Source organism: Streptomyces sp. NBC_00203, from assembly GCF_045206325.1.
In the GTDB taxonomy this organism is placed as follows: domain Bacteria; phylum Actinomycetota; class Actinomycetes; order Streptomycetales; family Streptomycetaceae; genus Streptomyces; species Streptomyces lutosisoli.
The window spans coordinates 572,895-687,157 of record NZ_CP108126.1; the positions used below are offsets into that span (position 1 = coordinate 572,895).

Annotated in this window: 102 protein-coding genes and 3 pseudogenes (1 of these 105 only partly in view); 42 read left to right on the forward strand and 63 right to left on the reverse strand. The window is 70.5% G+C overall.

From position 1 onward, the window contains the following. Positions 1-2,056 carry the 5' portion of a M4 family metallopeptidase gene (locus tag OG975_RS02865; protein ID WP_406327143.1) on the reverse strand. It extends 332 nt beyond the left edge of the window, so the window shows 2,056 of its 2,388 coding nt (coding positions 1-2,056); it begins with the start codon at positions 2,054-2,056; the stop codon falls past the left edge of the window. Between the two features lie 266 nt (positions 2,057-2,322). On the opposite strand from OG975_RS02865, the gene OG975_RS02870 reads away from it, so the two are divergent. Next, entirely contained in the window at positions 2,323-2,901 is a 579-nt protein-coding gene (locus OG975_RS02870; RefSeq protein WP_406327145.1) for a hypothetical protein, read from the forward strand. Between the two features lie 48 nt (positions 2,902-2,949). Here the strand turns inward: OG975_RS02870 and OG975_RS02875 are convergent, their stop codons facing one another. Continuing rightward, a complete protein-coding gene (locus tag OG975_RS02875; RefSeq protein ID WP_406327147.1) occupies positions 2,950-3,801 on the reverse strand; it encodes an SMP-30/gluconolactonase/LRE family protein in 852 nt (283 codons plus the stop codon). 281 nt (positions 3,802-4,082) lie between these two features. Here OG975_RS02875 and OG975_RS02880 point away from each other — a divergent pair, with 281 nt between their 5' ends. Next, positions 4,083-4,628 (forward strand): GNAT family N-acetyltransferase, encoded by a 546-nt coding sequence (locus OG975_RS02880; protein ID WP_406327148.1) that lies wholly within the window; start codon positions 4,083-4,085, stop codon positions 4,626-4,628. On the opposite strand, the gene OG975_RS02885 is transcribed toward OG975_RS02880, so the two are convergent. Next, positions 4,600-4,836 carry a DUF6296 family protein gene (locus tag OG975_RS02885; RefSeq protein ID WP_406327150.1) on the reverse strand — a complete coding sequence of 79 codons (237 nt, stop codon included), beginning with the start codon at positions 4,834-4,836 and terminating at the stop codon, positions 4,600-4,602. The two genes, OG975_RS02880 and OG975_RS02885, sit on opposite strands and share 29 nt — an antisense overlap. A gap of 189 nt (positions 4,837-5,025) precedes the next feature. On the opposite strand from OG975_RS02885, the gene OG975_RS02890 reads away from it, so the two are divergent. After that, positions 5,026-7,758: a SpoIIE family protein phosphatase gene (locus OG975_RS02890; RefSeq protein WP_406327152.1), complete on the forward strand. Its 2,733-nt coding sequence runs from the start codon at positions 5,026-5,028 to the stop codon at positions 7,756-7,758. Positions 7,759-7,811: 53 nt separating this feature from the next. Here OG975_RS02890 and OG975_RS02895 read toward each other — a convergent pair whose 3' ends face one another. The 6 genes from OG975_RS02895 to OG975_RS02920 all read right to left on the reverse strand — a co-directional run bounded on the left by OG975_RS02895 (position 7,812) and on the right by OG975_RS02920 (position 13,945). Next, positions 7,812-9,449, reverse strand: coding sequence for an MFS transporter (locus OG975_RS02895; RefSeq protein ID WP_406327153.1), 1,638 nt, complete (start codon positions 9,447-9,449; stop codon positions 7,812-7,814). Positions 9,450-9,575: 126 nt separating this feature from the next. After that, on the reverse strand, positions 9,576-10,436 hold the full coding sequence (locus OG975_RS02900) for an ABC transporter permease (protein ID WP_330302183.1): 861 nt from the start codon (positions 10,434-10,436) through the stop codon (positions 9,576-9,578). Then, positions 10,396-11,409, reverse strand: a complete 1,014-nt coding sequence (locus OG975_RS02905) for an ABC transporter ATP-binding protein (protein ID WP_406327154.1) — start codon at positions 11,407-11,409, stop codon at positions 10,396-10,398. Before OG975_RS02905 ends, OG975_RS02900 begins: the two co-directional genes overlap by 41 nt. After that, positions 11,406-11,861, reverse strand: a complete 456-nt coding sequence (locus OG975_RS02910) for a MarR family winged helix-turn-helix transcriptional regulator (RefSeq protein ID WP_406327156.1) — start codon at positions 11,859-11,861, stop codon at positions 11,406-11,408. The genes OG975_RS02905 and OG975_RS02910 overlap by 4 nt, the downstream gene beginning before the upstream one ends. A 172-nt stretch (positions 11,862-12,033) precedes the next feature. Then, entirely contained in the window at positions 12,034-13,059 is a 1,026-nt protein-coding gene (locus OG975_RS02915) for a Gfo/Idh/MocA family oxidoreductase (RefSeq protein ID WP_406327157.1), read from the reverse strand. Between the two features lie 103 nt (positions 13,060-13,162). After that, positions 13,163-13,945, reverse strand: coding sequence for a TIM barrel protein (locus tag OG975_RS02920; RefSeq protein ID WP_406327159.1), 783 nt, complete (start codon positions 13,943-13,945; stop codon positions 13,163-13,165). Positions 13,946-14,140: 195 nt separating this feature from the next. On the opposite strand from OG975_RS02920, the gene OG975_RS02925 reads away from it, so the two are divergent. The 3 genes from OG975_RS02925 to OG975_RS02935 all read left to right on the forward strand — a co-directional run bounded on the left by OG975_RS02925 (position 14,141) and on the right by OG975_RS02935 (position 16,172). Next, entirely contained in the window at positions 14,141-15,181 is a 1,041-nt protein-coding gene (locus OG975_RS02925) for a LacI family DNA-binding transcriptional regulator (protein ID WP_406327160.1), read from the forward strand. Between the two features lie 146 nt (positions 15,182-15,327). Beyond that, entirely contained in the window at positions 15,328-15,708 is a 381-nt protein-coding gene (locus OG975_RS02930; protein WP_406327162.1) for a DoxX family protein, read from the forward strand. Continuing rightward, complete coding sequence (locus OG975_RS02935; RefSeq protein WP_406327164.1) at positions 15,705-16,172, forward strand: peroxiredoxin; 468 nt, start codon at positions 15,705-15,707, stop codon at positions 16,170-16,172. Before OG975_RS02930 ends, OG975_RS02935 begins: the two co-directional genes overlap by 4 nt. A 273-nt stretch (positions 16,173-16,445) precedes the next feature. Here OG975_RS02935 and OG975_RS02940 read toward each other — a convergent pair whose 3' ends face one another. Together OG975_RS02940 and OG975_RS02945 are read right to left on the reverse strand one after the other, a co-directional pair. Beyond that, the gene (locus OG975_RS02940) at positions 16,446-17,108 is read right to left on the reverse strand and encodes a response regulator (protein WP_406327165.1); all 663 of its coding nucleotides are present in this window, start codon (positions 17,106-17,108) and stop codon (positions 16,446-16,448) included. A 37-nt stretch (positions 17,109-17,145) separates the two neighbouring features. Continuing rightward, complete coding sequence (locus OG975_RS02945; RefSeq protein WP_406336125.1) at positions 17,146-18,294, reverse strand: sensor histidine kinase; 1,149 nt, start codon at positions 18,292-18,294, stop codon at positions 17,146-17,148. Between OG975_RS02945 and OG975_RS02950 the strand changes: the two genes are divergently transcribed. The 3 genes from OG975_RS02950 (at position 18,289) to OG975_RS02960 (ending at position 20,642) form a co-directional block, all read left to right on the forward strand. Continuing rightward, positions 18,289-18,597 carry a hypothetical protein gene (locus tag OG975_RS02950; protein ID WP_406327167.1) on the forward strand — a complete coding sequence of 103 codons (309 nt, stop codon included), beginning with the start codon at positions 18,289-18,291 and terminating at the stop codon, positions 18,595-18,597. The genes OG975_RS02945 and OG975_RS02950 overlap by 6 nt on opposite strands. Before the next feature lie 249 nt (positions 18,598-18,846). Continuing rightward, positions 18,847-19,698: a class I SAM-dependent methyltransferase gene (locus OG975_RS02955; protein WP_406327168.1), complete on the forward strand. Its 852-nt coding sequence runs from the start codon at positions 18,847-18,849 to the stop codon at positions 19,696-19,698. Next, positions 19,695-20,642: a TauD/TfdA dioxygenase family protein gene (locus OG975_RS02960; protein WP_406327170.1), complete on the forward strand. Its 948-nt coding sequence runs from the start codon at positions 19,695-19,697 to the stop codon at positions 20,640-20,642. Before OG975_RS02955 ends, OG975_RS02960 begins: the two co-directional genes overlap by 4 nt. A gap of 25 nt (positions 20,643-20,667) precedes the next feature. Here the strand turns inward: OG975_RS02960 and OG975_RS02965 are convergent, their stop codons facing one another. From OG975_RS02965 to OG975_RS02985, 5 genes are all read right to left on the reverse strand, one after another. Continuing rightward, a complete protein-coding gene (locus tag OG975_RS02965) occupies positions 20,668-22,134 on the reverse strand; it encodes an FAD-binding protein (protein ID WP_406327171.1) in 1,467 nt (488 codons plus the stop codon). A gap of 302 nt (positions 22,135-22,436) precedes the next feature. Further along, on the reverse strand, positions 22,437-23,951 hold the full coding sequence (locus OG975_RS02970; RefSeq protein WP_406327172.1) for an FG-GAP repeat protein: 1,515 nt from the start codon (positions 23,949-23,951) through the stop codon (positions 22,437-22,439). Positions 23,952-24,198: 247 nt separating this feature from the next. After that, positions 24,199-25,395 carry an SPFH domain-containing protein gene (locus OG975_RS02975; protein ID WP_406327174.1) on the reverse strand — a complete coding sequence of 399 codons (1,197 nt, stop codon included), beginning with the start codon at positions 25,393-25,395 and terminating at the stop codon, positions 24,199-24,201. An 11-nt stretch (positions 25,396-25,406) separates the two neighbouring features. Beyond that, a complete protein-coding gene (locus tag OG975_RS02980) occupies positions 25,407-25,658 on the reverse strand; it encodes a hypothetical protein (protein ID WP_327426208.1) in 252 nt (83 codons plus the stop codon). 109 nt (positions 25,659-25,767) lie between these two features. After that, positions 25,768-26,649: a hypothetical protein gene (locus OG975_RS02985; RefSeq protein ID WP_406327176.1), complete on the reverse strand. Its 882-nt coding sequence runs from the start codon at positions 26,647-26,649 to the stop codon at positions 25,768-25,770. Between the two features lie 245 nt (positions 26,650-26,894). Between OG975_RS02985 and OG975_RS02990 the strand changes: the two genes are divergently transcribed. Beyond that, positions 26,895-28,418: a M81 family metallopeptidase gene (locus OG975_RS02990; RefSeq protein WP_406327177.1), complete on the forward strand. Its 1,524-nt coding sequence runs from the start codon at positions 26,895-26,897 to the stop codon at positions 28,416-28,418. Between the two features lie 145 nt (positions 28,419-28,563). Here the strand turns inward: OG975_RS02990 and OG975_RS02995 are convergent, their stop codons facing one another. Then, positions 28,564-28,815 (reverse strand): chaplin, encoded by a 252-nt coding sequence (locus OG975_RS02995; protein WP_406327178.1) that lies wholly within the window; start codon positions 28,813-28,815, stop codon positions 28,564-28,566. 200 nt (positions 28,816-29,015) lie between these two features. Between OG975_RS02995 and OG975_RS03000 the strand changes: the two genes are divergently transcribed. Next, positions 29,016-29,222, forward strand: a complete 207-nt coding sequence (locus OG975_RS03000; RefSeq protein ID WP_406327180.1) for a hypothetical protein — start codon at positions 29,016-29,018, stop codon at positions 29,220-29,222. A gap of 72 nt (positions 29,223-29,294) precedes the next feature. Here the strand turns inward: OG975_RS03000 and OG975_RS03005 are convergent, their stop codons facing one another. Then, positions 29,295-29,945: a DUF4360 domain-containing protein gene (locus OG975_RS03005; RefSeq protein WP_406327182.1), complete on the reverse strand. Its 651-nt coding sequence runs from the start codon at positions 29,943-29,945 to the stop codon at positions 29,295-29,297. Between the two features lie 305 nt (positions 29,946-30,250). Beyond that, a complete protein-coding gene (locus OG975_RS03010) occupies positions 30,251-30,856 on the reverse strand; it encodes a YbhB/YbcL family Raf kinase inhibitor-like protein (protein ID WP_406327183.1) in 606 nt (201 codons plus the stop codon). A gap of 204 nt (positions 30,857-31,060) precedes the next feature. Between OG975_RS03010 and OG975_RS03015 the strand changes: the two genes are divergently transcribed. Next, positions 31,061-31,885 (forward strand): SAM-dependent methyltransferase, encoded by an 825-nt coding sequence (locus tag OG975_RS03015; protein ID WP_406327184.1) that lies wholly within the window; start codon positions 31,061-31,063, stop codon positions 31,883-31,885. 158 nt (positions 31,886-32,043) lie between these two features. Beyond that, positions 32,044-32,544, forward strand: coding sequence for a hypothetical protein (locus OG975_RS03020; protein WP_406327186.1), 501 nt, complete (start codon positions 32,044-32,046; stop codon positions 32,542-32,544). Between the two features lie 55 nt (positions 32,545-32,599). Here OG975_RS03020 and OG975_RS03025 read toward each other — a convergent pair whose 3' ends face one another. From OG975_RS03025 to OG975_RS03035, 3 genes are all read right to left on the reverse strand, one after another. Continuing rightward, the gene (locus OG975_RS03025; RefSeq protein ID WP_406327188.1) at positions 32,600-33,118 is read right to left on the reverse strand and encodes a hypothetical protein; all 519 of its coding nucleotides are present in this window, start codon (positions 33,116-33,118) and stop codon (positions 32,600-32,602) included. Positions 33,119-33,321: 203 nt separating this feature from the next. Then, positions 33,322-33,825 (reverse strand): DUF6624 domain-containing protein, encoded by a 504-nt coding sequence (locus tag OG975_RS03030; protein WP_406336127.1) that lies wholly within the window; start codon positions 33,823-33,825, stop codon positions 33,322-33,324. A gap of 44 nt (positions 33,826-33,869) precedes the next feature. Beyond that, positions 33,870-34,298, reverse strand: a complete 429-nt coding sequence (locus tag OG975_RS03035; protein ID WP_406327190.1) for an ATP-binding protein — start codon at positions 34,296-34,298, stop codon at positions 33,870-33,872. 365 nt (positions 34,299-34,663) lie between these two features. On the opposite strand from OG975_RS03035, the gene OG975_RS03040 reads away from it, so the two are divergent. After that, positions 34,664-35,476, forward strand: coding sequence for an SDR family NAD(P)-dependent oxidoreductase (locus OG975_RS03040; protein ID WP_406336128.1), 813 nt, complete (start codon positions 34,664-34,666; stop codon positions 35,474-35,476). A 113-nt stretch (positions 35,477-35,589) separates the two neighbouring features. On the opposite strand, the gene OG975_RS03045 is transcribed toward OG975_RS03040, so the two are convergent. Beyond that, on the reverse strand, positions 35,590-37,002 hold the full coding sequence (locus tag OG975_RS03045; protein ID WP_406327191.1) for a hypothetical protein: 1,413 nt from the start codon (positions 37,000-37,002) through the stop codon (positions 35,590-35,592). Positions 37,003-37,254: 252 nt separating this feature from the next. Between OG975_RS03045 and OG975_RS03050 the strand changes: the two genes are divergently transcribed. The 4 genes from OG975_RS03050 (at position 37,255) to OG975_RS03065 (ending at position 39,837) form a co-directional block, all read left to right on the forward strand. Further along, entirely contained in the window at positions 37,255-38,121 is an 867-nt protein-coding gene (locus OG975_RS03050; RefSeq protein ID WP_406327192.1) for a helix-turn-helix domain-containing protein, read from the forward strand. Between the two features lie 3 nt (positions 38,122-38,124). Continuing rightward, positions 38,125-38,361, forward strand: a complete 237-nt coding sequence (locus OG975_RS03055; RefSeq protein ID WP_327426220.1) for a DUF397 domain-containing protein — start codon at positions 38,125-38,127, stop codon at positions 38,359-38,361. 133 nt (positions 38,362-38,494) lie between these two features. Beyond that, entirely contained in the window at positions 38,495-38,992 is a 498-nt protein-coding gene (locus tag OG975_RS03060) for a hypothetical protein (RefSeq protein WP_406327193.1), read from the forward strand. Between the two features lie 35 nt (positions 38,993-39,027). Further along, a complete protein-coding gene (locus OG975_RS03065) occupies positions 39,028-39,837 on the forward strand; it encodes an SAM-dependent methyltransferase (protein WP_406327194.1) in 810 nt (269 codons plus the stop codon). Here OG975_RS03065 and OG975_RS03070 read toward each other — a convergent pair whose 3' ends face one another. From OG975_RS03070 to OG975_RS03085, 4 genes are all read right to left on the reverse strand, one after another. Continuing rightward, a complete protein-coding gene (locus OG975_RS03070; protein WP_406327196.1) occupies positions 39,838-41,235 on the reverse strand; it encodes an FAD-binding oxidoreductase in 1,398 nt (465 codons plus the stop codon). A 353-nt stretch (positions 41,236-41,588) separates the two neighbouring features. After that, positions 41,589-44,189 carry an AAA family ATPase gene (locus tag OG975_RS03075; protein WP_406327198.1) on the reverse strand — a complete coding sequence of 867 codons (2,601 nt, stop codon included), beginning with the start codon at positions 44,187-44,189 and terminating at the stop codon, positions 41,589-41,591. Positions 44,190-44,276: 87 nt separating this feature from the next. Next, a complete protein-coding gene (glgX, locus tag OG975_RS03080) occupies positions 44,277-46,424 on the reverse strand; it encodes a glycogen debranching protein GlgX (RefSeq protein WP_406327199.1) in 2,148 nt (715 codons plus the stop codon). An 82-nt stretch (positions 46,425-46,506) separates the two neighbouring features. Beyond that, complete coding sequence (locus tag OG975_RS03085; RefSeq protein WP_406327201.1) at positions 46,507-47,022, reverse strand: pep a2; 516 nt, start codon at positions 47,020-47,022, stop codon at positions 46,507-46,509. Positions 47,023-47,327: 305 nt separating this feature from the next. Between OG975_RS03085 and OG975_RS03090 the strand changes: the two are divergent. From OG975_RS03090 to glgB, 5 genes and pseudogenes are all read left to right on the forward strand, one after another. After that, positions 47,328-47,519: pseudogene (locus tag OG975_RS03090) on the forward strand (DUF5133 domain-containing protein); the annotation flags it as partial. Between the two features lie 85 nt (positions 47,520-47,604). Beyond that, entirely contained in the window at positions 47,605-49,620 is a 2,016-nt protein-coding gene (locus OG975_RS03095) for an alpha-1,4-glucan--maltose-1-phosphate maltosyltransferase (protein WP_406327202.1), read from the forward strand. Further along, complete coding sequence (treS, locus tag OG975_RS03100; protein WP_406327203.1) at positions 49,617-51,338, forward strand: maltose alpha-D-glucosyltransferase; 1,722 nt, start codon at positions 49,617-49,619, stop codon at positions 51,336-51,338. The genes OG975_RS03095 and treS overlap by 4 nt, the downstream gene beginning before the upstream one ends. 79 nt (positions 51,339-51,417) lie before the next feature. Then, positions 51,418-52,791 carry a maltokinase N-terminal cap-like domain-containing protein gene (locus tag OG975_RS03105; protein ID WP_406327205.1) on the forward strand — a complete coding sequence of 458 codons (1,374 nt, stop codon included), beginning with the start codon at positions 51,418-51,420 and terminating at the stop codon, positions 52,789-52,791. Positions 52,792-52,850: 59 nt separating this feature from the next. Continuing rightward, the gene (glgB, locus tag OG975_RS03110; protein ID WP_406327206.1) at positions 52,851-55,076 is read left to right on the forward strand and encodes a 1,4-alpha-glucan branching enzyme; all 2,226 of its coding nucleotides are present in this window, start codon (positions 52,851-52,853) and stop codon (positions 55,074-55,076) included. Positions 55,077-55,262: 186 nt separating this feature from the next. Here the strand turns inward: glgB and OG975_RS03115 are convergent, their stop codons facing one another. Continuing rightward, complete coding sequence (locus tag OG975_RS03115; protein WP_406327207.1) at positions 55,263-56,456, reverse strand: hypothetical protein; 1,194 nt, start codon at positions 56,454-56,456, stop codon at positions 55,263-55,265. A 185-nt stretch (positions 56,457-56,641) separates the two neighbouring features. Between OG975_RS03115 and OG975_RS03120 the strand changes: the two genes are divergently transcribed. After that, positions 56,642-56,872, forward strand: coding sequence for a hypothetical protein (locus OG975_RS03120; RefSeq protein WP_406327208.1), 231 nt, complete (start codon positions 56,642-56,644; stop codon positions 56,870-56,872). A gap of 13 nt (positions 56,873-56,885) precedes the next feature. Here the strand turns inward: OG975_RS03120 and OG975_RS03125 are convergent, their stop codons facing one another. From OG975_RS03125 to OG975_RS03135, 3 genes are all read right to left on the reverse strand, one after another. Then, a complete protein-coding gene (locus OG975_RS03125) occupies positions 56,886-58,313 on the reverse strand; it encodes a M1 family metallopeptidase (RefSeq protein WP_406327209.1) in 1,428 nt (475 codons plus the stop codon). A gap of 135 nt (positions 58,314-58,448) precedes the next feature. After that, on the reverse strand, positions 58,449-59,132 hold the full coding sequence (locus tag OG975_RS03130) for a class I SAM-dependent methyltransferase (protein WP_406327210.1): 684 nt from the start codon (positions 59,130-59,132) through the stop codon (positions 58,449-58,451). Positions 59,133-59,222: 90 nt separating this feature from the next. Then, positions 59,223-60,011 (reverse strand): PIG-L deacetylase family protein, encoded by a 789-nt coding sequence (locus OG975_RS03135; RefSeq protein WP_406327212.1) that lies wholly within the window; start codon positions 60,009-60,011, stop codon positions 59,223-59,225. A gap of 266 nt (positions 60,012-60,277) precedes the next feature. On the opposite strand from OG975_RS03135, the gene OG975_RS03140 reads away from it, so the two are divergent. After that, positions 60,278-61,171, forward strand: a complete 894-nt coding sequence (locus tag OG975_RS03140; protein ID WP_406327214.1) for a Gfo/Idh/MocA family protein — start codon at positions 60,278-60,280, stop codon at positions 61,169-61,171. An 85-nt stretch (positions 61,172-61,256) separates the two neighbouring features. Then, entirely contained in the window at positions 61,257-62,222 is a 966-nt protein-coding gene (locus tag OG975_RS03145; RefSeq protein ID WP_406327216.1) for an ATP-dependent DNA ligase, read from the forward strand. A 68-nt stretch (positions 62,223-62,290) separates the two neighbouring features. On the opposite strand, the gene OG975_RS03150 is transcribed toward OG975_RS03145, so the two are convergent. From OG975_RS03150 to OG975_RS03165, 4 genes are all read right to left on the reverse strand, one after another. After that, a complete protein-coding gene (locus OG975_RS03150) occupies positions 62,291-62,659 on the reverse strand; it encodes a DUF6479 family protein (protein WP_406327217.1) in 369 nt (122 codons plus the stop codon). A 93-nt stretch (positions 62,660-62,752) separates the two neighbouring features. Continuing rightward, positions 62,753-63,571 carry a methyltransferase domain-containing protein gene (locus OG975_RS03155; RefSeq protein WP_406327219.1) on the reverse strand — a complete coding sequence of 273 codons (819 nt, stop codon included), beginning with the start codon at positions 63,569-63,571 and terminating at the stop codon, positions 62,753-62,755. A gap of 37 nt (positions 63,572-63,608) precedes the next feature. Beyond that, positions 63,609-64,943 carry an MFS transporter gene (locus OG975_RS03160; RefSeq protein ID WP_406327220.1) on the reverse strand — a complete coding sequence of 445 codons (1,335 nt, stop codon included), beginning with the start codon at positions 64,941-64,943 and terminating at the stop codon, positions 63,609-63,611. 91 nt (positions 64,944-65,034) lie between these two features. After that, positions 65,035-65,646, reverse strand: coding sequence for a LysE/ArgO family amino acid transporter (locus OG975_RS03165; protein ID WP_406327221.1), 612 nt, complete (start codon positions 65,644-65,646; stop codon positions 65,035-65,037). 66 nt (positions 65,647-65,712) lie between these two features. Between OG975_RS03165 and OG975_RS03170 the strand changes: the two genes are divergently transcribed. Both OG975_RS03170 and OG975_RS03175 read left to right on the forward strand, forming a co-directional pair. Then, on the forward strand, positions 65,713-66,633 hold the full coding sequence (locus tag OG975_RS03170; protein WP_406327222.1) for a LysR family transcriptional regulator ArgP: 921 nt from the start codon (positions 65,713-65,715) through the stop codon (positions 66,631-66,633). 190 nt (positions 66,634-66,823) lie between these two features. Continuing rightward, the gene (locus tag OG975_RS03175) at positions 66,824-69,376 is read left to right on the forward strand and encodes a SpoIIE family protein phosphatase (RefSeq protein ID WP_406327224.1); all 2,553 of its coding nucleotides are present in this window, start codon (positions 66,824-66,826) and stop codon (positions 69,374-69,376) included. A 33-nt stretch (positions 69,377-69,409) separates the two neighbouring features. On the opposite strand, the gene OG975_RS03180 is transcribed toward OG975_RS03175, so the two are convergent. Together OG975_RS03180 and OG975_RS03185 are read right to left on the reverse strand one after the other, a co-directional pair. Next, positions 69,410-70,396 carry an aldo/keto reductase gene (locus tag OG975_RS03180; RefSeq protein ID WP_406327225.1) on the reverse strand — a complete coding sequence of 329 codons (987 nt, stop codon included), beginning with the start codon at positions 70,394-70,396 and terminating at the stop codon, positions 69,410-69,412. Positions 70,397-70,480: 84 nt separating this feature from the next. Then, positions 70,481-71,146 (reverse strand): NUDIX domain-containing protein, encoded by a 666-nt coding sequence (locus OG975_RS03185; protein ID WP_406327226.1) that lies wholly within the window; start codon positions 71,144-71,146, stop codon positions 70,481-70,483. Between the two features lie 107 nt (positions 71,147-71,253). Here OG975_RS03185 and OG975_RS03190 point away from each other — a divergent pair, with 107 nt between their 5' ends. Continuing rightward, complete coding sequence (locus tag OG975_RS03190; protein ID WP_330302229.1) at positions 71,254-71,607, forward strand: hypothetical protein; 354 nt, start codon at positions 71,254-71,256, stop codon at positions 71,605-71,607. 35 nt (positions 71,608-71,642) lie between these two features. Here the strand turns inward: OG975_RS03190 and OG975_RS03195 are convergent, their stop codons facing one another. From OG975_RS03195 to OG975_RS03205, 3 genes are all read right to left on the reverse strand, one after another. Further along, on the reverse strand, positions 71,643-72,935 hold the full coding sequence (locus tag OG975_RS03195) for an MDR family MFS transporter (protein WP_406327228.1): 1,293 nt from the start codon (positions 72,933-72,935) through the stop codon (positions 71,643-71,645). Further along, positions 72,932-74,071: a PLP-dependent cysteine synthase family protein gene (locus OG975_RS03200; protein ID WP_406327230.1), complete on the reverse strand. Its 1,140-nt coding sequence runs from the start codon at positions 74,069-74,071 to the stop codon at positions 72,932-72,934. The genes OG975_RS03195 and OG975_RS03200 overlap by 4 nt, the downstream gene beginning before the upstream one ends. Before the next feature lie 94 nt (positions 74,072-74,165). Beyond that, positions 74,166-74,627, reverse strand: a complete 462-nt coding sequence (locus OG975_RS03205) for a hypothetical protein (RefSeq protein WP_406327231.1) — start codon at positions 74,625-74,627, stop codon at positions 74,166-74,168. Positions 74,628-74,810: 183 nt separating this feature from the next. On the opposite strand from OG975_RS03205, the gene OG975_RS03210 reads away from it, so the two are divergent. Then, entirely contained in the window at positions 74,811-75,263 is a 453-nt protein-coding gene (locus OG975_RS03210; protein WP_406327233.1) for a DUF6153 family protein, read from the forward strand. 95 nt (positions 75,264-75,358) lie between these two features. Next, entirely contained in the window at positions 75,359-75,994 is a 636-nt protein-coding gene (locus tag OG975_RS03215; protein WP_406327235.1) for a DUF305 domain-containing protein, read from the forward strand. Positions 75,995-76,176: 182 nt separating this feature from the next. On the opposite strand, the pseudogene tnpA reads toward OG975_RS03215, so the two are convergent. Further along, positions 76,177-76,594 (reverse strand): annotated as a pseudogene (gene tnpA / locus OG975_RS03220) (IS200/IS605 family transposase). A gap of 25 nt (positions 76,595-76,619) precedes the next feature. On the opposite strand from tnpA, the gene OG975_RS03225 reads away from it, so the two are divergent. Together OG975_RS03225 and OG975_RS03230 are read left to right on the forward strand one after the other, a co-directional pair. Continuing rightward, entirely contained in the window at positions 76,620-77,861 is a 1,242-nt protein-coding gene (locus tag OG975_RS03225; RefSeq protein WP_406327236.1) for an RNA-guided endonuclease InsQ/TnpB family protein, read from the forward strand. Between the two features lie 96 nt (positions 77,862-77,957). Next, positions 77,958-78,434, forward strand: coding sequence for a hypothetical protein (locus tag OG975_RS03230; protein ID WP_406327238.1), 477 nt, complete (start codon positions 77,958-77,960; stop codon positions 78,432-78,434). An 18-nt stretch (positions 78,435-78,452) separates the two neighbouring features. Here the strand turns inward: OG975_RS03230 and OG975_RS03235 are convergent, their stop codons facing one another. Continuing rightward, positions 78,453-79,103, reverse strand: a complete 651-nt coding sequence (locus OG975_RS03235; protein ID WP_406327240.1) for a DUF2218 domain-containing protein — start codon at positions 79,101-79,103, stop codon at positions 78,453-78,455. Beyond that, a complete protein-coding gene (locus tag OG975_RS03240; protein WP_406327241.1) occupies positions 79,097-79,774 on the reverse strand; it encodes a class I SAM-dependent methyltransferase in 678 nt (225 codons plus the stop codon). The genes OG975_RS03235 and OG975_RS03240 overlap by 7 nt, the downstream gene beginning before the upstream one ends. 120 nt (positions 79,775-79,894) lie before the next feature. Here OG975_RS03240 and OG975_RS03245 point away from each other — a divergent pair, with 120 nt between their 5' ends. Beyond that, positions 79,895-80,479 carry a TetR/AcrR family transcriptional regulator gene (locus OG975_RS03245; protein ID WP_406327243.1) on the forward strand — a complete coding sequence of 195 codons (585 nt, stop codon included), beginning with the start codon at positions 79,895-79,897 and terminating at the stop codon, positions 80,477-80,479. A 63-nt stretch (positions 80,480-80,542) separates the two neighbouring features. On the opposite strand, the gene OG975_RS03250 is transcribed toward OG975_RS03245, so the two are convergent. After that, positions 80,543-81,973: an MFS transporter gene (locus tag OG975_RS03250; protein ID WP_406327244.1), complete on the reverse strand. Its 1,431-nt coding sequence runs from the start codon at positions 81,971-81,973 to the stop codon at positions 80,543-80,545. A gap of 115 nt (positions 81,974-82,088) precedes the next feature. Here OG975_RS03250 and OG975_RS03255 point away from each other — a divergent pair, with 115 nt between their 5' ends. Then, positions 82,089-82,742, forward strand: a complete 654-nt coding sequence (locus OG975_RS03255) for a TetR/AcrR family transcriptional regulator (RefSeq protein ID WP_406327246.1) — start codon at positions 82,089-82,091, stop codon at positions 82,740-82,742. A 97-nt stretch (positions 82,743-82,839) separates the two neighbouring features. On the opposite strand, the gene OG975_RS03260 is transcribed toward OG975_RS03255, so the two are convergent. The 7 genes and pseudogenes from OG975_RS03260 to OG975_RS03290 all read right to left on the reverse strand — a co-directional run bounded on the left by OG975_RS03260 (position 82,840) and on the right by OG975_RS03290 (position 93,006). Further along, entirely contained in the window at positions 82,840-84,147 is a 1,308-nt protein-coding gene (locus OG975_RS03260) for an SGNH/GDSL hydrolase family protein (protein WP_406327247.1), read from the reverse strand. After that, positions 84,144-86,575: pseudogene (locus OG975_RS03265) on the reverse strand (glycosyl hydrolase family 95 catalytic domain-containing protein). Before OG975_RS03265 ends, OG975_RS03260 begins: the two are co-directional and overlap by 4 nt. A 149-nt stretch (positions 86,576-86,724) precedes the next feature. Then, entirely contained in the window at positions 86,725-88,542 is a 1,818-nt protein-coding gene (locus OG975_RS03270) for an alpha-galactosidase D (protein ID WP_406327249.1), read from the reverse strand. 75 nt (positions 88,543-88,617) lie between these two features. Beyond that, positions 88,618-89,535, reverse strand: a complete 918-nt coding sequence (locus OG975_RS03275; RefSeq protein ID WP_406327251.1) for a carbohydrate ABC transporter permease — start codon at positions 89,533-89,535, stop codon at positions 88,618-88,620. Then, the gene (locus OG975_RS03280) at positions 89,532-90,470 is read right to left on the reverse strand and encodes a carbohydrate ABC transporter permease (RefSeq protein ID WP_406327253.1); all 939 of its coding nucleotides are present in this window, start codon (positions 90,468-90,470) and stop codon (positions 89,532-89,534) included. Before OG975_RS03280 ends, OG975_RS03275 begins: the two co-directional genes overlap by 4 nt. A gap of 25 nt (positions 90,471-90,495) precedes the next feature. After that, a complete protein-coding gene (locus OG975_RS03285) occupies positions 90,496-91,809 on the reverse strand; it encodes an ABC transporter substrate-binding protein (RefSeq protein ID WP_406327255.1) in 1,314 nt (437 codons plus the stop codon). Between the two features lie 21 nt (positions 91,810-91,830). Beyond that, positions 91,831-93,006 carry an ROK family protein gene (locus OG975_RS03290; protein WP_406327257.1) on the reverse strand — a complete coding sequence of 392 codons (1,176 nt, stop codon included), beginning with the start codon at positions 93,004-93,006 and terminating at the stop codon, positions 91,831-91,833. Positions 93,007-93,190: 184 nt separating this feature from the next. Between OG975_RS03290 and OG975_RS03295 the strand changes: the two genes are divergently transcribed. The 3 genes from OG975_RS03295 (at position 93,191) to OG975_RS03305 (ending at position 97,489) form a co-directional block, all read left to right on the forward strand. After that, a complete protein-coding gene (locus OG975_RS03295) occupies positions 93,191-95,299 on the forward strand; it encodes an alpha-galactosidase (protein WP_406327259.1) in 2,109 nt (702 codons plus the stop codon). 146 nt (positions 95,300-95,445) lie between these two features. After that, positions 95,446-96,006, forward strand: a complete 561-nt coding sequence (locus tag OG975_RS03300) for a hypothetical protein (RefSeq protein ID WP_406327261.1) — start codon at positions 95,446-95,448, stop codon at positions 96,004-96,006. Beyond that, positions 95,996-97,489 carry a pentapeptide repeat-containing protein gene (locus OG975_RS03305; protein ID WP_406327263.1) on the forward strand — a complete coding sequence of 498 codons (1,494 nt, stop codon included), beginning with the start codon at positions 95,996-95,998 and terminating at the stop codon, positions 97,487-97,489. The genes OG975_RS03300 and OG975_RS03305 overlap by 11 nt, the downstream gene beginning before the upstream one ends. 115 nt (positions 97,490-97,604) lie before the next feature. Here the strand turns inward: OG975_RS03305 and OG975_RS03310 are convergent, their stop codons facing one another. Continuing rightward, positions 97,605-98,012 carry a DUF4232 domain-containing protein gene (locus OG975_RS03310; RefSeq protein WP_406327265.1) on the reverse strand — a complete coding sequence of 136 codons (408 nt, stop codon included), beginning with the start codon at positions 98,010-98,012 and terminating at the stop codon, positions 97,605-97,607. On the opposite strand from OG975_RS03310, the gene OG975_RS03315 reads away from it, so the two are divergent. Then, complete coding sequence (locus OG975_RS03315; RefSeq protein ID WP_406327267.1) at positions 98,011-98,394, forward strand: hypothetical protein; 384 nt, start codon at positions 98,011-98,013, stop codon at positions 98,392-98,394. The two genes, OG975_RS03310 and OG975_RS03315, sit on opposite strands and share 2 nt — an antisense overlap. 34 nt (positions 98,395-98,428) lie before the next feature. On the opposite strand, the gene OG975_RS03320 is transcribed toward OG975_RS03315, so the two are convergent. From OG975_RS03320 to OG975_RS03345, 6 genes are all read right to left on the reverse strand, one after another. After that, the gene (locus OG975_RS03320; RefSeq protein ID WP_406327269.1) at positions 98,429-99,061 is read right to left on the reverse strand and encodes a hypothetical protein; all 633 of its coding nucleotides are present in this window, start codon (positions 99,059-99,061) and stop codon (positions 98,429-98,431) included. Positions 99,062-99,187: 126 nt separating this feature from the next. Beyond that, the gene (locus OG975_RS03325; RefSeq protein ID WP_406327271.1) at positions 99,188-101,041 is read right to left on the reverse strand and encodes a GMC family oxidoreductase N-terminal domain-containing protein; all 1,854 of its coding nucleotides are present in this window, start codon (positions 101,039-101,041) and stop codon (positions 99,188-99,190) included. After that, positions 101,038-102,420 (reverse strand): hypothetical protein, encoded by a 1,383-nt coding sequence (locus tag OG975_RS03330; protein WP_406327273.1) that lies wholly within the window; start codon positions 102,418-102,420, stop codon positions 101,038-101,040. Before OG975_RS03330 ends, OG975_RS03325 begins: the two co-directional genes overlap by 4 nt. Continuing rightward, a complete protein-coding gene (locus tag OG975_RS03335) occupies positions 102,417-103,103 on the reverse strand; it encodes a FadR/GntR family transcriptional regulator (RefSeq protein ID WP_406327275.1) in 687 nt (228 codons plus the stop codon). The genes OG975_RS03330 and OG975_RS03335 overlap by 4 nt, the downstream gene beginning before the upstream one ends. An 87-nt stretch (positions 103,104-103,190) precedes the next feature. After that, positions 103,191-104,168: a sugar kinase gene (locus OG975_RS03340; RefSeq protein WP_406327277.1), complete on the reverse strand. Its 978-nt coding sequence runs from the start codon at positions 104,166-104,168 to the stop codon at positions 103,191-103,193. Beyond that, entirely contained in the window at positions 104,165-104,794 is a 630-nt protein-coding gene (locus OG975_RS03345) for a bifunctional 4-hydroxy-2-oxoglutarate aldolase/2-dehydro-3-deoxy-phosphogluconate aldolase (protein ID WP_406327279.1), read from the reverse strand. Before OG975_RS03345 ends, OG975_RS03340 begins: the two co-directional genes overlap by 4 nt. Before the next feature lie 249 nt (positions 104,795-105,043). Here OG975_RS03345 and OG975_RS03350 point away from each other — a divergent pair, with 249 nt between their 5' ends. Beyond that, positions 105,044-106,213: a glycoside hydrolase family 64 protein gene (locus tag OG975_RS03350; protein WP_406336129.1), complete on the forward strand. Its 1,170-nt coding sequence runs from the start codon at positions 105,044-105,046 to the stop codon at positions 106,211-106,213. Between the two features lie 48 nt (positions 106,214-106,261). Here OG975_RS03350 and OG975_RS03355 read toward each other — a convergent pair whose 3' ends face one another. Further along, a complete protein-coding gene (locus OG975_RS03355) occupies positions 106,262-107,395 on the reverse strand; it encodes a sulfite oxidase (protein ID WP_406327281.1) in 1,134 nt (377 codons plus the stop codon). Between the two features lie 251 nt (positions 107,396-107,646). Beyond that, positions 107,647-108,306 (reverse strand): TetR/AcrR family transcriptional regulator, encoded by a 660-nt coding sequence (locus tag OG975_RS03360; protein WP_406327283.1) that lies wholly within the window; start codon positions 108,304-108,306, stop codon positions 107,647-107,649. A 116-nt stretch (positions 108,307-108,422) separates the two neighbouring features. Between OG975_RS03360 and OG975_RS03365 the strand changes: the two genes are divergently transcribed. Then, on the forward strand, positions 108,423-108,986 hold the full coding sequence (locus OG975_RS03365; RefSeq protein WP_406327284.1) for an NAD(P)H-dependent oxidoreductase: 564 nt from the start codon (positions 108,423-108,425) through the stop codon (positions 108,984-108,986). A 148-nt stretch (positions 108,987-109,134) separates the two neighbouring features. Next, a complete protein-coding gene (locus tag OG975_RS03370) occupies positions 109,135-109,812 on the forward strand; it encodes an AIM24 family protein (RefSeq protein ID WP_406327286.1) in 678 nt (225 codons plus the stop codon). Between the two features lie 60 nt (positions 109,813-109,872). Here OG975_RS03370 and OG975_RS03375 read toward each other — a convergent pair whose 3' ends face one another. The 3 genes from OG975_RS03375 to OG975_RS03385 form a co-directional block, all read right to left on the reverse strand. Continuing rightward, positions 109,873-111,654, reverse strand: a complete 1,782-nt coding sequence (locus OG975_RS03375) for a M4 family metallopeptidase (protein WP_406327288.1) — start codon at positions 111,652-111,654, stop codon at positions 109,873-109,875. Between the two features lie 328 nt (positions 111,655-111,982). Continuing rightward, entirely contained in the window at positions 111,983-113,038 is a 1,056-nt protein-coding gene (locus tag OG975_RS03380; RefSeq protein ID WP_406327290.1) for a polyprenyl synthetase family protein, read from the reverse strand. Continuing rightward, entirely contained in the window at positions 113,035-114,093 is a 1,059-nt protein-coding gene (locus OG975_RS03385) for a tetratricopeptide repeat protein (RefSeq protein ID WP_406327292.1), read from the reverse strand. Before OG975_RS03385 ends, OG975_RS03380 begins: the two co-directional genes overlap by 4 nt. Positions 114,094-114,263 lie beyond the last annotated feature (170 nt).

A 114,263-nucleotide genomic window follows, 5' to 3' on the forward strand; every position in this document is an offset into this window, starting at 1 on the left:
CCTTGTACGAGCCGGCGTGGGCCGCCTGGCTGCTGGAGCTGGTGATGACACCGCTCGTGGCGGTCCAGGTGGTGTTGCCGGACTCGAAGCCGGGGTTGCCCAGCAGTTGGGCCGAGGTGCAAGTGCCGCCGCCACCGGAGGAGCTGACCGTCCAGGTGAAGGCCGCGGTGCCGGTCGCGCCGGTGCTGTCGGTGACGGTGACGGTCGTGCTGTAGGTGCCGGCCGTCGTCGGGGTGCCGGAGATGGCGCCGGTGGAGCTGCTGATCGACAGGCCGGTCGGCAGTCCGGTCGCGGCGTACGTCAGCGAGCCGCTGTTGGTGCTGCTGGCCGAGATCTGCAGGCTGACGGCGGTGCCGACGGTGGAGGACTGGCTGCCCGGGTTGGTGACCGTGACACCTGTGGTCGGCACGGTGATGTGGCTGCCGACGTTGATACCGGCGAAGGCGTTTCCGACCCCGGCGTACTGGGTGGAGCTGGTGCCGTACAGCGCTGCGGCGGCGTTCAGCGCCGCGGTGCGGGCGCCCGCGTAGTTGGTGCTGGACGTCATGTACGTCGTCAGCGCCTTGTACCAGATCTGCAGCGCGGCGGCCCGGCCGATGCCGGCGACGGCCACGCCGTCGGAGGTCGGCGAGTTGTAGGTGACGCCGTTGATGGTCTTGGTGCCGCTGCCCTCGGAGAGCAGATAGAACATGTGGTTCGCCGGGCCCGAGGAGTAGTGGACGTCCAGGTTGCCGACGCCGGAGTACCAGCTGTCGGCGGAGCCGCCGTCCTTGTCGGGCTCGTCCATGTAACGCAGCGGCGTACCGTCGCCGTTGATGTCGATCTTCTCGCCGATGAGGTAGTCACCGACGTCGTTGCTGTTGGCCGCGTAGAACTCCACGCCGGTGCCGAAGATGTCGGAAGTCGCCTCGTTGAGGCCGCCGGACTCACCGGTGTAGTCCAGACCCGCGGTGTTGGAGGTGACGCCGTGGCTCATCTCGTGGCCGGCGACGTCGAGCGAGGTGAGGGCGTGGGTGCTGCCCGAGCCGTCGCCGTAGGTCATGCAGAAGCAGTCGTCGTCCCAGAACGCGTTGACGTACGCGGTGCTGTAGTGGACGCGGGAGTAGGCGGCGACACCGTCGTTCTTGATGCCGCTTCTGCCGAAGGTGTTCTTGTAGAAGTCCCAGGTCGTCTGGGCGCCGAAGTGGGCGTCGACACCGGCGGTCTGGGTGTTGGAGCCGGAGCCGGTGCCCCATGTGTCATCGGCGTCGGTCATCAGCGTGCCGGTACCGGACGTGCCGTTGCTGAGGCTGTACGTCTTGTGGCCGCCGCGCGTGGTGTCGTACAGCTGGTACGTCGAGCCGGACAGCGTGGTGTTGATGCTGACGGTGCCGCTGTACTGGCTGTTGCCCGTACCGGTCTCGACGCCCTGGAACTGGGAGAGCTTCGCCCCGGTCGCGGCGTCGGTGATGACGTGCAGCTTGCTCGGGGTGCCGTCGTCCTGGAGGCCGGTGACCACGGTTTCCCAGGCCAGCACAGGGGTGCCGGTGCCGGCCCAGATCACCTTGCGCGCCTTCTCGGCGGCGGGCTTGACCGCGTCGAGCGCCTTGGCGGCCTTGAGCGCCTTGCCCTGGGCGGTGGCCGCGGCGAGCTTCGGGGTGGTGGAGGCGACCTTGATGGTGTGCTTGTTGTTGAAGGTCGTGCCGAGGGTGCCGGTGCCGGAAGCCGGGGTGTGGACGACGAGGTCACCGCCGAGGACCGGAAGGCCGGCGTAGGTGCGCTCGTAGCGGGTGTGGAGGGTGCCGTCGGCGTCCTTGACGACGTCCTTGACGACCAGCTTCTCCTTGGCCCCGAGTCCGAGCGAGCCGGCGGTCGTAGCCGTCTTCGCCGTCGCGGTCTTGATGAGCGCGGTGCGCTGTGCAGGGGAAAGCTTGGCCTGAAGTGCGCCTGCCTTGAGGGGACTTGCATGGGGGGCGGGCTTGGCGGCCGCCGGGACCGCCTGTATGCCGACGGCCAGGAATGCGGCGGTGGCCACGAGGGCTCCGGCCGCGGTCGCCTGACGGGGGATACGTCTCACTCGTACTCCTTCTGCGACGGCCACATGTGGGGCGGCCGGTGACAGACCCGGGCAGACGGGTGTGCTGTCCGGGACGAGCTGAGCAGGGGCGTGCGGGAACGAGACCGTGGGGCAGGCCGTGTGCGACCCGCGCGACAGGTGGGGGAAGGATTGCACCCTTGACCGATGCATGACACCTACTTGAGGGTAATCAAGGGTTATCCCTACTCGGCCTTGGAGCACCCCGTCCGGGTGCCCTCGCGGACACGATGGCCGAGAATCGGCGCATGGACGTGACCGAACTGCTCGAAGCGGCTTCCCTGTTGGTGCCCGAGGAGACCGCCACCGAGGACGAACTCACGGTGCGCGACGTCTGGGACCACCTCGTCGCCGACGAGTGGGAGATCGCCCTCGGCCTGCTGGAGCAGCTCGGCGACGCCGGTCCCCTGCCGCTGGGCTTCTGGGAGACGCTCGCCGGAGCCGCCGAGCAGCTGCGGATGGAACGGAGCGCGGCCTGGTGCCACTGGCGCTGCTCCGAGATCCGTCAAGGCGTGATCCGAGCAGACCTGACGCTGCGTCCGGCCGGGGAGAGCCGACGGACGACGCCCATCGGCGGGGCGGGTGTGCTGCGCCCGATGTGGGACATCGGCCACAGAACCCCCGCGGGTGAACTGTCCGTCAACATCGCGGCGCTCTGGGTCGAGCAGAAGCCCTTCCTGGAGCCCGGCGGGCGGGCGCTGGTGCGGCTCGTACCCCTTGTTCCCTCCGGGTGGCGGCATCTTGAGCCCGGCCGGCAGATCGACTTGTACGAGGACCGGTCCGTGGGCGGCACCGCGGTGGTCCTGGAGGTACGTCCTCCTGCGTGAGCGAGTCGGTTGCGGAGGTACACCCGCCCGTCTCGACGACGGCCGGTTTCACGGCCACCCCGCACCCGGGACCTCGACCTCCGTGGCCAGCACCTGGCCGGAGCCGGGCGTAACCATCTCGGACTCCGTCATCCCCCGCCACTCGGCGGCCACGATGAACAAGGTGGTGCCGTCGGGGCCGCCCAGCGCGCAGGCGAAGCCGCCACGGTCCAGGTCGATCCGGTCAAGCACCTTGCCGCCCTCGGCGACGCGGACGCAGCACCGGCCCGGCACGTCGGCGTACCAGACGGCGTTCCGCGCGTCGACGCAGATGCCGTCCGGGGTGCCCTCGCCGAGGTCGGCCCAGACCCGCCGGTCGGACAGCCCGCCGTCCGCGCCGATACCGAAGGCCACCAGGCTGTGCCGGTAGGAGTCCGCGACGATCAGCGTCGAGTTGTCGGGCGTCACCGCCATCCCGTTGGGGAACGCGATGTCGTCGGCCACCTGGCGCACCGAGCCGTCCGGCGTGACCAGTGAGACCGAGCCGGGCCTGAACTCCTCCCCCGCCATCGGGTTGAAGTCGCCGCGGTTGACATAGGTGTTGCCGCGGCCGTCGATCACGATGTCGTTCCAGCCCGGCCTGCCCAGATCCGCGTACGTGACCAGGGAGCCGTCGGGTTCCCGGCGCAGCAGCCGCCCGTCCGGCGACGAGACGATCACCATCCGCCCGTCGGGAAGCCAGGCGGTGCACAGCGGCAGTGACGCCACGCGCGCGATCACCTCGCTGTGACCCGTCGCCGGATCGACGGCGACGACCTCGCCGGCGGTCCAGTCGGATACGTACAGCCGGCCACCGTGCCAGCGCGGCGACTCGACCAGTCCCCGTCCGCCGAGCAGCGTCCGTACCTCGTTCATCCTCATCACAGCCCTCGTCCCGCACCGGCACCGCACCGGTGGCTCACTGTCTGAACGAACGGCCACGCGCCGAATCGACAGGCCGGGGCGCCGTTGCGTCCGACGGGGCGGTGAAAGAGGTCGGACGAGGCGGGCGTGACGGGGTCTGCCCCCTGTGCCTGTTCGCCTTCATCACCGTCCGGCTCGCGCGCCAATACCGTGCCCAGCAAGGCGACTTGGTCCGTAGGTCAGACGGGGAACGCGCCGGTGTCGCACCTTCCCGGCACGAGGGTGCCTAGCATGGCCGGATGCCTCGACTTCAGCGCCTGCGCCTCGATCACGCCCCCGCTCTTCTTGAGTTCGAGCGGGAGAATCGCGAGTACTTCGCCGCGTCGATTCCCGACCGCGGCGACGCGTACTTCGCGCACTTCGACGCCCGGCTTGATGCGCTGCTGGCCGAGCAGGCGGCCGGGGTGTGCCACTTCCACGTCGTGGTGGACGACAGCGGGGCAGTGCTGGGGCGGGTCAACCTGGTCGATGTGGCGGACGGTTCGGCCGATCTCGGATACCGGATCGCCGAGCGGGCCGCGGGGCGGGGAGTCGCCACGGCCGCCGTGCGCGAGGTGTGCGCCCTGGCCGTCTCGGAGTACGGCCTGAGCACGCTGCGGGCCATCACGACCGTCGACAACGCCGGTTCGCGAGCCGTTCTGGCGCGTACGGGATTCCGGCCCGCCGGCGACATCCTCCTGAACGGTCGCCCAGGTCTGCGCTTTGTCCGGGAGCTGGGGGAAGCCGACAAGGCGGCGCCGGAAGGTACGCCGGCCGTCAGGGAATCGGTTCGGCGGAGGGATTGATCGGCGACTGGTAGGCGCCACTGGCCAGCATGCGCACCTCCCCCGCCGGGCTGATCTCGGCGCGGAGAATGCCGGTGGGATCGCAGTACACCGGGTTGCCGCCCGGACCGAGGGCGTCGGTCCGTTCGACGACCACCTCGTCCGTCACGAGGCTGGTGCCCGATCCGGGATGGGTGAAGCTCAGCCGGTACTGGTCCGGGGTCTTCATGACGACCTCCCACGCTCGGGAGACAAATGCGGGCAAATAGATACCCCTCCATGATGCGGCCAGATCCCCTCGGCAGCAGCACCCGGCGACGGCGAACGCCCCCGGACCGTGCCACAGGCCCGAGCCCACCGCCACTCACCATGTGTGACGCCCCTCGCCACCCGGCGCCGGGCAGTGTAGACATAGCACATGGTCGGACTATTGGGTCGATCCCGGGCTCAGTCGACCCGCCGCCTCAAGACAGCGCTCGGTCAGCGTGAGCCACACGGAGGCAGGCACCGACGCAGCCCGTCCGCCGGGCCACGGTCGGCGCTGAGCGGGCGCAGCGTCGCCGGACAGGTCTTCCTCCTGCAAGTGGTGATCGTGCTGCTCCTGGTCCTGTCCGCGGTCGTGGCCCTGGTGCTGCAGGTCCGGCACGACAGCACACAGGAGGCCCGCAACCGTTCGCTCGCCGTCGCCGAGACCTTCGCCAACGCACCGGGCACCGCCGCGGCGCTCAGCACCCCGGACCCCACGGCCATCCTTCAGCCACGGGCCGAGGCCGCCCGCAAGGCGTCGGGTGTGGACTTCATCGTCGTGATGAACACCGACGCGATCCGCTACACCCACCCCAAGCCCGACCGGATCGGAAAGAAGTTCGTCGGAACCACCGCCCCCGTACTGGCCGGCCACTCCATCACCGAGCAGATCACGGGCACCCTCGGGCCGCTGGTGCAGGCCACGGTTCCCGTCAAGGCGCCCGACGGCAAGGTCGTGGGCATGGTGTCGGCCGGGATCACCACCGCGAATGTCGGCGGTGTCGCGGACCGGCAGCTGCCGATCCTGCTGGCCGCCGCGGGCGTCGCCCTCGTCCTGGCCACGGCGGGGACGGCGCTAGTGAGCAGGCGGCTGCTGCGCCAGACCCGCGGCCTGGGCCCGTACGAGATGACCCGCATGTACGAGCACCATGACGCGGTGCTGCACGCCGTACGAGAGGGAGTGATCATCGTCGGCGGCGAGGGGCAGCTGCTGCTCGCCAACGACGAGGCGAGCCGGCTGCTCGACCTGCCCGACGACGCCGAGGGGCAGCAGGTCCTCGACCTCGGCCTCGACTCGGACACCGCCGGCCTGCTGGCCTCGGGACGGGTCGCCACCGACGAGGTGCACCTGGTCGGCGACCGGCTGCTGGCCATCAACCAGCGGCCCACGGACCTTCAGGGCGGCCCGGCCGGCAGCGTCGCGACGCTCCGCGACTCGACCGAACTGCGCGCGCTCTCCGGCCGGGCCGACGTGGCACGCGAGCGACTCAAACTGTTGTACGACGCCGGGGTGGGCATCGGTACGAGCCTGGACGTGACCCGCACCGCCGAGGAACTCGCGGAGGTGGCCGTCCCGCGGTTCGCGGACTTCGTCACCGTGGACCTCGCCGACGCCGTGCTGAACGGGCAGGAGCCGGACGCGGGCACCGATCTGCGCCGCACGGCGTCCGGCGGAATCCGCAAGGACGCTCCGCTGTACCCGGTCGGCGAGCACATCGGGTTCGCCTCCTCCACGCCACAGGCCCACAGCCTGCGCACCGGCCAGGCGGTCGTCGAACCCGACCTCGGCGGATCCCCGGGATGGCTGGCCCAGGACCCCCAGCGCACCGGCCAGGTCGTGGACTACGGAATCCACTCCCTGATCACGGTCCCCCTGCGGGTGGGCCCCCTGGTGATGGGCGTGGCCAACTTCTGGCGTTCCGAGAAGCCCGAGCCCTTCGACATGGAGGATCTGGCCCTCGCCGAGGAGCTGGTGGCCCGTGCGGCGGTCTCCATCGACAACGCGCGCCGCTACACCCGCGAGCACACCATGGCCGTGACGCTGCAGCGCAGTCTGCTGCCCCGCAACCTGCCCGAGCAGAGCGCCCTGGACATCGCCTACCGCTACCTTCCCGCCCAGGCGGGAGTCGGCGGCGACTGGTTCGACGTCCTGCCGCTGCCCGGCGCCCGTGTCGCGGTCGTCGTGGGCGACGTCGTCGGCCACGGGCTGCACGCGGCGGCGACGATGGGCCGGCTGCGTACGGCGGTCCACAACTTCTCCGCCCTCGACCTGCCTCCCGACGAGCTCCTCGGGCTCCTGGACGAGCTGGTCGGCCGTATCGACCAGGACGAGGTCGCGGAGGACAGCGGAGCCGCCGTCACCGGCGCCACCTGTCTGTACGCCATCTACGACCCGGCCTCCCGGCGCTGCACGGTCGCGCGGGCCGGACACCCGCCGCCGGCCCTGGTCGGCCCCGACGGCAGCGTCGAGTTCCCCGAGGTGCCGGCCGGTCCCCCGCTCGGCGTGGGCGGCCTCCCGTTCGAGACGGCCGAGCTCGAGCTGGCGGAGGGCAGCCGCCTGGTGCTCTACACGGACGGGCTCGTCGAGGACCGGGAACGGGACTTCGACACCGGCCTCGACCTGCTGCGCACCGCCCTGGCCGGGGCCGACCGGTCGCCGGAGGACACCTGCCGGGCCGTACTCGACGCCCTGCTGCCGGCCCGGCCGAGCGACGACATCGCCCTGATCGTCGCCCGCACCCACGCGCTCGGTCCCGACCGGATCGCCGAGTGGCAGGTGCCGTCCGACCCGGTGGCCGTCGGCGAGGTGCGCGCCTCGGTCACCCGGCAGCTGACGGAGTGGGGGCTGGACGAGATGGCGTTCACCACGGAGCTGATCCTCAGCGAGCTGGTCACCAACGCGATCCGTTACGGCAGCGGCCCCATCCAGGTCCGTATGCTGCGCGACCGCACCCTGATCTGCGAGGTCTCCGACGGCAGCAGCACCTCACCCCACCTGCGCTACGCGGCCACCACGGACGAGGGCGGACGCGGCCTGTTCCTGGTCGCCCAGCTCGCCGAGCGCTGGGGCACCCGCTACAACCCCGCCGGCAAGGTGATCTGGGCCGAGCAGTCGCTGACCTGAGCCGAGGCACCACCGGGGACCGGCTGGTACGGGCGCGCTGGAGGCGTCGGCGCTCAGCCGGGTGGCGAGGGACCTCGGCGTACGTCCTCCTCCGCCGCGGGCGCCGAGTGCGTAGTCCCGCTCGCGTCGTCCGTGGCCTCCTCGGCCGGTGCGATCGGAAGGGCGCCGCCGCGGAGCCGCTCCAGGTCGGAGGGGCGCACCTGGATGACGAGCAGGGCGATCAGCGCGCCGAGGAGGGCGAAGACGGCGGCCATGACGAACGCACCCGAGATGCCGGACGTCAACGCCTGGTCGCTCCAGGGCGCCGGAAGCTGACCCGTTCTGCGGAACTGCAGCTGCTGCGCAGGGGTCGCCTCCGCCAGGAACTTGCCGACCTGATCCGTGGCCTCGTTGCGGCTGGCCGTACCGAAGACCGTCACCAGCACGGACAGGCCGAGCGATCCTCCGACCTGCTGGGTGGCGTTAAGGATTCCGGAGGCGGCTCCTGCCTCCTTCGATTCCACGCCCGAGACCGCCATCAGCGTCAGCGACACGAACTGCAGGCCCATGCCAAGGCCGAAGACCAGGATGGGGCCAAGAATGCTGCCCAGATAGGTGCTGTGAACATCGGTCATGGTCAGCCAGGCGAGCCCCACGGCAGCCAGGATCGCGCCCACCACCATGAAGGGTTTGGGCCCCCACCTGGGCAGGAGGTTCGAGGTGAATCCCGCGCCGATCGCGACGATTGCGCTCACCGGCAGGAAGGCGAGGCCGGCCTCCAAGGGGCTGAAGCCCAGGATGTTCTGCACGAAGAGCGTCAGGAAGAAGAACATCCCGAAGATCGCCGCGGCCAGGCTCAGCATCATCCCGTAGACGCCGGCGCGGTTACGGTCGCGAAACATCCACAGGGGAGTGATGGGCTGCCTCGACCGGCGCTCGACGGTGATGAACACGACTAGGAACACCAGAGCCGCCCCGAAGGCCGCGAGGGTGACACTGTCACTCCAGCCGTCCTCCGAGGCCCGGATGAAGCCGTAGACGAGCAGCACCATGCCCAGCGTGGAGGTGATAGCGCCGGGGAAGTCGAAGTGGCCCGGGTGGCGCTCGGACTCCCGGATGTAGCGGGGTGTGGCAAGCACGATCAACAGGCCGATCGGGACATTGACGAAGAACACCCAGCGCCAGTCGAGCCACTCCACGAGAACACCGCCCGCGAGGAGCCCGATCGCACTGCCTCCGGCGGAAACAGCGGCGAACACGCCGAACGCCCTGTTCCGCTCGGGTCCTTCGCGGAAGGTGGTGGTGATCAGCGACAGCGCGGTGGGGGAAGCGATCGCGCCGCCGACACCCTGCAGTGAGCGCGCCGCGAGCAACTGCCAGTCCTCCTGGGCGAGTCCGCCGAGCAGCGAGGCCAACACGAAGAGCAGGACGCCGAACATGAAGACCCTGCGCCGGCCGAGGATGTCACCGGAGCGCCCGCCGAGCAGCAGCAGACCACCGAAGGTCAGCGTGTAGGCGTTGATCACCCAGGACAGGTTCTCGGTCGAGAAGCCGAGCGAGGTCTGGATGTGCGGCAGCGCGATGTTCACGATGGTGATGTCGAGGACCACCATCAGCTGGCACGAGGCGATGACGAGGAGCGCGATACGACTGCCTCGGCCCCGCTCCGGGGACTCGGCAGGTGCGGAAGGTGTCGGGTGAGCGGCCGTCATGGAAGGGCCCCGCGCGTCGGGTCAACAGTGAACGCGGACGTTCACTACATCGACGTTAAGCCTGAGCTCCCGACCCCACCAATCGATCAAAGGGTCCCGGTGGGAAGGCGATGGGACGGGCGGGGCTCAGCGGGCCAGGCGGCCGAGCAAGGACGAGGCGGACAGGATGCCGAGGGCCGCGGCCAGGACAAGAACCCCGTAGTCGAGGGCCAGATGGGCGGGTGTGCCGAGCAGCAGGCCGCGCAGCGCGTCCACCTGGTAGCTGAGGGGGTTGAACTTGCTGACGGTCTGGAGCCAGCCCGGCATGACGGCCACCGGATAGAGGGCGTTGGAGCCGAAGAACAGCGGCATGGTGATGGCCTGGCCGATGCCCATCAGGCGGTCGCGGGTGAGCACGATGCCGGCGATGGTCATCGAGAGGCAGGAGAAGAAGGCCGAGCCGAGGACGACGGCCACCGCGACGCCGAGCAGCCGCAGCGGATTCCAGGTCATCGCCACCCCGAGCAGCGCGGCGATGACGACGACCACGACCGCCTGGATCAGCGCCTTCACTCCGGCGGCGAAGGCCTTGCCGGTGATGAGCGCCGAGCGCGGGGTCGGTGTGACGAGGAGCTTGGTGAGGATCCCGGCGTCCCGCTCCCAGATGATCATGATGCCGTAGAAGATGGCGATGAACATCGCGGACTGGGCGATGATGCCGGGCGCGAGGTAGTCGAGGTAGGGGATGCCGCCGGTGGGTATGGCCTTGATCCGGGTGAAGGTCTCGCCGAAGATCAGCAGCCAGAGCGCCGGCTGGACGGCCCGGGTGTACAGCTCGGTGCGGTCGTGGCGCAGCTTCTGCAGCTCGACCGCGCACATCGCGCCGACCCGGGCGGGCAGCACCTTCCAGCCGGTACGGGCCCGGGGCGGGACCAGGAGCAGGTCGAGGCCGGCCGGGTGGACGCGGTCAGCCGACACGGGACGCGGTACGGCGGGTGCTTCGGACATCGCTGAAGTCTCCTGACTGGTCGTCGAGGCCGCTGCCGGCGATGTCGCGGAAGACGTCTTCCAGCGTGGGCAGTTCACCGTTCTTCGCGGTGCCGCGCCGCTCGCCGAGGCCGGTCCTCAGCTCGTCGGGGGTACCGAGGGCGCGGACGCGGCCCCGGTGCATCAGCGCGACCCGGTCGCAGTACTGATCGGCCTCGTCCATGTAGTGGGTCGTCACCAGGACGGTCATACCGGTGGCCGCGCGCACGGCGTTGATGTGCTCCCACACGCTCGTCCGGGCGATCGGGTCGAGGCCGATGGTCGGCTCGTCGAGGATCAGCAGCCGGGGCGCGCTCACCAGTGCCTGGGCAAGTTCGAGGCGACGGACCATGCCTCCGGAGTACGTCTTGGCGAGCCGGTCGGCGGCGTCGGTCAGGTCGACCGCCGCGAGCGCCTGGCCGACGCGCGCCGCGCGCTCCCGGCGGGAGACGTCGAAGACGCGGGCGAACAGGGCCACGTTCTCCCGGCCGGTGAGTCCGGAGTCGGCGGAGAGCTGCTGCGGTACGTAGCCCAACAGGCGGCGGACCGCCATGCGTTCGCGTGTGGCGTCGTGCCCGAAGACCCGGACCATGCCGGCGGGGACGGGCAGCAGCGTGGTGATGCAGCGGATCGCCGTGGTCTTGCCCGCGCCGTTGGGCCCGAGCAGTCCGAACACCTCGCCGTCGCGGACGGAGAGTTCGAGCCCGTCGACCGCGGTGGTCTCGCCGAAGGCGTACGCGAGCCCGGCACAGGTGACGGCGTCCGTCCCGGCATCCGCCGCTGCGGTCCGGGGGCCGGCCGCATCCGGCCCACCGCTCTCCGGCGCGGCCGGTCCGTCGGCGGCATCCGTGCCGCTGTCGATCTCCGGGGCATGCCCCTCGGCGGTGCCCGTCGCCTCGCCGGCCGGGCTCCCCTGCCGGGCGGGGTCTCCCCCTCCGGTCGTGTTCCGCGTCATGTCTCCTCGGCCTCCTCGTGCAGGTTCGCCGCCAGCTTGCGCAGGGCCGGAAGGGCCGCCTCCAGGGCCGCGCGGTCCGCCTCGTCGAGACGGGCCACCTGGCTGCGTACGAGTGCCGCGCGCCGCGCGCGCCAGTCGCGCAGCCGCGCGTCGGCGGCCGGTGTGGGCAGCAGTCGCGCGGCCCGCCGGTCGGCCGGGTCCGTCTCGCGGATCAGATAGCCGTCCCGCACCAGTTGGTTGACCAGCGTCGAGACCGAATTGCCCGCCAAGTAGAGCTCCTTGGCGGCTTCCGACACGCCGATGCCCGGGCGTGCCACGACCAGGCGCAGCAGCTCGACCTCGGCGCCACGCAGCCGCGGGGCGGTCATACCACGGCGCAGCCGCCGCCGGATCAGCCGCTGCACTCCGGCCAGGGTGTCGGCCAACGCCTCGGGGAAACTCTCTGACTCCACTCTTCGAGAATAGCTCTGTGTCAGAGGTATTTCGAGAAAGGGAGGGTCAAGAGGGGGCAAGCGGAAAGCCGGGCGGCAGCCCAGGGGCCGGGCACGAGCGGCCGGCGCGGCGGCAGCGTCGTACCCGGCCCTGGTCCGAGCCGAGAGCCTGGTGTCCCCGGTGTCCCCGGCGTCAGTGGTCCTTGAGTTCGTCGATGCGGACGGGGCCACCGGTGGTCACCGACTGGATGGCGGCGAGGGCGATGGACAGGGCGGCGCGGGCGTCCTCGCCGGTGACGGCGGGGGCCCGGCCGGTGCGGACGCACTCGGTGAAGTCGGCGAGTTCGGCCACGTAGGCGTCGTGGAAGAGGTCCTGGTCGTACCGGACGGATTCGGCGGTGATGCCGTCCGGGCCGTAGGAGGTCAGAGGGGTGCGGCGGAGGTCACCAATGGTGAGCATGCCCGCCGAGCCGAACACCTCGCCGCGGACGTCATAGCCGTACACGGCCTGGAAGTTGGCCTCGGCGGTGGCGAGCGCGCCGTTGTCGAAGCGGATCGTGACGACGGCGGTGTCGAGCAGCCCGTGCTCCTTGAAGTCGGGGCGGACGAGCGCGTCGGCCATGGCGAAGACCTCGACGGGCTCGGCGCCGGGGTTGAGGAAGCGCAGGGTGTCGAAGTCGTGGATCAAGGTCTCCAGGAAGATCGTCCACGGCGGAATGCGTGCCGGGTCCGCCAGCCTCGGGTCACGGGTGAGAGAACGGAGCAGCTGGGGGGTGCCCACCGCGCCGGCGGCGACCTTGTCGTGAGCGGCGCGGAAGCCCGGGTCGTAACGCCGGTTGAACCCCACCTGGAGAGCCACGCCGGCCGCACGGGCGGCGGCGATGGCGCGGTCGGCCTCGGCGAGACCGACCGCCATGGGCTTCTCGCAGTAGACCGCCTTGCCCGCCCGTGCCGCCGCCTCCACCAGGTCGGCATGGGTGCGGGCCGGGGTGGCGATCACCACCGCGTCGACCTGCGGGTCGGCCAGCAGGTCGCCGATATCGGTGTACGCCGTGGCACAGCCGAGCGGGGCGGCGAGGCGCTCCGCGGCGCCCGGGGCGGGGTCGGCGACGGCGGCGAGACGGACGCCGGGCAGACGGTCGGCGAGGGTCTCGGCGTGGAAGGAGCCCATCCGTCCGGCGCCTATGAGACCGACGGCGAGCGGTTGCTGCGTGGCCATGCGAGTTCTCCGTACCTGAGTGAGGGGGTGCGTGGGAGGTCTTCGTCGGTGAGCGAGTGCGGGAAGGGCCGTTGTCGGTGAGCGAGTGCGGGAAGGGCGGGTGTCAGAGCGTGAACGCGGTGCGGAAGCGCTCCAGGGCGAGGTCGCTGTGGTCCGAGGCCCACGCCTCCATGGCGACCGTGCCGTCGTAGCCGAGGTCCGCGAGGGCGCGCGCGACGGCCGGGTAGTTGATCTCCCCGGTTCCGGGCTCACAGCGGCCGGGTACGTCGGCCACCTGGATCTCGCCGATCAGGCCCCGGCCGTGGGCGCGGCGCAGCAGCTCGATCAGGTTCCCCTCGCCGATCTGCGCGTGGTAGAGGTCGAGGTTCATCCGCAGTCCGGGGCGGTCCACGGCCTCGACCAGGGCCAAGGTGTCGGCGGCCTTCGCGAACGGCACTCCGGGGTGGTCGACGGCGGTGTTGAGGTTCTCCAGGGTGAAGACCACCCCGGCGCTCTCCCCCAGTTCGGCGATGCGGGTGAGCGTGCGGTGGGCGGCGATCCACATCGGGCCGGTGGCGTCGCCGGTGACGGCGGTGACCGGGAGTCCCTCGGAGTCCAGGCCGGTGCCGTGCAGGTTCAGCCGGGGGCAGCGCAGCCGCTCGGCCGCCTTGACCGACTCCTCGGCGGTGCGCAGCAGTTCGGCCGCTCCGTCCTCGTCGGTCAGACTGCCGCGCAGGTAGCCCGTCATCGAGGAGAAGACCGCCCCGCTCCGCTCCAGTGCGGTCAGATCATGCCGGGTCCAGTCCCAGATCTCGACCTGGAAGCCGGCGTCGTGGATACGCCGCGCCCGGTCCTCGACCGGCAGTTCCCGGAAGACCATCTCGGCGCAGACCGCCAACGTGTACATCGCCCATCACCCGCTTTCCGATGTCCGGGCTTCTAGAACGTTCTAGTCCCGGAGCAGCAGTACGCCAGCCGCCGAGCGGCTTGTCAAGGCTCCGCGAAGGCCCCGAGCTAGAACGTTGCAGTTATGCCGACCAGGGTGTTCGCGTCTGGTCTACGATCCTCGACGGGAAGAACACTTCGACCAGGAAGGGCCTCCGTGCCACCCACTCCCGCGGTCCCGAGCGGAAAACGGCCGACCCTCGCCGATGTCGCGGCGCGGGCGGGCGTGTCCGTCGCCCTGGTCTCGGTGGTGATGCGCGGGGCCAAGGGCGCCGGAGCCGCCACCCGCGAGCGGGTGCTCCGGGCGGCGAAAGAGATCGGCTACCGGCCCGACTCCCGGGCGCGCCTCCTGCGCAGCAGCCGCTCGCGCCTGCTCGGAGTGCAGTTCGGACTCCAACAGCCGTTCCACACCGACCTGGTGGAGTTCCTGTACGCCGCCGCCGAGCCCGTCGGCTATCAGATCGCCCTCAGCGCCGTCGCCCCCAGCCGCAGCGAGCGGCAGGCCGTGGAGGCACTGCTCGGCGACCGCTGCGAGGCCCTGATCCTGCTCGGTTCACAGGCCCCCGCCGCGCGGCTGGCGGAACTCGCGGCGCAGCTGCCGGTCGTGTCCGTGGCCCGGCGGCTGCGTCCACCCGCCGCGGGCGTGGATGTCGTACGGACCGCCGACGACGAGGGCGCCCGCCAGGCCGTCGATCACCTGGTGGCCCTCGGACACCGCGACATCGCCCACATCGACGGCGGCCGGGCGCCCGGTGCCGCCGACCGGCGCCGCGGCTACCGCACAGCCATGAGCCGCCACGGCCTCGCCGACCGCGTCCAGGTCCTGCCCGGCGGACTGACCGAGGAGGACGGCGCCGCGGCGGCCCGCGTCCTCCTCGACGCCGGCCTCGGGCCCACCGCCGTCCTCGCCTTCAACGACCGGTGCGCCACCGGCGTCCTGGACACCTTTCTGCGCGCCGGCATAGCCGTCCCCGGCCGGATCTCCGTCGTCGGCTTCGACGACAGCCGCCTGGCCCGGCTCAGCCATGTCGACCTCACGACCGTCGGCCAGGACATCTCGCGCCTCGCACAGTTGGCGGTCGGCCGGGCCGTGGCACGGCTGGAAGGCGAAACGGAATCCGAGGGGCCCGGGCAGGAGATCGTCGTCGAGCCGCACCTCGTCACGCGCGGCACCACCGCCGCTCCCCCGCCGGCCTGAGCCATCGGCGCTCCCCCGCCTCCTTGGCCATCGGCGCTCCCCGTACGGGTACCCGGTCCTCCAGGACCGGTAGTCGACACACCCGTCCGCCCCATTGACACTTACCGTCCAGTAATATCGCGCGACAGGCCCCCTGAGGAGGAACCGTGCCACGGTCGGAACGCTCGCCCTTGTTGCTCGCCGGCCTGTTGGCCGCCGCGGGCGTCACCCACTTCGTCGCGCCACGGCAGTACGACGCGACCATCCCGCGGGCTCTGCCGGGTAGGCCGCGAACCTGGACCTACGCGAGCGGTGCCGCCGAGCTGGCGCTGGCGGCCGGGGTGGCGCTGCCCCGTACACGGCGGGTCGCCGGGCTCGCCACCGCCGCTTTCTTCGTCGGCGTGTTCCCCGCCAACGTCAAGATGGCCGTGGACTGGCGCAACCGTCCCGCGCCTCTCAAGGCCGCGGCTCTCGCCCGGCTCCCGCTGCAGGTGCCGCTCGTGCTGTGGGCGCGCGGTGTCGCCCGGAGCGGGGAGGGACGGTCATGACCTCTCGCGTGAATGTGGGCGACACGGTCGAGGACTTCGCCCTGCCGGACGAGACCGGGGCGAGCCGGAGTCTGTCCGAACTGCTCGGCGACGGGCCGGTCGTGCTGTTCTTCTATCCCGCCGCGCTTACCGCCGGCTGCACCGCCGAGGCCTGCCACTTCCGTGATCTGGCCGCCGAGTTCGCCGCCGCCGGCGCGCGGCCGGTGGGGATCAGCGGCGATTCCGTCGACCGGCAGCAGGAGTTCGCCGGGCGCCACACGCTCGGATTCCCGCTGCTGTCCGACACCGACGGGACCATCCGTGAGCGGTTCGGGGTGAAGCGCGGCTTCTCCTTGGCCCCCACCAAGCGGGTCACCTTCGTCATCGCACAGGACCGCACGATCCTGGAAGTGGTCCGCAGCGAAATCCGGATGAGCGCGCATGCCGACCGCGCTCTCGCCGCCCTGCGCGAGCACAAGAGCTGAATCGCCGACGGCCCAAGGGCATGCCCACGTGAACAGGCCCCGCCCCATTGCGGATGGCGGGCGGGACCCGTTCACTGCGCCTCATTTTCGGCGGCTCTCGCGGCCTCGGGCAGGGCGCGCGGCCGGGCATGTCGGCAAGGCGGCGCGCACCCGGTGCGGGCGCCGCGCATCCCGTGTGAACGGCGACCGGTCACCACGCGGGAATCGCGGTCATCTCACAGGGGATTGAGGTGATTGTGCGTCAGATCGCGTCCACCACACGGGAGTTCGCGATCACGGCAGCAGTCGCTGCTCCTTGGCGACGGACACCGCGCCCGCTCGGGTGTCCACCCCGAGCTTGGCGTAGATCCTGCCCAGGTGGGTCTTGACCGTGGCCTCGCTGATGAACAGGGTCCGGGCGATCTCCCGGTTGCCCAGGCCGCGCGCCAGCTGCTCAAGGATGTCGCGCTCGCGGTCGGACAGGGCGGGGCGCGGGCTGCGCAGCTGGGCCAGCACCCGGTCGGCGACCGGGGCCGACAGGGCGGTGCGGCCGGATGCCGCGCTGTGGATCGCCGCGAAGAGTTCTTCCGGGCGCTCGGCCTTGAGCAGATAACCGGTGGCGCCGGCCTCGATGGCCCGGGAGATGTCGGCGTCGGTGTCGAACATCGTGAGCACCAGCACGCGGGGTCCCCGCGCGCCGGGTTCTTCGCCGCCGCCCGTCGAAAGGTGCCGGGTGGCCGTCACGCCGTCCATGCCGCCACCGAGCTGAAGGTCCATCAGGACGACGTCGGGCCGCACGCGGGCGGCCACGGCGAGAGCCTCCTCTCCACTGCCCGCCTCGCCGACCACCTCGATGCCCTCGGTACTGGCCAGCAGCGCGCGCAGCCCGGCACGCACCATGGCATGGTCGTCGCACAGCAGCAGTCGGATCGGCGCGGGGGATTCCTGGGGGCTCACGGGCCGCTCTCCGTCGGGGTGTTGGGGGCGAGGGGCGTCAGGGGGTGAGGGGAATCGCCGCCGAGACGACGGTGCCCTCGCCCGGCGTGGATTCCACGGTGAGTGTGCCGCCCGACTGCCGGGCCCGGATGTGCATGGCCGGCAGCCCGTGTCCGCGCGACCGGTCCGCTTCGGGGGCCGCCAGTGCGGCCGGGTCGAAGCCACGGCCGTTGTCGGCGATGTCCAGCGAGATCTGGTCGTCCAGACACGTCAGGGTCAGCGCGGCCCGTGTCGCCGCGGCGTGCTCGCGCACATTGGCCAGCGCGCCCTGCCCGACGCGCAGCAGCGCCGCCTCGACCCGCTCCGGCAGCAGGCCCGGGGTGCCGTCGAGCCGGAAGGCCACGGTCAGCCCCGTACCGCTCTCCCGGTCGGCGAGCGCGCTCAACGCCTCGGCCAGGGAACGCTCGGCGAGGTCGGCCGGGGCCAGGTCGTGCACGAACCGGCGCGCCTCGACGAGACTGCGGGAGGTGATCTCGGCCGCGTCCCTCATGTGTCCGCGGGCCGCTTCGGGGTCCGCCTGCCAGATACGGTCGGCGGCCTGGAGCAACATCTGCTGGCTGGACAGGCTTTGGGCGAGTGTGTCGTGGATCTCCGTGGACAGCCGCTGTCGCTCCGCGAGGATGCCCGCGCGCCGCTCGGTGGCGGCCAGGTCCCGCCGGGTGCGGACCAAGTCGTCGATGAGGACGCGCTGTCGGGCCGCCTGCCGTTGCAGATGGACCAGTACGGCGGTGGCGACCGCGGCGATGGCCGGAGGGGCCACCACCATGTTGGGGTTGAGCGTGCCGTGCGACACCCGTATCTCGGAGACGACGACCAGGGCGGTGAGCCCGGCCACCACGGGCACCGCGATCCGTGCCGGCAGCGTGTGCAGTCCGGCGAACAGCAGCGGCATGGCACACCAGGTGGCGCTCGGCGCCAGTGCGAGCAGGGCGATCCAGACGGCCGAGACCGATCCCAGCCAGGCCAGGTGCCGTGCGGTGGGTCGGCCGCCCGGGCGCGGCGCGGGGGCCCACCACCGTCCGAGGACGTAGAGCAGCCAGAAGAGGGCGAACAGCGCCATCACCCAGGCGGTGCGCGGGCCGCTCTGATCGCGGGTCAGGAAGCGGGCGAGCGAGGAACCGAGCAGCAGGAAGAACGCGGCGTGCATGACCACCGCCAGCCACCGCCCGTCCGGATCGTCCAACTGGCCCTCGACCCGGTGGCGCCGATCCGGATCGCCCGGATCGCCCGGCTCGCCCTCCGGACCGCCCTCCGGACCGCCCTCCGGCTGGTCGCGCGCGTCGCGATCGTCCAGATCACCCTCCACCCGGTCACGCCCCTCTCGATCGCGCCCCTCCCGATGGCCCAGCTCGCGCTCCACCCGAGCGCACCCATCCCGCTCACACCGCTCGCCGTCCAGCGCGTCCCCCCGCCCGATCGCCGCCGTCACAGGGCGCACGCCCCCGCGTGACCGTTCACCCTGTCGCACCGACGGCCCCCTCCCTCGCCCCAACCGGCCTCTTCTCGTTCGACAGTCCAGCGTCCCCGGCGCGGCGGCGCATCATCCGATCGGTTGACATCGGCGTCCCCCGAACCGCCTCCGCATCGGGGCCGGTCGGCCGCGTCGGGCCCCCGCTCGTGCGCCGAGGCTGGGGGCGAGACCCGCGAGGCGCGGCGGCCCGGCCGCGGCGCCCGCGCCGAACGAGGAGGACAGATCCGCGTGCCTGCCAAGAACGTCACCGTCAACCGGGCCGCCCTCGGGCACCGCATCGCCTACGCGCTGCGTCATCCCGAGCGGGTGCCCCGCCATCTGGTCCGCGCCACTCGGGACGCGTGGCTTCGTCACCGCCGGCCGGACCACATCGCGTACTACCGCGCGGTGATGCGGTCCGACACCCGTGCCGACCCGGACGCGGCGGTCGGCAGCCGTACGCATGAGCGGTGGCTGGCGCTGGGGGCCATGCAGTTCGACTACCTGGTCGGCCACGGTCTGCGCCCCGAGCACCGGATGCTGGAGATCGGCTGCGGCAACCTGCGGGCGGGCTGGCGGTTCATCCGGCACCTGGAACCGGGGCACTACTACGGCATCGACATCTCCCCCGACATCCTCGTCGCCGCGCAGGACACGATGGTGCGCATGGGGTTGCAGAAACGGCTCCCCACGCTCACCCCGGTCAACGATCTGACCCTGCGCTTCCTGCCCGACGCCCACTTCGACGTGGTGCACGCGCACAGCGTCTTCTCCCATTCGCCGCTGCCCGTCATCGAGGAGTGTCTGGCCAACGTCGGCCGGGTGCTGGCACCCGGCGGCTGGTTCGACTTCACCTTCGACCGCACCGAGGGCAAGGAGCACCACGTCCTGCGGGAGGACTTCTACTACCGCACCGAGACGCTCGTCGCCCTGGCCGAGAAGCATGGCCTGACGGCGCGCTTCATGGACGACTGGGAGGAACTGCCGCACGGCCAGTCGAAGATCCGCGTCACCCGCCGCGATGCGCCCTGTCCTGAGACGGACCCAACGGTCATGCTGGACCCCGACGAGCCGGCCGCACGATCAACGGAGCCCACATGACAGACCAGGTCACCCGTCTCGAAGTGAAGCCGGTCGCCGGCCATATCGGCGCCGAGATCACGGGAGTCGACCTGGCCGAGGAGTTGAAGGACGAGGTCGTCGCCCGGATCCGGGAGGCGGTGCTGCGCTGGAAGGTGGTGTTCTTCCGCGAACAGAAGCTGGACCACACCTCGCATGTGGCGTTCGCGCAGCGGTTCGGCGAACCGATCCGGCTGAGGTCACGCGGAAGTGCCTCGCCCCGGGACTTCCCCGAGGTCGAGACGACGGCCGACCGGCTGGAGCTGGGCGGGCGTTACGGCATGGACCATGAGGAGTGGCTGCGCCGGCGCCGCCATTCGCTGCTGCGCGGGTGGCACTGCGACCACGGTGCCCGGGTGGATCCGCCGGCCGCCACGATCCTGCGTGCCGAGACCGTGCCGCCGTACGGCGGTGACACGACCTGGTCCAATCTGGCGGTCGCCTACGCGGGGCTCTCCCAGCCCGTACGGGACTTCGTCGACGGGCTGCGCGCGGAGCACCGGCTGGGGGTCGGGTACCAGGCGCGGCCCGGCGACGACGCGTACGTACGGCATCTGCTGGACCATCAGGTCGCCTCCGAGCATCCGCTGGTGCGGGTGCACCCGGAGACGGGCGAGCGGGTGCTGTTCGTCAACGGCTACTACATCGAGCAGATCCTGGGGGTGTCCCGGATGGAGAGCCGGGCGCTCCTGGAGATGCTGCTGGAACAGGCGACGCGGCCCGAGTACACGGTCCGGTTCCGGTGGGAGCCGGGCAGTGTGGCCTTCTGGGACAACCGGGCCACGATCCATCTGGCGCCCAGTGACACGGCGCATATCGACCACCCCCGGGTCATGCACCGCGTGATGCTCGCCGGCGAGGTCCCTGAAGGGGTGGACGGCAAGCCGTCGGTGCCGATCGTGGGCAGCGAACCGCAGCGCTGGTAGACGGCGGGGCGGGATCGGAGCGCCGTCAGAAGATGCCCTGTCCCGGTACCAGGATGCCGTGCGGGTCGTAGGTGTGTCTGGCGGTGGCCAGTTGGCGCCAGCTGGAGCCGAAGTGGTCGCGCCAGTCCGACGGGCCGAAGGGGACGGAGCCGACCGGGTAGTGGGTGCCGCCGGCCGCGTGGACGGTGTCGTAGGCGGTGCGGTTGGCGGCCAGGAGACGGTCGATGGTCGCGGTGTCGTCGGGCGGGGTGGTGCGCAGGACTGCCAGCAGGTAGGGCACGGGGTCGTCGGGGGTGCGCAGCAGCGGTGTGTGGAGCCGCTCGCGCAGCAGTGGGTAGAGGAGGACGACGCCGGGGCCGAGGTCGGCCGAGGTGAGGTCGTCCAGCAGGGATCCGGCGACCGAGACCGCGGAGCGGCCGGGCAGCAGCAGGTTGAGCCAGGGGTGGGCGTACGCCCAGAGGCCCGCTTCCTTCAGTGCGGCGACGCCGGGGGCGAGTCGGTCGAGGAAGTCGTAGTACGCGAGGTCGGACGTCTGCACACCGGACGGGTCGTGGCGCAGTCCGCGCAGCAGTGTGCTGTCGTCGGGGGTGGGACCGACGGGCGGGCCGTAGGCGACGGCTTCGAGGAGGTAGCCGCGGAAGGCTCCGGCTGTGTCGGCGGTGACCTGTCCCTCGACGTAGGCGAAGCGGCCTTCCCGCACCAGCAGTCGCTGGTCGTCGAGGAACGTCCGCAGGTCGTCGTACGGGAGGAGGTAGTGGCGCACGGTCTCGGGCGCGGGGACCAGACGCAGGGTGGCGCCGACGATGACCGCGCACTGGCCGAGTCCGGCGAGTACGGCGCGGAACAGGTCACGGTGGCGCGTCGGGGAGCAGCGGACGAACTCGCCCGCGCCGGTGACGACGTGCAGTTCCGTGGCGTTGTCGACCTGGGCACCGTGCCGGTGGGTCTGGCCGCCGAGACCGCCGACCGACAGGGTGCCGCCGACGGAGAGTTCGAGATAGTCGGTGAGCGTGGGCGGCGTGAGGCCGTGGGCCAGGGTGGCCTTGGCGACATCGCTCCACTTGGCACCCGCCCCGACCGTGACCGTCCTGCTCCGTGCGTCGACGGGGCCGATGGCCGCGAGCGGTGCGGTCTCGATGATCAGGCCGCCGTCGACCTGTGCCTGACCTTGAGTGGCGTGGCCCTGGCCCCGGGGGGCGACCCGCAGCCCATGCGCGGCGCAGAAGCGGATCATCACGACGATGTCGTGGACGGAACCGGGCCGCAGGACCGCGGCCGGACGCCGGTGGACGATGTGACCGAAGTCGTCGGCGGCGGCGTCGAGCGCTGCCGCGTCGGTGTGCAGGGTCCCGTCCAGCGGCGGGAGGCCGGTGAGCGGACGGTCGGACGCGGTGGCCGCCCAGCTGCGGGTGAAGGGGTCGAACCCGATCACCGCGGCGCCGGCGGCGGCAAGGCCGTGCAGTGCGGTACGTCGCGACGGTGTGCGGGGCATGCGCTCCTCCTGGGGCGGACCGGATGAAGCGATCAATGTTCGCCGAGTGTAGGGCAGTTGGTTCCGGTGAGCCGGGCGGGACACGGTGGTGGCGAAGGGTTCTCGAAAGCGGAGCGGGACCGCGGTGGTGGCGAACCGACGGTCGTGTTCCGCCGCTGCCGTGTGCGGTGCGACGAGTGCGGCCGCCGCCCGGGCGGGACGGCGGCCGACTTCACGCCTGCGCGGCGCGGATCACTCGTGGGGCGTCTTCACGCCGACGCAGCACGGATTGTCGTGGGCGTCCTCACGCCGACACGGCGCGGTCACTCGTCGATGGCGGCGCCGAAGCGGGCGGTGCCGGCCGAGTCGCCCAGCGCTCCCGCGCCGTAGAGCCAGGAACCGTCCGCGACCAGGCCCTTGGTGCTCGCGGGCAGCTGCCAGACCACTCCGTCCTGGGTGTCCTCGCCCGGCGCGGCGGCCAGCAGTTCGGAGCGCCCGTCGCGATCCGTGTCGGCGAGCCGTACCTGTGCGCCCCACAGGTCGCCGGACTCGGCGGTGCCGGGGACGCCCGCAGTGTTCTGGTCGAAGGACTGCGCGCCCGTCGCGGTCAGGCCGTCCGCCGAGCCGCGCAGCAGCCACACCGCGCCGGCGTCCGCGACCGTCCCGATGTCCTCGCCCGGAGCGCCGATCGCCAAGTCCGCGTAGCCGTCGCCGTCGACGTCACCGACGGAGATCTCGGAGCCCCAGGCGTCGCCGTGCTCACCGGCGCCGGGCACGCCCGGGGAGTTCTGCGTCCACCACTGAGGTGTGCCGTCCTCGCTCTCCAGGCCCTTGGGGCCTTCCTCGCCGCCGTAGTAGACGCCCACCAGGCCGCCGGTCAGGCCTTCCGCCTCGGCGTCGGGGCTGCTGTGCTGGCCGGTGACGAGGTCGTCGTAGCCGTCCTTGTTGATGTCGCCGGAGGCGGTGGAGATGCCGCCGCGCAGGTCGCGCAGGTGGGTGAGACCGTGCTCCCCGCCCGAGTAGACCGCCGACCAGCCCTGGGCGTAGTCGTCGTCGGGGCTGTAGCCGGAGACGACCAGGTCGGCGTAGCCGTCGGCGTCGTAGTCGCCCGTGGTCAGGTAGGCGGGCTGAATGGCGCGGCCGGCGGGGTGCGCAGTGGTGTCGAGGGAGCCCGTGTGCCGCAGAGCGCCGCCGCTGTAGGTGAACAACTCCGCGCCGCGCTGGTCGAGTACGGCGACGACGTCGGCGGGGGTCTCCCCGGTCAGCCGGGCCGCGGTGACGGCAGAGCCGAACCGGGCGCCGGCCGCCGGGGCGGCGGACGTGAACGCGACGCTGCGGGCGGCACCGAGTCCGTTCTTGGAGCCGTACAGCACGGTCACCTGACCGGCGTCCTCCAGGGCACCGGCCTTCTTGCCCGGCGCCCCGATGAGCGCGTCGTCGTAGCCGTCGCCGTCGAGGTCGCCCGTGGCAACGGCCGCGCCGAAGGAGTCGCCGGTCTGCGCGGTGCCGGGGACACCGGCGGTGTTCTGGCTGAAGAGGGCGGTGCGGCCCTTGGGGACGCTGTTGTTGGTGCTGATGCCGTGGGGCGCTCCGTACTGGACGGTGACGAATCCGGCGCCCTTCTTGCCGCCGACGGTGCCGTCCGGCGCGCCGATGAGGATGTCGTCGTAACCGTCGCCGTCGAAGTCGGAGTTGCGGTCACGGGCAGATGTGCCGCCGGGAGTACCCGCGTAGGAGGCGGGCGCGGCGGCGATGCCGAGGCCTGCCAGCAGCAGGAAGGAGGCGGCGGCCAGTGCGGCGGAGGCGGTCCCGCGGCGCGAACGAGTGGTGCTGGTCATGGTGGTGCTCCCCGTTGGTGATGTGTCGTGTCAGCTCGAAAGCCGGGCTTGTCGGTGAATGCGGCGAAAACGCCAAGTTGCTTTCACCTGCGCCCAGTTCGACACGAGACGTGCCAAGGGAGTTGTGGTGCCCCGAGGGGCCGTGACACAGCAGTGACATGTGTTGCGGAATGCGGACCACCGGATGCGCGGTCCGGCCGCCCGCCGGATCCTTCCGGCGGACTACCGGACCGCTCACCGGGGGAGGTCACTCGCCGACGCGGTCGTCCTTCGGCTCGTCCCCGTCCGTGTCCTTCTCCGGCGTACTCAGGAACCCCGGCAGTTCGAGCAGACCGCCGGCCTTCTCGGGGCGGCCGTCGGAGTTCTGGCCGCTCAGGTTCTGCCGGACCGAGTCCAGGATCGTCAGGCCCTGGGCGACCAGTCCGGCCGCGATCTCACCGAGGCCGTCCGCGCCGTTCAGGACGTTGACGTTGGCTCCGGCGAGGCCGCCCGCCGCTTCCTTCACGATCTGCGGAAGCTGCTCGATCAGCATCCGGTCGAGTGCGACTCGGTCGTGCGACGCCGCGGCCTCGGCCTGGATCTTCATGCGTTCGGCCTCGGCGATGGCGAGCACCTTGATCCGCTCGGCCTCGGCCTCGGCGGGCTTCACGATCTCGCCCACCAGCTGCTGCTGGCGCAACTGGGCCGCGCGCTGGGCGAGTTCGGTCTGGGCGGCGAGGACCTCCTGCTGGGCGTGGGCCTGGGCCAGCGGTCCGGCCTGGGCGGCCTGCGCCTGGGCGCGGTCCACCTCGGCCGAGTACTCCGCCTTCACGACCGCGGTCTGCCGGGCGTACTCGGCCTGGTTACGGGCGGCCACCTGCTCCGCCTCGACGGAGGCCTGCGTGGCCTGTGCCTGCGCGATCTGGGCCTGCCGCTGGATGGCCGCCTTGTGCGGTGCGGACATGGCCTCGATGTAGCCGACGTCGCCGTCGTCGATCGACTGGATCTGCAGCGAGTCCACGATCAGGCCGATCTTCGCCATCTCGACCTTCGAGGTGTCCAGAACCTCCGCGGCGAGCTTCTGCCGCTCGGTGACGATCTCCTCGACGGTCATCGAGCCGATGATGGCGCGCAGGTGACCGGCGAAGATCCGGCCGGTCAGCACCGACATCTGGTCCTGGTCGGAGAGGAAGCGCTGACCGGCGTTGATGATGCTCTCGTGGTCGTTGCCGACCTTGAACGCGATCACGGCGCGGACGTGCAGCGCGATGCCCTGCCTGGTCACACAGGTCTCGGTGACCTCGGCCTCGCACATCGACAGGGTGAGAAAACGGGTCTTACGGAAGACGGGCAGCACGAACTTTCCGTGACCCGTCACCACTCGGAACGGCGCGCCCCCCAGTCCCCGCCTGCCTCCCGATATCAGCATCGCCTCATCGGGGGCGGGAACGCGGTAACCGAACATTCTGATTCTCCTTAACCGGCGTCGACGGGATCGCCGTCCAACGCGTCCAACGGGTCGACCCAGCGGATGACGTCGACCTCACGACATCCGCGGGACTCGACCACGAGCACGGTCGCCCCCATGGGCAGGGGCTCCTGCGACCAGGCAAGGAAGGTCTCGGATCCGCCTCTGACCCGCACGAGGATCTCGCCTGGACCGGCGCTTCCCCGCGTGCCGATGAGGAGCTCCCCAGTACAGCCGATCACGGCATCGTCCTGCACCATTGTCGGCCGCCTCCCCGTATCTCTGGTTCTGCTTCCGACCTTAGACCTCACCCCCGTCGGACGCCTACGCGCCTGTCGCTCTCCGTGTCACGCGCCGCGGTGCCTGCGCTCAGCTCTTGGTGAACCGGTAGGTCTTGCTGTCGGTCAGGACGCAGAAGCCGGGCGACACGACGATCACCCGCAGAGTGCCGGTGCGCCGGTCGTAGTCGATGCCCTCCGCCTCGAAGGTGCCCGAGCAGGAGCTGCGCAGCGGGAGCTGGCGCAGCGCCATGACATGGCCGGACACGTCCGCCGTGCCGTTCGGCTCGCCGGACAGGTCGATCTGCAACAGCGGCTTGGTGATGCCGAAGAGCGTGCCCGCCGGGTCGTCGGACGAGCACAGCAGCCGCGTCGCGGTGACGAAGTCGCAGCCCTGTACGTCGCGTACGGCGTGGTCGAGGTTGATGGTGGACGCCTGCGGGAGGTTCGCCGAGGGCGAGGTGCCCGGGTTCACGCCAGGAGTCGGGAACACCAGCAGCCGGCTCATCGTGCCGTACTCGCCCGACACCATCCACGTACCGCTGGGCGAGATGGTGACGAACGAGTTGTTCAGCGCCTCGCCCGCACTCAGCGCGTGGACGTACTCCGACCAGCCACCGCCGGGCGCCTGCACCCGGAACATCTTCGCGCTGCCGGAGTCGGCCTGGTACGGCTCGACGTAGTAGCCGTTGTAGGAGGCGTCGGGGTCGCCGACATGGTTCCAGCCGCGGCTGCTGACGCTGGACGGGATCGTGCCGATGCCCGTGTAGCGGTTGGCGCTTCCCGCCGGCACCTCGACCGAGGTCAGCCCCTGGCTCTCGGTCAGTGGGTCGGCGCGGTCCGAGCCCACCTCGTTCCAGGTGTCGGCGGCCGCGGCGGGCGTGGTGGTGGCGACGGAGAGGACGGCGGCCGTGGCGAGCGTGACGAGACCGGCCAGGACCGCGTGACAACGTTGCCGTGCGAGCATGCGCATGAGGTCTGCTCCTCGGTGGGGGTGTCTGTTCGGCGCACAGTCTGGCCCGTCATAGTGGTCATGCACAGACCAATGAATGGACGCCAGTCGTCAGCCCGCCGTCCAGCGGGCAACCTGGTCGGTCTCCCTACGCCGGCGCCATCGCGCGGCGTTCCGTACGCGCACGGAACGCCGCGCCTAGCGCGACGGCACCGTTGCCGAGCCGGGCGCCAAGAAGACGCGCAGCCATGCCGCAAGGAGGAGCCATGCCGCGATCCCGCACCGCCGTCGCACGCCCCCTCATCGCCATCGCCGGACTCGGCATCGAGTCGTCGACGTTCTCGCCGGCGCGGACCGAGGCGTCCGCGTTCCATCCGCTGCGCGGCGCGCGCGTCCTGACGCGCTGTCCGTTCCTCGCGCCCGGGACGCCGCTCCTCGACGCCGCCGAGTGGCGCGGCGCGCTCGTCGGCAAGGCGCTGCCCGGCGGCACGGTGACCGCCGCCGCGTTCGCCGAGCTCTCCGACGAACTCGTCGGGCGGCTCGCGGCGATGCCGCCTCTCGACGGCCTCTGGTACGACATCCACGGCGCCATGACGGTGGAGGGCGTCGACGACGCCGAAGCGGCCCTGCTCGCCCGGATCCGGACGACCGTCGGCCCGGACGTGATCGTGTCCACCTCCATGGATCTGCACGGCAACGTCTCGCGCGAACTCGCCCACATGAGTGACCTGATCACCTGCTACCGGATGGCCCCGCACGAGGACCACATGGAGACCAAGGAGCGGGCCGCGCGCCATCTCGTGGACCTGCTCACGACCGGTGCGCCCCGGCCGGCAAAGGCCTGGATCCCGGTGCCCGTACTGCTGGCCGGCGAGCAGACCTCGACGCGGATCGAACCGGCCAGGAGCGTCTACGCGGCGGTCGACGACGTGGAGGCGACGGACGGCGTCACCGACGCGGCGGTCTGGGTCGGATACGCGTGGGCCGACGAGCCGCGCAACCGCGCCGCCGTCGTCGTCACCGGACCGTCCGAGGCCGCCGTCACCGCAGGTGCCGAACGGCTGGCCCGCGGGTTCTGGGAGGCACGGCGCGCGTTCGCGTTCGTCGCGCCGACCGGATCACTGGACGAGTGCCTCGACGAGGCTCTGGCCTCGGACGCCCGGCCGTACTTCATCAGCGACACCGGCGACAACCCGACAGCGGGCGGCGCCGGCGATGTCACCTGGGGGCTCGAACGGGTGCTGGCCCGGCCGGAGTTCAAGGAGGCGTCCGGCCCGACGGTCATCTACGCCTCGGTGCCGGGCCCGGACGCGGTGAAGGCCGCGGAAAAGGCGGGCGTGGGGGCGACCGTCACGGTCGCGGCCGGTGCCGCGGTGGACGACCGGCATGCCGGGCCGCTCACCATGACCGGGGTCGTGCACGCGGTCCGGCACGGCGACCGGGACGCGGAGACCGAGGTCGTACTGCGGGTGGGCACCGTGCACGTGATCATCACCAGGCTCCGCAAGCCGTACCACCACAAGCACGACTTCACCGATCTGGCACTCGACCCGCGCGGCGCGGACATCGTCCTCGTCAAGATCGGCTACCTGGAACCGGAACTGTTCGACATGTCCGTCGGCTGGAAGCTCGCGCTCACTCCGGGCGGCGTCGACCAGGACCTGGTCCGGCTGGGCCACCGCCGCATCCGCCGCCCCATGTTCCCGTTCGACCCGGACATGGCCGCACCGGACCTCACGGCCCGGATCATCCCGCCCTCGAACACACCGCTCACCGGGGAAGACGAGTGAGCCACAGCTCTCCGGGAAGTCCCAGAGACCCTGGAAGTCTCGGAGCCCGGAAAGTCTCGGGGCCGGGAAGTCCGGGACGTGTGGATGTCCCGGACTTCCCGGCCGTCCGCCGGGCAGAGCAACGCTGCCCGGCGCGACCAGGCCGTCAGTGGTCAGTCGTCAGTCGTTTCACGCAGACATTGCCGACCGCCGGGTTCAGCAGACCCACCACGTTGATGGTGTTGCCGCAGACGTTGAGGTCGAGATCGATGGGGATCTGGACGACGTTGCCGGACAGGACTCCGGGACTGCCCACGGCGACACCGACCGGGCCGGGGTCGTCGGCGGAAGCGGTCCCGGCGGTGGCCAGAAGGGCCACTCCGGCCAGCCCGGCGGCGGCCATCAGACGAACACGCATTGCAAGCACCGATCAGTCGCAGGGGTGCGATTTCCTCCACCATCACCTCCGCGAGCGGCGACCGACATCGCTGTACGCCCGAACGGGGCCCCTCGTCCCGAGGGTCACCCCCTGAGCTGCGTCGGGGCGCGCGACGCGTCGCGCGGGGTGTGCGGAATGCCCGTAGCGTGAGAACAGGTCAGGTGGAACAGGGAGAGATCATGTCAACCAGCCAACCCGATTCGCCCGCACCGTCCGACGACACGGTGACCCCCGACGCGCTGCTGCACACCGGTGCCAACGGCGAGTTCACCGTCGAGGACCTGGTGCTCGCCGCAGGGCGCGACATCACACCGGCGAACCTCGCCTGGGCCGAGCGCAAGCTGAAGGAAGAGGGACCGGCGGCCCTCGACAAACTGCTTCCCTAGCTTGACCGGCTCCGATGCGGAGGAGCCGGTCAAGGACCTGCGGATCGAGAACCGCTGGTCAGGAAGGGTGGATCAGGAGCTGGGGCACTCCTTCCAGGCCAGGTGGTAGATGGTGCTGATGTCACCGTCCGTCGAGTCCATGGTCATGAAGCTGGTGCTGCTGGGAGCGGAGGTGCCCGCGTTGACGCGGAGCTCCGTGTTGATGTTGAAGTTCCGCTGAACCCCGCAGGGCGCCCACACCAGTTGGGCCCAGTCGGTGGTGTCCGTGGACTGCCAGTTGTCGTTGTACGGGCCGCTGAAGGGGTGCGTGATGGCGGCCGTGTTCGGGGAGCCCTGGAAGTAGTACGAGGCCTTCTCGGTGCTGCTCGCGCCCCGCTGGAGTGCGGCGAAGCCGCGGTAGTCCGCGCTGGCGATGGCGTACGTGAAGCCCTGCGGCACATGGACGATCAGGTTGAGCTGGCAGTTCTTGCGGAATGCGGTGGGGTCGGAATTGCCTCCGACCTGGGCGAGGTACTCGCTGTAGGTCACCGTGAAGGCCGTGTTGTCCGGGGAGACCGCGACGGCGGCGGTTCCCTGGGGACAGCCTGATCCGTTCACCGTGGCGACCTTGATGACGATCTTGTCCGGGGGCGGGTCGACGAACCCGGAGGACGGGTCCTGAGTCGGGAGCGCTGAGGCGAACAGGGCGGCGATCGCGCCACCCAGAAGCAGCCCACCAGCCATGGTGCTCCAATCCGTTGCGTTGGTGTTCCGGCGGCAGCACAGGGCGTGTGCCGCCGTGAAATGGGGGGTGCGGTTCCCCGCGCGGGCGGGGAACCGTCGCAGACCAGTGCGTTGGATCAAGCGTGGCTCATTTGCGCATGCGCATGACAAGCACACATGCGCATCTCGCCCCCGGATGTGAAGGAGCCGTGAAGACCGGGGGTGACCGAATCGTACGTACGCGCGTCCGGGGCGGCCAGGGTCATCTCCGGCCATTCGACGACGCCGTTCGACGCGCGTCACGCGAAGCCGGTGATCCGCGCCGCTCACCGCCCGTAGCGGCCGACCAGCGTGCCGGATCCGGTGGTATGTCCGGCGAGCGCGTGCTTCACCTCGTCGGCCGAGGCGTCCTCGGAGAGGGGCGGTTTCCCGTCGGCGGCGAACACCGAGAAGACGTAGCGGTGAGGCGCGCCCTTGGGCGGGCAGGGCCCGCCGTAGCCGCGTTTCCCGAAGCTGTTACGGCCCTGCACGGCCCCGCTGGGCACCTCACCCGCACCGAGCACCGTCGCATGGGGATCGATGCCCCATACGACCCAGTGCACGAAGGTGCCGCGCGGGGCGTCCGGGTCCTCGAACAGGACCACCAGCTCGGCGGCGTCGCCCGGCACGCCGGAGAAGTCCAGCGGCGGCGACACGTTCTCACCGTCGCAGGTGTAGCGGCGCGGGATGGTCCCGCCGGCGTCGAAGGCCGGACTGGACACCGTGATCTTCTTCGCCGCGTGGGGCGCCGATGCCGCCGACGCGGTGGAGGTGCCGGAGTCGGAGGCGGTGGGCGTGCCGGAAGCTCCTCCGTCGCCTCCGCAGCCGGCGATGAGCCCCAGCACGGCTGCCGCGACGAGGGGTACGGCCCTCCGGCGGCTTCTTCGGCGCATGTCCGCCACGTTAGCGCCGGGCGGACGGAGGGGCAGCTCGACGACGCACGGAGTCAGCGGCCCTGGACAGCGCGTCCGGCACCTGACGCGTGGCCAAAAGTCGTGCTTCAGCTGGGAGTTGGGGTCGCGGAGCAGGGCGGGGCCGCACCGGTTCGTCTAGGTTGACGTTCGACCGTCGAACATCGCTGCGCAGGAGGCGCTTCCGTGTCAGACCCTGACCCCCAGCTCGTTGCCGCCGCGGAGATACGCGCCCGGATCGACACGAGCAAGCCCCACTCCGCACGCTTTTGGAACTACTTCGTCGGCGGCAAGGACAACTACGAGGTCGACCGCGAGATCGGCGACCACATCAAGCAGATCTTCCCCGGCCTGGTGGACGTGGCCCGCACCAGCCGTCACTTCCTGGGCCGCGCGGTCCGGTATCTGGCGGTCGACCAGGGCATCCGTCAGTTCCTGGACGTCGGGACCGGACTTCCGACCGCCGACAACACCCATGAGGTCGCCCAGCGGCTGGCACCGGACGCGCGGATCGTCTACGTCGACAACGACCCCATGGTGCTCGCTCACGCCCGTGCGCTGCTGACCAGTACGCCCGAGGGCGAGACCGCGTATCTCGACGCCGACCTGTACGACCCCGACGCCATCCTGAAGGCCGCCGCGGGCACCCTGGACCTCTCCCGGCCGGTCGCCCTGATGATCCTCAACACGCTCGGCCACGTCGCCGACTACGAGCAGGCGCGGGCGCTGGTGTCCCGGCTCATGGACGGGCTCGCGCCGGGCAGTTACCTGGTGATCAGTGACAGCACCGCCACCAGCGAGGGCATGATCGCCGCGTCGGAGGCGTACAACTCCAGCGGGGCCGTGCCGTACTACGTGCGCAGTGTCGAGGAGATCGGCGGCTTCTTCGACGGGCTCGAACTGGCCGAGCCCGGCATCGCCCAGGTCACGCGGTGGCGTCCGGAACCCGGGGGTTCATCGAGCACGGACGTCGCCGTCGACGCCTACGGAGGAGTGGGCCGCAAGGCGTAGTGATCCGGCCATACGGTGGCGGGGCGGGGGGCATGGTGGCGGGGGAGAAGGATGGTGACCGCGCGAACAGCCCGCCGCCTCATCGTGCCCCGCCCGCCCCTGCGAGACTGAGCCGTATGGATCCACGACACCTGAGACTCGGTCGCCGTCGCATATGGATGAGCAGCGCGGCCTGCTTCCTGGTGCTCGGGCCGATCGGCTGGTTCCTGGCCGGCTGGATTCCCGTCGTGCTGCTGGCCATCGCCCTCGTCGCGGCCACGTCGGTCTCGCACTGGAAGGCCACTTCCTGGCTCGCGCCCGCCATCGCGAAGGGGCAGCGGGAAAGCCGCCGGGACGTCGCGACCTTCTGCGTGGTCATCGCCGTCAGCGGCTACGCCCAGCCCCTGGCGATGCCTTCCAGCTCCCCCCGGGACACGGCCGCCCTGCGCCTGGAGGCGTACCGGGCCGCCGCGGACGACGACCTGGCGGAGGATCTCCGCCACCTGGCGGCCGACGCACTGGACGCCGCCGACCACGCGTACTCCGGGGACACCCCGGCAGGCTGGCGAGCCGCCCGCGCGAGCGCGGAGCGCCTGGCGCACGCCGCCCAGGAGGGCAACCCGTACGTGCGCCAGCTCCTCATCCAGTGGGTGGAGCAGAACCCCGCCGGGGAACGCTAGAGCCTGTCTTTCGGATCAGCCCTGGCCGCGAGGCCTTCACCGCGCCGGTCGGGGTTCACGAGTCCGCTTCTCCCCGAAGGAAGTTGGTCACCTGGCAGGCGAGGCTGTCCCTGGTCGTCCCGGAGCGTGTGCTCGCGTCGACGGAGGTCTCGTAGAGGTCGATGCCGCCCGCCCAGAGGTAGCGCTCGGTCCACTCGTCGTCGACCTTCAGCTGGATCTGGATGTCCGCGCGGTGCAGGACGGCGTCGGGGCCGGCGGCGTAGAGGACCGCTGTGGCCCGGCGCAGGGGGTAGACGTCGTAGCCCTCGATGAACTGTGAGTTCCGCCAGTCGAGGAACGCGCTCTCGCCGTCGGCACCGATACGGATATCGATCTGACCGTCTTCGAGATGGATGCCGAAATGCTCAGTGGTCCGGTTTTCCACGGTCACCCGAAACCTGAAGTAGGTGAGTCCGTCGGCGGCGTCGTCCCGCCCTCTCGGGGGCTCCGCCTTCTCCACACCGTGGACGCGGACACGCAGGCCGGCATGCTCGTCGTACTCCTGCCAGTCCCCGACCACGTTCGGCTCGCGCACAGTCCACCTCTCCACTTCAGAGAGCTGTTTCCTATCTGTGCCCTCAACGAAGTGTCAAATGAGCGGAACATGCCGTGGCCAGGGATTTCCCTTTGCTTGATCGGCGATCAAGCCGTGCCCAGCCAGAACCTTTCCCGGGCGGCTTCGACGGCATTTCCGCGCGTGCTGCACATCACGTTCCGCACATGACGTTCCCCGGCGTCTCATCCGCCGTCGCGCAGTGTCCGCATCTGCTCGTCGAGCGGGCCGAGGCCGACGTCCCGGCGGCGTTCGTCGAGGGTCTGGGGGCGGCGGATCGGGTACGGGCGGAGGGTCAGGGGATTGACTCGGGTGCCGTAGAACTGCGGCCGGCCCTCTTCGACGGCGCAGTGGTCGGCGATATAGGCGTGGTGCACGGCGGGGCAGCGCCCGTCCGCCGCGGCCTCGGCGATCAGGTCGCGGCACCTGAGCTGGAGGTCGAGGTCCGGTGCGTGCAGCAGGATCATCAGGGCTGCCGTCGAGGCGGGCGCGCCGACCACGTCGGCGGTCGGCCAGCCGTGCCGGCGGACGATCGTCCCGAGCGCTTCGGCATTGGCTTCGCGGCACTCGGTGAGCAAGCGTCGGCACTGGGCAATGGGGTCCACTCGCGCCTCCCGCATCAGTCGCTGCTCGTCGTCCGCCCGGCGCACGAGCTCCCCGGCGAGAGCCGCCGCGAGTTCCGGGATCATCCGCCGCGCGTCACCGTCGACCGCCAGATGCCCTGGGAAACCCTTCACGGCATCCCCCGAAGCATCAATGCGAACCACACCTTCTTCCCTGTGCCGCCCGGGTCGGCCGGTGCGATCCCCCAGTCGTCGCTCAGCGCGGCGACGATGGCCAGTCCGCGTCCCGACTCCTCGGCGCAGTCCGCCGTGCGCAGCCGAGGCAGGGCGGGCGAGCGGTCGGCGACCGTCACACGCAGCTCGCGCTCGGTGTACTCGACGGTGACGGTGATCGTGCCGCCGGGGTCGGGGCTGCCGTGCCTGACCGCGTTGACGAACAGCTCGTCGGCGGCGAGGACAGCGTTGTCGAGGTGATCGGGCGAAAGCCCCAGATCGGTGAGGTGCTCGGCGAGCATGGCCCGGACCCCCGCCGCACGCGAGGGATGGGCGGGGACCGTGGTCCGCAGGAGGTGGGCTTCCCTCGCGGGCAGCACGGGCATCGCGGGAGTCATAGGCGTTCCGGGAGTCAAGGGAGACACGGGGGACACGGGGATCGTGGCGGGGTCAGCGGACCGCGCCCGGCCCGCAGGCGCGTGGTCGTCCGCCGCGCGGACGTCGTGCGCCGCCGGCCGGGCATCGTGCGCCGACGCGTGCACGTCGTGTGCCAGTGAGGGCGACGGCCCGCGGCGATGCGCCCTGGATGCCGTCATCGGTCCTCCTTCGCATGCAGCACGGGTGGGGGGTCGGTCTCGGTGGCTGCCCGTGCAGCCAACACGCCGGACCGGCGGCGGGACCAGGGGGTATCGGGGTTGTCCGGTTGCAGGCACGTAGTGGCATGGGATGTATGTTCGATCGCGTGAGCAACGTGAACGGGGGCCGACCGGCGGCGCACCGGACCGGCGGCACCGGATGGCCGGGGGTGCTCGGCAAGCGCGTACTGGTCACCGGTGGTACGCGGGGGCTCGGCGAGCAGATCGTGCGGCTGCTGGCCGCGGAGGGCGCTCGGGTGGCGACCTGCGCGCGCACCGCGCGGGATCTGGAGACGCTGGCCGCGTCGATGGACTCCGGGGTGTTCACCCAGCCGCTCGATGTCACCGCGCCCGAGGAGCTGGAAAGGTTCGTCGCCGCCGCGGTGAAACGTTTCGGCGGCCTGGACGGGGTGGTGGCCTGCGCGGGCGGTTCCCGCGGGGGCGGGTTCGAGCAGGCGGACGCCGAGGACTGGGCGGCGACCTGGGAATTGAACGTCGGCCACACCGTGCGGCTGGTGCGGGCCGCGGTCCCGCATCTGCGGGCGGCGGGCGGCGGCTCGGTCGTGGTGATCTCGTCGATCTCCGGCTGGAAGCCCGGCCCGCCTGTCCAGTACGGGGTCGCGAAGTCCGCGCAGATCCAGCTGGCCGCGTCGCTCGCCCGCGAGCTCGGTCCGGACGGGATCAGGGTGAACGCCGTCTCCCCCGGGTCGATGCTCATCCCCGGCAGGCGCTGGGAGCGGATGCGCAGGGAGGAACCCGAGGCGTTCGCCCGGTTCGTGGCGGCGGAGCTGCCGGGCGGAGAGCCGGTCGCGCCCCAGGAGGTCGCCCGGGTGGTGGCGTTCCTGCTCTCGGACTGGTCGAGCGGGATCTCGGGCGCCCACCTGCCGGTCGATCGCGCCCAGAACGCCCCCTCCCCTGACGGGTACTGAGGCCTCCGGCGGATCGGACCGGAAGAGAGCAGCGGTGCCGCACACGCCCGTCTCGGGCATGACCTGTCGGACAGCCCCTGAGACACCCGGCGTCCCGGCCGAGCCCTTCCCCGTCATGCCACCGCCCCCAGCACCCCCCGGGACCTGCGCTCGAACTCCTGCACCACGGGCTCGTGGCGGCGGGGCTCGAGGCGCCTACGGAAGTCGCGCAGGGCCTGGATCGACCGTTCGCTGTGCACGGTGCTGAGGGTGTCGAGCGCCTCGGTCGCGGTGCCGACGGCCTCGTCGAGGCGGTCCTGCTGGAGATGGGCGGTCGCCAGGACGGAGCGGCTGATGGCCTGGCGCCTGCGCCGGTCCGCGTTGGCGCTGAGCGACTCGCTCGCCGTGCGTTCGGCCTGGGCGGCCTGCCCCAGGTCACGGAAGCACAGGGCGGACTCGGCCTGCAGATAGTGGTGGTCGAGATAGCGCACCCACACCGACTCCTGCGCGGCTCCCTTGCTCGCGTCCAGCTCCCGCTCGGCGAGACGCAGGGCTTCGGAGGCCTCGTCCGAGCGGCCCTGCGCCGCGTGCCCGCGCGCCGACATGGCGTACAGGCGCATCAGGCCGAGCGGGCTGCCCGCGCCCTTCGCGGTGACGATCCCGGCGCGGGCCAGGGCCACCCCCTCGTCGGGGCGGCCGAGGTTGGTGGCCAGATGGGAGAGTCCGGCCAGGATCTGGCCGCCCAGCACCCGGTCGCGGCCCTCGGCGCAGAGTCTCAGCGCCTGGGTCATATAGCGCTGGGCCAGGCCGTACTCCCCCGCGTCGTACGAGCTCCAGCCGGCCATCGCGGCCAGGCGCGCGGCGGCGGCGTACAACTGGCGGCGCAGCCGCGGCGGCGTACCGCGCCGCTGGAGCAGGGGGACGACCTCGGTGGACAGGTAGTGCACGATGCTGGTGCGCACTCCGCCGCCGCCGTAGTGGTTGTCCATCTGGTCGAACATGGCGATCATCGCGTGCACCTGCTCGACGGGTCCGCCGCTCGCCGTCAGGGCCGGTTCGACGGCCTCCTGGTGCTCCAACAGCCAGAGCAGCCACTCGCGTTGAGGGTGCGTCAGGGCGGCGGCCACGAAGGGGACCGAGCCGAGGAGGCTGCGCCGGGAAATGTCGGTGGACCCCAGCTCCGCCAGGGTGTGAAGGGTTTCTGCCACGTCTTCGCCATAGCCGAGCGCCCTGCTCACGACGGGGCGCTGCTGATCGGAGAGGAAACCGAGGTCCGCGGGTGACACGGCGCGGCCGAGCCGCTCGGACAGTACGGCGGCGATCAACTCCGGTGTGGTTCCCCGCGGTTGCTGGCCCTGGAGCCAGCGGGTGACCGACGCCTTGTCGTAGTGGGAGTCCGTGCCCTGACGCCGGCCCAGCTCGTTGACCCGCAGGGCGAGTGAGGCGTAGGAACAGCCGGCTTCCTTGAGGGCGGCCGCCAGCACTTTGTTGGCCCCGGTGGGGACCTTGCCGGCGTTCCTCGCTTGTCCGTCGGTCACGGTGGCCATCCCGGTCTCGCCTCACGGTCGCGTACGGCTGCGCTCGTACGTACCTGCCGGAACATCAATTTCCGTACGGACGAGCACAGTTGGACGCCATCGCCACGAAGTGTGCGATACGTCACTCGATCACTATGGTCGCCGACACACTCAGTGTGCAACCGGCGTTCTGATAATTTCAGAACGATTCGCATCGCCCTGTCTCTGTCATCGACCGCGTGGCACACTGCACGCTGTGACGGCCGTTCCGGGAGGTAGGACGTGAGCGAGAACCGCTCTGGCGGCAGCGCCCCCACCGTCCTGCGGATGGTTCTCGGGAAGCGGCTTCGGCAGCTGCGAGAACAGGCGGGGGTGTCGTTCGAGGACGCGGCACGGGCCATCGAGGTCACTCCGTTGACGGTCCGCCGGATCGAGAAGGCCGAGGTCGGGCTACGTATCCCGTACGTACGGGAGTTGCTGCGCACCTACGGGGTGCCGGCGGCGGAGATCGACGACTTCCTCGCCCTGGCCAGGGAGGCCAACCAGCCCGGCTGGTGGTACAAGTACCGCGACGTACTGCCGGAGTGGTTCAGCGCCTATGTGAGCCTGGAGAGCGAAGCCAGCGTCATCCGCCTCTACGAACCCCACTACGTTCCCGGCCTGTTGCAGACACGCGACTACGCCACCGCACTCATGCGCGTCGGCTTCCCCAACGAGTCGAAGGAGGACATCGCCCGCCGCGTCGCCCTGCGGGTCAAGCGCCAGGACCTGCTCGCCAAGCCGGACGCGCCCGCCATCTGGGCCGTTCTGGACGAGACGGTGCTGCGTCGGCCGGTGGGCGGGGCCGAGGTGATGCGGGCTCAGATCGACCGGCTGCACGAGGTCCTGGACATGCCGAAGGTCCGGATCCAGATCATGCGTTTCAGAGTGGGGGCACACCCGGGCGCCTTCGGCCCGTTCCACCACTTCCGCTTCGGCTTCTCCGAACTCCCCGACGTCGTCTACACGGAGAGCCTGGTCGGCGCGGTCTACGTCGACCGGCCCGACGACGTCGTCACCTATCTCGAAGTACTGGACCGGATGTCCGTGCAGGCGGAGCCGGTCGCTCGGACCAGGGCCATCCTGGGTGAACTGCGTAAGGAGTTGTGATCCATGGGATCCGTCCACAGCGGCATGTCCGCCGTCGATCTGGGAACCGAGGGCTGGGAAAAGCCCTGGAGCGGCACGAACGGCGGAAGCTGTGTCGAGGCCAAGCGGCTGCCCGACGGCAGCGTCGCCTTCCGTCAGTCCAGGGACCCGGAGGGGCCCGCGCTGGTCTACTCCCGGGACGAGATGATCGCGTTCCTCCAGGGCGCCAAGTCCGGGCAGGCCGACTTCCTGATCGCCTGAGCACCACCACCGCGTGGCCCTGAGGCCACCACTACGCCCGCACAACCGGACAACCCGCACGGCTACTCCCCCCGTGCGGGTTGTCCCCTTCACACTGGGGGAGTCGGTCGTCCGGGAGGGAGTGGGTGCGGGGATGATCCTCCACCAGGCCCTCGCCCAGTGCCGGACGCTGGTCGTCGAGGGTCCCGACGGCATCGGCAGAAGCGGCCTGATCGCCGAACTGGCCCGGCACGGATTCATGATCCGCCGATCGCACGGGCACCTTCACCATGTGAACCCGACCCAGCCGTACCGCGAACTCCTCGCCGCGCCGGGGCGGTTGGCCGTCGACGGCAGCCTCGTCCACGAGCTGGTCTACGGCCCGCTGCGGCGCGGGCGCTCCCGGGTGACGTGGATCCAGGCACTCGACTTCGCGGAAGCGGTGGCCGAACGCGACGGCGCCCTCATCCATGTGACGGGCGAGACGGACGACACCGAGGCGGTCGACGCGTACGAACGGGCGCTGCGCACCCTGTCCCAGCATGTCCCCGTGGTCACCCTCGACGCGGCACAACTGGGCCGTCCGATCCGCGCCCCCGCTACCCCACAGTCCCAACTCGGGGGCTGCACAAAGGCATTGACGATAAGTTAGAGACCGACCGAGTGACGTACGGCAGGAGACTTCCCATGGCAGACGGCCACCCCACCCCCGACCAAGAAGCGCTGTCCAAGATCGACACCACGGTGCCGCACTCGGCTCGCATCTGGAACTACTGGATGGGCGGGAAGGACAACTACGAGGTCGACCGGGTGGCGGGCGACGCCTACCGCGAAGTCGCCCCGAACATCGAGACGATGGCCCGCGCCTCCCGCGGCTATCTGATCCGCACCGTCACCTTCGTGGCCGGCGAACTCGGCATCCGCCAGTTTCTCGACATCGGCACCGGCCTGCCCACGTACGACAACACCCACCAGGTCGCCCAGCGCGTGGCACCCGAGTCCCGGATCGTCTACGTCGACAACGACCCCTTGGTGCTCCGGCACGCCCAGGCGCTGCTGACCAGCACCCCCGAGGGCGTGACCGACTACATCGACGCGGATCTGCACGAGCCCGAGAAGATCATCGAAGCGGCGAGCCGCATCCTGGACTTCGACCAGCCCGTCGCCCTGATGCTCATGGGCATCCTCGGCCACATCCAGGACTACGAGGAGGCCAAGTCGATCGTCCGCCGCCTCCAGGCCGCCCTGCCTTCCGGCAGCTACTTCGTGCACTACGACAGCACCGACACCGACGCCGCGCTCAAGGAGGCCCAGCAGGGCTACGACGACACGGGAGCGATCCCGTACGTCCTGCGCAGCCCCGAGCAGGTCAGCGCCTACTACGAGGGGCTCGAACTGGTCGAACCCGGCATCGTGTCCTGCCCCCTGTGGCGCCCGGAGCCCGGTACCTCGCCCGAGCCCACGGACGTCCACGGGGGTGTGGCCCTCAAGCCGTGATCAGGCCTGTGCCGCCGGTTCGATGTTCTGGTTGAGGCGGAACAGGTTGTCCGGGTCGCGGTCGGCCTTGACGCGGGCCAGGCGGGCGTAGTTGTCGCGGTAGCTGGCCCGCACGCGCTCCTGACCCTCGTCCATCATCATGTTGACGTAGGCGCCGCCCGCGGAGAACGGGTGCAGGGCCTCGGAGTAGTCGACGCTCCACCGCTTGATGAGTTCGGCGTTGGCCGGGTCGGGGTCCACGCCCGCGAACACGGAGGCCCAGCGCGCGTCACGGTAGCTCCACGCGGTGTCCGTCGGGCCGTGGTCGTGCACGGCGCCGTCGATGGGGTACAGATGCATCGTCGACTTCCATGTCGGCAGTTGGGCACCGAACTTGGCGTGCAGGTCGACCGCGTCGCCGGGGATCTCGTTGACGAAGTCGGCGCGCCAGTACCACTGGTCGCCGGGCGGGTAGACCCCGTCGAACGCCGACTGGATGGTGGGGTGCGGCATCGGCGCGGGGCCGTGCAGCAGCGGTGCGGGCAGAGCGTCGAGCAGGGGTGCCATCTCCCTGGCCGCCGCCTCCGTGTCGTCCCCGACACGGCACCACACGACGCCGCAGACCTTGCGCAGATGGATCTCCTCCGGGAACGGCGGGCCCGGCGGGACGGATCCGAACAGGAAGAAGGCGTTCAGCTCGCGTGGCGCGTGCGGGATGAAGTCGCGGTAGGCGGCGAGGACTTCGGCACCGAGTTCGACGGGCCAGAAGGTGGGCCCCGCGACGACGTTGCTCACCTCGTGCAGCCGGAACACGAACGAGGTGACGACGCCGAAGTTTCCCCCGCCCCCGCGGATCGCCCAGTACAGGTCGGTGTTCTCGTCGGCGCTCGCCCGCACGGACTCGCCGTTCGCCAGTACGAGGTCGGCCTCCAGGAGATTGTCGATGGTCAGCCCGCAGCTGCGGGTGAGGTGCCCGAGGCCGCCGCCCAGCGTGATGCCGCCGACGCCCGTCGTGGAGATGATGCCGCTCGGTGTTGCCAGACCGTGTGCGTTGGTGGCGCGGTCGACCTCGCCCCACACGCAGCCTCCGCCGACGCGGACCGTGCGGGCCTTCGGGTCGACCTCGACGTCCTTGAGCGGGGAGAGATCGAGGACCACGCCGTCGTCGCAGGTTCCCAGGCCCGCTCCGTGATGGCCGCCGCCGCGCACCGCGAGCGGGAGGCCGTGGTCGCGGGCGAAGCCCACGACATGGGAGACGTCCTCGGCGCCGGTGCAGCGAGCCACCAGGGCCGGCCGTCGGTCGATCATCGCGTTGTACACGGTACGGGCCTCGTCGTACCCGGAGTCGTCCGGTCCGATCAAATGCCCTTTGAATCCCGCCAGTTCCTGGCGTGCCGCCTGTGCTGGTGTGATGGACATACGCATCCCCCGTGCCTGGGGACCGGTTCCGGGGTCCCGTGTCCGGGCCCCCTGCTCCAGTCTCCCTCCAATGAGTCCGATACGCCCGTTCTAGCCCGGTTCCCGGTATGCGGATATCCGTGCCCGCCACCCACCTCGCACCCGGCGGCTACCTAGAGATGGGCCAAGAAGTCCTCCCGGAAGTGTGACGCGAGAGCGAACGGCTCCTGCTGGACATCGTGGTGCAGCAGACTCACCTCCGACGGCGGTCTTGGGGCCAGTGAAACGCGCGCTCTGGACCTGCACGAAGGATCACACCAAGACCGCCGTCTCCACGATCCATCGCGGCGGAAATCGGTCCCTGCGCGAGGTCGTCAGCTTCCGGCGGCGGGAAGCATGCCCAGTTCCACGGCTCGCGCGGCGGCCTGGCGCCGGCTTCGGACGCCGAGTTTGTCCAGGACGGCGGAGACGTGGTTGTCGACCGTGCGCACCGACACCACCAGCTTGTCCGCGATCTCGGGGTTGGTCAGCCCCTCCGCGAGCAGCCGCACGACCTGCAACTGGCGCTCGGTGAGACCGGCGGGATTCTCCCGTGTCACCGCGAGCGGGCCCCGCGGGATCCGGCGCATTCCGAGCGCGCGCAGCTCCCCGCGGACCAGGCGGGCGAGCGGCTCCGCACCCAGCGCGTCCAGAGCGGCGAGCGCGGTCAGCTTGTCCTCGGGGTCAGGGCTCTCGGCAAGGGCGGCGGCCTGCTCGTACGGGCACCCGGCCGCCGCCCAGATCCGGGCGGCCTCGCGCCAGCGGCCCGCGGTCTGGAGAGCGTACGGGTGCTCCGAACCGTCCGCCTCGACCGGATGCCCGGCCTTGGTGAGCCAGTAGCCGAGCTCCGCCCGGTGCGGCACGGCGGACAGCCGACGGGCCTCCGCGAACACCGGGCCGGCGGCCTCGGCCACGGCGAGGTGATCGCCTCGCAGCCAGGCCGCCTCGGCCAGGGCCGCCGCGACCGGTCCGGTGCGCTGGAGCTCACTGCTGCGCACCGCGATCTCCCAGGCCTGGGTGAGCAGTTCGTCACCGCCGCTCCTGCCGCGGCGCACTCGTACGCGTGCCAGCACGGTCAGCGCGGGGCAGCGGGCGGGCACGAAGTCGTGTGCACCGGCCTCGGCGTATTTCTCGGCGTCGTCCCAGGCCCCGGCGGCGAGTTGCCGCAGCGCCATCTCGACGTTGAGATAGCTGAGGAAGCCCAAGTGCTCAGCCCGGTCCGCCAGTTCCATCGCCGGGGCGAGGAAGCGGTCGGCCTCGGCGAAGTCGAGGTTTTCGAGCAGGGTCCAGATGATGTTGGCGTAGGCGCGGCACGCGTGCTCGACCTCGCCCGCGCCCAGGGCCACTTTCAGGCTCTCCTCCACCTGCGCCCGTCCCCGTGGGTCGCCGGTCCGCCAGCGGGCGGAGCCGACGTTGTTGAGGGCGTGCGCGAGGATCTCCAGGTCACCCGCCCTGCGGGCCAGAGCGATGGCGCGCTCACCGACGGCGATCGCCTGCGCATGCCGGTCGGACAGCATGTGCAGCTGGGAGGTGTTGCTCAGCGCCAGGGCGAGCAGCCGGTCGTCACCCGCCTCTTCCAGTACGGCGATGGCTTCCCGCGCGGCCTCCCGCGCCTCCTCGGCGTCACCGGCCCACCAGTGGATCCTCGACAGCCACCGCAGATCCGCACCGAGCGCCCGCGCGTCTCCCAGGGACCTGCGCAGCGCGACCGCCTCCCGCTCGGCGCGGACGGCGGCCCCGGAGTCCGCGATCGTGTAGCTCTCCACGGCGTATCGCTCAAGGAGGCCGGCCAGCTCAAGTGGGGTATGGCGCTCGCGCTGCCGCAGGACGAGCCGCAGGTGGGCGGCGGCTTCGCGGTGTGCGCCCGCACGGGAGGCGTCCCGGGCGGCGTCGGGTCCGTAGCGCGCGATCGCCTCCTGGTCGCCGGCCTCCGCCGCGTGATGCACGATCCGTGACGCGTCGGAACCCGGCAGGGCGACGAGTGCGGCGAGCACGTCCCGGTTCAGTTCGATCCGCCGTGCGGCGGGCAGTGAGTCGGCGATGGCGCGGCGGATCAACTCGTGCCGGAAGCCCGCCCGCTCCGGCGTGACGACCAGCAGCCCGCGCCGCTCGGCCGCCGCCAGCTCGGCCACCCCTTGCGTCAACAGTGCATTGACCAGCGGGCGTTCCACCGCGGACGGCACCACGGCGAGCTGCTCCAGCGCGTCCCGGGTCCCGTCGTCCAGCCCTCGCAGCCGGGCCAGTACGGCGTCCACCACCGTCGGCGGCACACCGCCGGTGCCGCCGGCCGCCACCACCTCGGCGACGAAGAACGGATTGCCCGACGTCACCTCGTACACCTCGGCCGGATCCAGTCGGCTGGCCGCGCTCAGCCTGCGTACGGCCTCCGGCGAGAGCCGGGGCAGCGGCAGGCGGTGCACCCGCTCCGCCCGGGACACCTGACCGAGCAGATGACGCAGCGGGTGCTCACGGCCCAGTTCGTCGTCCCGGTAGGTCAGGACCAGCACGGCCGGAAGCCGCTCCACCCGGCGGACCAGGAAGCGCAGGGCGTCGAGCGAGGCCTCGTCGGCCCAGTGCACGTCCTCGACGACGAGTATCGCGGGGTGCGGTGCCCCTCTCAGCTCGATCCGCAGGGCGTCGTACACCCGATGACGGTCGCCGCCCTCGGTGAGCGCCTGTGCCAGTTCCGGGCCGACGCTTCCGACGAGGTCACGGAAGGGGCCCAGCGGCCGTCGCGTCGCGAGATCATCGCACTCCCCCAGCAGCACCCGCGCCTCGGGTGGCATGACCTCCGGCAGGGCCTTCACCAGGCTGGACTTGCCGATACCGGCCTCGCCGAAGACAAGCGCCACCGATCCGGCGCCGTCGGCCGCTTCCCGCGCGGCGGCAGCCAGTCGGGCGAGCTCGTGGTCGCGTTCGAGGATCCCCCAATCCACGGGGCAATTCTGGCACAGCCACGCTTTTCCGGCGGGGTCTCGGCGAACTCGCGGGCGCCGCGTGTACGGGCCAGGAGCTTGCCCGGATCAGGTCGCGGACCGCCCGCGCCGCGTCTCGGTCCGGTGCGGGCGGGACAGCAGCACGAGACTGCGGGGTTCGACACGGACGTCGGTGCCGGCCTTGCGTTCCGACTCGTCCGGCAGACCCTGCGGATCGGCGGTGTCGATCCGCACCGCCCATCGCTCGCCGTAACCGGCGTCCGGCAGGCGGAAGACCACGGGCTCCCAGTAGCTGTTCAGGAGCAACAGGAAGGAGTCGTCCGCCACGGGATCGCCGTACGGATCGGGCTCGGCGATGGCGTCGCCGTTGAGGAAGACGGCGACGGCGTGTGCGTCGGGGCGCCGCCAGTCCTCGTCCGTCATCTCGCGGGCGTCGGGGCGCAGCCACATCAGGTCCGGCAGCGGCTGATGCTCGTGCGTCGCGGTGTCGCCGAGGAAGAAGCGGCGGCGCCGCAGTACCGGGTGGGCGGCGCGCAGGGCGATGGCACGCCGGGTGAACTCCATGAGCTCGCGCTGGTCGTCGCTCAGGTTCCAGTCGATCCAGGAGATCTCGTTGTCCTGGCAGTAGGCGTTGTTGTTGCCCCGCTGGGTGCGGCCGAGTTCGTCGCCGTGGGCGATCATCGGGACGCCCTGGGACAGCAGCAGGGTGGCGAGGAAGTTGCGCTGCTGGCGGGCGCGCAGTTCCAGCACCCCCTCGTCGTCCGTGGGGCCTTCGACGCCGCAGTTCCAGGAGCGGTTGACGCTCTCGCCGTCCCGGTTGTCCTCGCCGTTGGCCTCGTTGTGCTTGTCGTTGTACGAGACCAGGTCGCGCAGGGTGAATCCGTCGTGCGCGGTGACGAAGTTGATGCCGGCGCGCGGCCGCCGCCGGTCGTGCTGATAAAGGTCGGACGAGCCGGTCAGCCGGGACGCGAACTCACCGAGCGTGTGATCACCGGCACGCCAGAAGTCCCGTACGGAATCTCGGTACTTGCCGTTCCACTCGGACCACAGCGGCGGGAAGTTGCCCACCTGATAGCCGCCCTCACCGACGTCCCAGGGCTCGGCGATCAGCTTCACCCGGCCGACGACCGGATCCTGCTGGACCAGGTCGAAGAACGCCGACAGCCGGTCCACCTCGTGGAACTGCCGTGCCAGGGTGGCCGCGAGGTCGAAGCGGAACCCGTCGACGTGCATCTCGGTGACCCAGTACCGCAGCGAGTCCATGATCAGCTGGAGCACGTTGGGGTGCCGCATCAGCAGACTGTTCCCGGTGCCGGTGGTGTCGTAGTAGTGCGCGCGGTCGCCTTCCACCAGACGGTAGTACGAGGCGTTGTCGATGCCCCGGAAGGAGAGCGTGGGGCCGTGCTCGTTGCCCTCGGCCGTGTGGTTGTAGACGACGTCGAGGATCACTTCGAGGCCGGCCGCGTGCAGCGCCTTGACCATCGACTTGAACTCGGTGACCTGCTGTCCGCGGGTGCCGTGGGCGGCGTAGGCGTGGTGCGGCGCGAAGAAACCGATCGTGTTGTAGCCCCAGTGGTTGGACAGGCCGCGGTCGCGGAGGAAACCGTCCTGGGCGAACTGATGCACCGGCATCAGCTCGACGGCCGTCACTCCCAGCGAGGTCAGGTGCTCGACGACCGCCGGGTGGGCCAGTCCCAGGTAGGTGCCGCGCAGTTCGGCCGGGACCTCGGGGTGCGTGCGGGTCAGACCTCGCACATGGGCCTCGTAGATCACCGTCTGCGCGTACGGGTGCCTCGGCGGACGGTCGTCGCCCCACTCGAAGGCCGGGTCGGTCACCACGCCGAGCAGGGTGTGACCGGCGCTGTCGGCCGGGGAGGGCCCGTCGGGTGCGTGCTCGAAGAGCGAGGCGTCGTTGTCGGCCTGTCCGTCGACTGCCCTGGCGTACGGGTCGAGCAGCAGTTTCGCCGGATTGCACCGGTGGCCGGCGGCCGGGTCCCAGGGGCCGTGCACCCGGTAGCCGTAGCGCTGCCCCGGGCCGACGCCGGGGAGGTAGCAGTGCCACACGAAGCCGTCGACCTCGGTCAGCGTGACCGTACGAGAGTCGCCGGACGTGCCGGACGCGCCGATCAGGACGAGATCGACGCGTTCGGCGACTTCGGTGAACAGAGCGAAGTTGGTTCCTTCGCCGTCGTATGTCGCGCCCAGTGGATAGGGGCGCCCGTTCCAGGTGCGCACGTGATCACCGTACGGCGATCACGGCCGCGGTGCCGTCACAGCGTCCGCCGATGGCGGTGACCGCGTGGCTGCCGTCATGGGATCACCCGACGGCGACGGCAGCCTCCTTCTCGTCGAGGGGGCCGGCGAAGGCCGGCTCCGGCAGCGGTACCTCGCGAGGCGCCTGACGCGCCTCCCGCAGGCTGGGCGCGGGTGCGGCCGGGACCAGCGGGGCGCGTTCCGCGGCCCGGGCCCGCCACGAGAACCAGATGATCTTGCCGCCGGCGCCGGTGGCGCAGCAGCCCCAGCCGTCACTGAGCGCGGCGATCTGCGCGAGGCAGCCCTGCGGCGCGTTGTGCGGGCGGATGTCCTGGCTGTTGTCCGAGACGGCCGCGATGAGGTGCTGGCCGTTCCACCACATCTCGATGGTCGTGTTCTTGTCCGCCGCGTGCTCCTCGATCGTGTGGAGCAGCGCTTCGGCGCAGTGACAGACGGACTCGACGAGATTTTCCAGATTCCAGTACCGGAGGTGCGCGGCCAGAATGCGCCTGACCTGCCCGACCCTTTCCGGGCTGACCTCCACGTCGAGGTAGTAATAGCAGGGCACTGCAGCTTTCATCGTCGTTGGCTCCTCACCGGCGAAGCTCTTGCTTCTCCTCGCCCCTGCGGGCCGAGCCCCGAACACGAAGCGTGAGCAATGATCGCTTCTGAGTCAGTCCCAGAGTGAGAGCGCTACTCCATTCGTGCAACACGAGAGCGCCCCCCAATATGGTTGAAGACCTAACAAGACGCTCGGTGGCGGTACGGGCACCATGAGTGAGAGCTCTGATCTCCGTAACGGATCGGTGCCTCTGCGTGCACGGCCCTCACCCGCCATCCAGGCGAGCCGTGCGCGGTCCAAAGAGTGGGAAGGTGACCAGCGTGATGCTGCTGCCTGCCAAAGCCGAGGTCGCCAGGCATCTGGAGCGATACCGGGCCTGGGAACGCCTGTTGCTCGCAACCCCCGCCGACCACGAGGTGCGGGGCAATTTCGAGAACACCGGGTACACCCTGTGCGTCCTGATGGGGAAGCGCTGCGCGCGGGAGGCCGCGGACGCCGCCGAGCACTATCTGCGGGATGTTCCGGCACGGATCTGAACCGGTTCGGCGTGACGCGGATCCCAACCGCGGGTTGGGCTCAACGACGGCGGAGGCGAAACCCATGGACACAACCCCGGACACCGGCCGCATCCCGATCGTGGATGTCCGTCCGGTCGTCGAGTACGGCAGCCGCCCCGCGAAGGCGGTCGCCGGCGAGACCTTCGAGGTCACCGCCACTGTCTTCGGCGAGGGCCAGGACGCGGTCGCCGCCAATGTCGTGCTGCGCGACCCGAGCGGCCGCCTCGGCCCGTGGACGCCGATGCGCGAACTCACCCCCGGCAGCGACCGGTGGGGCGCCCACGTCACACCGGACGAAATCGGCCACTGGACCTTTCTGGTGGAGGCCTGGAGCGACCCCGTCGCCGCCTGGCGCCGCGCCGCCGAGATCAAGGTCCCGGCCGGGATCGACCTCGGGCTGATCCTGGAGGAGGGCGCCGCTCTGTACGAGCGCGCCGCCGCGGGCGTACCGGAGTCGGCGGGCCGGGACGCGGTGCTGGCCGCCGCGAACGCCCTGCGCGACGAGTCCCGGCCACCGGAGGCCCGACTCGCGGCCGCCCTCACCCAGGAAGCAGACTCCGCCCTCGCCGAGCACCCGCTGCGTGAACGGCTCACCCGCTCACTGCCGTTGCCCCTGCTCGTGGAACGGAAACGGGCACTGTACGGCGCGTGGTACGAGTTCTTCCCCCGGTCGGAGAACGGGCAGCCCGGGAGCGGGCTGTCGGAGAGCGGACGGCCGGTCCCGCCGGTGCACGGCACGTTCCGTACGGCCGCCGAACGCCTTCCCGCCATCGCGGAGATGGGCTTCGACGTCGTCTATCTGCCCCCGGTCCACCCCATCGGCACGACGTTCCGCAAGGGCCCCAACAACAGCCTGTCGGCGAGCCGTTCGGATGTCGGTGTGCCCTGGGCGATCGGCTCCCCGGAGGGCGGGCACGACGCTGTCCACCCGGACCTGGGCACGATCGACGACTTCGACGCGTTCGTACGCCGGGCAGCGGACCTGAACCTCGAAGTCGCCCTCGACTTCGCCCTCCAGTGCTCCCCCGACCACCCGTGGGTGGAGAAGCACCCCGAGTGGTTCCACCACCGGCTAGACGGCACGATCGCGTACGCCGAGAACCCGCCGAAGAAGTACCAGGACATCTATCCGATCGCCTTCGACGAGGACATGCCGGGGCTGATCGCCGAGAGCGTACGGCTGCTGCGCTTCTGGATGGAGCACGGCGTACGCATCTTCCGCGTCGACAATCCGCACACGAAGCCGGTGGTGTTCTGGGAGCGGGTCATCGCCGAGATCAACCGCATCGACCCGGACGTGATCTTCCTGGCGGAGGCGTTCACCCGCCCGGCGATCATGCACCGGCTCGCGACGGTCGGTTTCCAGCAGTCGTACACGTACTTCACCTGGCGCGACACCAAGGAGGAGCTGACCGGCTATCTCACCGAACTCTCCGGTGAGACGGCCGCGTTCATGCGCCCCAACTTCTTCGTCAACACCCCCGACATTCTGCCCGGCTACCTCCAGCGAGGGGGTCGGCCGGCCTTCGAGGTACGGGCCGTGCTCGCCGCGACGCTCTCACCGGCGTGGGGGATGTACTCCGGATACGAGCTGTGCGAGAACGCCCCCGTCAAGCAGGACAGCGAGGAGTACCTCGACTCCGAGAAGTACCAACTGCGGCCGCGCGACTGGACGTCGGCCGAACGCGAGGGCAGGTCGATCGCGCCGCTGATCACCCGGCTGAACCGGATCAGGCGGCGCCACAAGGCCCTGCACGAGCTCAGGAACCTCCACTTCCACTCGGCGGACAACGACGCCCTCATCGCGTACAGCAAGCGCACGGGCGACGACACGGTTGTGGTGGTGGCGAACCTCGATCCTCACCACACCCAGGACGGCACGGTCTCGTTGGACATGCGGCACATCGGCCTGGACTGGGACGAGTCGGTGCCGGTGCGCGACGAGCTCACCGGCGAGACCTATCACTGGGGCAGGGCCAACTATGTGCGTCTGGGACCGGGCGGTGCGCATGTGCTCACCGTCGGCCCCTCGTCGCGGATCGGAGCGTCACCCGCATGATGGTCAACGAGCCCGTCCCGGACACGTTCGAGGACACACCGGTCAAGGACCGCGATCCCGACTGGTTCAAACGCGCCGTCTTCTACGAGGTCCTGGTCCGCTCCTTCCAGGACAGCGACGGCGACGGTGTCGGCGACCTCAAGGGCCTCACCGCGCGACTGGACTATCTGCAGTGGCTGGGCGTCGACTGCCTGTGGCTGCCCCCGTTCTTCAAGTCGCCCCTGCGGGACGGCGGGTACGACGTCTCCGACTACACCGCGGTGCTGCCCGAGTTCGGTGACCTGGCGGACTTCGTCGAGTTCGTGGACGCCGCCCACCAGCGCGGCATGCGGGTGATCATCGACTTCGTGATGAACCACACCAGCGACCAGCACCCGTGGTTCCAGGAGTCCCGGTCCAATCCCGACGGCCCGTACGGCGACTACTACGTCTGGGCCGACGACGACAAGCAGTACCAGGACGCCCGCATCATCTTCGTCGACACCGAGGCCTCCAACTGGACCTTCGACCCGGTCCGCAAGCAGTACTTCTGGCACCGCTTCTTCTCCCACCAGCCCGACCTCAACTACGAGAACCCGCGAGTCCAGGAAGAGATCCTGGCGGCACTGCGCTTCTGGCTCGATCTGGGCATCGACGGCTTCCGTCTCGACGCGGTGCCGTACCTCTACCAGGTGGAGGGGACGAACTGCGAGAACCTCCCCGCCACCCATGAGTTCCTGAAGCGGGTCCGTACCGAGATCGACGCCCTCTATCCGGACACGGTGCTGCTGGCGGAGGCGAACCAGTGGCCGGAGGACGTGGTCGACTACTTCGGCGACTTCCCCTCGGGCGGCGACGAGTGCCACATGGCGTTCCACTTCCCGGTCATGCCGCGCATCTTCATGGCCGTCAGGCGTGAGTCGCGCTACCCGGTATCGGAAATCCTCGCCAAGACCCCGGCGATCCCGTCCGGCTGCCAGTGGGGCGTGTTCCTGCGCAACCACGACGAGCTGACCCTGGAAATGGTCACCGACGAGGAACGCGACTACATGTACGCGGAGTACGCCAAGGACCCGCGGATGCGCGCCAACATCGGCATCCGCCGCCGCCTGGCCCCGCTGCTGGACAACGACCGCAACCAGATCGAACTCTTCACCGCCCTGCTGCTGTCCCTGCCCGGCTCGCCGATCCTCTACTACGGCGACGAGATCGGCATGGGCGACAACATCTGGCTCGGCGACCGCGACGCCGTCCGCACCCCCATGCAGTGGACCCCCGACCGCAACGCCGGGTTCTCCTCCTGCGACCCCGGCCGCCTCTTCCTCCCCACGATCATGGACCCGGTCTACGGCTACCAGGTCACCAACGTCGAGGCGTCGATGTCGTCACCGTCGTCGCTCCTGCACTGGACCCGCCGCATGATCGAGATCCGCAAACAGAACAAGGCATTCGGCCTCGGCTCCTACACGGAACTCCAGTCCTCCAACCCGGCTGTCATCGCCTTTCTGCGCGAATACAAGGACGACCTCGTCCTGTGCGTCCACAACTTCTCCCGCTTCGCCCAGCCCACCGAACTGGACCTCCGCGTATTCGACGGACGCCACCCTGTGGAGCTGATCGGCGGGGTGCGATTCCCGGCCATCGGTGAGCTTCCGTATCTGCTGACCCTGGCAGGTCACGGCTTCTACTGGTTCCGGCTGCGGCGCGCTGTCGCACCCGGCGCCACCAGGCGTTCTTGACCGTGTGCCGCCGCCCGCTCCCCCAGCCCACCTGCCTCAGGATCCCCCAGCCCGCATGCCTCAGAAAGGACGTGTCGCCATGGCGAAGACCGCGCTGCACCGTCCCAGCGACCTCGGCACCGCTCCGCTGCTGACCTCGCTCGCCGAGCTGCTGCGTGCTTGGCTGCCTCGGCAGCGCTGGTTCGCGGGCAAGGGCAGGCCCGTCACCGATCTGAGCCTGATATCAACGACCGAGCTGTACCCGGGATGCCTCCATCTGCTGGTCCGCACCGAACACCTCGGCCCGCCCGCCCACGGCGGCCCCGGCACTCCCCCGCCCGACGACTGCTACCAACTGCTCGTCGGAGTACGGGACGTCCTGCCGCCGCGTCTCGCCCACGCCGTCATCGGACGGGCGAGCGCGGGCCCGCTGGCCGACCTGATCGTGTACGACGCCCTCCACGACCCCAGAGCGGCGGGCCTGCTCCTGGAGCGCCTGCGCCGGCCGGGCACGGTGGGCCCACTGCGCTTCGAGCGCGACACACGCGTGACGGTGCCCGCCGGTCTCGCTCCGCGTCTCCTGGACGCCGAACAGTCCAACACCTCCCTGGTGTACGGGGATTCGTTCATCCTGAAGATCTTCCGCCGCGTCCAGCCCGGCATCAACCCCGACCTGGAGGTGCCGTGGGCGCTGGCCCGGCAGGGCTGTAGCCGCGTGCCCGCCCCCGCCGCGTGGTTCCGGACCTCGCGACCGCAGGAAGCGACACTCGGCGTTCTTCAGCCGTACCTGCGCGAGGCGGCCGACGGCTGGACTCTCGCGCTCGAATCCCTCGCCCTGGGGCGGGAGTTCACCGAGGAGGCCTACGAACTGGGGCGGGCGACGGCTGAGGTACATCTGGCACTGGCCTCGGCCTTCCCCGTCGATGTGCCGAGCCCCCGCCAGAACAATCGTCTCGCGGCTGCGATGAGTGAGCGTCTCGACGCCGCGGTCCGATCCGTTCCCGAACTCCGGCCGCATGCACCGGGCTTGCGGTCCGCCTTCGACGCGCTCGCGGCCCTCGACGGGGCGGTCCGTCCCGCACAACGAATACACGGCGACCTCCACCTCGGCCAAGTCCTGCGGGCCGGACAGCAGTGGTCCGTCATCGACTTCGAGGGCGAGCCGGCCCGCCCGCTCACCGAACGCCGACGGGTCCAGTCCCCCGTACGCGACGTCGCGGGCATGCTGCGCTCCTTCGACTACGCGGCCCGTTCCCGCCACCCATGGCGTCCCGAGTGGGCGCAGAGCTGCCGCGAGGCCTACTGCGCGGGCTACGCCGCCGAGGCGGCGTGGGACCCGCGCGAGGAGCCCGAGCTGCTGCGCGCGTACGAGACGGACAGGGCCGTGTACGAGGTGCTGTACGAGGCGAGACACCGTCCTGACTGGCTGCCCGTGCCGATGGCGGCGGTCAGGCGTCTCGCCGAACGCTGTTGAAGGCCCTCCGGCAGTGCTGCCCCGCCCGCTCCTATCCCCCTCTTGAGGAGGCTGACGTCGTGACAGTTCGCACCGCATCGGTGAATGTCCAACCGGCCGCTGCCGCTTCGTTGGACGCGACAGACCGGGGGCGGCTGCTGTCGGGCGCCCATCACGATCCGCACGGGCTGCTCGGCGCACACCCGGTGCCGGGCGGCGTCGTCTTCCGGGCGCTGCGGCCGTACGCCCAGGCGGTGGCCGTGGTGATCGATGGAACGCGTACGCGGCTGGACGACATGGGCGACGGGCTCTTCTCCCGCGTACTGCCGCTGCCGCTGCCGCTCGACACCATCCCCGAGTACACGCTGCTGGTGACGTACGACGGCACCGAGTCCGAGGTGCACGACCCGTACCGCTTTCTGCCCGCGCTCGGCGAACTCGATCTCCACCTGATCGGCGAGGGCCGGCACGAGGAGCTGTGGACCGCGCTGGGCGCCCACCCGATGACCCACGAGGGCGTCCTCGGCACCCGCTTCACGGTGTGGGCCCCGAACGCGCAGGGGGTCAGGGTCTGCGGGGACTTCTGCCACTGGGACGGCAACACGGGATTCCCGATGCGCTCGCTCGGCTCCTCCGGGGTCTGGGAGCTCTTCCTTCCCGGCTTCGGCGAGGGCACGCTCTACAAGTTCGACATCATCCGCCCGGACGGCACGCACACGCTGCGCGCCGACCCGATGGCCCGGCGCACCGAGGTGCCTCCGGCGACGGCCTCGATCGTGACGGAGTCGTCCCACGTGTGGGCGGACGCCGAGTGGATGGCGGGCCGGGCGGCGAAGCAACCGGTGCACGAGGCCCCGTTCTCGGTCTACGAGGTGCATCTGGCGTCCTGGCGCCCCGGGCTGACGTATCGCCAACTGGCGGAACAACTACCTGCGTACATCGGTGACTTGGGCTTCACCCATGTGCAGTTCATGCCGGTGGCCGAGCATCCCTTCGGCGGATCCTGGGGCTACCAGATCACCGGGTTCTACGCCCCGACGGCACGCCTTGGCACTCCGGACGACTTCAAGTACCTGGTGGACGCGCTGCATCGGGCGGGCATCGGCGTCCTGATGGACTGGGTTCCGGCCCACTTCCCGCGCGACGACTGGGCGCTGGCCGAGTTCGACGGCCGACCGCTCTACGAGCACGAGGACCCGCTGCGGGCCGCGCACCCCGACTGGGGCACCCTGGAGTTCGACTACGGACGCCGCGAGGTCCGCAACTTCCTCGTCGCCAACGCCGTGTACTGGTGCGAGGAGTTCCACATCGACGGCCTGCGCGTCGACGCCGTCGCCTCCATGCTCTACCTCGACTACTCCCGCGAGCCGGGCCACTGGGTCCCCAACGAACACGGCGGCCGCGAGAACCTCGACGCGGTCGCCTTCCTCCAGGAGATGAACGCCACCGTGTACCGCCGCAACCCGGGCGTCGTCACGATCGCGGAGGAATCCACGGCCTGGGACGGCGTCACCCGGGCGACTTCTGAAGGGGGTCTGGGCTTCGGCCTGAAGTGGAACATGGGGTGGATGCACGACTCGCTCGAATACGTGCAGCGCGAGCCGATCCATCGCCAGTACCACCACAACGAGATGACGTTCTCGATGGTGTACGCCTACAGCGAGAACTACGTCCTGCCCATCTCCCACGACGAGGCCGTCCACGGCAAACGCTCACTCGTGTCCAAGATGCCCGGCGACTGGTGGCAACAACGCGCCAACACCCGCGCCTACCTCGGCTTCATGTGGGCCCACCCCGGCAAACAACTCCTCTTCATGGGACAGGAATTCGCCCAGGGCGCCGAATGGTCCGAAGCACACGGCCCCGACTGGTGGCTCCTCGACCCCGCCTACGCAGCAGAACCGGACCACCGAGGCATACGCGACCTCGTCCGCGACCTCAACACCCTCTACGCCCGCGAACCCGCCCTCTGGCAACGCGACACCGACCCCACCGGCTTCACCTGGATCGCCGGCGACGCCGCCCAGGACAACGTCTTCGCCTTCCTCCGCCACGACGCCGACGGCACCCCGCTCCTGGCGGTGTCCAACTTCTCCCCCGCGGTCCGCCACGGCTACCGCCTAGGCGTCCCGGAGGACATCCCCGCCTGGCACGAAATCCTCAACACCGACGCCGCCCGCTACGGCGGCAGCAACGTCCTGAACCAGGACCCCGTCAAACCCGAACCCCACCCCACCCACGCCCGCCCCACCAGCATCCAACTGACCCTCCCACCCCTCGCCACCCTCTGGCTGCGGCCCGCCTGACGCATGTCGCGGAAGGCAGAACGAGTTACTGCACGCCGCCGGCGGCCCGCGGTCGCAGCCAGACGAAGGCCGCCGCCGAGGCGTCGTACTTCTCGGCGAAGTGCTGGATGAGCGACGCGTGCAGATCGCTCTCGTCGTCGACCACGATCAGCTCGTGCGCACTCGCCGATCCACCGAAGACCGCGCTTAGACGGAGAGTTGGTCGAAGCGATGGCCGGCCATGTACGAGAGGAGGTCGGGTCCGGTGACGTAGACGCAATACTCGACGGCGACGAACCGGCAGCTGAACTCCCGGCGCCCGCCCGCCGCATCGACCAGCGTCACCGAAGCGTGAGTGAACCGTTCGAGGGGCGTACTCCTCAACCACAGTTCGTCGAAGCCCTGCTCGACGAAAGCGCCGAAGGCGGATTTGGCGACCACTTCGAGTTGTACTCCGTTGCCGGAGGGCCGGCCGAGGGCGGGGAAGGAGACGAGGGAGCGATCGCCCCAGCGATAGAGCGTCATTCCCAGGGGCGTCGAGCACAGCCGCACTTCGAAGAGCGGGCGGGAATCCTCACCGAGTCTGCGCGCGAGCGAGTAGAGCGTGCGGAGGTTGCGCATGATGTCGCGTCGGATGTCGGCGCTGCTCTCGCCCTCTTCATGGTTGAGGAGGGAGATGGCAAAGGAGTCGGGGCCGAGGAGCAGGATCTGGACGCGGGCGCCGTTCTCTGTGGCCGACCTGACGCCGCGGAAGAAGCGCTCGGAGAATTGCGGGCCGAAGAGGTCGGAGCAGATGTCGAGGATCTTGACGTTCGAAGTGGAACCGTAGACCTGAGCGCTGAACCACTCGTAGTCGAGGCGCGAGTGCTCGCGGACCCGGCCCTCCTGGGCGCGGCTGATCAGCGGGCGACGGCCCTTGCGCGGAAGGGGAGGCACATCACGCAGGGTCGGTTGAGAGTCGAGCGGCGACACGGTCGTGTCCGGATCGGGGATGTGTGCTGGTGTGGTGTCTTCCGCCTCGGTCACGCGGCCTCGACGGGCGGTACGCAGGGCGTCGAGTGCGAACCACTGCTGCCGCCAAGACTCCAGAACTGTTGGGGGGACATGACGGCGCTCGAACGGCTGATACTCCATGCCGTTCTCGTCCCAGGACAACAGTGTGAGCACCAGCCAGATCAGTTTGTCGAGGCTGATGAACTGCCGTCCGGCAAAGACCTTGCTCTGGGTCGCTTTGGCGCACGCGCCTTTCTCTCCGAAGAGCTTCACCCCACGCACCCGGATGCGGTCGAAGGAGGGGGCGCCGCGCTGCCTCCTCAACTCGGTGAGCGCGAGCCCGAGCCCGAGCCCCTGGAGTGCTTCCTCATATTCGGCGGCAGTGTCGTCCGCAGTGTTCTGTGCCACGCCGCTCACCCCCGTTCGCGGTACGGATACCAGGCTCGGGTTTTCACCGCGGAACAGCGCCGAACGTGCTGGAACAACTGGGAACACGACCAGTGGTGTTCGGTGACGGACGCTGTCTGATCGGAGTGCATCAGAGTTGTTCGGTTCGTGCAGGTCACACCCCTGACCGGGGGCACGGTGGCGATATGAATCCGAACCCGCCGGTGAACCCCGGTCCCTCAGGCGACCCCTCGGAACCGCCGTTCCTGTCCCTGCACACCACCGTCGTCCTGCTCACGAGCCTGGTCATAGGACTCGTCACGGGCACTCTGACCGCGCTTGCCGGCGCCCCCGTCGCAGGAGCAGTGCTGGCCGGGCTGACGGCGTCCGGATCCGCCGTCCCCGTACTGCGCTCGCTCATCAACCCGGCCCGATAACAGCTGAAGCCTGTCAGGGTGCCGACGGCTTGCCCGGGGTGTCCAGCCAGGTGTGGAACAGGGGTGTCAGGTCCTTGCCTGATGCGTGCTCCGCGAGGCGGATGAACTGGGCCGTGGTGCCGTGGCCGTCGCGGTGGGTGGTGGCCCAGGACCGCAGGATGTGGAAGAACACCGGATCACCGACGGCCGTGCGCAGCTTGTGGAGGGTCATGGCGCCGCGGGCGTACACGGGAGTGTCGAAGATGTGCGCCCCGCTCCCGGGGTCGCCGGGCGGGAACGCCCACAGGTCGCTGCTCGCGGGACTGGCGTACAGCGAGTCGAAGGTCTTCTGCGCGCTCTTGCCGCCGTGTTGCTCGGTGTAGAGCCACTCGGCGTACGTCGCGAAGCCTTCGTTGAGCCAGATGTCCTTCCAGCGGGTGAGGGTGACGGAGTCGCCGAACCACTGGTGGGCGCTTTCGTGGACGAGGGTGCTCAGGTCCGGTGCCGAGTCGTAGACGGGCCGTGTCTGGGTCTCCAGCGCGTACCCGACCTGGGGTGCGCGGTCGACGATCGACCCGGCGGCCCGGAACGGGTAGGGGCCGAAGATCTCGCTCTCCCAGGCGAGGACCGACGGCAGCTTCTTCAGGACCGGCGCGGCGGCGGCCGCCTCGCGCGGGTCGACGGCGTTGTAGACCTTGAGGCCGTCCGCGGTGGTGTACTGCTCGACGTCGAACTTCCCGACGGTCGCGGTGGCCAGGTACGCCGCCATCGGCTCGGACTGCCGCCAGCGGAAGGTGGTCCGGCCGTGTGAGGTCTTCTGCCCGAGGAGAACACCGTTGGCCACGGCGGTACGCCCCTTCGGCACGGTGAGCTTGAAGTCGTACGACGCCTTGTCCGTGGGGTGGCTGTTGGCGGGGAACCACGTCATGGCGCCCTGGGGCTCACTCGCGACGAACGCGCCGTCGTCCGTGGGAATCCAGCCGTCGAGGGAGCCGTCGGGGTCCGTGACCGGCTTCGGGGTGCCGGAGTAGGTGACGGCGACGCGGAACTCCTGGCCCTTGCACAGCGCGTCCCGCGGGGTGACCACGAGTTCTTGTCCATCACGGCGGAAGGACGCCTTGGCATGGTCGACTGTGATGCCCGTGACCTTCAGGCCCTTGAGATCGAGGTCGAAGCGGGTCAGCCGCTGGGTGGCCCGGGCGGTGATGACGGCCTTGCCGTCGAGGTGACGGCTCTGCGGGTCGTAGCCGATGGTGAGGCCGTAGTGGTGGACGTCGTAGCCGCCGTTGCCCGAGAGCGGGAAGTACGGGTCTCCCGCGCCGGCGGAGCCCACGGTCCCGGCCGCGGCCGGCCCGGCCCCCACGAGAAGAGCCGCGACGGCCACGGGGACCGCCGCGACAACGGCTTCTCGGCGAAGGACAGTTGTGCGTCTGGTCGTGGACTTCTGCGGGCGTCGCGTCACGTTCGCTCCTCCGGTCGATGGAGATCACACAAGGGGTAGATGGCGATCACTCGGGGGTCGCGAGTGACCACACACGGGTCAGCGGTGATCACTCGCGCACAGCCTATGAGCCTCCTCGCCCCACAACCCCCTCATTCAGGTCAAGTTACGCCGGGCCTGGATCACGACCGTCCCCCAGAAGGCGTTGACACGGTCGGTGGGCCGGAAGACATAGTCGGTGGTGAAGCCCGACTCGGCGAGGATGCGCAGCCAGCCGGTGACGCTGTACATCCAGCGGACGGTCCACAGGGACCGGGCCGGGCCGGTGCGTACGAGCAGTCGGCGGCGTCCCTCGGGCGTCCCGGCCGAACGGGACAGGCAGGACAGCACCAACCGTCCGCCGGGCTTGAGCCGTTGGGCGACACGGGGCAGCAGCCGGTGCGGATCGGAGAACCAGGCGGCACCGTAGTTGGAGAACACGGCGTCGAGCGGCGGCAGATGGAGCGCGATCGCCACGGCGTCGCCGAGCCACCACTCCAGCGCGTCGATGTCACGGAAGCTGGTGGCGGCGTGGTGAATGCGGACCGGGGAGACGTCTATGCCGATGCCTCGGGCGATGCCGTGCTCGGCGAGACCTGCCAGCTGGGCCCCGTGTCCGCAGCCGAGTTCGGCGACGCACGCACCCGTGAGCGGGCCGAGCAGTTCGGGGCCGGGGCCCGGAGCAGTGCGGAACATCCACTCCATCGCCTTCGGGAGGTCACGGTGAGGCCGCGCGACGAGGTTCCAGGTGGCCGCGTTGAGTTGGGCGTCGTACCAGGTCTGATCGGTGGTGACGGGCAACTCGCAACTCCTCTGGTCTCGGCCCGACGCGCCACCCGCCGTGGGCTCGGCCCGTTGGCCGCCGGGATGTTCACGGAAGAGGAAGGGTCCTCACACCCAGGGCGGCGGCCCCTCCGGGATGAGCTGGTGAACGTCGAAGAGGATCGCGGACCCGACGCCGAGAGCGGGGCCGCCCATCCCGGCCGCCCAGGTCACGAACGGACGCGCCGCGAAGGCCCCCGCTCCCAGCCCCTTGGTGTATTCGGCGTGCGCTTCGAGCGAGGCGATTCCGCGTTCCAGGGGTTCGCCCGTGACGTCGACGCCGTGGGTGGGCTGTTGGGCGCCGGCGAGACACACCATCCGTATTCCGTTCCAGGGTTCCAGCCCCTCGTCGGCCAGTTCCGGGAAGATCCAGCGGTTTCCCGCGTCGCGTGCCGCGTCCAGGGTGGCCAGGCCCACCACCCGGTGGTCCGCCTGGTTCGTGATGCCGCCGACCATACGCACGGTGAACGCGCCCGACACCACGACCTCGGGCCGGTGGCGGCGCAACGCGCGCACGATGTCACGGCGCAGCGCCGGCCCGTATTCGACGACGCCGTCGCGGTGGTCGAGGAACTCGACGGTGTCGACGCCGACTTGCCGGGCACCGGCCCGTTCCTCGGCCTCGCGCAGCGGCGCCGCCCGGTCCGGGTGCATGCCGTCGATGCCGGCCTCTCCCCGGGTCGCCAGCAGGTAGCTGACCTGCTTGCCCTGCGCCGTCCATCGGGCGACGGCGCACGCGGTCCCGTACTCGATGTCGTCCGGGTGCGCCGCCACCGCGAGACATCGCTGCCAGTCCTCCGGCAGCACGGGCAGGCCGGAACCGTCCGCGAAGTCTGCTTCGTCCTGTGTGGGATTCATGCCCCGAATGATGGCGCGGGTACGCCATGAGAGACAGAGGCGCGTGCCTGCCTCGCCGTGCGCCGGTCCCCCTGCCGCTGCCCCGTGAGCCCGGTGTTTCAGATGCTCTTCGTCTCGAACGTCGAAGCTCGAAGACCGCACCCCCTGGCCGGGATGGCGGACATCGTGGTGAAGTTTGTCCACCCGCCCGGAGATCCGGCGCTCGGCTGCCGCCGCTGCCGGTCGACGGCGCATCATCGCCCCGCACACCGCACAGGAGACTTCTCGTGACCGGAACCTCGCACGCCTGGCCCCACGCACCGGTCAAGGTCGGGCTTGTCGGCGCGGGGCCATGGGCGCGCGCCGTGCACGCGCGCGTGCTCGCCGCCGGGCCCGAGACGCAGCTGACGTCCGTGTGGGCACGCCGCCCCGAGGCGGCGCGAGAGACGGCCGCTCCTTACGGCGCCGATGTCGCCGCGACATTCGAGGAACTGCTCGACGGCTGCGAGGCGGTCGCCTTCGCGGTTCCGCCCGCCGTGCAGGCGGAGCTCGCGTCGGTCGCCGCGAAGGCGGGCAAGGCCCTGCTCATGGAGAAGCCGATCGCGCTGGACCTGCCGTCGGCGCAACGCCTCGTGGACGCCGTCGACAGCACCGGTGTCGTCTCCCAGCTCGTCCTGACGAACCGTTACCACCCGGCCACCCGGCAGTTCCTGAAGGCAGCCCAGGGCCTCGACGTCGTAGGCGCACGGTCCTGCTGCCTGACCAGCGCATTCCTGGGCGGTGACTTCGCGACCCCGTGGCGCCTCGAACACGGCGCTCTGCTGGACCTCGGGCCGCACCTTCTCGATCTGCTGGACGCGGCCCTGGGTCCCATCGTCCGTGTGCGCGGTGCCGGAGACCTCCGCCGCTGGATCGAGCTCACCTGTGAGCATGCGAGCGGGGCCATCAGCCAGGCGTCCCTGTCGGGGTCGGTCGACGTCGAGGGCGGCATCACGCGGATCGAGTTGTTCGGCCGGCACCCCGAGCTCGTGTTCGACAGCACCGCCCTCGACCACGAGGAGTCCTGGCCCGTGCTGCGCCGGGAGTTCGCCACCGCCGTACGGACGGGGCAGTCCGGCGAGCTCGATGCGCGCCGTGGGCTGTATCTGCAGACCCTGATGGCCCAGGCGTTGGAGAGCTAGAGCATCGCCCCGGAAGGCGACGCCGTTCAGGCGAAACGGCCGGCAACCGGGAGTGGGCGCCAGGAGGTGTGTCGACAACACAGCTGTGAGTCTGCCGCTGATCGCTCCCATGCTCGCCACACCCGGCACGCTGCCGCCCGCCGGGCAGGACATGCGCTGGGCGTACGAGACGAAGCAGGACGGGCAGCGTGCCGTGGTCTATCTGCCCGGGGACGGAAGCGTGCTGCTGCGGGCCCGGTCGGGCGACGACATCACCGCCGCGTATCCCGAACTCCGTTCGCTGGGCGGCGTTCTCGGCTCGGCGCCCGCGATCCTGGACGGCGAGGTGCTGGTCCTGGACGAGCAGGGGCGGGGTGACTTCCAGCTCCTGCAGTCCCGTATGGGGCTGGCCCGGTCGCCGGGCAAGGCTGCGCGTCGTGCGGCGGAGGCTCCCGCGCATCTCGTCCTGTTCGATGTGATGTACCTGCGGGGCGATCTGACGGGCCTGCGCTACGCGCGCCGCCGGCACGAGTTGGAGGGGCTCGCGCTCGACGGGCCGTTCTGGTCGACACCGGCCGCGCTCGTCGGCCATGGGGAGCTGGCCCTGCGGGCGACTCGGGAGAGCGGCCTGGAGGGGCTGGTCTGCAAGCGGTTGGACTCCGTGTACGAGCCCGGGGTGCGCTCGCGCGCCTGGGTCAAGATCCGCAACGTACGGACCGTGGACGTCATCGTCGGCGGCTGGGTCCCCGGCAGGGGACGCCTGTCGGGGCTGCCCGGCGCCGTTCTCGTGGGACAGCGCGAGGCGGGGCGGCTGCGCTATGTCGGGAGCGTGGGCACTGGCTGGAGCGAGGCCGAGCGATCGGAACTCGCCCGGCTCCTGCGGGCCGCCGAGACCGACCGCTGTCCGTTCGAGACCGTCCCGCGGGTGGCCGCGGCGCACTGGGTCCTGCCGCGGCTGGTCGGCGAGGTCCGGTACAGCACCCGTACCCGGGCCGGACTGCTGCGGCAGCCGTCGTGGCTGCGTCTGCGCCAGGACCTGGCCCCGGAGGACTCCGCGGCCGATCTCCCTTAGGGCACACAGACAGAGTGCACAGACGACATGACCGCCCCGTGGGGCGGTCATGTCGCGCCGTGGCCCTGTTACGTCCTTCCGGGGCCGCCGCTGCCGAAGGATCCGCTGGATCCGGGGACCCAGCGCTTTCGATGCTGGTCGTCGGCGTGCCTGCTCCCCGCGGCGTGGATGTTGTACGGCATCAGCCGCTCGCTCTCGTCCGCGGCGAGCGGTACCTCGTCGGGTTCCCGCATCTCGCGGATTTCATGGACCGCCCCGGTCTCCGGCAGCCTGGGCTGCTCGTCGGGGGTGGGCGGGGCCGACTCCTGGCGCCGTACCTTGATGCCCAGCCGGACGGCCCAGACCAGCGCACCGGCGATGACGAGGCCACCGATAAAGGCGTAGACCGCGTTGACCGTCGAGTTCGCTGCGATCAGTTCATAGCTCGCGGTGTTCATGGTGCTCGCGTACCCCCAATGCCAGGGGAGACTTGCGTGGTGCCGCCGTCAGCGACGGCGTTCCTATTGTATTCCGGTTCATTGCATTCCGGTTTATTCCGGACTGTGCGCCACGGCCCCGAACATCGTGACGGACATGTGCAGCGCACCCTGCGCGGCGGCCTCCGTGAGGTCCGCGTACAGGCGGTCGCGCTGCCCCTCGGTGATCAGTGCACGGCGCACGGCCGACTCGCCCAGCATGCGGATCAGCGGCCAGGCGACCGAGGTGTGGTCCTGGAGCAGGGCCTGCGATCCCCGGTCGTCGATCACCAGACCGGCCGCCGTCAGCCGGCCCACCAGCTTGCGTCCGGAGTACGGGTCGGCGGCCGCGGACAGCGCGCCGGAGGTGAGGGCCGCGACGGTCTCGGGGTCGCCGGGGTGCAGGATCGTGGTCGCCCAGTCGGTGTCGAGCAGGGCGACCCGCCCGCCGGGGCGCAGCACGCGCGCGATCTCGACGACGGCCTTCTCCGGTTCGAGGAGGTGCTGGAGGACCCGTTCGCACCACACCACGTCGACCGAGGAGTCGGGCACCGGCAGGGTGAGCGCGTCGCCGTCCATGAAACGGGCCGGGCTGCCGGCCTCGGCCGCCCGCTGTTCGGCCACCGCGCGCAGCCCGGGGTTCGGTTCGATCCCGAGTACCTCGCCCCCGGGAGTCACGGCGGTCGCCAGGTGCCGGGTCTGCGATCCGGTGCCGGAGCCGATGTCGAGCGCCCGCTCTCCGGGCCGTGCGGCCAGAGCCTCGTGCGCCCACGCCCGCAACCGTCGTACGCCGTCGTTGGCGTCCTGCGCGTCCAGTGCCCCCACCAGCCGTGCGGCGCTCTCGGCGGTGATGTTCTGGGCGTGGAATTCCGAGGTAGGTCGTGTGTCCCCCATGGCGGTCACTCTATGACCGTCGCGGGCTCTTCCGGCGTCAGATCGTGTAACGCCTCAAGGCCGGTGTCACGGCGGCCAGGCCCAGCACGGCGGCGATCACCAGCAGACCGCCGCCGGCCGCCGCCGCGCGTGCCCCGAGGACCGATCCGACCGTGCCGTGCAGGACGTCGGCGAGGCGCGGGCCGCCCACGACGACCACCGTGAACACGCCCTGCATCCGGCCGCGCATCTCGTCGGTGGCGGCCGACAGCAGGATCGCGACGCGGAAGACGCTGGAGACCATGTCGGCGATCCCGGCCGCGGCGAGGAAGGCCACCGCCACCCACAGGCTGGTGCTGAGCCCGAACCCGGTGATGGCCGCGCCCCATGCCGCGACCGCGACGATGACCATCAGGCCGTGTCTGCGGGCGCGGGAGAAGGTGCCCGACATCAGTCCGCCGATCATCGCGCCGATGGGGATCGCCGCGAACAGCAGGCCGAGTGCGAGCCCTTCGCCGTAGGGCGCGTACGTGTGCGTGGCGAGTTGCGGGAACAGGGCGCGGGGCATGCCGAAGACCATGGCGATGATGTCGGCGAGGAAGGACAGCAACAGCACCTTGTGCGCCGAGATGTAGCGGAAGCCGGCGGCGACCTCGCGCCAGCCCGCCCGCCGGGCCGCCCCTTCCGTCAGCGGGGGCAGGGCGGGGAGCCGAACCACCGCCCACACGGTGAAGCAGAGGGCGAGCGCGTCGATCAGATAGAGCTCGGGCAGGCCGACGACGGGGATGAGCACACCGGCGAGCAGTGGCCCCATCACCAGGCCGGTCTGCATGACGGTCGCGCCGAGCGCGTTGGCCGCGGGCAGTTCTTCCGCGGGGACGAGGCGGGCGATGGAGGCGCTGCGGGCCGGGGAGTTGAGGCCGAAGAACGCCTGCTGGAGGGCGAGCAGCGCCATCAGGACGAGCACCGAGTCGAGCCCGGTGACGGCCTGTATCCAGAAGAGCAGCGAGGTGACGGCTATGCCGGTGTTGGTGATGAGGAGCAGCTTGCGCCGGTCCATGCTGTCGGCGATGGCGCCGCCCCACAGCGCGAAGACCACGAGGGGCAGCAGTCCGGCGAGGCTCGCGTAGCCGACCCAGGCCGAGGAGCCGGTGATGTCGTAGATCTGCTTGGGCACGGCGACGGCGGTGAGCTGGCTGCCCACCGTCGTGACGACGGTCGAGGACCACAGCCGGCGGTAGGCGGGGCGGCGCAGCGGCCGGGTGTCCATCGCCCAGCGGCGCCATCCGCTCCGGTTCGCCCGCTCCGGTGCCGGTGTCCGGTCCTGTGCCGCGGGGCCGCTGTCCGTACTGCTCTCGCTCGTGTCCACGCTCGTCCTGGCTGCTCGATACATCTTTCGGTTCAGGGATCACTATGGCCGAGAGGGAGCGGAACGCGTCCACGGGGGACCGGACTTGCGGAGGGCCGCAGGGGGCTGGGACGCCTCAGGCACCGGCGATCAGCGAGGCACCCATGGCGATCATCGTCGTGGCGACCAGGCCGTCCAGCACACGCCAGGACGAGGGCCGTGCCAGGAAGCGGCTGAGCAGCCGGGCGCCGAAGCCGAGCGCGACGAACCAGCACAGGCTGGCCAGGGCCGCGCCCAGGCCGAAGGTCCAGCGCAGCGGGCCGCGGTCGGCCGCGATCGAGCCGAGCAGGAACACGGTGTCGAGGTAGACGTGCGGGTTGAGCCAGGTCAGCGCCAGACAGGTGAGTACGGCGCGACGCCGCGAGCCCGTCGGCACGGTCGCCGCCTGGAGGGCCGAGGGCTTCAGGACCCGCCGTGCCGCGAGGAATCCGTAGACCAGGAGGAAAGCGCCGCCCACCAGCCCGACCACGGTGAGGGCCGCCGGCCAGGCCACCACCACCGCGCCCACCCCGCCGACACCCAGGGCGATGAGCGCCGCGTCGGACAGGGCGCAGATGCCCACCACGGCAAGGATCGCGTCCCGGCGGATGCCCTGGCGCAGCACGAACGCGTTCTGGGCGCCGATGGCGACGATGAGGGAGAGGCCGGTGCCGAATCCGGCGGCCACGGCGGTCAGGGCGGCTGTCATGACATCGACGCTAGAAGGATGATCGTCAGGAGTACAGCTAAAGATTCTTACGTATCATTAGCGACCGTGATGACGGAACTCCCCCTCGACCAGGTGCGCACGCTCCTCGCGGTGGTCGACGAGGGCACCTTCGACGCGGCGGCCGCCGCCCTCCATGTGACGCCGTCGGCGGTCAGCCAGCGCGTCAAGGCGCTCGAACAGCGCACGGGCCGGGTCCTGCTGATGCGGACGAAACCGGTGCGGCCGACCGAGTCGGGCGAAGTCGTGGTGCGCTTCGCGCGCCAGCTGGCCCGGCTGGAGCGCGACGCGCGGGCCGAGCTCGGCCTGACCGGATCCGGGGAGCCGACGCGGCTGTCGATCGCCGTGAACTCCGACTCCCTGGCGACGTGGTTCCTCCCCGCGCTCACCCGTGTCCCGGAGGAGCTGCGGCTCTGCTTCGAGCTGCTCCGCGAGGACCAGGACCATACGGCCACGCTGCTCCGCGAGGGACTGGTGATGGCGGCCGTGACCTCGTCACCGGACGCGGTCACGGGCTGCTCGGTCCGCGCGCTCGGCCGCATGCGTTACCTGCCGGTCGCGAGCCCCGGTTTCGCCGGGCGATGGTTCGGCGGCCCGTCGAAGACGCCGTTGCGGGACGTGATCGGCGACGCGCCCCTGGTCGTGTTCGACCGCAACGACGGCCTCCAGGACGACTTCGTCCGCTCGCTCCGGGGCGGACGCGGCGTCGGCGCGCTGCGGCACTTCATGCCCACGTCGGAGGGGTTCGTGGACGCCGTCGTGGCCGGCATGGGCTGGGGAATGGTGCCCGAAGTGCAGGCCGAACCGCTGCTGCTGGCCGGCCGGTTGGTCAACCTCGCGCCGGACCGGGCGGTCGACGTTCCGCTGTTCTGGCAGCAGTGGAAACTCGACTCCCCCGCGCTCGCCGCCGTCGCCGCGGCTGTGGCGGCCACTGCCGCCGAGACGCTCGCTCCCGGACCGGGTTCCTGAATCACTCGCTTACGAGCGGCTCCCGAACCTCGTACAACCCGGTATCTTCGCGCTGGGCACAAGTGAGCACGGCCGTGGAAAACGGCCGCGCGCCCCCGTGCCCCGGAGGGCTTCGAGGTGCGGTCAGGGGCCTGGGAGGCGCATTCTTGCTGTGGTACCCCCCTGGCGGCGGGCGGACGAGGGCAGACCGATGACTGGGAGCGCCGAGCGCGAGGACCAGGCGCTGGCAAGCCTGGCCACCCTGCTCAGCGGCGCCGTGACGGACGCGATCCGGGCGGCGCGCGGCTTCGCGGGAGGCGTATACCTGCGTTCGAGCACGCCCGGACTGCTCAGGCTGGCCGTGCTCGCGGGGTTGCCCGGCCCGCTGTTCCGCCCTTGGTGGCGCATGCACGTGGACCGCCCGTTCCCCGCCGCCGACGCCCATCGGCTCGGCGTGGAGGTGCTGCTCGCCGACCCCACGGAGACGATGCGCCGCTACCCGCAGCTCGCCGCGGGACTGCCGTTCCCGTTCGGTTCGCTGTATGTCCCTGTCGTGGGCGCCTCGACGCCGTTCGGCGTCCTCACGGTGCTGCGGCCCTCGGCGTCGGACGCCACCGAGGTGCTGCCGGACCGTGACCGGATGACAGCGGTGGCCGAGGAACTGGGTGCCGTTCTGGCGTCGCTGGACAAGAACGGGCAGAGCGTCCTATGGGACGGGGAGCCGCTGTGCACGCGGCCACCGGCCGACGCTCCCTCCTCCCGGTGTGTCGGCGGCTTCACCTGGGATCCCACCGACGACACGGTCATCGCCGACGACGCCCTGTGGGCCCTGCTCGGCACCAGCCGCGAGGGCTTCACCGGAACGCCGGAGGCGCTGGCCCGCGCGGTCACCCGCGACGACCCCCGACTGCTGCTGGCAGCGCTGCGCGACACGGCGGCCGGGAGCCCGCCGCCCCACCCGCTGCCGGTGCGTACCGCGGACGGCGGACTGCGTCTGCTGGAGCTGTGGATCTCGGGTGCCGCGCCCGCCCCGCCGTACCGGGTCAGCGGCGTGGTCGTGGATCCCGGCCCGGGCCCGGCGGCGGACGGAGCGGCGGATCTGCTGCCGGAGGGTGTGTTCGCCTTCGACCGGCTCGGACTGATCACCTACGCCAACCCGCGCGCCGCCGAGCTGCTCGGCCGACCGCTCCCGGAGCTGCTGGGGCGGCCCCTGTGGGACGCGGTGCCCTGGCTGGACCGGCCGGCCTACGAGGATCATCTGCGCGGGGCGCTGCTGTCGCCGGATCCGGTGCACTTCCAGATCAGACGACCGCGCGGAGACGGCCGCGAGGAGACTCCGGGGCGCACCGGAGGCACCTGGCTGACGCTGTCCGTCTACCCCGGCCCCAACAGCTTGACGTGCAAGATCGTGCCGATGGGGCGGGTCGCGGACACCGCGGAGGCCATCCCGTACGACGAGCGGGCGATGACGGCCGTGCCGGTGGGGCCCGATGCCGACGAGCCCATGACCGGTGTCCCGACGACACCGCCGCAGTACCGGCCCATCATCCTCGCCATCGCGCTGACCGAGGCGGTGACGGCACGCCAGGTGTCCGAGGTGGTGATGCGGGAGCTGCTGCCCGCGTTCGGCGGACGCAGGCTCGCCATCTATCTGCTCCAGGACCGGCGCATGTACCTGGCCTGGGAGACCGGCTTCCCGCAGGGATTCCTCGCCCCGTTCGACGGGGTGGACCTGGACGCCAAGCTGCCCGGGGTCGAGGTACTCACCAATGGCCGCCCGCTCTTCTTCGAGTCGATGCAGCAGCTGGCGGCCGCCTATCCGGGTATCGCGCTGGACGCCAAGGAGGGGGCCCGTGCCTTCCTGCCGCTGATCGCCTCGGGGCGGCCGGTCGGCTCCTGCATCCTCGGCTTCGACCGCTCCCGCGACTTCAGCACCGAGGACCGTACGGTGCTGACGGCGCTCGCCGGGCTGATCGCGCAGTCCCTGGAGCGGGCCCGGCGTTACGACGACGAGTCGGCCCTCGCCCGCGGGCTCCAGGAGGCCCTGCTGCCGCACCGGCTGTCGGCTCACCCGCTGGTGAAGACGGCCGGGCGGTATCTGCCCGGCACCGTGGGCATGGACGTGGGCGGCGACTGGTACGACGTCGTGAAGGCGGGCGACGGGCTCGCCCTGGTCATCGGCGACGTACAGGGGCACGGCGTCCAGGCGGCGGCCACGATGGGCCAACTGCGCAGCGCCGTGAGGGCGTTCACGCTCGGCGACCATTCCCCGGACGAGGTGATGAGCGGCACCAACCAGCTGCTCATCGATCTCGATCCGGGTCAGTTCGCCAGTTGCTGCTACGTGAGGGTCGACCCGGTCACGGGAGTCGCCCGAGCCGCCCGGGCCGGGCACCCGCAGCCCCTGCTGCGCCATCCGGACGGCCGCACCGAGGTGCTGGACCTGCCCGGCGGCGTGGTGCTCGGAGTGGACCCGCGGGCCCAGTACCCGGTGACGGAGCTGCTGCTGGAACCCGACGCCGTGCTGGCCCTGTACACGGACGGCCTGGTCGAGCGGCCCGGCACCGACATCGACGAGGGCGTCGAGATCCTCCGCGCTGCCCTGGCCCGCGCGGGCACCCCGCACGGCAGGCCGGGCAGCCCCTCGTTGTCCCGTGCGGCCGACCTGCTCACCGCGGAGGCCCGCCAGGCCACCCAGCGCCCTGACGACATCGCGCTCCTCCTGACCACACGCCGGTCGCCGCGCGGCGGTGGCACCCCCTAGCCACCGGCCACGACGAGGACCGTGCCGTTCCTCTCAGTGAGCGGCGTCCAGCCGGGCCCGCTGATCCGCCGTCAGTTCCAGCTCCACCGCGGCCAAGTTCTCCTCCAGCTGGGCCACGGAGGACGCCCCCGCGAGGGGGATCACCGGCAATTCGGCACCGATCTGCCAGGCCAGCACCACCTGGTTGAGGCTCGCCCCCGTCTCCTTCGCCACGTCCCGCAGCACGGCGAGCCGGGCCGGCGTTCCCGGGTGGTCGTAGTCGGACGGCAGCGGCTTGTCCGGCCGTACGTACGCGCCGGTCAGCAGGGGCGAGTAGGCGACCAGCGTCAGCGCGGGCTCGGCTCGCAGATAGCTGAGCAGTTCCCCCGCCGCCGCGCCGAGATTGCCCTCGGGGAAGAGCTCGCTGGGCACGTCGGCGCGCGGCCGCAGGAGGCTGTGGTGGTACTGCAGGACCTCATAGCCGGGCAGTCCGGCCGCGGCGGCGAGGGCGCGAGCCCGCTCCACCCGCCAGATGGCGTGGTTGCTCACCCCGAGCAGCCCGACACTGCCCTCGGCGACCAGCTCACCGAACGCCTCCACGGTCTCCCGCGGTTCCACGGTTCGGTCCTCTATGTGCGCGTACAGCAGGTCGATCTTCTCCACACCGAGGCGTTCCCGGCTGCGGTCGGCCGCCTCGCGGATCACCTTGGCGGACAGGCCCTCCGGGTTGTCGACGTAACCGGTGCCGGGGGCCAGCGGCCGCGCGCCCAGTTTGGTCGCGATGACGATCTCGTCGCCGATGCCGCGGCTGCGCCGCCAGCGTCCGAGCAGCGTCTCGCTCTGGCCGCCCTGGCTGTCGTCGGTCCAGAAGGCGTAGTTGTCGGAGGTGTCGATGAAGTTCCCGCCGGCCTCGACATAGCGGTCGAGGACGGCGAAGGAGGTCTTCTCGTCCGTCCGTGAGCCGAACAGCATCGCACCGAGTGCGAGCACGCTCACCTCACGGCGGGTCTTCGGGTCGGTGCCGATCGTGCGGTACTTCATGGTGTCCCTCCCGTTCGGGCCCGAAATCCGCGGGCCTGAACAGGAGTCTGGAACTTGAAGTGCTCTTTAAGTCAAGCCTTGTTGTCAAGCCTTCTTGAACGGTCCTTCCAGGGCCGCCCACTGCAACAGCATGATGGTCTTCGCGTCGGCGATCTCCCCGGTGCGGATCATGTCCAGTGCGCCGCGGAAGGGCAGTTCTACGATCTCGATGTCCTCGCCTTCCTCGTCGAGGCCGCCGCCCTCGTGGGTACGGGTGGAGGGGCCGTAGGAGGCGGCGTAGAAACTCACCCGCTCGGTGACCGAGCCCGGGCTCATGTAGACGTCGAAGACGTGGTGGACCTCGCCGACGGTGTGCCCGGTCTCCTCGATGACCTCGCGCCGCACGGCGACTTCGGGATGCTCGTCCTCCTCGTCGAGCAGCCCGCCCGGTGTTTCGATCAGCATGCCGTCGGGGTGCCCGTTGACGTATACGGGGTAGCGGAACTGCCTGGTCAGCAGCACGGTTTCGCGTTCGGCGTCGTACAGGAGGAGGGTGGCGCCGTTGCCCCGGTCGTGCGTCTCGCGCTCCTGGGTGCTCCAGGTGCCGTCGGCGTGCCGGAAGTCGAAGGTGGTGGTGCGCTCCACGTACCAGTGGCAGGACAGGAGTTGCACGTCCCGGATCTTGACGCGGGGGTTGCCGGTCAGGTCGCGGCCGACGCGGTCGAGCCCGGTGCGGCCTCGGCGGTCCGGGGTGTCGATGCCTGCGGTCATCGTGCGCGGGCCGGGCGGGAGCGGGAGAAGTCGTTCATGGCCACTGTCTACCATCTCGAATCGAATACCGAGGTCACAGCGGGGCTTTGCCCGTCTAGGCTCACGGCATGGAACAGACGGAGATCATCCTGCGCGCCATCGGCGTCCTCACCGAGACCAACGCGATGGTGCGCAGGATCGCCCAGGACGAGGACGCCGAGGTCGAGTCGGCCGAGACCCACCTCGGCGCGCTGGTGACGGAGGTGTTCCCCCGCGTCGAGGTGCCCGCCGACGCGGGACCCGCGGAAGCGGGCCAAGCCGTGGCGGACGCCTACCTGCCCGCCGCCATCTCGCTCGTGGGCGCCTTCGCCTTCCTCTTCTCCGAACTCGCCGACATCCACGACTCCGGACGGACCGACATCAAGACGGCCGATCTGCTCCGGGACCTCGCCCTGCGGATGTCCAGGGCGGAGAACACCTAGGGATCAGCCGTGCACGGGCCTGCCCGGCGCCCCGGTCACCTCGTGCTCGACGTGGCCACCACGGTGAGCTCCGGCTCGGCCCGAGGTGTCAGGCGGCCCGAGCGGGCCAGCAGGCCGACACATCCGGCACAGAGCGCGCCCGTCAACGCGAGCGCCCACCACGTCAACTCCGGGTGCCCCTCGCGTTCGGCGGCGTCCCAGAGGGCGCCCGTGATCAGGTTTCCCAGAGTGATGCCGAGTCCGGAGACGGTGTTGTACAGGCCGTAGTGGGTGGCGACCAGCCGCCCGCCGGCGAGCGAGACGACGGTGTCCATCTCGAACGGACAGACCACGGCCGTGCCCAGTCCGAGCAGGGTGACCGTCGCGAACAGGGGTGCCAGAGCCGTCAGCCGGCCGATGGCACCGGTGTCTGCGGTCACCGCTCCGGTGTCGAGGAGCATCGGCAGGAAGGCGGCACCCATGAGCGCGATGCCGTGGACGATGGCGCGACGCGCGGTCCATCGCGCCCGCACCCATGCCGTGATCTTCATCTGTCCGGCCACGGCCACCCCGGCGGAGACCGCGAACAGGGCCGTGGTCACCGCGTCGCCGCTGTCCGGGGCGACCCGGTGCGCCTGCAGCGGCAGCGCGAGGTAGACCTGGAAGGACAGGACGTACGAGCCGATCATGGCGGCGGAGAAGAGCAGGAAGGGCCGGTTGCGGACGACGGTGCGCCAGTCGGCGAGCAGGCCGCCGGGTTCCGCCGTCGAGCTTCCCACGCGGTCGGGCAGCATGCGGAACTGAATGACCGTCAGGGCGAGGAACAGCAGCGCGGCGACGGAGCAGACCAGACCGAAGTCGGCGGACAGCAGGGCGAGTCCGACCAGCGGGCCGACGAACATCCCTGCCTGGTAGAAGACGTTGAACGTCGCGAACGCCTCCACTCTCCGCTCCCCCACCTCCTGCGCGAGACAGGCGCGGACCGCCGGGTTGAACAGGGCTCCGGCGAACCCCGTCAACGCCGAGGCCACGACGAGCGCCGGCAGCGAGTCCACGAACCCCAGCAGGCCGAATCCGACGGTCCGGAGTCCGCATCCGGCCATGATCATGGGCTTGTGGCCGAGCCGGTCGGCGAGCGTGCCACCGACCAGGAACATCCCCTGCTGGGTGAAGTTGCGTACCCCCAGCACCAGGCCGACCGCCCAGGCGGCCATCCCCAGCCCGTCCGCGAGATGAACGGCGAGATAGGGCATCAGCATGTAGAAGGCGGTGTTGATGGTGAACTGCTGAACCATCAGCAGCCGGACGCATCCGTTGAACGAACGGAACTGCTCGGCGAGTGACTTCATCGCGCCGCCCCTTCCGTCCCGACGGGTGCGGTGACGCCGGCGCAACGGGTCCAGCGCTCGACCGTACGCTCGCCGGGGTGCGCGATCTCGTCCGGCTCGGCGGCCGGGAGACGGCGGAGGAGGTCGTGGGTCCGGCAGTAGTCGTCGCTGTAGACCGTGTCCCAGTAGCGGTGCACACCGTCGGGGAAGACCGCCGCGATACGGGTGCGCGCGGGCTCCGTACGGGCCAGCCAGTTCGCCACCAGCGCCACCGCGCCGACGCTCCATCCGCCGCTGGCATAGTGGCCGCGGGCCAGTTCACGGCAGGTCCACACCGCCTCGCCGGGAGCGACCCAGTGGACCTCCGCGAAGGCCGCGTGGTCGACGTTGCCCGGATGGATGCTGCTGCCGAGGCCCCGCATCAGGCGCGGGCCCGCCGGCTGGCCGAAGACGGTCGAGTGCACCGAGTCGACGCCGACGAGTCTGAGCTCCGGGTGGAAGGCGCGCAGGGTGCGGGCGATACCCGCAGAGTGTCCGCCGGTGCCGACCGCGGCCACGAGGACGTCGATCCGGCCGAGCTGGACGGTGAGTTCGAGGGCGAGCGGGGCGTAGGCGGCGACGTTGTCGGGGTTGTTGTACTGATCGGGGCACCAGGCCGAGGGCGTACGGGCGAGCAACTCGCCGACCCGTTGCCGGCGGGCCTCCTGCCAGCCTCCCACCGGGTGCGGCTCGGTGACGACGTCCACCTGCGCGCCGAGGGCGCGGAGCTGGTGCGCCATCAGTGGCTCCAGGCCGGGGTCGGTGACCAGAGTGACCGGGTGGCCATAGGTGATCCCGGCCAGCGCCAGGCCCAGGCCGAGGGTGCCACTGGTGGACTCGATGACCGGGGCGCAGGGCGCGAGGTCGCCGCGCTCGCGCGCCGCGGAGACCATGTGCAGCGCCGGACGGTCCTTGATGCCGCCGGGGTTGGAGCCTTCGAGTTTGGCCCAGAAACCCCGTCCCGCGGGGTTGAAGGGTTCGCCGATCCACAGGACGGGGGTGTTGCCGACCAGACCGGCGGGTGACCGGCGCGGTGCGCCGAGCGGGTCGGGGAGTTCATGTGCTGCGAGGAAGGAGGAGATGTCGCGCGAGGAGATCCTGCGCAGGGCCGTGCTCATGTCGTGGTCCTTCCGCGGCCCGCGATGAGGCCGCGTGTCTGTGCCGTACGGGGAGGTGTGCCGGACACCCGGCGGGCGTGCCGGGCGGGCGACGTCACGTACGGCTGACGCAGACGAGTCGCAGCAGTCGGGGGCCGACGAGGGACGGTCCGTCGGAGGTGTCTCGTCCCCCGGGTGGGCCGCCGGATGTCGCCGGGTCCTCCCCGCGTCGGCGGAGCACGAGCAGGGCGAGCAGCGACAAGGTCAGCAGCAGGGTCCCTGCCGGCGCGCGTACGTTCGCGGTCCAGCGGGCCGGGTCGCAGCAGGTGGCGCCGTGTCCTGGGCCGTCGTCGCCTTCGCCGTTCGCCGCGCAGTCCGATGCGCCGGAGAACCGCAGCGGGTCGTCGGCGCCGGACTCCGCGTGCGCCGAGGGCGCGGCCGCCGCAGGGTGGGTGTGGCTCGCGGCCGCATGCGCGGCACACGCCACGACGTGGGCCATGAGCAGCAGAGCCAGGCCCACGAGGAGTGCGAGGGTCGGCTTGCGCGACGCCGTGCGGCCGACCGGTTCCTGCGGCATGTGACTGATCGTAAGCGGAACGTCACGGCGCGGGCGTATTAACGCTCTTCCGGTTAACGCCCTTCCGGGTGAAGCGGCCCGGTGCCGGTTGACCTGACACCAATGCCCGCCGCCGCACGACCACTCCGCCTTCGGTACTGTCGCAGAGCAACATCCGGAGCGATCGCAGGCGGAGACCCCAGAGTGCGTGTGAGCCGAAACGTACGAACAGGAGCGGCCCTCGGGCACCTGCTGCTCGTCGTGGTGCTGGCGCTGGGCGTGTTCGTCATGCACACCGTGGGACACCCCGACAACTCCTCCGGCTCCGGGATGAGCGCCACGTCCCAGGCGTCGACGATGTACGCGTCGTCCGCGGCGCACGACCCCATGGGGGCTCCGGCGGCCCCGGATCAGGGTCACGCGCAGGATCCCGCGCACACGTCGTCCTCGCACGAGCCCGCCATGGCGATGGACATGCTCTCGCTGTGCATGGCGGTGCTGGTCACCGCGTGGGTGCTCGCCGCGCTCCTGCGCATGGCGTTCTCCCGCCGCCCCGACTGGCTGGCGAACCTCCTCGCCGAGGCCCCGGTCATGCTGCGGCCCAACCCTCCGCCACGCGGCCCCGATCTCACCCGGTTGTCGGTCCTGCGGCTTTAGGCCGAACCGCCCTCGCGGACGCGCACCCCTGCGCCGTCCCGCGATGACGCGTACGCCAGAACAGCCAAAGACCCACCACACGAGGTGAATTGACGATGACCACCTTCACGCGCGCTCTGCGCCGCAGGTCCGCCCGCCGCATCGCGGCCATGGGTGTCGTAGCCGCCGGAGCACTGCTGCTGGCCGCCTGCGGCGACAACGGCCACGACATGAGCGGCATGGACCACGGCAGCGGCAGGAGTTCGGCGACAGCCACCGCCGAGGCCGGGGACTTCAACGACGCGGACGTCACCTTCGCGCAGATGATGCTCCCGCACCACCAGCAGGCCGTGGAGATGGCCCGGCTGGCCGACGGCCGGGCTTCCGACACGGAGATCAAGGACCTGGCCGGCACGATCGAGAAGGCCCAGGACCCCGAGATCACCACCATGACGGGCTGGCTGAACTCCTGGGGCAAGCCCGCCGCGGCGGGGTCCATGGCCGGGATGGACATGGGCGGCGACGGCATGATGTCGGACAAGGACATGAAGGAACTCAAGGCCATGAAGGGCACCGAGTTCGACAAGATGTTCGCCCAGATGATGATCGACCACCACAACGGCGCGATCGACATGGCCAGGACCGAGCAGAAGAGCGGCCGGAACACCGACGCCCAGACGATGGCCGACGGCATCGTCAAGGGCCAGTCCGCCGAGGTCAAGCAGCTCCAGGGCATCCTCGACCGGCTCTGATCCGCGGCTCGCGTGACCGCTCGGACTCCGTCAGGGGCCCGGGCGGTCACGCCCTCGGCCTCGTCTCCGGGGCGAGGCGGCGAAGCTTCGACATGACCCATCCGAACCCCGCCGCCGGCCGCGTATTCACCACCATGGCGCGGAGCGCCGCGATGGCTGGTCGCGGCGGGGCCGGGCGATGCTCACACCGGCCGGTTCTGCTGTTCGATGTACTGCTTGACGACCGAGAGCCGGGGCGCCGCCGACGGTGCCGGCGAAGGAGGATCCGGCCCAGAGCTTGTTGGCCCGCCAGTAGTGGCGTGCCAGGTCGGGGAATTCCTGGCGCAGTCGGCGGGAGGAGACGCCCTTGAGGGAGTTGACGAGTTTGGTGACGGCGACCTTGGGCGGGAAGTTCACCAGGAGGTGGACGTGGTTGTCCCCACCGTTGAACTCCACCAGCTCGCACTCGAAGTCCGCGCACACTGACCGCATGATCTCCTCCATGCGTGCCAGATGATCGTCCGTGAACACTTTGTGCCGGAACTTGGTCACGAAGACCAAGTGCACATGCATCGCGAAAACACTGTGCCGACCAGTTCTGATCTTCTGCATCTCACCCATAACCCAAATATGTATCGTGGCCGTCATGCAGCTTCGGTACAGCTTCCGCCTGTACCCGGACTCCGGCCAACACGCCGCGCTGGCGCGGGCGTTCGGGTGCGCCCGCGTCGTGTTCAACGACGCCGTGCGCGCCCGCGAACACGCCCGCACAGCGGGCGAGGCCTTCCCGGCGGTCGGCGAGTTGTCCAAGAAGTTGATCACCGCTGCGAAGCAGACCGCTTCACGGGCCTGGCTGGGTGAGGTCTCCTCGGTGGTGCTCCAGCAGGCGCTGCGCGATGTGGAGGCCGCTTACCGGAACTTCTTCGCCTCCCTCAAGGGCCAGCGGCAGGGCGCGAAGATGGGTGCGCCCCGGTTCAAGTCCCGCAAGGACAGGCGGCAGTCGATCCGCTTCACGGCCAACGCCCGCTGGTCGATCACCGATTCCGGGCGGCTGAACCTGCCGAAGATCGGGGCGGTGAAGGTGAAGTGGTCACGGACTCTACCCTCCCAGCCCTCTTCGGTCACCGTGATCAAGGACGCGGCCGGGCGGTACTTCGCCTCCTTCGTCATCGACACCAACCCGGCCGCCGACACCAACCCGGCCGCCGACGCCACCCGGATGCCCGACACCGACCAGACCATCGGCATCGACCTGGGGCTCACCCACTTCGCCGTCCTGTCCGACGGCACGAAGATCGACTCCCCCAGGTTTCTGCGCCGCGCGGAGAAGAAACTCAAGAGAAGCCAGCGGGAGTTGTCCCGCAAGCAGAAAGGCAGCAAGAACCGCGAGAAGGCCCGCCTGAAGGTCGCCCGCACCCACGCGAAGGTGACCGACGCGCGCAAAGAATTCCACCACCAGCTCTCCACGAAGCTGATCCGCGACAACCAAGCGATCGGCGTGGAAGACCTGGCGGTCAAAGGACTCGCGCGCACCAGACTGGCCAAGAGTGTCCACGACGCCGGATGGTCGGCGTTCGTGACCATGCTGGAGTACAAGGCGGCCCGGTACGGCCGGACTGTGGTGAAGATCGGCCGGTTCACACCGACCAGCCAGACCTGCTCGGCGTGCGGGGCCAAGGACGGACCCAAGCCCCTGCACGTACGGTCATGGACCTGTGCTGCCTGCGGTGCGGTCCATGACCGGGACCACAACGCCGCGATCAACGTCAAAACGGCCGCCGGACTGGCGGTTACAGCCTGCGGAGCGCCGGTCAGACCAGGACTCGTCCCGGCACAGCGCGAAGAAACAGGAAGCCACGGATCCCCGCCCGAACCCCGTGCCGCGTAGCGGCACAGCAACGGACGAGAAGGCCGGAATCCTCGGGCTTCAGCCCGAGGAGCAAGTCAAAACAAGTTCATCGAGCACACCTGGCAGCTCTACTTCGTGGGCCTGCTCTTCGGCCTGGGCTTCGACACCGCCACCCAGGTCGGCGCGCTGGGCCTCGCGGCGGGCTCGGCCGCGGACGGCACCCTGCCGCCGCTCGCCATCATCGCGCTGCCGCTGATCTTCGCCGCGGGAATGAGCCTGATGGACACCACGGACGGCGTCTTCATGGCGAAGGCGTACGAGTGGTCGTTCTCCAACCCCGTCCGCAAGATCTACTACAACCTCACCATGACGGGGCTGTCGATCTTCGTCGCGTTCGTGGTCGGCACGGTGGAACTGGTCTCCCTGCTGGCGGACCGGTTCGGAGCGGCCGATCGACGGCCCTGGTCATGGCTCACCGGCATCGACCTCAACACCATCGGCATCGTCATCGTGGTCACCTTCCTGGTGACCTGGATCGGCGCTGTCTCCCTGTGGAAATTGCGCCGGTTCGACGAGCGGTATCCGGTGCCCCAGGGAGCCATGGAGCAGTAGGGCCGCCTTGAATCGGCGTCAGCGGGCCCTGGAGATCCTGTTTCGCCGTACGACGAAACGGCCCAGGCCCGTCAGGACGGTGACCTTCAGCAGGACGACCGCCAGGACGACGCCCACGGCCCATCCCGTCCACCGCCAGTTCGCGAGCAGGACTCCGCCCAGCCCGAGGTGTACGGCGACGGCGAGCACGCCGACCGCCACGAGGGCCGCCGTCCTGGCGCGCGGATGGCGTCGTACGACCTCTCCTCGCGTCGCCGGAGCCGCGCCGACGGCGTTGTCGTCGGCCGGCTCCACAGCGGGTTCGGGCTCTTCCCAGGCCACCGTCAGCTCCTCACGCCTGCCGAACCTCTCGACGTGCCCGGCGACTAGGTCCTGGAGCCGCCGCAGGTTCTCCTCGTCGACGGCTTCGACGTGTGCGGTCAGCGCGCCCGGTTCGGCCCGCAGCTCGCACCGGCCCCAGGGAAGGCGGACGCTCCCCCGCGTCTCGGACCATTCGACCTGCGCCTGGGCTGCCACCGCCCGCATCTCGTACAGCGCCTGCGCGTCTTCGCCGTTGTGGCCGCGCGGCCGGTGGCTCAAGTGCCGCCCCTTGTTGTCGAAGTGCTTGCAGAGCTGCACGAGATACCGGCTCGGACGCTCGGCCTCGACACGGGCTTCGGCGGTCAGCATGGTGTTCCCTTCTCCGCGCGGGCGGTGAGGTGCCGCCCCGCGGAGGATCGGATCCGGGTGAGGGCGACCAGCCAGGCCTGGATGCCTGCCGGGTCGGTGGTGATGTCGAGCGTGGCCGGTTCGATCGAGTCGATGCGCCATCCGTCGGCGAACGCGGCCTCGATCTCGCCGCGCGTCAGCCGGTGCACGTGTCCCCACTCGCCCGGCTGCCGGTCGCTGAAGGCGAGGATGAAGCAGCGGCCGCCCACCGGCAGTACGGACCGCAGGCCGTCGACGTAGGCGGCGCGATCGTCGCCGTCGAAGATGTGGAAGAGCCCGCAGTCGAGCACGGTGTCGAACCGCTCGTGCAGATCGGCCAGTCGACGCGCGTCGTGGAGCATGAACCGTGCCGGGCGGCCTCGCTCGCGCGCCTTCGCTTCGGCCACGCGCAGGGCGTTGGAAGCGAGGTCGACGCCTGTCGCGTCCAGACCGAGACCCGCGGCCAGCAGCGCGTGCTCACCGGTTCCGCAGCCCACGTCCAGCACCCGGCCGCGGAGAGCACCGGCCTCGGCGAGGGCGAGAAGCGCCGGCTGAGGGCGGCCGATGTCCCACGGCGGCGGACTGGCGTACAGGTCCTCGGGCCTGCGCGAGGTCCCGGGATCGTAGCGAGGGTGAGGGGTCGAGCCGGCCATGGTCGTGTCCTTCCCTCGCCGCGACGGTCCGGATTCCCGGTGCCGACTTCAGCTTTATCGAGACACTGTGTCGCTGTCAACCCACTCTGTCTCGCCATCGTCGGGTCGTACACTGGGGCGGTGCCGAAGCTGTGGAACGAGACGATCGACGCGCACCGGGCGGCGGTGCGCACCGCGGTCATGGACACCACCGCGGCGCTGGTCGCCGAGCACGGACTGGCGTCGGTGACGATGTCCCAGATCGCCAAGGAGTCCGGCATCGGCCGGGCGACGCTGTACAAGTACTTTCCGGATGCCGAAGCGATCCTGCTCGCCTGGCACGAGCGGCAGATCGGCGGCCACCTCGATCTCCTCGTCGAGGCCCGGGACCGGGCCGTCGGCCCCGGTGGACGGCTCAAGGCCGTGCTGGAGGCGTTCGCCGTCATCTCCCACGAGTCCCGCCGGCACCATGACACCGACCTCTCGGCGTTCCTGCACCGGGATCAGCACGTCGCTGAGGCACAGCAGCGACTCCACGGCATGGTCCGGGATCTGGTGGCCGAGGGCGTTCGCGCCGGCGAGCTCCGCGACGACATCGCCCCCGGCGAGCTCGCCACCTACTGCCTCCACGCCCTCACCGCGGCCGGCGACCTGCCCTCGAAGGCGGCGGTCCGGCGGCTCGTCACCGTCACCCTGGCCGGAATGCGTCCTGACGACACTCCTTGAGCCGGGCATGTCCGGTTTCCCGCACCCATGGTTCCCCGTCGAGCGCGGTGCGGTCAGGCGACGTCAGTGCACATGCGGCCCCCCGGTCATCCGAGGCCTCCCGCGCGGTACGAGCAGCAGCGCGACCCCGGCCGCGACGGCGGCCGCGACCGCGCTGAGCGTGAACGCGTCCCTGAAGCCGTCGACGGCGCCATGCTCGATACCCGCGGCCGCGATGGTGGACATGACAGCCACGCCGATCGAACCACCCACCTCGTGGAAGGTGCTGACAACACCCGAGGCGAGCCCGGCCTCCTCGTGCGCGACCATGGCCAGCGCCGTGGTCGTGGCGGTGACGAAAGCCGCGCCGATGCCGAGCGAGGCGACAGCGAGGCCCGGCAGCAGGTCGGCGTACACGCTGCCGTCGCCTGACAGCCAAGCCAGCGGCACGGTCCCTGCCGCCGCGACCAGCATGCCGCCCACGGCGGTCGGCCTGCTGCCGATCCTGCCGACGAGCCGGGATCCGAGATGGGCGCCGAGTGCGGTGGCCACGGCCACGGGCAGGAACACGAGCCCGGTCTTGAGCGGGCTGAAACCGCGTCCGTGCTGGAGGTAGACCGAACCGAGGAAGAAGCAGGCGATCAGCAGCGCCGTGGCGATCAGCATCAGGAACGCACCCGCCACGACGGGACGGCGGGTGAGCATCCGCAGGTCCATCAGCGGAGCTCGACTGGATCGCTCGACCACGACGAACGCTCCGTACAGGAGGGCCGCCCCGAGCAGCGGCAGCAGCGCTGCGGCTCCGCTCCAGCCGGCGTCACCCGCCTTGACCAAGCCGTAGATGAGTGATCCGGTGCCCACGGTGACCAGCAGCGCGCCGGGCAGGTCCAGCCGGGCGGGCTGCGGCGGGCGGGACGGAAGAACGGCGGGCAGTGCGGCCAGGGCGAGAATCCCGATGGGCACGTTGATGTAGAAGACCCATCGCCAGCCCGGGCCGTCGGTCAGCACTCCGCCGAGCAGCACGCCGATCGCCGAGCCGGTACCGCCGATCGCCGCCCAGACGCCGAGCGCCTTGTTGCGCTCCGGGCCGTGGAAGGCGGTGGTGACGATCGAGAGGGCGGAGGGAGACAGCAAGGCGGCTCCCACGCCCTGGAGTATCCGCCCGCCCAGCAGCATGGGCACGCCCGTCGCGAGCCCCGTGATCAGGGACGCCGCGGTGAAGACGGCGAGCCCGGCGAGCACGGTGCGATGGGCGCCGAGCGCGTCGGCGAGCCGGCCGCCGAGCAGCATCAGCCCGCCGAAGCACAGGGTGTAGGCGGTGACCACCCAGGTCAGCGTCTCCCGGCCGAGGTCAAGGTCGGCGGCCATGTCGGGCAGGGCGACGTTCACGACGGTGACGTCGAGGATGAGCATGAACTGAGCCAGGCAGAGCAGCGCGAGCATCACCCAACGGCGCGAATCGGCCGTTTGAGGGGATCCGGACGCGCACTCCGCACCGACAGTGCTGTGCGTCATGACGACTCTCCAGGTGTGACAGACAGAGGGCTCCGCACGAGCCCCACCACATGAACTGTACGGCCCAGTTCATATGAACTCAACCGTTCAGTTCACTACCCGGTAGACTTGCCGCATGAGCACGAAGGACGTCAAGCAGCCACCGGCCGGACCACGCGCCGAGGCCAAGCGGCAGGCCATCGTCACAGCGGCCCGGGAGCTCTTCCTGCGTGAGGGCTTCGACGTCAGCGTCGACGTCATCGCCGCCGAAGCGGGCGTGTCCAAGGTGACCGTCTACAACCACTTCGGCAGCAAGGAAGCCCTGTTCATCGGGGTCATCAAGGACTCACTCGACGCACCGCTCGGTGTCACCCCGGTGACCGCCATCGACCACCTCGCCGACGCGGAGGACCTCCGCGAGGCCCTGGTCGCCACTGCCCGTGCCTGGGTGGACGGCATCCGCACCAACCCGGACATCCTCGCGCTGCGCAACGTCGTCGGCCGGGAGCTGCACCGGTTCCCCGAACTCGGCGAGGCCTGGCGGCACGGCAGTACCGAGCACCACCACCCCGCCGTCGCGGGGGCGCTCAGGAAGTTGACCGAACAGGGCCGACTCGACATCTCCGACTTCGATGTGGCCACCCTTCAGCTCTACTCGCTGCTGCTCTATCCCCACATGGTCTTCAGCGCCTACGGCACCGACATCGACGACAGCCTCACCGACCGTCTGATCGCCGGCGGCGTCGACATGTTCTTGAGCCACTACGCTCCGCGCCGCACCTGGTCGTAACGAGCTGCCCCAGTGCTCAACGGCGGCGCCACCAACGTCGTTTCCGCTGGGCCTGGAGAACCTTGAGGTTGTCGGCGGCGACAGGGTTGCCGTCTGATTATCCGTTGACCGCTGGTTGAGGCAGTGGCCGGCAGGACGTCAGGCGTCCGAGGTCGACCGCGTCGGCCATCGCCTGCATTCCCTTGTCGTTGGGGTGCAGGTGATCGCCGCCGTCGAAGAACGGCAGGACCAGTTGCGGGTCGTACGGACTGCGTGTGATCTTGTCGAAATCCGTCACGGCGTCGAGTGCGCCGCTGTTCCTGATCCAGTCGTTGACGCCCTGGCGCACGGCCTCGGAGGCGGCGTCGTACTCGTACCAGCCCTTGAACGGCATGACGGTCGCGCCGACGACACACTTGCCCGCCGCGTGCGCCCGGTCGATGATCTGCTGATAGCCGGCGATCATGTCGTCCACCGTGACGCCGGAGTGGGCCTTGATGTCGTTGATGCCTTCGAACAGGAACACCGTGCTGACCCCGGGCTGGGAGAGCACATCACGCTGCAGCCTGTTCAGCGCGGCCTCCCCGGCGCCGTCCGCGAGCACCTTGTTGCCCGAGATGCCTTCGTTCGCCACTCCCTTCACGGTGCTGCCGGACGCGGCCTGGAGCCGCCGGGAGAGATAGTCGGGCCAGCGGCGGTTCTCGTCCGTGGTCGAGGCCCATCCGTCGGTGATGGAGTCGCCGAGGGTCACCACCGAGCTGACCGCCGTGGACGTCTCCACGTCGACGGCGTCGAGCCAGTACCAGGAGCCCATCGGATCGGTCCAGTTGGCCGCGCCCTCCTCGGCGGCATGGTTGCCCGCGGTCGCGTAGTTGGTCTGCATGGCCATGCCGTGACCGGTCGTCGGTCCCTGGGCGCCCGTCACGTACAGGCTGATGACGAGATTGCTCTGGGCGGCCAGCTTCCCGGGCAGCGGATCGCTCCGCACGGTCTCGCCGGCCGGGACGGTGACGGACGCCGCTCCGCCGAAGGACAGGGGGCGGTTGGAGCCGTGGACCAGCGCCGCACCCTGCTTCTGCAGCCCGGCGTACGCGCTCGCGAAGGTCACCGGGTGGTCGCCGAAGGCGTTGGACAGCCGGATACGCATGTTCGTGCCGCCGACGCTGGTACGCACGATCAACCGGTAGCTGCGGTCGGCGGGCCCGGCACCCTGCCGGTCGGCACTGGCGCCCCACGTGACGACGGAGTGCTTGCCCTTCGCGGCGGCCGGGGTCGCCACCGTGCCCGTCGGGGCCTGCGACAACGGCTGCGCCTGTGCTGGGGACTGCGCCTGTGCCGCCGACGAGGCGGCCAGGGGTCCACAGACCGCCAGGACCAGTGCTGAGACGACGCCCACCGCGGGGCGCCGGTACCAGGCGGCCCTCATCCCAGGTTCCGCAGCGTGACGGACTCACCGGGCTTGAGGCTGATCTTCCGCGAGGCGCCGCCCGCGACGACGGTCGCGGCGCTGCCGCCGACGCTCTTCAGCGTCGCCCGGTTGACCTTGCCGTTCCTCCAGCTGAGGTCGGCGACGAAGCCTCCGCGACGCCCACGCCGGACACCGAGCCGGAGGCCGCCCAGGCGGCGGGCAGCGCGGGCAGCAGCTCGATGTGTCCGGGCCGTGAGTAGACCAGCATCTCGACGATCGCCGCGGGGGTGCCGAAGTTCGCTTCGATCTGGAAGATGCCGCGGCCCGTCTCGACCTCGTAGATGTCGAAGAGGTTCATCGCACTGCCGTTGCTGCCGTTGACCGACGGCTTCAGGTTGTTGACGACCAGTTGGTACGCCTTCTCCGCGTTCTTCAGCCGCGCCCAGCACAGGCTGCGCCAGGCGTTGGCCCAGCCGAAGCTGTTCATACCGCGCGCGGTGAGGAGGGCGGTCGCGCCGTCGAGGATGTCCTTCGGCGTGGAGTCGTCCGGGCGGATCCGGTCGCCGGGGAAGAGCCCGATGAGCGGGGAGAGGTGCCGGTGCGTGGTCTCGCCAAGGTTGTCGGGCGACATCCACTCCTCCAGCCAGCCGGTCTTGGGGCTGACCACGGGCAGGTACAGGCGCTCGCGCAGACCGTCGACGGTCTTGCGGTAGGCGGCGTCCTTGGCGAGCACCTCGGCCGCCGTGTGGAAATCGCCGAAGAGGTTCCACACCAGTTCCTGGGCATAGGTGATGCCCTTGGCGTCCAGCGGACCCTGTTCGGGCGACCAGTCGCTGTCGGCGATCAGAACCTCGCGCGGGGCCCCGGACGCGTCGGTGACGGTCGTGGTGATCAGCCGGGCCTCCCAGAACTCCACGGCGCCCTTGAGGAGGGGGTAGACCTTCTTGAGGTAGGCGCGGTCCTGGGTGTACTCGTAGTGCTCGAACAGGCTCTGGCAGAGCCAGGCGTTGCCGGCCGGGTGCCACCACCAGCCGCCACCGCCATAGGGGTTGGTGGAGATGGCCACGGTCCAGCCGGCGATCTTGCCGCTGGAGTTGCGGTATCTGTTGGTGGAGTCGTTGAACAGCCGCTGGGTGACGTCCGTCCAGTCGGGCAGCTGCGCGAGGCAGTAGTCCGTGAAGGCGTCGAAGCAGTCGGACAGGCCCGCCCGGTCGGCCATCCAGTAGTTCATCTGGATATTGATGTCGGTGTGGTAGTCGGCCATCCAGTCCGGGTCGTTGCCGTCCAGCCACGGGCCCTGGAGGCCCATCGGCAGGCTGCCCCGCGATCCGGAGATCATCAGATAGCGGCCGAACTGCAGGTAGGCGGCCTCCAGTTCCGGGTCGGGGACGTCGTCCCGGTGGCGCGCCTGCACCCGTTCCCAGGTGTCCAGTTCGCGCTGCGCGGCGGACGACGTGCCGAGGTTGATGTCCAGCTGTCCGAACACGGCGCGGAAGTCGGCGACGTGCGTGTGCAGCAGCGTGCTCGCCGAGTGGCCGGCCGCGCCCAGGACCTTGGTCCTGGCGAGGCGCTGCGGGTCCACGGAGGGGTCGCGGAACTTCGCGGCCGCGTCGGAAGCGTAGTTGGTGCCACCACTGACGACGACGGTGAGGTCCTTGCAGCCGCTGAAGGAGACCGACGAACCGTCGACGCGGACCCTGCCGGTGCTGCTGTAGGCGGTGACGGCGGCGCCGTACTTCAGGCCGTTGGCGAGGGAGGCGCCGAACGACGCGTACCGGCCGGCGCTGTTGGCGGTGGTGGACTCGCCGTGGGTGCCGGCGAGGGAGACGGTGCCGGTGTAGGAGCCGCCGCCCTGCTGGGAGAAGTACAGGACGATGGCGTCGTCGGGGCGGCTCGCGAAGATCTGCCGCCGGTACGTCACGCCGGAGATGTCGTACGAGGTGCTGACCAGGCCCTGGGCCAGGTCGAGGGTACGCCGGTAGTTGTTGACGTTGCCCAGGTCGTGATCCGGGATGGCGACGGTGAGCTTGGCGAGCAGCGTCAGGGAGCCGAAGTCGTCGCGGCCGTAGGGGAACTGGCCGTCGCTCTGCAGCTTGTCGTTGAGATCGCCGGTCCACAGGGTGGCGTCGGTGATCATCAGCAGTTCATTGGAGGGGTCGTTGCTCGCGAGCGCCCCGAGGCGACCGTTACCGACGGGCAGCCCCTGCTCGATCATCGAGGGGGAGGAGCCGGGAGCCTGCCACCACAGCTGGTTCTTCGCGGCGTCGGCCGCGGACAGCAGGGGCGACTCGGTGGGGCGCAGGGGGGTCGCCGAGGCGGTGAAGGCGGGCAGACCGCCCAGCGCGGTGGCCGCGCCGGCAACGGCGGCGAGAGCGAGGAAACCTCTGCGGTTGGTTCTGTCGTCTCGTGGTTCGGTGTGCTGGATGTCCACTGTCGTGCACTCCATATCCGGGGAACGGCTCGTGCCGAAGGGGCCCGAGCAGAAACGGCTCGTGCAGAAATGACGGCTGCGGGCCGTCGGCGTTGGACCGGTCCCGTGGGGCCCGGGTCGTGACACCGGGCCCCACGGGAGCGGGGTGGACGGACCGAGAGAGGTCAGACAGATTGCGGGACGACGATCCTGTCGATGTCGGGTGCGTATCCGCTGCCGCTGTCGAAGGTGATGGTGTTGGAGCCCGCCTTCAGTGCCAGCTGGAGGCTGACGGTCTCGGCCGTGCTCCAGTCGCCCGTGGAGGGGAACTTCAGGCTGGTGCCGTTGCCGCTGTTGGAGAGGACGGTCACCGAGCGGGGGTCGCCGCTGACATAGGCGACCTTGACGGTGTAGATCCCGTCCTTCTTCGCCGTGATGTCGTTGAACCGCAGCTTGCCGCCGGAGTAGAGGTTGCCGACCTTCTTGCCACCGGAGCAGGCGTCGCATCCGGCGACAGAGGCGTTGCCTGACAGGGTGTTGGCCGCGGCCTCGGCCTCGTAGCCCGTGGTCGTCAGCGTGCTGCCGCCGGGATTGACGGTGAACAACCGCGAGCCGTGCGCGGGCAGAGCCTCGGTGATCTTGTTCCTGTAGGTCCCGAGGTTCGCCTTGTTCCACAGGTCGCGCACGGAGGCGTTGCCGGTGAATCCGAAGGACGCCCAGTCGGCGGTGACGGAGGCCGGCGAGTCGCCGAGGTTGAACAGGGCGACGGTGTAGCTGCCGTCGGCGTTCTTGGTGCCCCAGACCTGCTGGTCGCCCACCGGGGTGACCGGACGCGCCACGGGCGAGGCGTTCTGGTCGACGGCGATGACTTCCTTGTTGGTCAGCAGGGATACGCCGTAGCTGTCCAGCTTGGTGAGGTCGTCACCGGTGAACAGCGGCGACTTGTTGATGGCCCACAGGGTCATGTAGCTCTGCCGCTCGGCCTTGGTGAGGCCGTCCATCTCGCCGTTGCCGACGTCGATGCTGTCCAGGTCGTTCCAGCCGCCCGGGCCCGCTTTGCGGCTCCACGCGGGGGCGTCGTCCCACCGGTCGTCGACCGAATTCTCCCAGCTGACAAGGGTGTTGCAGTAGCACTCGACGTCGGTGTCTATGCGCCAGCCGTTGGAGTACTGCTTCCAGTCGGCGGCGTGGCCGATGTCGAGCGACCAGGAGAGCTCGAGATGGATCGGGCGTCCGGCGGCGGCGATGGCCTTCTGCCAAGCGGCGACATCGGCGACGTTGTCGTAGTTGTCACCGGACTTGAACGAGCCCGGGCCCACACCGTCCAGCTTGAGGAAGTCGTAGCCCCAGTCGGCGAACATCTGCGCCTGGGAGTCGATGTACTTCTGCGCACAGGAGTTGTCGAAGTCCAGCTTGTAGGCGCTGTCCCAGCCATTGGTGGTGCGCAGGTCCGGGTAGACGATGTCGGCGGTGGTGCAGCCGGGGGCATTCCAGACGGGCACCTTGCCGTCGCCGTACGCCCCCTTCTCCAGGCCGGCGGGCAGGTAGATGCCGGCCTTGAGGCCCTTGGAGTGGATGTGGTCGGCGACCGACTTCATGCCGTGGGGGAAGCGGACCGGGTCGGGTGTCTGCCGGCCGTACTGGTCGAACCCCGACTTCCAGTTCTTGTCCATCCACCAGCCGGCATCGATGTTGACATGGTCGTAGCCGTACTGCTTCAGCTTGGCGGAGAGGGCGTCCGTCTGCTTCAGGACGTTCGCCTCGGTGAGGTAGCTGTAGTCGCCGTCCGGGTTGAGGCCCGGGTATTTCGACGACTGCATGCTCCAGCTCGACCAGCCCATGTACGGCTTGGCCGCGATCGGTGCGGCGGCGGTGTCCTTCTCAGTGGAATTGGTGTCGGCCTGGGCGGCCGGGACGGTCGTCGCGACGCCCGCGGTGAGGGCGAGGACCAGCACGGCTCTCAGGGCGCGGATGGGCATGACGGAGTACGAGGGTGACCGCATGGGTCGGACCTCCAGGGACGGTGTCAGCGGGGGCGGTGAAGGCGGGGGCGGCGAGCGCCCCGGCCTTCCGGCGGCTCAGCCCTTGCCCGAGCCGATGGTGAGTCCGCTGATGAACTGGCGCTGGAGCGCGAAGTACACCAGCAGCGTGGGGATCGCGGTCATCAGCGCACCGGCCGCGATGAGGTTGGGGTTGGTGAAGTACGCACCCTGGAGGTTGGCCAGGGCTGAGGTGATGGGGCGCTTGTCGCCGGACTCGATGAGTGCGAGCGGCCAGAAGAAGTCGTTGTAGATCCAGATCGACTCGAGCGTCGCGAGGGCGGCGAACGCCGGTCGGCACAACGGCAGGATGATCTGGAAGAACTGCCGCCAGACGGGAGCGCCGTCGACGAGCGCGGCCTCGGAGATCTCCCGGGGAATCGTCTTCATGTAGTTGCTGAGGACGAAGGTGCAGAACCCGCACTGGTAGGCGATGTGGATCGCGATGATGCCCCAGGCCGAGTTGTAGAGGAGGAGGGAGTCGCTCATCCACTGCGGAAGCGGGAGCAGGAGGTAGAGGCGGTACAGCGGGGTGATGAGGACCTGCGCCGGAAGCAGGTTGCCCGCGGTGAACAGCATCAGCAGGACGATGTTCCAGCGGAAGTCGAAACGGGTGACGAAGAAGGCGACGGCCGCCGAGAAGAGGAGCGTGCCGAGGACCGACGGGACGGTGATGAGGACGGAGTTCCAGAAGAAGTGCGGCATCCCGGACTGCTGCCAGGCGTCCGTGAAGTTGCCGAGGCTCAGGCTGTGCGGCCAGGAGAGATAGCCGTGCTTCGCCGTGTCCGAGTAGGGGCGCAGCGAGGTGTACACGGCCCAGAGGAGCGGGACGAGCCAGAGGAAGGCGATGCCGGCCAGCATCAGATGGCGGCCCGTCTGGCGGCGGGGTCCCGCGGGGGTCTGCCGTGTCCGGGGCTCCCGCGTTCGGGAGGCGGGCCGCGTCGCCGTCGTGGTCACTGGTCCTCCTTGCGGACGGTCTGGACGAGGAACGTCCCGATGGCGGCCAGGGAGACCAGGAGCAGGACAACGGCGAGGGCGGAGCCGTAACCGATGTGGCTGGACTCGCCGATGATGTTGTCGGTGATGAGGAGGGACAGCAGCTCCATGCCGGGCTTGCTGCCGACGCCGCCGCCGAGGACGTAGACGATGTCGAAGGCCCGCAGGGACTCCATGACGGTGACGACCAGGATGATGATGTTGACCGGTTTGAGGGCGGGGAAGACGACGCGCAGGAAGGTCTGGCGGCCGTTCGCGCCGTCGAGCGCGGCGGCTTCCTTGAGCGCCGGGTCGAAGCCCTTCAGTCCGGCCAGATAGAGGATCATGATGTAGCCGGTGTGCCGCCATCCCGAAGCCACCAGTACGGCCCACAGGTTGAGGTCGGGATTGCCGAGCCAGTCGATGTGGTGGCCCGAACCGGCCGCGTTCAGGATGCCGTTGAGGAGTCCGGTGTCCGGGTTGTAGATGATCTCCCAGATGAAACCGACGACGGCCAGGGAGAGCACCATCGGCAGGAAGATCGCGGTCTGGTAGATCCTGGTGAAGCGGATCTTCCGGTCGAGTTGATAGGCGAGGAAGATGCCGAACGGGGTGGGCAGCAGCGCCGTGAACAGCAGCCAGATCACGTTGTGCCGGACCGCGGGCCAGAACGGCGGGTAGTTGGTGAAGATCTGCTGGTAGTTGTCCAGGCCGGTCCAGTGGATGTCGGCCAGGTCGATGCCGTCCCAGGTGGTGAAGGAGAGTCCCAGGGAAGCCAGTGCGGGCAGCCAGACGAAGAAGAGCAGGGCGGCGAGCGGGATGCCGATGACGACGGTGAGGAAGAGCCGGTCGCCGGGGCCGAGTCGGCGGGCGCGGGAGCGTTTGGGCGTGCCGGGCGTGACGGGGGCGGAGGACACGTGGGGGCGACCTTTCCGGTCCTGGTCAGGCAGTGAAGAAGCGTGAGCGCTGGGACTCGATCTTCTTCAGCGTTCCCGAGCCGTCGTCGGGGTGGCCGAGCCACTGGGTCAGGCCGGGGAGGACCACGGTGGAGATGAAGCCGGGGTCGCTGTCGCGGTCCGCGAACTGGCTGATGTGCCGGGCGGAGGCGATGAGGTCCGCGGACTTCTTCTGGAGTGCGTTGTACGAGCCGGTGTCGGCCTGTTCGTTGACGGCGAGGTTGCTCGGGTCGACGCCCATGTACGACTCCTCGGCGTGGGCGCCGCCGAGGAACTCCAGGAGCTTCTTGGCGCCGTCCTCGTTCTTGGGCCGGCGGCTGAGCATGAAGCCGTCGGTGGGGGCTTCGACGGCGTCCTGGCCGTGGGCGGCCTCGATCTCGGGGAAGGGGAAGAAGTCGATGTCGGCGCGTATCTTCTCGTCGGTGATCTGCTGGCCGAGGAAGAGCCCGATGACGGCCATGCCGGACTTCTTGTCGAGCAGGGACTGGGCGGCGTCCTGCCAGGAGCGGCCGCCGGCGCTCGGCTGGTAGTAGGGGGCCAGCTCACGCCACAGGTCGAGGACGGCGACGGTGCGCTTGTCGGTCCAGGAGACCTTGCCGCGCATCAGGGACATGTGGAAGTCGTAGCCGTTGGCCCTGAGGTCGAGGTAGTCGAAGGCGCCGAGGATGCTCCAGCTGTCGCCGCCGCCGTATCCGGAGGCGATCGGGGCGAGGCCGTCCTTCTTCATGCGCTTGGCGAGCGCGATGAACTCGCTCCACCTCTGCGGGACTTGGTAGCCGCGCTCCTTGAAGAGGCTCTTTCGGTAGAACACGGCCCACGGGTAGTTGTACAGCGGCACGAAGTAGAACTTGCCGTCCTCGCCCCGCGAGAGCTGCTTGGTGGCGTCACTGAAGCCGGCACCGATCTTGTCCCATACGTCGTCGAGGGGGCTGCAGAGCTTCTTCTGGGCGAAGTACTGCATGCGGTAGCCCGCGAACCAGGTGAAGACGTCGTCCGGGGTGCCTTGAAGATAGGTGGAGATGCTCTTCTGGAAGGTGTCGTGGTCGACGGTGTTCGTCTTCACCTTCAGCCCGCTGTCCTTGGCGAATGCCTCGGTCACCGCGGCGTAGGCCTTCTTGGGGGTGGCGTCGGCGCCGTTGGATCCGAAGGTCACCGTCTTCGGGTCGGCGCCCGCTCCGCCACCGCAGGCGCTCAGGACGGGCGCCCCCAGTGCGGCCGCGCCGAGTCCGAACAACCCGCCGACCACTCTGCGCCGGCCGGGTCCCCGCGCAGCCAGGTGATCGCGGCTCTGCTGCGTCATCGTTACTCCTCGTGCGTGCGGTTACGTGTCTGATCTGATGAAGGACTGGATCGCGGTGGCCGCGGCCCCGCGCGCCCACTCCTCGAAGGGCAGTGGGCGGGTTCGCACATCGCACCGCGCGGCCGATCCGAAGGCGGCCGCGGTGAACGCGTCGCGGATCTGCTCGGCGAACAGGTCGTAGGCGGCGAGGCCCTCGCCGGAGATGATCACTCGCTCGGGGCCGAGCAGGTTGGCCACGGTCGCGATGCCCCGCCCGATCGCCTCCCCCGCCCGCGCGTACACCTCGCGCGCTCCGGGGTCACCGTCATGCGCCAGCTCCAAGGCCTCGGCTGCGTCGGCCACTTGTACGCCGGTGACCTCCCGGATCCGGCCGACGATCGCCGAGTCCGCGGCGATCGCCTCCACGCAGCCGCGGTTGCCGCAGTGACACAGGGGCCCGGCCGGGTCGATGGCGACGTGCCCGATCTCGCCGGCCACGCCGTGCGCGCCCGATACGACCTGCCCGTGCACCACCAGGCCGCAGCCGATGCCCGCGCCGACGGTCACCACCGCGAAGTCGGACAGTCCCACTCCGGCGCCGAACCACTGCTCGGCGACGGTCAGCGCCCGGACGTCGTTGTCGACGGTGACCGGCAACCCGGTGGTCATCGCGGCCAGTTCGGCGAGCGGTACGTCGCGCCACTCCAGGAACGGCGAGTAGCGCACCACTCCGGCCGCGCGGTCCACATCGCCGGACACCGCGATGCCCAGTCCCTGGACCGGCACCCCGAAGCCGTCGGCCTCGGTCAGCAGCTCCTGGACGAGCGCCGCGGTCAAGGCCAGCACCGCCCTGGGATCGTGGGTCGTGAGCGGCATGTGCCGGGCGACCCTGATACGGCAGCACAAGTCGGTGAGCACGGCGATCAGTTCGTCGCCCGTCATCTTGACGCCGATGAACAGTGCCCTCCCGCCGTCGACCCGCACCGGGTTGGCGGGCCGCCCGAGGGACGGCTGCCGCGCGTCCTCGTCGGCGTCCTCCAGGAGGTATCCGGCCTCGATGAGGGGCCGGACCGCCTTGGTGACCGCCGCCGCCGACAGCCGCGTCCGTCCGGCTATCTCCGAGCGGGTGAGCGGGCCGTGCGACAGCACGGTGGTGAAGATCTGAGCGGCGGCCGGTGTGTGGGCCGGGAACGCCTCGGTGCGAGAGGTCGAGCGCATGGCCGGAACCTAAGTCCCTTATTTTCTGCTGTCAATGAAAGAAGCAGGATTATCTTGAGAGCCGCCTTTGAGGGTTCAGTGACCTGCAAATGACAGATGGAGATGGGGTGTTGACATGTGATCGAAGGTCACGGTTGGCTTTCAAGCATCTCGTGGCACCACCGGAACGTGAGGACGCCTCTCGATGATCTCCTTCGCCCCGGACACCGGGGTCTGGCTGCTGGCCACACCGCACACGTCGTACGCGCTGAGAATCGACGAGACCGGAGCACCCTGCCATCTCGGATGGGGCCCACGCCTGACGCTCGCGGAGGCCGAGGAACTCGCCCTGCCGCGGCCCGTCCCGACCAGCAGTTTCGAGGGAAGACCCCCCGCCGGGGAGGAACTTCCCGTGGACAGCGGGACGCGCTACGGGCCGCCGTCGCTGCAAGTCCGGTTCACGGACGGGTCCCGCGCCTTCGAATGGCAGCCGACCGGCCATCGCGTCCACGAAGGCGAGCTGGAACTGTCGTTCCGCGACCGCCGCTACCCCCTGCGGGTGGCGCTCCACTACCGCCTGCGCGACGACACGGACGTCATCGAGCGCTGGACCGTCGTCCGCAACGCCGGCGACGAGCCCGTCACCCTGCTGCGCGCCGACTCGGCCGCATGGACCCTGCCCCCGCTACCGGACTACCGGCTCAGTCGTGTCACCGGACAGTGGTCCGCCGAGACCCAACTGCATCGAGCCCAACTCCCTTACGGGGAAACGGTGTTGACGAGCCGCCGCGGGATCACCAGCCATCACGCGAACCCGTGGGTGATGCTGGACGGGGGCGAGGCGACAGAGGAACACGGCCGGGTGTGGAGCGCCGCTCTCGCGTGGAGCGGGAGCTGGCGGATCACCGCGCAGCGCACTCCGGACGGGCACGCGGGATTCACCGGTGGCCTGGGTCATGACGGTACGGCCGTGCCGCTCTCGCCGGGCGAGGAGTTCACCACTCCCCCGTTCGCGGGCCTGTTCACCGACGGCGGTTTCGGCGCCGCCAGTCGCGCCTGGCACACGTACACCCTGACCCATGTCCTGCCGCATCCGGACGAGGTCGCCCCGGTGCTCTACAACTCCTGGGAGGCCACGGGCTTCGATGTCGACGAGGTCGGCCAGAAGGCGCTCGCCGAACGGGCCGCCGAGCTCGGAGTCGAGCTGTATGTCGTCGACGACGGCTGGTTCGGGGCGCGCCGCAGCGACCGGGCCGGCCTGGGCGACTGGACGCCCGCTCCGGACCGCTTCCCCGAGGGGCTGGCACCGCTGGTCGAGGCGGTGCACCGGCTCGGGATGGGCTTCGGCCTGTGGGTGGAGCCCGAGATGGTGAATCCGGACAGCGACCTGTATCGCCGGCACCCGGACTGGGTCCTGCACTTCACCGGCCGCCCGCGCTCCGAGCTGCGCAACCAGCTCGTCCTCAACTTCGCTCGTCGGGACGTCGCGGACTGGGCGTACGGCTGGCTGACGCGGCTGGTCGGGGACCACGGCATCGACTTCCTCAAGTGGGACATGAACCGGGCGTTCAGCGAGCCCGGCTGGCCCGGCCGGCAGGACGGCGCCGACCGCCTCGGACCGCAGTACGTGCGCAATCTCTACGACGTCATCGACCGCCTGCGCGCGGACCACCCGGCGCTGCGCATCGAGTCGTGCAGCGGCGGGGGCGGCCGGGTCGACCTGGGCATTCTGTCCCGTACGGACCAGACGTGGGCGTCGGACAACACCGATGCCGCCGACCGGATGGGGATCCAGCACGGCTACGGCCAGGTCTATCCCGCGCGCACCATGGGCTCGTGGGTCACGGACGTACCGAACCAGCTCACCGGCCGCACGGTTCCGCTGCGCTTCCGCTTCCACGTCGCGATGGCGGGGGCGCTGGGCATCGGGGGCGATCTCACTCGCTGGTCCGAGGAGGAACTGCGGGAGGGGGCCGCCCTGGTGGCCGAGTACAAGAAGGTGCGCCATCTGGTGCAGCACGGGCGACTGGACCGGCTGTCGGCGCCTGACGAGGACTCCGTGTCGGTGGTCCAGTACACGGCACCGGATGCCTCCGAAGCCCTCCTTCTCGCGTACCGCCGTGTCACCCGCCACGGAGCGCCCCAATTGCCGGTCCGCCTGCGTGCCCTCACCCCGGGTACCCGTTACCGCGACACCCGCGTCGGCACCGTCCATCACGCCGCCGTGCTCGGCGAGTACGGGCTCCGTCTCGATCTGCCGCCGGGCGACTGGTCGAGCATGGCGGTGCACCTGGTGCGGGAAATGGACGGCTGACGGCGAAGGAACCGCGACGATCGCCGGCATACGCAGTGTTATTGGATGTGTCGATCCTGTGACGCGGGCATCCCCGGCTGGCAAGCTGGTCCGTCACGGGCGTCTGGAAAGACGTGCGGGACATACGTGCTGGCCGAGGGGGCCGGATGCCGGTACTGGAAGCTGTGTGGTGGGCCCTCGTCGGCTCTGGGCTCATCGAGGCGTCGGATCTCTATTCGGCCATCCATGCCTCACGCGGATTCCCGTGGAAGCGCAGGGGACACCTCGAACTCAAGCCCTATTTGGTGTCTGTTCTCATACGGCTGACGGTCGGCACCGGTCTCACTGCCGCGCTCGCCGCGACAAGCCAGGTCGCAACCGCGACCAGTGCTTTCGCGGTGGGCGTCGCCGCACCGAAGATCCTGGAGCAGATCGCTCGTCGCGTGCCTCAAGGTCTCGCAGTGGGCGAGGAGCGGAGGGACTTCGGCGCACACGCGGATCAGGCGGTCGGGCTGACGTCCGATGATCCCGCTCTGGGAGGGCTGCCTGAGGGCGAGGAGCAGTCGCGGACGGTGCCGGAACCGCCGTCTCCACTGCAGGACGAGTCTCTGCCACTCGCCGACGACAAGCCGCTGCCACGCGCGGACGACGAGCCACTGCCGCTCGCGGGAGGCGAGCCACTGACAGACGGGGAACCCTCCGAGGGAGGCGGATCCAGTGCGTCGTGATTCCTTTGTCGGCCAGGTCATCCGGTATCTGGGACGCGCCGAACCCCCCTTCCAGGCTCAGGCGCCCGTCGTTCCCCGGCGGAGGTTCGATCATGTGCTGAGGGCGGCACTCGCCTTTCAACCGCACAGACGACTTCGTCCGGGCGACGATCTCCATGGCGCCGACCTGTCCAACGGCGACCTGGCCCATGCCGACCTGACCGGCGCCGATCTCCGCGGAGCCGTGCTCACGGGCGCCGACATGAGCCACGCCAACCTCCGCCGGGCGAAATTGACCCAGTGCAGTGCCTCCGACGAAGCAGTCGGCATCCCGCTGGCCATGCGCGGGACGGGGAGCGTCGACCTTTCCATGGCGGTTCTGAGCGAAGCCGCGCTGAACGACGCGATCCTGCCGAGAGCCAATCTGCGTGAGGCGAAGCTCAACGGCGCCGATATCAAAGGCACTCGGCTCACACAGGCGAACCTCGTTCGGGCCGATCTGAGCGGAGCGTCCCTCCGGCGTGCTGATCTGCGGGGCGCCCAGCTCAGTGGAGCCCGCCTGACAGACGCCGACCTCGGCGGAGCCCGTCTGAGCGTGCATCACGGTGCCTCGCAGATTCGCTCTGGCACACACTCGATCACTGACCTCTTCAGCCCGGCGCCCGGGGCCACGAACCTGCGGGACACCGACCTGACGCGGGCGAATCTGGAGGGAGCGGACCTGGCCGGCGCGGACTTGGACGGAGCCGATCTGACCGAAGCCTGCCTGGTTCGGGCACAGCTGAACCGGGCGAACCTCCAAGACGCGAACCTCACCGGCGCCGATCTGCGGGGGGCTGGAGTGAGTGGGGCCCATTTGCGGGGCGCGAACCTGACCGGGGCGACGCTCCCTGGGCTGCAGCAGCTGAGCGAGACTCACTTGGCCGGTGTCATCATGCCCGGCGCCGACCTGGTCGGTATCAGCCTGCCCGGCGTCGATCTCAGCACAGCGGACCTCAGCGGCGCGAATCTCAGCGAGGCCGACCTCAAAAGCGCGAAGCTGGCCTCGACCAGCCTCCAGGGCGCCGAACTGCGGGACGCCGACCTGAGCAGTTCCGACTTGCGCAACTCGGCCCTCAGCGAGGCGAATCTCCTGAACGCCGATCTGAACGGTGCGAACCTCGAACACGTTGACCTGTCACGCGGTCAGCTGAAGGACGCCAACCTCTCCAAAGCGAACCTGAAGAGCGCGAATCTGCAGAGGACGCAGCTCGACGGAAGCGACTTGCGTGGCGCGGACCTCAGTCACGCCGATGTGCGCAGCGCCAGCCTCCGCGGCGCCAACCTGATCAGGGCGAACCTGTCCCACACCCGGCTGTTCGGTGCGCGCTGGACGCTCGGCACGAAGTGGCCGACCGCCATCTATCCGGCGATCATGACCAGGTCGGTGGAAGTGGAGCCCGGCGAATGGGAGATCCGGGGCGACGGCGCCGCCGAGCGCGCGCAGGCGCCCAGTTCCGTATAGCCGAAGGAAAGAGTTGAACGGACGAGCCGGCGAGTCATACGACCACGCCGTCGGCCGCGACACGTACGCCACCACAGCGGTTACGGAACGCCCGCTGTGGTGGCGAACCGTGCGGTCAGGAGGGCTTGGTGGCGGAAACGGCGGTGACGGTCACCGTGTCGTCGCACTCGGCCAGTACGCCGTCGTCAAGGGCGACCTGGTGGAATCCGGCGGCCGGGAGGCCCACCACCAGGGTCGGATACGTGACGGGCGTGGACCCGGATACGCAGTAGCCGTCGGCCTCGCCCTGGACCTGGACGAACGTCAGCTTGGTCCATGCCTTGCCGCCCGGTGCGACGACCACCGTGGACGCGGAGCCCTCGGCGGTCACCGTGAGGGGATGGTTCTTCGCCGGGGAGCCATTGCCCGCTCCCGCCACGGTCGGATGGCCCTGGACGGTGCACGGCTTGGCGGACACATTGGTGAACTCGACGATCGCCGCCCCGGTTCCGGTGCCGTCCGGCCGGACGGCGGCCTGGTACATGGACGCCTCAAGGTCCGCCACACCACAGGTCTTCGTCTTCGTGGCGGGGGTCGACGTCGGGGTCCCGGCGGGGGTCGACGGGGCGGTCGTGGCCGGCCCCGACGACGCGGACGTCGGGGCGCTGGACTTGGAGGCCGCCGGCTTGGCCGGAACGCCCGACGGCGAACTGGCCGCCCCGGCTCCGTTCCCGCCCGGCTGGCACGCGGTCATGAGCAGTGTGGCCGCCGACGCGGTGACCATCGCCAGAGCGCCTCTGCGCATACCCGTCGCGTACTGCATGAAGTCCCCCGAAGTAGAAGTTCAGGCGCCGGTCGCTCACCGGCACTCGTCGCTTCAGAGGGCATGGGCGGCTTGCTGGGTTCACCTGCTCAAGGGTCTGTGACATGACGGTGACAGACCATGTCCCGGACGGCGGCCTAGTACCGCTGCGCCTTGGCCAGCCGAGCCGTCAGCTGGGGCTCGGAGGGCTGTCTGCTGATGGCGATGGGCTGGGCCCGCTTCCCCGGGTCGAGGTTCTCCGCGCCGACGTACCTGGTCTCCACGACCTTGCCGTCGGAGTCCTCGAAGTCGATCTGCACGGCGTACGACGCCTTCTGGTCGGTCTTGTTGGTGATGGTGACGAGCACGGCGAGCAGCCCACCGGTCTCCGCCTTGGGCAGGCCGGTCATGGAGACCTCGGATACAGCGTTTCCGCTGCCCTGTACGTCCTTCAGCTCCTTCTGCGCGGCCGCACTGGCGCGTGCCGTGTCGGCGGAGACGGACGCCTCGAACGCCGACGCTGCGGCCGCCGCGGAGGAGGCTGCCGCCGACGCCGAGGCGCGGGCGGAGCCGATGATCGAGGAGGCTGCCGAGGCCAGGGCGGACGGCGCCGACCCGGTGAAGTTCGACGCGTTCGGCGCGGTGGGGAGGCTCACCGAGGAACCGCCGCTGTCGTTGCTGTCCGTGCTGCACGAGACGAGCACGGAGCCGCACGCGAACGCGGCCACGAGGACAGCGATCCGGCGTGATCGGCTCGATCGGCCTCGGGCGTCGGCAGTGCGTGTACTCATGGGGGCTCGTCCTCTTCCTGGCCTACGGGACTCCCTCATGCTCCGTGCCGGGACCGGGCTCCGCGAACGGCGCTGGACCGTTGGAGTGTCCGGTGCGACGAGGGAGGGCCCGGAGTGGCCGGAGCCTCAGGGGGTTCCCGAGCCGCCCTCCCGTTCCAGCCAGGTCTCCGCGATCGCCAGAGCCGCCGCCATGATGCTCAGCTGGGGGTTGACCTCCGGGCAGCTGGGCAGGGCCGAGGCGTCCGTGACAAGGATTCCGTGGGTGCCGCGGAGCCGGCCCTCGGGGTCGGTGGGGGCGCGCTGTGGGTCGGCGCCGGCGGCGGCTGTGCCGGTGGGGTGGAATGCCGAGAGGTGCAGGTCGCGGGCGGTGACCCCGGTGAGCAGGTCGTCGAGTTCCTCCAGTGAGCGGGCGCGCGGGGCGCGGGGGACTCCGGTGAGGATCTCCTCGGCGCCCGCCGCGAAGAGCAGGCGGCCCATGGCGCGTACGGCCGTCATCAGCCGGTCGCCGTCACGGGGGTCCAGGTCGTAGCGGACAAGGGTGCGGCCTTGGCCCTGGACCCGGCCGGAGGGGCGGTCGGCGATCATGGCGCCGAGGGTCGCGAGATGGTCCGCGTCCTCCAGTTCGCGCCGCAGCTCGCGACCCAGACCCGGGAGGACGAAACTTCCCATGCCCGGCGGGCTCGCGGTCGCCTCGATGAGGACACCGCGGTCGTGCAGTTCCTCGATTCCGGCGCTCTGCAGCACGCCCTGCCAGGCGGTGACCGGCTCGGTGAAGCGTCCCGCGACGCTGGTGGCCGGGTGCACGCTGAGGTTGCGGCCCAGCCGTGGATGTCCGCCGAGGCCCGAGCGGCGCAGCAGGGGCGGTGTCTGGAGGGCGCCGGCCGCGGTCACGACGAGCGGGCTGAGGATCTCCAGTTCGCTGCCGTCCGGCCGCCGCGCCTGTACGCCCGCGGCGCGCGGCGCGCCCGGTCCGTCGTGGTCCACCAGGATGCGGCGGACCCGCGCACCCGTGACGATCCGGGCCCCCGCGGCGCAGGCGTCGGGCAGGACGGACAGCTGCACGCTCTGTTTGGCTCCGGTGGGGCAGCCGACCACGCACTGGCAGGAGCCCTTGCAGCCGGGCGCGTTGCGGCGCAGCGGTCCGGCCCGCCAGCCGAGCCGCTCGGCGCCCGCGAGTGCGAGCATGCCGTTGTTGCCGAGTACGTCGAGCGGCTGGGTGGCCACGCGGAGGGTGCGCTCGATCTCGTCGAGCCGGGCCCCGAAGCCCTCGGCGAGCCCGAACCCGTACGCATTGCTCCATCGGTCCAGCACATGCTCCGGAGTCCGGTAGCAGGTACCGGAGTTGACGACGGTGGTGCCGCCGACCGCGCGGCCGACCGGCAGCAGCAGCGGCGGGTTGCCGACGGCAACGGTGGCGCCGCCGTCCCGGTACAGCTCGGCGAAACGGTCGAGCGGCGCCCGACGTCCGAAGGAGGCCGTCGAGTGATGTTCGCCCTCCTCCAGGACGACCACGCTCAGTCCGGCGCGCGCGAACGTCCGGGCGGCCACGGCACCGCCAGCGCCGGACCCGACGACCACCACGTCGGCGGTGGAACGTGTCGGCCACTCGTGCGCCGGGGTGCAGTCGAGGGGCGGGTCCGCGGGTGCCGTCACAGGAGCGGCGGGCGCGGCGGGCATGCGCTCGGTTCCCGCCGCCAGCAGCACGGGCACCTTGAGGACGTCGAGCAGCGGGGCGAGACGGGGGCGTGCGGCCAGCGAGCCGAGCACGCTCTCGCGTTCGTCGGGGGCGAGTGCGGCCAGGCGTCTGCCGGTGCGCAGGACGGCGTACGTCTCCAGGGCAGCGACGGCCGTGTGCAGCCCGGCGCGGGCGGGCCGGGGCAGCGCGGCGAGCACCGTGTCGAGCCGCTGCGGCACGCGTGCGGGCCAGCTCTCGTCGCCGGTGTCGGCGAGCAGCGCGGCAACGAATCCTTCGGCGGTCACCGCTCGCCCGCCTCGGCGTGCGCGGTGCCGTCCAGGACCCAGGAGGCCTCCGGGCGCCAGCGGCCCCACCAGCGCTCCAGCACGATGCGGGCGTCGGCGGACTCGCTGTTGCGGCACACCGCACGGGTTCCGTCCGGGTCGCGGTACTCCAGGGTGAGGGTGCGTTCGGCGGGCTGGCCGACCTCGACGCGGATGCGGCGCAGCGCCGTCCGGCCGGTCACCGTCCACTCGGGGAGGCCGAACGCGGCCCGGAACCGCCCGACGCCCAGCCAGCCCACCGCCGACCGCTCCGCCCGTCGCGGCCAGGTCCTGCCCTGCCGGCGCAGCCGCAGGAACACCAGCGGAGGCAGCCGCCGCAGGCCCGGCCGGGTGGACACCGCCGCGACGATCTCCAGGACGTCGCCGTCACCGAGCTCCGCGTGGAGCCAGGTCCACCGGTGAGCGTTGCCGTGCCCGTAGATGCGGGCCGAGGCGCCGGGTGCACCGCGCGGGGTCAAGGTGTGTTCCCCGTAGGAGAATTCACCGTCGTACGTGGCCCGCGCGGCCGGGAGCATCTGGGCTGCGGGCAGCAGTGGTCGGCGCCAGGACCAGCGCGGGAAGGTGAACAGGGGCGATGCTTGCGGGCGTTCGGTGAGCTTCCAGTGGAAGTCGCCCGCGCTGCCTGCGAGTTGCCCCGGGACGGCCGTGACGTTGTCTCCCGCGAACCCGTCCGCGGGCCGGGTCCAGGGGACGGGCCCGAAGCGGGCATGCCGTACCTCGCCCTCGCGGGGGAACGCCGCGACCCATCCGTGGGCGAACGGTTCGGATCCGTCGGCGGGCGCGGTCAGTTCGTGGTGCAGCCAGATCCCGGTGCCGCTCGCCGGATCGGTCAGCGTGGTGTACCAGACCTCGGTGCGGCCCGGTGTGCCGTTCCAGCGCGGCGCGAAGTGCTCGGACCGGCTCTCGCGCCGGGGGAAGCGGAAGCTGAGGAGGAACGGCGCGAGGCCGGTCGCGAGCGGGAAGCGCAGGACCCCTTCGCCGGCCCGCGCGTCCCCCTCGTACAGCGTGAACGGCAGGACGGTCATCGACTCCAACGGGCGGCGCGCGGTGACGGACTTCCAGCCGTCCAGGGTGAGGCCACGGCCGTCGGCGGTGAACGCCAGTCGGTAGCGGATGCGCCGCCTGGCCAGCGGTGACACCTCCAACTCGCCCTCGGCGTCAGGGGCGTCGGCGAACCCGGCGATCCGTACGCGGCCGGTCACGCGCGCCCGGGTGGTGCGATGCGGGCGCAGTATCTCGTCGGCTTCGGCGCGCAGGTCGAGGCGTATGCGGCGCTCCCGTGTCTCGGTGTCGAGCCGGACCGTGCCGAGCATCGTCTCCTTGAACGCGGTACCCCTCATACGAGACCTTCCAGCATGATGCGCTCGGTCGCCCGCAGATAGGCGTCGGCTGCCGTGTGCGCCTGCCGGGCGTCCTGGGATGTCACCGCCTCCACCACCGGGGCCAGCCGTTCGTACGCCGCCGCCGGGTCGGTGAAGGGCCCCTTGAGCAGGGAGCGGACGGGCAGGTAGGCGTTGAACAGCGTGTTCGTCAGCAGGACGTAGACGCGGTTGCCGGTGGCGCGGGCGAGGGCGCGGTGCACCTCGACGTCGGCGAGCTGCACCGCGTCGGCGCCGTCGGCCTCCCGTACGGCTTCCAGCAGCGCGCGAAGCTCGGCCCGCTGGGTGCGGGTGGCTCGCGCCGCGGCCCGTTCGGCGATCAACGCGCCCACGCCACGCCGCACTTCGAAGATCTCGTGGATCCATTTCGCATCGTGCCGCACGAGCATGGGCAGCAGATCCGCGCCGCCCAGGCGGGCGTAGTCGCGCACCCGGGTCCCCACACCGTGCCGGGTCTCCAGCAGGCCCGCCTGGACGAGCCGGCCGAAGGCGTGCTTGAGCGTGGTCCGGGTGACTCCGTAACCGTCGGCGAGTTGGCGCTCCGCAGGAAGGTAACTCCCCGCCGGGTGGCGGCCGTTGAGTATGTCCGTGCGCAGCCGGTCTTCCAGTACGTCCACGATGGTCTCGCGGGGCAGTGCCTCCACGGTTCCCCCTCCGGCAAGTGGATGAGTGGCTGAGCCACTGAACCAGTGGGCGTCCTTCTCGGTCAACCCCTCTTCCACAAACGGCCGTTAGCCGCTCATCGCCGGCCCGAGCGTGAGCCACTCCTCGTCCGGCAGGCCGAGGAGGCGTTCGATGCGCTCGCTGTCCGGGAGGGGCCCGTGGTCCCCCGTCACCCCGAGCGCGGACACCGCGGTGATGTGGCCGAGCCGCAGCGCGCGCCGCATTTCCTCGCCTCGCAGCAGACCGGCGAGGAACCCCGCCGCGAAGGCGTCGCCCGCGCCGACGGGTTCGACCACGGTCGTCCGCAGCGCCGGAACGGTGCACACGCCTTCGTCACTGAACGCGGTCGCGGCGTACGCACCGTCCTTGACGACGAGGATGCGCGGGCGCCCGAGCAACTCCCGTACATCGGCGGCCTTCAGGTCCTGGCCCCACAGGCGCTGCGCCTCGTCGAGTCCGACGAAGACGATGTCCGCGCGGTCTGCCAGGTCGCGCAGCACCGTGGCGGCCGAGGCGTCGGGCCAGAGCGCGGGACGGTGGTTGACGTCGAAGCTCACGGTGTACGGGCCGGTGAGCGCCCGTGTCACGAGTTCCCCGCAGGACGCGGACAGTGCCGGGGTGATGCCCGTGAAGTGTGCGAGGGCCGCCGAGCGGATCGTATCCTCGTCGAGCAGTCCGGGGCCCAGGGCGGAGGCGGCGGAACCGCGCCGGTAGTAGTGCACGCGGGTGCCGTCGGCCCCGGGATCCTTCACGAGCAGCCCTGTCGGCCGGTCCGGATCGGTGCGGACGCGCGAGACGTCGACGCCGGCCGCGGCGACCGCGTCGCGCACCCTCCTGCCCCAGGTGTCGTCGCCGACGGCCGAGAGCCAGGCGACGGGAACGCCGTGATCGGCCAGGTACATCGCCACGTTCGACTCGGCGCCGGCGACGGACACCCGCAGGCTGTCCGCCCGTTCCAGGGACTGGGGCGGCTCGGGGGCCAGCGCCGCCATGCTCTCGCCGACGCACACGACACGTCCTCGGGGCGGACGCCATCCGTTCGTCATGCCGTCTCCCGCACGACGGCGCGGAAGGCGCGGGCGCGCTCGCGCAGCGCGGTGAGGCTTCCCCCGTCCGCGGCGTCGCCGATGAGGGGTGAGCCGACGCCGACAGCCGTTGCCCCGGCCGCCAGATGAGCCCGGGCGGCCGCCTCGTCGACACCGCCGACCGGGACGAACGTCTCGTGCGGGAACGGGCCGCGCAGGGCTTTCACATACGCCGCTCCGCCGGCCTGGGCGGCCGGGAAGATCTTCAGCGCCTCGGCGCCGAGAGCTCGCGCGGCGATGATGTCGGTCGGGGTCATCACTCCGGCGAGTACGGGCATGCCGAGGTGCCGCGCCGCCCTCACGCCGTCTCCCAGACCGGGCGTGACCGCGAAGTCCGCTCCGGCGTCGTGCGCGGCGCGGGCGTCGTCGGCGGTCAGTACCGTTCCGGCACCCAAGGGCCTGTCAGGTCCGAGTGCCTCTCTCGCCCGCTCGATGACGGTGAGGGCGTCCTTGCCGGTGAGCGACACCTCGACGAGTTCGATGCCCTCCTCGGCCAGGGTCAGCACAGTGCGCAACGAAGCGTCGGCGTCGCCTCCGCGCACGATGGCGACGAGGCGATGGACTGCCAGGGCGGCCTGCAGGTTCACGGGTGGTGGTTCCTTCCTCGGACGGTACGGATCATCGGACGACGGGGGCCATCGGATCGTACGGGGGCCTGGGGCGGCGGAAGTTGGACCAGACCAATTGTGTGTGAATCGTTGACATGTACGCCGCCCAGGAGAATTCTGAGAGCGCTCTCAAGAGGAACCGGACGACCCTCGTCCGCAGGAATCCACCTCGCTGAAACCCCCACATCAAGGAGGACGAGAGTGCCTGGAAAACCCAACTGGCGGGCTTTGGCAGCGGCGGCGGCCACGCTCACCGCGGCGCTGCTGACGTTCGGGGCCCCGTCCCGGGCCGAGGCCGCCGTCCCGGCGACCATCCCGCTGAAGTTCACGAACAACTCCGGCCGCAGTGACCCGATTTACATCTACGACCTCGGCACGAACCTGTCCACCGGCCAGCAGGGCTGGGCCGACGCGAACGGAACGTTCCACGCCTGGCCCGCGGGCGGCAATCCGCCGACGCCCGCGCCCGACGCGTCGATCGCGGGGCCGGCCAATGGACAGTCGAAGACGATCCGGATCCCCAAGTTCTCCGGACGGATCTACTTCTCCTACGGGCAGAAGCTCGACTTCCGGCTGACGACGGGTGGCCTGGTGCAGCCGGCCGTGCAGAATCCGAGCGACCCCAACCGCAACATCCTCTTCAACTGGTCCGAGTACACACTCAACGACTCCGGGCTGTGGATCAACAGCACACAGGTCGACATGTTCTCCGCGCCGTACGCCGTCGGAGTCCAGCTCGCCGACGGCACGACGAAGAACACCGGCCACCTCAAAGCCGGTGGGTACAACGGGTTCTTCAACGCCCTGCGGGGTCAGCCGGGCGGCTGGGCCAATCTGATCCAGACCCGGTCCGACGGCACCGTCCTGCGGGCTCTCGCTCCCGGCCACGGCGTCGAGGCGGGCGCGCTGCCAGGCACCGTCATGGACGACTACGTCAACCGTGTGTGGCAGAAGTACAGTTCGTCGACGCTGACGGTGACGCCGTTCGCCGACCAGCCGAACACGAAGTACTACGGCCGGGTGTCCGGTGACGTCATGAACTTCACCAACAGTGCCGGAGCGGTCGTCACCAGCTTCCAGAAGCCCGACTCCGACAGCATCTTCGGCTGCTACAAGCGTCTCGACGCGCCCAACGACCTGGTGCGCGGCCCCATTTCACGCACCCTGTGCGCGGGCTTCAACCGCTCCACGCTCCTGGTCAATCCCAACCAGCCCGACACCACGTCGGCGAACTTCTACCAGGACACGGTGACCAACCAGTACGCCCGCAAGATCCACGCGCAGATGGCCGACGGCAAGGCCTACGCGTTCGCCTTCGACGACGTCGGCAACTACGAGTCGCTCGTCCACGACGGGAATCCGCAACAGGCCTACATCACGCTGGATCCGTTCAGCTGACGGATGGTTCCGGGGTGGCGGAGTCCCGCGCGGGACTCCGCCACCCCTTCACATTCCGTCGTCGGGATCGGGATCGAGGCAGAGCACAGGGACCCGCTGGACGAGGTTGTTGACGAAGCCGCCCCGGTTCCACGGCTGTTCCAGGGGCTGGGTGTGGCCCTCGGCGTCGGTGGCCCGCGCGCTGAGCACATGGTGGCCAGGTGCGGCCGTCCAGTCGAAGTGCCAAGGGCGCCAGGCCCAGCGCAGGCCGCTTCCCCCGTCCAGGTGCGCCGCGGACCAGGACCGTCCCGCGTCCCAGCTCACCTCGACCCCGGTCACCGGCGCGCGCCCCGACCAGGCCCGGCCCTCCAGCGCCACGACACCCGGCCGGACCACCCGGGTCCGGGACATGAAGTCCGGGAAGCCGGGCGGGATCAGCAGGGCACGCGGGGCGATCCGGGTGACCGGTTCGCCCTCGTCGCCGGCGCCCTGCCGCAGCCGGTAGGCCACGGCCTGCTGGAATCCCGTGAAGGGCGTGTCCGAAACCGTGATGTCGCGCAGCCACTTCACGTGCGCCATGCCGTACCAGCCGGGCACCACCAGCCGCACCGGATGTCCGTGCTGGGGTGGCAGCGGGGCGCCGTTCATCCCGTACGCCACGAGCACCTCGGGCTCGCCGCCCATGGCCACGTCCAGCGGAAGGGCACGCTGGTAGTCCTGCTCGACCCCGCGCTCGACGCCGTGATCGGCGCCGGTGAACACCACGTCCACCGCCCCGGGTTCGACGCCGGCCTCGGCGAGCAGCATCCGCAACGGCACGCCGGTCCACTCCGCCGTACCGACCGCCTCCACCAGCCACGGCTGACTCACCGGCCGGGGCGTCAGCAGGGCCCGCCCATTGCCCGCGCACTCCAGCGTCACCCGTTGCGTGACCGCGGGATACGCCTTCAGGTCAGCGATCCCCAGCAGCAGCGACCGCCGCACCCGTCCCCCGAGGGTGAGCTGCCACGAGGAACTCGCGGCGTACGGGATGTCGTAGTGCGTCAGTACGTAGTGCAGCCCCGGTGGCGTGACGTCGTACCGCAGAGCCTCCAGCGGCATCCCGTGATTCCGGGCGGCGAGGGCCAGCTCCTCCTGGCTGACGCCCTCTTCCGGGCCGGCCAGCCGGGCAGGTCCACTCACATCGTCGAGGCGATGACCCATGCCCGCATTGTCCGCCTTCCGGGCGCGCGGAGGCTAGGGCCTGTCCGGCGGATCAGGTCGCAGGAAGGCAGCGGCGCCTGATAGCCCCAGGTGAGCGGGGTCTGGTGCGTCCAGCTGCAAGGCGGAGGAGGGCGTCGACGCGGAGCGTCGGCAACCGACGACAACGCCGCTGGGGGTCCCCCCACGCCCTTAAGGCAGTGGGGGAGGGCGTACCAGACCCCGCGTCTGCGACATGATCCGCCGGACAGGCCCTAGGCGGACGGCGGACGGATACTCCGGTCCACCATGTCGTGCCACCCGGACTCCAGGCGCTCCAGCGGCATGTCGCGCTGGCGGGTCAGGTGGTGGATCAGGGCGGGTTCCAGGTATCCCATCAGGGTCTGGGCGACAAGTTCGGCGTCCGTGGCCGGGCGGACCTGGCGCAGCAGCATGCAGACGTGCATGAGGCGGACGCGGTACGGGGCGGAGTTGAAGCGGCGGGAGGCGTCGGGCTCCGCGGCGAGGTACAGGTCCAGCCGCTCGGAGGTCTGGCGCAGGGCGCGACAGCCGAAGGCGTGCAGTCGCTCCACCGGTGACGCCCCGGGGCCGAGCGGGGGCGGACCGCTGATGAAGTCGGCCTGGAACCGCTGCTCGGTGTGGTCGAGCAGCGCCATCAGCAGGCCGGTGCGGTCGCCGAAGCGCCTGAAGACGGTGCCCTTGCCCACCGACGCCGCGGCGGCGACGGCCTCCATCGTCACATTGGCCACCCCGTGCTGCTCCACCAGCCGGGTGGCGGCCTCCAGCAGACGCGCGCGGTTGCGTGCGGCGTCGGCGCGCAGCTGCGGGGCGTCACCGGGGGTGGTGAGCTCCGTGAGCACGGGTTCGTCGGACGGTTCCTGTCGCTTCGGGAACGGCGGGAGCGGGGTGGACATGAAGCCAGCGTAACGGCAGACCGGGAAAACTGGACTCCGGTCCGCTTCAGTGCTACAACTTTAAACGGACCTCGGTCCGCTTTATTGCGGCAATGTTTCAGCTTCGGGAGTTACTCATGTCTGTACGTATCCTCGCGCTCGTCGGCAGCCTGCGTGCCGGCTCCCACAACCGCCAGCTCGCCGAGGCGGCCGTCAAGCTCGCCCCGGAAGGCGCCGAGGTCGAGCTCTTCGAGGGCCTGGCCGAGGTCCCCTTCTACAACGAGGACATCGACGTCGACGGCGGCGTGCCCGCCGCCGCTGCCCGGCTGCGTGAGGCCGCCGGCCGCGCCGACGCCTTCCTGCTCTTCTCGCCCGAGTACAACGGCACGATCCCGGCCGTGCTGAAGAACGCCATCGACTGGCTGTCCCGCCCCTATGGCGCCGGCGCCTTCACCGGCAAGCCGGTCGCCGTGGTCGGCACCGCGTACGGCCAGTTCGGCGGCGTATGGGCGCAGGACGACGCCCGCAAGGCCGTGGGCATCGCGGGCGGCACCGTCCTGGAGGACGTCAAGCTCTCCATCCCCGGCTCCGTGGTCCGCTTCGCCGAGACCCACCCGGTCGACGACGCCGAGGTCGCCGCCCAGCTGACGGAGGTCGTCAGCCGTCTGCACACCCAGGTCGGCGAAGTCACCGCCGCCTGACAACTCCCGTGAGGGCCGGTCCGGTTCAGCCGGGCCGGCCCTTTCGTATGTCTCAAGATCGCCACCGCGTGTCTCAAGACCGCCACCGTATGTCTCCGGCGTCTCCTGGATCTTGGCGGAACGAAATCCTCCGCGCCAAGATGCCCGCATGAAGGGTGATCTCTTTTCCAGTGACCACATGGTGCAGCCCGCCGTCGCGCCGGGCATGACCATTCAGAACGCCAAGTCCATCAAGTACGCCGTCAACGGCGAGATGCTGGCACGACAGGGCGCGATGGTCGCCTACCGGGGGAATCTGCAGTTCGAGCGCAAGGGCCAGGGCATGGGCGGCATGCTCAAGCGGGCGGTCACCGGTGAGGGGCTGCCGCTGATGACCGTCCGCGGGCAGGGCGAGGCCTGGTTTGCGCACGAGGCGCAGAACTGTTTCATCGTCGGCATCGAGCCGGGCGACGTGTTCACCGTCAACGGGCGCAACGTGCTGTGTTTCGACGCCACCTTGTCGTACGAGATAAAGACCGTGAAGGGCGCGGGCATCACCGGCGGCGGCCTGTTCAACAGCGTCTTCACCGGCCACGGCGGTCTGGGACTGATCTGCGAGGGCAACCCGCTGGTCATACCCGTCTCGCAGCAGCAGCCGGTGTACGTCGACACGGACGCCGTCGTCGGCTGGACCGCCCATCTGCACACCTCGCTGCACCGCTCGCAGTCGATCGGCTCGATGATCCGCGGCGGTTCCGGCGAGGCCGTGCAGTTGAAGCTGGAGGGCGAGGGTTACGTCGTCGTGCGTCCCAGCGAGGTGACGCCGCAGAAGGCGCAGCAGCACTGACACCGAGGCCGCGGACGAAAGGACGCCCCGCCGGATGGCGGGGCGCCCTCATGTGGTGCGTCAGTGCCCCGCGGCGGGGGTGTTGGCGGCCGTCACATTGACGGCGGCCCAGGCCTTGTTGACCGTCTTGTACTCGGTGCTGCTCGACCCGTACATGTCGGCGGCGGCCTTGAGGGTGGCCTTCCGCGCGTCATGGAAGTCGGTCGTGGAGACCATGTAGCGGGTGAGCGCCCGGTAGAAGATCGCGGTGGCCTTGGTCCGGCCGATACCGGTCACCGTCGAACCGTCGTACGTCGGCGAGTCGTACGTCACCGAGCCGATCGTCTTGCGGCCGCTGCCCTCGGCGAGCAGGTAGTACGCGTGCGAGGAGACGCCGGAGCCCGCGTGGACCTCGGTGTCGTAGACCTCGGGCGCCCAGTAGTCGACCGTGCCTTCGAGCTTGTCGAGGGACGGGTGGTCGAGGCGGCGCAGGAACTTCTGCTCCAGGCCCAGCTTCTCGCCCAGGAGGTAGTTCGGCGGGTTCTTCGGGTTGTTGGCCGAGAACTCGACGTTCGAGCCGAAGATGTCGGCGAGCGACTCGTTCAGGGAGCCGGGCTCCCCGTACTGGTTGCCGTCCTGGTCCACGCGGGTGGGTTCGAGGGCGGCGGTGGCGTCGACGACGCCGTGCGTCAGCTCGTGACCGGTGACGTCGAGAACGACCAGGGGCTTCTTGAACAGGTCGCCGTCACCGTCGCCGTACAGCATGCAGCCGCACGTCGAGTCCCAGAAGGCGTTGCCGACCTTGTTGCCGAAGTGGACCATCGCGTGGGCACCGGCGCTGTTGTTCTTGATGCCCTTGCGGCCGAAGGTCTTCTTGTAGAAGTCCAGCGTCTTGGTGATGCCGTACTGGGCGTCGACCGCGGCGGTGGCACGGCTGGACGTGGTGCCGCTGCCCCACTTGTTGTCGCCGTCGGTGAACTTCTTGCCGCCGGCGAAGGATTCCAGCTCCTGGCCCCTGGCGTCCCGGGTCTCGGTGTTCCACCGGGTCCGGTCCTTGAGGAGGAAGCTGGTCCGCGCGGTCTGCGTCGTGCTCAGCGCCACCTTGCCCGCGAAGAGCGAGGCGCCGCTGCCGGTGGCCGTGGCCGGGTACTGGCCCGCCGCGGTCGCGCCGCTGATGCCGGTCAGCCCGGTGACAGCGGTACCCGTCTCGGGGGTCGCCGACTCGCCCCGCTTGCGCAGCGTCTCCTCCAGGGACGGCGAGATGAACTCGTCGCTGTCGGGGGTGTTGCTGCGCACCTTGCCGGTCTGGGCGTCCACGACGACCGTGCGGGAGCCGCCGGCCTCCGTGGTGTCGCTGTCCGTCACGCGCACCTGGTAGGCGAGCGCGGCGGCGCCGTCACGGGCGTCGACGACCAGTTCGGCGCTGCCCGCGTCACCCTTGGCGACCGCGGCGGCCTTCTGCTCGGCCTGCTGGGGCGTCAGCTTCGCCTCGGTGGTGGCCGGCTTGACCACGTGGTCGGCCGCCCGGGTCACGCCGAGGTAGCCGGACTGCTTGCTGAGGTGGACGACCAGGTCGCCGCCGAGGACCGGGAGGCCCTGGTGGGTGCGGACGAAGCGGACGTGCTGCTTGCCGTCCGGGTCCGTCATCACGTCCTTGGCCTGAAGGGTGTCGCCCTGGGTGACACCGGTGGCCGACGCGTGAGCGAAGGCCGCGGCCCTGGCGGCGTCCACCGGCGAGGTGGCCGAAGCCGCCGTGCGGGCGGGCGAGTCGGGCGCGGCCGCGAAGGCGGAGCCCGCCGGGAGAGTGGCGGCCGTCGTCACCGCGACGGCTATCGCCACGCGGCGTATGTGGGGTCTACGCACTGAGTTCCTTCGAACAGGGCGGCCGGGATCGCCAACCGCCACGAGGCACGGCGCTGTTGGGCGCCGTGGGAGCTGTTGGGCCCCGAGGCGACACCTTCACAGATTCATCATGTACATGTAAAGACGAAAGATCCCTTTTATTTGGTTTCTGGGCGATGTCTTTACGAATGTTCACTTCTCGGTGATCAACGGGTGCCCAACTGCGCGCCGCCCGGACAGATGTGAGGGGGAATGAGGCGGTTGCCTGGTGAGGCCCATTGACACGCGTATGTGATCCATGTCGCAGCGCCTCCGGCCCGGAGCGGACGGGTCCGGAGGCGCGCAGGTGTCAGATCGTGCGGTGGGCGAGGGAGGACAGCAGGGTGCGCAGCTCCCCGGCGGGGCGCGGGGCGAGCGACGCGTCCGCCAGCAGCGTGTCCGCCGCGGCGAGATGACGGCGGGCCTCGCGCAGGGCCCCTGTGCGACCGCCGGCCCGCTCGACGAGGGACGCGGCGTGGCGAACGGCGGCGTCGTCGAGCGCGGCCGGTGAGGCGAGGAGTTCGGCGAGCGCACAGCGGCCGGGCCCGTTCAGGGCGACGAGAACCGGGAGGGTCTTCTTCCCCTGGCGCAGGTCACCGTGGACCGGTTTGCCCGTGACGGCCGGATCACCCCAGATGCCCAGAAGGTCGTCGGCGATCTGGAAGGCCACCCCGAGATGGCGCCCGGCGCGGTCCAGGGCGGTCGTGGTCTCCTGTCGCGCTCCCGCCAGTTGGGCGCCCAGGGCCAGCGCGCCGCCGAGCAGCGCACCGGTCTTGTGCTCGGCCATCGCCTCGTACTCCCCCACACCGACCGCCTCGGCTCCGCGCCAGGGGCGGTCGGCGAACAGCAGGTCGTCGGCCTGGCCGCGGACCAGGTCGCGCAGGGCCGTGGTCAGGTGCCGTACGGCCGCGGCGGCGTGCGCGGTCGCGGGCCCCGTGGTGAGGGTCTCCACGGCCAGGGCGAACAGCGCGTCGCCCGCGAGGACGGCGGGGCCCGTGCCGTACGCCTTCCACACGGCGGGGCGGCCGCGGCGCAGTGCGTCGCCGTCCATGATGTCGTCGTGGAGCAGCGAGAAGGTGTGCACGAGCTCCACGGCGACGGCGCCCGGCACGCCCGCTTCGGCACGGCCGCCGGCCGCCTCCGCGCCCAGTACGGCGAGCGCCTGCCGTACGCCCTTGCCCTGGCTGTGGGTCGCGGGGGCGCCGCCCACCTCGCAGCGGCCGAGCGCGTATCCGGCCATCTCCGCCACCCAGGGGTGCAGACTGCCGATCGCCTCCGCGAGGGCGGGGGCGACGAGTTCCCGGCAGCGGCTCAGGATCTCCGGCGCGGCGGGCGGCGACTGCAGGGCCGTACCGAGAGGGGTCATCGGGCGGCCACCGCGTCCACACTCCCGGTCGGCGTGAGGCCGAGTTCGGTCCGCGCCCGCTCGACCATGTCCCGGGCGTGCCGCAGCCCGATGCCCTCCAGCACCCGCGCCAGTTCGGCCAGTTCGGCGGCGGTCTCGGCGCGGTCGCGGCCCAGGCGCGCCAGGGACTTGACGAGACCGAGCCGCGACAGGGCCCGGCCACGGGGCTCGCTCATCGCCTCGAACTCCGCGAGCGCCTGCGCGTAGACGTCGCGGGCCTCCTCGTACCGTCCGGCCCGGTAGAGGACGTTGCCGCGCATCTTGTGGTTGTAGGCGAGCGCGCCGGACAGCTTCATCGCCCGGCAGGACACCTCCGCCTCGCCGAGCAGTTCCAGCGCGCGGTCCACGTCCCTGTCGCGTACGGAGACGATGTCCGCGAGGCCGCGCAGGGCCCAGGCGTGACCGCGCCGGTCCTCGGCGCGGGCGGCGATCTGGGCCGCCTCCTCGAACATGGCGTACGCGGTGTCGTAGGCGCCGGTGTTGCGGTGTATCTGCGCGATGCCCTCCAGGGCCCACACGGTGTGGCGGGCCTCGCCCCGTTTGCGGGCCTCGGCCAGGAGCTGTTCGTGCAGCGCGGTCACGGCCGCGTAGTCGCCCTGGATACGGCCGGTCTCCGCCATCCCCGCCAGGGAGTAGCCGCGGACGACCACGTCCCCCGCGTCCTGGCCGAGTTCGGCGGCCAGCCGCAGCAGCCGCCACGCCAGCGGGAACGCGCCACGCTGCCGGGCCAGCGTGCCGCCGCTCCACAGCGCCCACGCCATCGCTGCGGTGTCGCCGGCCTCGCGGGCGGTGCGGTAGCTCGCCTTCCACGCCCGGTCGGCGTCCTTCACCTGGCCGAGGCGGCGGTGCGCCTCGGCGACCGCGAGGCCCGAGCGGGCCGCCTCGGCCCGCGCCCCCGCGCGCTCGGCGGCGCGCAGTTGCTCGGTGCCGGCCGCGAGGACGTCGGTCAGTGAGGAGTTCACGGACAGGGTGGTCAAAGCGCCCTGGTACTCCGGGGCGAAGGCCTTGCCGTACATGAATGCCTTTCCGTCTGCCACCGGTCGGCCGCGTTCGCTCGCGAGCCGGCGGTGATGGCTGTTGCTGGCTTCCGCGGGTCGGCAGCCTGTGACGGCTCAGCTCTACGCACGACGTATACACGATATGTATACGCAGAGCGTATAGTGTGCCGGATTTCCACCTGGGAATC

Coding starts and splice junctions, on each gene's coding strand:
- OG975_RS02920 (WP_406327159.1), bottom strand. CDS start 13,945: ATGTACACGTTGGCGGTCTGCGCCGAGATGGTCTTCCGGGAACTGCCG.
- OG975_RS03185 (WP_406327226.1), bottom strand. CDS start 71,146: ATGACCGCAGGCATCGACACCCCGGACCGCCGAGGCCGCACCGGGCTC.
- OG975_RS03020 (WP_406327186.1), top strand. CDS start 32,044: ATGAGCAGCGCGGCCTGCTTCCTGGTGCTCGGGCCGATCGGCTGGTTC.
- OG975_RS03195 (WP_406327228.1), bottom strand. CDS start 72,935: ATGAAGTCACTCGCCGAGCAGTTCCGTTCGTTCAACGGATGCGTCCGG.
- OG975_RS03215 (WP_406327235.1), top strand. CDS start 75,359: ATGACCACCTTCACGCGCGCTCTGCGCCGCAGGTCCGCCCGCCGCATC.
- OG975_RS03160 (WP_406327220.1), bottom strand. CDS start 64,943: ATGTATCGAGCAGCCAGGACGAGCGTGGACACGAGCGAGAGCAGTACG.
- OG975_RS03295 (WP_406327259.1), top strand. CDS start 93,191: ATGATCTCCTTCGCCCCGGACACCGGGGTCTGGCTGCTGGCCACACCG.
- OG975_RS03330 (WP_406327273.1), bottom strand. CDS start 102,420: ATGAGGGGTACCGCGTTCAAGGAGACGATGCTCGGCACGGTCCGGCTC.
- OG975_RS02890 (WP_406327152.1), top strand. CDS start 5,026: ATGGTCGGACTATTGGGTCGATCCCGGGCTCAGTCGACCCGCCGCCTC.
- treS (WP_406327203.1), top strand. CDS start 49,617: ATGATGGTCAACGAGCCCGTCCCGGACACGTTCGAGGACACACCGGTC.
- OG975_RS02885 (WP_406327150.1), bottom strand. CDS start 4,836: ATGAAGACCCCGGACCAGTACCGGCTGAGCTTCACCCATCCCGGATCG.
- OG975_RS03360 (WP_406327283.1), bottom strand. CDS start 108,306: ATGTCCACCCCGCTCCCGCCGTTCCCGAAGCGACAGGAACCGTCCGAC.
- OG975_RS03150 (WP_406327217.1), bottom strand. CDS start 62,659: ATGAACACCGCGAGCTATGAACTGATCGCAGCGAACTCGACGGTCAAC.
- OG975_RS02990 (WP_406327177.1), top strand. CDS start 26,895: ATGCCGCGATCCCGCACCGCCGTCGCACGCCCCCTCATCGCCATCGCC.
- OG975_RS02900 (WP_330302183.1), bottom strand. CDS start 10,436: ATGTCCGAAGCACCCGCCGTACCGCGTCCCGTGTCGGCTGACCGCGTC.
- OG975_RS03010 (WP_406327183.1), bottom strand. CDS start 30,856: ATGCGCCGAAGAAGCCGCCGGAGGGCCGTACCCCTCGTCGCGGCAGCC.
- OG975_RS03205 (WP_406327231.1), bottom strand. CDS start 74,627: ATGCCGCAGGAACCGGTCGGCCGCACGGCGTCGCGCAAGCCGACCCTC.
- OG975_RS03175 (WP_406327224.1), top strand. CDS start 66,824: ATGACTGGGAGCGCCGAGCGCGAGGACCAGGCGCTGGCAAGCCTGGCC.
- OG975_RS03085 (WP_406327201.1), bottom strand. CDS start 47,022: ATGAAAGCTGCAGTGCCCTGCTATTACTACCTCGACGTGGAGGTCAGC.
- OG975_RS03270 (WP_406327249.1), bottom strand. CDS start 88,542: ATGCGGTCACCCTCGTACTCCGTCATGCCCATCCGCGCCCTGAGAGCC.
- OG975_RS03340 (WP_406327277.1), bottom strand. CDS start 104,168: ATGACGAACGGATGGCGTCCGCCCCGAGGACGTGTCGTGTGCGTCGGC.
- OG975_RS03095 (WP_406327202.1), top strand. CDS start 47,605: ATGGACACAACCCCGGACACCGGCCGCATCCCGATCGTGGATGTCCGT.
- OG975_RS03120 (WP_406327208.1), top strand. CDS start 56,642: ATGAATCCGAACCCGCCGGTGAACCCCGGTCCCTCAGGCGACCCCTCG.
- OG975_RS03235 (WP_406327240.1), bottom strand. CDS start 79,103: ATGCTGACCGCCGAAGCCCGTGTCGAGGCCGAGCGTCCGAGCCGGTAT.
- OG975_RS03380 (WP_406327290.1), bottom strand. CDS start 113,038: ATGACCCCTCTCGGTACGGCCCTGCAGTCGCCGCCCGCCGCGCCGGAG.
- OG975_RS03045 (WP_406327191.1), bottom strand. CDS start 37,002: ATGGCCACCGTGACCGACGGACAAGCGAGGAACGCCGGCAAGGTCCCC.
- OG975_RS03000 (WP_406327180.1), top strand. CDS start 29,016: ATGTCAACCAGCCAACCCGATTCGCCCGCACCGTCCGACGACACGGTG.
- OG975_RS03255 (WP_406327246.1), top strand. CDS start 82,089: ATGAGCACGAAGGACGTCAAGCAGCCACCGGCCGGACCACGCGCCGAG.
- OG975_RS02895 (WP_406327153.1), bottom strand. CDS start 9,449: ATGACGGCCGCTCACCCGACACCTTCCGCACCTGCCGAGTCCCCGGAG.
- OG975_RS03190 (WP_330302229.1), top strand. CDS start 71,254: ATGGAACAGACGGAGATCATCCTGCGCGCCATCGGCGTCCTCACCGAG.
- OG975_RS03285 (WP_406327255.1), bottom strand. CDS start 91,809: ATGACGCAGCAGAGCCGCGATCACCTGGCTGCGCGGGGACCCGGCCGG.
- OG975_RS02870 (WP_406327145.1), top strand. CDS start 2,323: ATGGACGTGACCGAACTGCTCGAAGCGGCTTCCCTGTTGGTGCCCGAG.
- OG975_RS03315 (WP_406327267.1), top strand. CDS start 98,011: ATGGACGCCTCAAGGTCCGCCACACCACAGGTCTTCGTCTTCGTGGCG.
- OG975_RS03300 (WP_406327261.1), top strand. CDS start 95,446: ATGCCGGTACTGGAAGCTGTGTGGTGGGCCCTCGTCGGCTCTGGGCTC.
- OG975_RS03135 (WP_406327212.1), bottom strand. CDS start 60,011: ATGAATCCCACACAGGACGAAGCAGACTTCGCGGACGGTTCCGGCCTG.
- OG975_RS02975 (WP_406327174.1), bottom strand. CDS start 25,395: ATGTTCGGTTACCGCGTTCCCGCCCCCGATGAGGCGATGCTGATATCG.
- OG975_RS02985 (WP_406327176.1), bottom strand. CDS start 26,649: ATGCGCATGCTCGCACGGCAACGTTGTCACGCGGTCCTGGCCGGTCTC.
- OG975_RS02980 (WP_327426208.1), bottom strand. CDS start 25,658: ATGGTGCAGGACGATGCCGTGATCGGCTGTACTGGGGAGCTCCTCATC.
- OG975_RS02970 (WP_406327172.1), bottom strand. CDS start 23,951: ATGACCAGCACCACTCGTTCGCGCCGCGGGACCGCCTCCGCCGCACTG.
- OG975_RS03260 (WP_406327247.1), bottom strand. CDS start 84,147: ATGAGGGCCGCCTGGTACCGGCGCCCCGCGGTGGGCGTCGTCTCAGCA.
- OG975_RS03180 (WP_406327225.1), bottom strand. CDS start 70,396: ATGAAGTACCGCACGATCGGCACCGACCCGAAGACCCGCCGTGAGGTG.
- OG975_RS03105 (WP_406327205.1), top strand. CDS start 51,418: ATGGCGAAGACCGCGCTGCACCGTCCCAGCGACCTCGGCACCGCTCCG.
- OG975_RS03070 (WP_406327196.1), bottom strand. CDS start 41,235: ATGTCCATCACACCAGCACAGGCGGCACGCCAGGAACTGGCGGGATTC.
- OG975_RS02880 (WP_406327148.1), top strand. CDS start 4,083: ATGCCTCGACTTCAGCGCCTGCGCCTCGATCACGCCCCCGCTCTTCTT.
- OG975_RS02905 (WP_406327154.1), bottom strand. CDS start 11,409: ATGACGCGGAACACGACCGGAGGGGGAGACCCCGCCCGGCAGGGGAGC.
- OG975_RS03030 (WP_406336127.1), bottom strand. CDS start 33,825: ATGATCCCGGAACTCGCGGCGGCTCTCGCCGGGGAGCTCGTGCGCCGG.
- OG975_RS03035 (WP_406327190.1), bottom strand. CDS start 34,298: ATGCCCGTGCTGCCCGCGAGGGAAGCCCACCTCCTGCGGACCACGGTC.
- OG975_RS02965 (WP_406327171.1), bottom strand. CDS start 22,134: ATGCCCCGCACACCGTCGCGACGTACCGCACTGCACGGCCTTGCCGCC.
- OG975_RS02960 (WP_406327170.1), top strand. CDS start 19,695: ATGACAGACCAGGTCACCCGTCTCGAAGTGAAGCCGGTCGCCGGCCAT.
- OG975_RS03365 (WP_406327284.1), top strand. CDS start 108,423: ATGTCTGTACGTATCCTCGCGCTCGTCGGCAGCCTGCGTGCCGGCTCC.
- OG975_RS02945 (WP_406336125.1), bottom strand. CDS start 18,294: ATGCACGCCGCGTTCTTCCTGCTGCTCGGTTCCTCGCTCGCCCGCTTC.
- OG975_RS02935 (WP_406327164.1), top strand. CDS start 15,705: ATGACCTCTCGCGTGAATGTGGGCGACACGGTCGAGGACTTCGCCCTG.
- OG975_RS03310 (WP_406327265.1), bottom strand. CDS start 98,012: ATGTACCAGGCCGCCGTCCGGCCGGACGGCACCGGAACCGGGGCGGCG.
- OG975_RS03060 (WP_406327193.1), top strand. CDS start 38,495: ATGATCCTCCACCAGGCCCTCGCCCAGTGCCGGACGCTGGTCGTCGAG.
- OG975_RS03225 (WP_406327236.1), top strand. CDS start 76,620: ATGCAGCTTCGGTACAGCTTCCGCCTGTACCCGGACTCCGGCCAACAC.
- OG975_RS03355 (WP_406327281.1), bottom strand. CDS start 107,395: ATGGGTCATCGCCTCGACGATGTGAGTGGACCTGCCCGGCTGGCCGGC.
- OG975_RS03155 (WP_406327219.1), bottom strand. CDS start 63,571: ATGGGGGACACACGACCTACCTCGGAATTCCACGCCCAGAACATCACC.
- OG975_RS02915 (WP_406327157.1), bottom strand. CDS start 13,059: ATGGCCACGCAGCAACCGCTCGCCGTCGGTCTCATAGGCGCCGGACGG.
- OG975_RS03250 (WP_406327244.1), bottom strand. CDS start 81,973: ATGACGCACAGCACTGTCGGTGCGGAGTGCGCGTCCGGATCCCCTCAA.
- OG975_RS03370 (WP_406327286.1), top strand. CDS start 109,135: ATGAAGGGTGATCTCTTTTCCAGTGACCACATGGTGCAGCCCGCCGTC.
- OG975_RS03240 (WP_406327241.1), bottom strand. CDS start 79,774: ATGGCCGGCTCGACCCCTCACCCTCGCTACGATCCCGGGACCTCGCGC.
- OG975_RS02875 (WP_406327147.1), bottom strand. CDS start 3,801: ATGAGGATGAACGAGGTACGGACGCTGCTCGGCGGACGGGGACTGGTC.
- OG975_RS03320 (WP_406327269.1), bottom strand. CDS start 99,061: ATGAGTACACGCACTGCCGACGCCCGAGGCCGATCGAGCCGATCACGC.
- OG975_RS03005 (WP_406327182.1), bottom strand. CDS start 29,945: ATGGCTGGTGGGCTGCTTCTGGGTGGCGCGATCGCCGCCCTGTTCGCC.
- OG975_RS03385 (WP_406327292.1), bottom strand. CDS start 114,093: ATGTACGGCAAGGCCTTCGCCCCGGAGTACCAGGGCGCTTTGACCACC.
- OG975_RS03165 (WP_406327221.1), bottom strand. CDS start 65,646: ATGACAGCCGCCCTGACCGCCGTGGCCGCCGGATTCGGCACCGGCCTC.
- OG975_RS02995 (WP_406327178.1), bottom strand. CDS start 28,815: ATGCGTGTTCGTCTGATGGCCGCCGCCGGGCTGGCCGGAGTGGCCCTT.
- OG975_RS03200 (WP_406327230.1), bottom strand. CDS start 74,071: ATGAGCACGGCCCTGCGCAGGATCTCCTCGCGCGACATCTCCTCCTTC.
- OG975_RS03290 (WP_406327257.1), bottom strand. CDS start 93,006: ATGCGCTCGACCTCTCGCACCGAGGCGTTCCCGGCCCACACACCGGCC.
- OG975_RS03065 (WP_406327194.1), top strand. CDS start 39,028: ATGGCAGACGGCCACCCCACCCCCGACCAAGAAGCGCTGTCCAAGATC.
- OG975_RS03055 (WP_327426220.1), top strand. CDS start 38,125: ATGGGATCCGTCCACAGCGGCATGTCCGCCGTCGATCTGGGAACCGAG.